At 64.5% G+C, this 115343-nt stretch carries 95 protein-coding genes and 3 pseudogenes (1 of these 98 running past the window's edge); 51 read left to right on the top strand and 47 right to left on the bottom strand.

Going from position 1 to position 115343, the window contains the following annotated elements; all coding sequences use genetic code 11:
• A protein-coding gene (locus tag AB4089_RS18850; RefSeq protein ID WP_441410800.1) for an NAD-dependent epimerase/dehydratase family protein crosses the window boundary here: on the bottom strand, window positions 1–99 show its start. The gene continues 789 nt to the left of window position 1, outside the view; 99 of the gene's 888 nt are visible here — the first part of the coding sequence; the start codon lies at window positions 97–99; its stop codon lies off the left edge, out of view.
• Window positions 100–261: 162 nt separating this feature from the next.
• A complete protein-coding gene (locus AB4089_RS18845) occupies window positions 262–1212 on the bottom strand; it encodes a LysR family transcriptional regulator (protein ID WP_441410799.1) in 951 nt (316 codons plus the stop codon).
• Window positions 1213–1400: 188 nt separating this feature from the next.
• On the opposite strand from AB4089_RS18845, the gene AB4089_RS18840 reads away from it, so the two are divergent.
• The 6 genes from AB4089_RS18840 (at window position 1401) to AB4089_RS18815 (ending at window position 7485) form a co-directional block, all read left to right on the top strand.
• The gene (locus AB4089_RS18840) at window positions 1401–2408 is read left to right on the top strand and encodes an amidohydrolase family protein (RefSeq protein ID WP_441410798.1); all 1008 of its coding nucleotides are present in this window, start codon (window positions 1401–1403) and stop codon (window positions 2406–2408) included.
• A complete protein-coding gene (locus AB4089_RS18835; protein ID WP_441410797.1) occupies window positions 2405–2788 on the top strand; it encodes a NifU family protein in 384 nt (127 codons plus the stop codon). The genes AB4089_RS18840 and AB4089_RS18835 overlap by 4 nt, the downstream gene beginning before the upstream one ends.
• 1 nt (window position 2789) lies before the next feature.
• Window positions 2790–3566, top strand: a complete 777-nt coding sequence (locus AB4089_RS18830) for an SDR family oxidoreductase (protein WP_441410796.1) — start codon at window positions 2790–2792, stop codon at window positions 3564–3566.
• Between the two features lie 314 nt (window positions 3567–3880).
• The gene (locus AB4089_RS18825; protein WP_441410795.1) at window positions 3881–4825 is read left to right on the top strand and encodes a substrate-binding domain-containing protein; all 945 of its coding nucleotides are present in this window, start codon (window positions 3881–3883) and stop codon (window positions 4823–4825) included.
• A gap of 59 nt (window positions 4826–4884) precedes the next feature.
• Complete coding sequence (locus AB4089_RS18820) at window positions 4885–6414, top strand: sugar ABC transporter ATP-binding protein (RefSeq protein ID WP_441410794.1); 1530 nt, start codon at window positions 4885–4887, stop codon at window positions 6412–6414.
• Window positions 6415–6450: 36 nt separating this feature from the next.
• Window positions 6451–7485 carry an ABC transporter permease gene (locus AB4089_RS18815; RefSeq protein WP_441410793.1) on the top strand — a complete coding sequence of 345 codons (1035 nt, stop codon included), beginning with the start codon at window positions 6451–6453 and terminating at the stop codon, window positions 7483–7485.
• Between the two features lie 112 nt (window positions 7486–7597).
• On the opposite strand, the gene AB4089_RS18810 is transcribed toward AB4089_RS18815, so the two are convergent.
• Window positions 7598–8383, bottom strand: coding sequence for an SDR family NAD(P)-dependent oxidoreductase (locus tag AB4089_RS18810; RefSeq protein ID WP_441410792.1), 786 nt, complete (start codon window positions 8381–8383; stop codon window positions 7598–7600).
• Between the two features lie 153 nt (window positions 8384–8536).
• Here AB4089_RS18810 and AB4089_RS18805 point away from each other — a divergent pair, with 153 nt between their 5' ends.
• Together AB4089_RS18805 and AB4089_RS18800 are read left to right on the top strand one after the other, a co-directional pair.
• Complete coding sequence (locus tag AB4089_RS18805) at window positions 8537–9331, top strand: SDR family NAD(P)-dependent oxidoreductase (protein WP_441410791.1); 795 nt, start codon at window positions 8537–8539, stop codon at window positions 9329–9331.
• A gap of 41 nt (window positions 9332–9372) precedes the next feature.
• The gene (locus AB4089_RS18800; protein ID WP_441410790.1) at window positions 9373–9822 is read left to right on the top strand and encodes a MarR family winged helix-turn-helix transcriptional regulator; all 450 of its coding nucleotides are present in this window, start codon (window positions 9373–9375) and stop codon (window positions 9820–9822) included.
• Between the two features lie 40 nt (window positions 9823–9862).
• Here the strand turns inward: AB4089_RS18800 and AB4089_RS18795 are convergent, their stop codons facing one another.
• Both AB4089_RS18795 and AB4089_RS18790 read right to left on the bottom strand, forming a co-directional pair.
• Window positions 9863–11716 carry a helix-turn-helix domain-containing protein gene (locus AB4089_RS18795; protein WP_441410789.1) on the bottom strand — a complete coding sequence of 618 codons (1854 nt, stop codon included), beginning with the start codon at window positions 11714–11716 and terminating at the stop codon, window positions 9863–9865.
• Between the two features lie 159 nt (window positions 11717–11875).
• Window positions 11876–12577 carry a type 1 glutamine amidotransferase domain-containing protein gene (locus AB4089_RS18790; protein ID WP_441410788.1) on the bottom strand — a complete coding sequence of 234 codons (702 nt, stop codon included), beginning with the start codon at window positions 12575–12577 and terminating at the stop codon, window positions 11876–11878.
• Between the two features lie 130 nt (window positions 12578–12707).
• Between AB4089_RS18790 and AB4089_RS18785 the strand changes: the two genes are divergently transcribed.
• Together AB4089_RS18785 and AB4089_RS18780 are read left to right on the top strand one after the other, a co-directional pair.
• Entirely contained in the window at window positions 12708–13604 is an 897-nt protein-coding gene (locus AB4089_RS18785; protein WP_441410787.1) for a LysR family transcriptional regulator, read from the top strand.
• Window positions 13605–13721: 117 nt separating this feature from the next.
• The gene (locus AB4089_RS18780) at window positions 13722–15047 is read left to right on the top strand and encodes a serine hydrolase domain-containing protein (RefSeq protein ID WP_441410786.1); all 1326 of its coding nucleotides are present in this window, start codon (window positions 13722–13724) and stop codon (window positions 15045–15047) included.
• 346 nt (window positions 15048–15393) lie between these two features.
• On the opposite strand, the gene AB4089_RS18775 is transcribed toward AB4089_RS18780, so the two are convergent.
• Both AB4089_RS18775 and AB4089_RS18770 read right to left on the bottom strand, forming a co-directional pair.
• Window positions 15394–16599 (bottom strand): MFS transporter, encoded by a 1206-nt coding sequence (locus AB4089_RS18775; protein ID WP_441410785.1) that lies wholly within the window; start codon window positions 16597–16599, stop codon window positions 15394–15396.
• Window positions 16600–16630: 31 nt separating this feature from the next.
• Window positions 16631–17302, bottom strand: coding sequence for an SDR family NAD(P)-dependent oxidoreductase (locus AB4089_RS18770; RefSeq protein ID WP_441410784.1), 672 nt, complete (start codon window positions 17300–17302; stop codon window positions 16631–16633).
• A 182-nt stretch (window positions 17303–17484) separates the two neighbouring features.
• Between AB4089_RS18770 and AB4089_RS18765 the strand changes: the two genes are divergently transcribed.
• Together AB4089_RS18765 and AB4089_RS18760 are read left to right on the top strand one after the other, a co-directional pair.
• Entirely contained in the window at window positions 17485–18393 is a 909-nt protein-coding gene (locus AB4089_RS18765; protein WP_441410783.1) for a helix-turn-helix transcriptional regulator, read from the top strand.
• Window positions 18394–18453: 60 nt separating this feature from the next.
• Entirely contained in the window at window positions 18454–18606 is a 153-nt protein-coding gene (locus AB4089_RS18760) for a DapH/DapD/GlmU-related protein (RefSeq protein ID WP_441410782.1), read from the top strand.
• A gap of 217 nt (window positions 18607–18823) precedes the next feature.
• On the opposite strand, the gene AB4089_RS18755 is transcribed toward AB4089_RS18760, so the two are convergent.
• A complete protein-coding gene (locus tag AB4089_RS18755) occupies window positions 18824–19426 on the bottom strand; it encodes a TetR/AcrR family transcriptional regulator (protein WP_441410781.1) in 603 nt (200 codons plus the stop codon).
• Between the two features lie 169 nt (window positions 19427–19595).
• On the opposite strand from AB4089_RS18755, the gene AB4089_RS18750 reads away from it, so the two are divergent.
• A complete protein-coding gene (locus AB4089_RS18750) occupies window positions 19596–20669 on the top strand; it encodes an alkene reductase (RefSeq protein WP_441410780.1) in 1074 nt (357 codons plus the stop codon).
• Between the two features lie 68 nt (window positions 20670–20737).
• Entirely contained in the window at window positions 20738–21433 is a 696-nt protein-coding gene (locus AB4089_RS18745) for an SDR family oxidoreductase (protein ID WP_441410779.1), read from the top strand.
• 326 nt (window positions 21434–21759) lie between these two features.
• On the opposite strand, the gene AB4089_RS18740 is transcribed toward AB4089_RS18745, so the two are convergent.
• Window positions 21760–22626: an alpha/beta fold hydrolase gene (locus tag AB4089_RS18740; protein ID WP_441410778.1), complete on the bottom strand. Its 867-nt coding sequence runs from the start codon at window positions 22624–22626 to the stop codon at window positions 21760–21762.
• Window positions 22627–22674: 48 nt separating this feature from the next.
• Window positions 22675–23673: an NADP-dependent oxidoreductase gene (locus tag AB4089_RS18735; protein ID WP_441410777.1), complete on the bottom strand. Its 999-nt coding sequence runs from the start codon at window positions 23671–23673 to the stop codon at window positions 22675–22677.
• 336 nt (window positions 23674–24009) lie between these two features.
• Between AB4089_RS18735 and AB4089_RS18730 the strand changes: the two genes are divergently transcribed.
• Window positions 24010–25317 carry an aminotransferase-like domain-containing protein gene (locus AB4089_RS18730; RefSeq protein ID WP_441410776.1) on the top strand — a complete coding sequence of 436 codons (1308 nt, stop codon included), beginning with the start codon at window positions 24010–24012 and terminating at the stop codon, window positions 25315–25317.
• Window positions 25318–25533: 216 nt separating this feature from the next.
• Here the strand turns inward: AB4089_RS18730 and AB4089_RS18725 are convergent, their stop codons facing one another.
• The 4 genes from AB4089_RS18725 to AB4089_RS18710 form a co-directional block, all read right to left on the bottom strand.
• On the bottom strand, window positions 25534–26907 hold the full coding sequence (locus tag AB4089_RS18725; protein ID WP_441410775.1) for an NAD-dependent succinate-semialdehyde dehydrogenase: 1374 nt from the start codon (window positions 26905–26907) through the stop codon (window positions 25534–25536).
• 29 nt (window positions 26908–26936) lie between these two features.
• Window positions 26937–28586 (bottom strand): thiamine pyrophosphate-dependent enzyme, encoded by a 1650-nt coding sequence (locus tag AB4089_RS18720; protein WP_441410774.1) that lies wholly within the window; start codon window positions 28584–28586, stop codon window positions 26937–26939.
• 202 nt (window positions 28587–28788) lie between these two features.
• Window positions 28789–30465: an amidohydrolase gene (locus tag AB4089_RS18715; RefSeq protein ID WP_441410773.1), complete on the bottom strand. Its 1677-nt coding sequence runs from the start codon at window positions 30463–30465 to the stop codon at window positions 28789–28791.
• 114 nt (window positions 30466–30579) lie between these two features.
• Window positions 30580–31497: a LysR family transcriptional regulator gene (locus tag AB4089_RS18710; protein WP_441410772.1), complete on the bottom strand. Its 918-nt coding sequence runs from the start codon at window positions 31495–31497 to the stop codon at window positions 30580–30582.
• Window positions 31498–31623: 126 nt separating this feature from the next.
• Between AB4089_RS18710 and AB4089_RS18705 the strand changes: the two genes are divergently transcribed.
• Window positions 31624–32952: an MFS transporter gene (locus AB4089_RS18705; RefSeq protein ID WP_441410771.1), complete on the top strand. Its 1329-nt coding sequence runs from the start codon at window positions 31624–31626 to the stop codon at window positions 32950–32952.
• Between the two features lie 128 nt (window positions 32953–33080).
• Here the strand turns inward: AB4089_RS18705 and AB4089_RS18700 are convergent, their stop codons facing one another.
• Window positions 33081–34664 carry an amidohydrolase gene (locus AB4089_RS18700; RefSeq protein WP_441410770.1) on the bottom strand — a complete coding sequence of 528 codons (1584 nt, stop codon included), beginning with the start codon at window positions 34662–34664 and terminating at the stop codon, window positions 33081–33083.
• Window positions 34665–34951: 287 nt separating this feature from the next.
• On the opposite strand from AB4089_RS18700, the gene AB4089_RS18695 reads away from it, so the two are divergent.
• The 7 genes from AB4089_RS18695 (at window position 34952) to AB4089_RS18665 (ending at window position 43493) form a co-directional block, all read left to right on the top strand.
• Entirely contained in the window at window positions 34952–36571 is a 1620-nt protein-coding gene (locus AB4089_RS18695; protein ID WP_441410769.1) for an ABC transporter substrate-binding protein, read from the top strand.
• A gap of 15 nt (window positions 36572–36586) precedes the next feature.
• The gene (locus tag AB4089_RS18690) at window positions 36587–37618 is read left to right on the top strand and encodes an ABC transporter permease (RefSeq protein WP_441410768.1); all 1032 of its coding nucleotides are present in this window, start codon (window positions 36587–36589) and stop codon (window positions 37616–37618) included.
• 31 nt (window positions 37619–37649) lie between these two features.
• Entirely contained in the window at window positions 37650–39302 is a 1653-nt protein-coding gene (locus AB4089_RS18685; RefSeq protein ID WP_441410767.1) for a dipeptide/oligopeptide/nickel ABC transporter permease/ATP-binding protein, read from the top strand.
• Entirely contained in the window at window positions 39299–40138 is an 840-nt protein-coding gene (locus AB4089_RS18680) for an ABC transporter ATP-binding protein (protein WP_441410766.1), read from the top strand. The genes AB4089_RS18685 and AB4089_RS18680 overlap by 4 nt, the downstream gene beginning before the upstream one ends.
• 142 nt (window positions 40139–40280) lie before the next feature.
• Entirely contained in the window at window positions 40281–41510 is a 1230-nt protein-coding gene (locus tag AB4089_RS18675) for a M20 metallopeptidase family protein (protein ID WP_441410765.1), read from the top strand.
• Window positions 41511–41554: 44 nt separating this feature from the next.
• Complete coding sequence (locus AB4089_RS18670) at window positions 41555–42886, top strand: MFS transporter (protein ID WP_441410764.1); 1332 nt, start codon at window positions 41555–41557, stop codon at window positions 42884–42886.
• A gap of 364 nt (window positions 42887–43250) precedes the next feature.
• Window positions 43251–43493 (top strand): hypothetical protein, encoded by a 243-nt coding sequence (locus tag AB4089_RS18665; protein WP_441410763.1) that lies wholly within the window; start codon window positions 43251–43253, stop codon window positions 43491–43493.
• 303 nt (window positions 43494–43796) lie between these two features.
• Here the strand turns inward: AB4089_RS18665 and AB4089_RS18660 are convergent, their stop codons facing one another.
• Complete coding sequence (locus AB4089_RS18660) at window positions 43797–46238, bottom strand: family 78 glycoside hydrolase catalytic domain (RefSeq protein ID WP_441410849.1); 2442 nt, start codon at window positions 46236–46238, stop codon at window positions 43797–43799.
• Window positions 46239–46310: 72 nt separating this feature from the next.
• A pseudogene (locus AB4089_RS18655) lies at window positions 46311–46604 on the bottom strand (hypothetical protein); the annotation flags it as partial.
• A 299-nt stretch (window positions 46605–46903) separates the two neighbouring features.
• Here AB4089_RS18655 and AB4089_RS18650 point away from each other — a divergent pair.
• The 14 genes and pseudogenes from AB4089_RS18650 (at window position 46904) to AB4089_RS18585 (ending at window position 65328) form a co-directional block, all read left to right on the top strand.
• On the top strand, window positions 46904–48178 hold the full coding sequence (locus AB4089_RS18650) for an ROK family protein (RefSeq protein ID WP_441410762.1): 1275 nt from the start codon (window positions 46904–46906) through the stop codon (window positions 48176–48178).
• 193 nt (window positions 48179–48371) lie between these two features.
• Entirely contained in the window at window positions 48372–49901 is a 1530-nt protein-coding gene (locus tag AB4089_RS18645; RefSeq protein WP_441410761.1) for an ABC transporter substrate-binding protein, read from the top strand.
• Between the two features lie 53 nt (window positions 49902–49954).
• Entirely contained in the window at window positions 49955–50896 is a 942-nt protein-coding gene (locus AB4089_RS18640; RefSeq protein WP_441410760.1) for an ABC transporter permease, read from the top strand.
• Window positions 50893–52746 carry a dipeptide/oligopeptide/nickel ABC transporter permease/ATP-binding protein gene (locus AB4089_RS18635; RefSeq protein ID WP_441410759.1) on the top strand — a complete coding sequence of 618 codons (1854 nt, stop codon included), beginning with the start codon at window positions 50893–50895 and terminating at the stop codon, window positions 52744–52746. The genes AB4089_RS18640 and AB4089_RS18635 overlap by 4 nt, the downstream gene beginning before the upstream one ends.
• Window positions 52743–53606: an ATP-binding cassette domain-containing protein gene (locus AB4089_RS18630; RefSeq protein ID WP_441410758.1), complete on the top strand. Its 864-nt coding sequence runs from the start codon at window positions 52743–52745 to the stop codon at window positions 53604–53606. The genes AB4089_RS18635 and AB4089_RS18630 overlap by 4 nt, the downstream gene beginning before the upstream one ends.
• A gap of 106 nt (window positions 53607–53712) precedes the next feature.
• Window positions 53713–54489, top strand: coding sequence for a TIM barrel protein (locus tag AB4089_RS18625; RefSeq protein WP_441410757.1), 777 nt, complete (start codon window positions 53713–53715; stop codon window positions 54487–54489).
• Window positions 54486–56054 carry a GMC oxidoreductase gene (locus tag AB4089_RS18620; protein ID WP_441410756.1) on the top strand — a complete coding sequence of 523 codons (1569 nt, stop codon included), beginning with the start codon at window positions 54486–54488 and terminating at the stop codon, window positions 56052–56054. Before AB4089_RS18625 ends, AB4089_RS18620 begins: the two co-directional genes overlap by 4 nt.
• A complete protein-coding gene (locus AB4089_RS18615) occupies window positions 56051–56446 on the top strand; it encodes a C-glycoside deglycosidase beta subunit domain-containing protein (RefSeq protein ID WP_441410755.1) in 396 nt (131 codons plus the stop codon). The genes AB4089_RS18620 and AB4089_RS18615 overlap by 4 nt, the downstream gene beginning before the upstream one ends.
• Window positions 56443–57546 (top strand): sugar phosphate isomerase/epimerase family protein, encoded by a 1104-nt coding sequence (locus tag AB4089_RS18610; protein WP_441410754.1) that lies wholly within the window; start codon window positions 56443–56445, stop codon window positions 57544–57546. Before AB4089_RS18615 ends, AB4089_RS18610 begins: the two co-directional genes overlap by 4 nt.
• Window positions 57547–57640: 94 nt before the next feature.
• Window positions 57641–58807, top strand: coding sequence for a Gfo/Idh/MocA family protein (locus AB4089_RS18605; RefSeq protein ID WP_441410848.1), 1167 nt, complete (start codon window positions 57641–57643; stop codon window positions 58805–58807).
• A gap of 13 nt (window positions 58808–58820) precedes the next feature.
• Window positions 58821–59683, top strand: a pseudogene (locus tag AB4089_RS18600) (sugar phosphate isomerase/epimerase family protein).
• 12 nt (window positions 59684–59695) lie between these two features.
• A complete protein-coding gene (locus tag AB4089_RS18595; RefSeq protein WP_441410753.1) occupies window positions 59696–63430 on the top strand; it encodes a family 43 glycosylhydrolase in 3735 nt (1244 codons plus the stop codon).
• Window positions 63431–63509: 79 nt separating this feature from the next.
• Window positions 63510–64472: a LysR family transcriptional regulator gene (locus tag AB4089_RS18590; protein ID WP_441410752.1), complete on the top strand. Its 963-nt coding sequence runs from the start codon at window positions 63510–63512 to the stop codon at window positions 64470–64472.
• A 73-nt stretch (window positions 64473–64545) separates the two neighbouring features.
• Window positions 64546–65328, top strand: a complete 783-nt coding sequence (locus AB4089_RS18585; RefSeq protein ID WP_441410751.1) for an SDR family NAD(P)-dependent oxidoreductase — start codon at window positions 64546–64548, stop codon at window positions 65326–65328.
• 40 nt (window positions 65329–65368) lie between these two features.
• Here AB4089_RS18585 and AB4089_RS18580 read toward each other — a convergent pair whose 3' ends face one another.
• The 8 genes from AB4089_RS18580 to AB4089_RS18545 all read right to left on the bottom strand — a co-directional run bounded on the left by AB4089_RS18580 (window position 65369) and on the right by AB4089_RS18545 (window position 73513).
• On the bottom strand, window positions 65369–66160 hold the full coding sequence (locus AB4089_RS18580) for a TIM barrel protein (protein WP_441410750.1): 792 nt from the start codon (window positions 66158–66160) through the stop codon (window positions 65369–65371).
• Window positions 66161–66215: 55 nt separating this feature from the next.
• On the bottom strand, window positions 66216–67226 hold the full coding sequence (locus AB4089_RS18575; protein ID WP_441410749.1) for a fumarylacetoacetate hydrolase family protein: 1011 nt from the start codon (window positions 67224–67226) through the stop codon (window positions 66216–66218).
• 12 nt (window positions 67227–67238) lie between these two features.
• Complete coding sequence (locus AB4089_RS18570; RefSeq protein WP_441410748.1) at window positions 67239–68312, bottom strand: amidohydrolase family protein; 1074 nt, start codon at window positions 68310–68312, stop codon at window positions 67239–67241.
• A complete protein-coding gene (locus AB4089_RS18565; RefSeq protein WP_441410747.1) occupies window positions 68309–69433 on the bottom strand; it encodes an FAD-dependent oxidoreductase in 1125 nt (374 codons plus the stop codon). Before AB4089_RS18565 ends, AB4089_RS18570 begins: the two co-directional genes overlap by 4 nt.
• A 75-nt stretch (window positions 69434–69508) precedes the next feature.
• Window positions 69509–70552: a cyclase family protein gene (locus AB4089_RS18560; RefSeq protein WP_441410746.1), complete on the bottom strand. Its 1044-nt coding sequence runs from the start codon at window positions 70550–70552 to the stop codon at window positions 69509–69511.
• The gene (locus AB4089_RS18555) at window positions 70549–71511 is read right to left on the bottom strand and encodes a fumarylacetoacetate hydrolase family protein (RefSeq protein WP_441410745.1); all 963 of its coding nucleotides are present in this window, start codon (window positions 71509–71511) and stop codon (window positions 70549–70551) included. The genes AB4089_RS18560 and AB4089_RS18555 overlap by 4 nt, the downstream gene beginning before the upstream one ends.
• Window positions 71512–71518: 7 nt before the next feature.
• Window positions 71519–72538: a VOC family protein gene (locus AB4089_RS18550; RefSeq protein ID WP_441410744.1), complete on the bottom strand. Its 1020-nt coding sequence runs from the start codon at window positions 72536–72538 to the stop codon at window positions 71519–71521.
• A gap of 300 nt (window positions 72539–72838) precedes the next feature.
• Window positions 72839–73513: a TetR/AcrR family transcriptional regulator gene (locus AB4089_RS18545; protein ID WP_441410743.1), complete on the bottom strand. Its 675-nt coding sequence runs from the start codon at window positions 73511–73513 to the stop codon at window positions 72839–72841.
• Window positions 73514–73965: 452 nt separating this feature from the next.
• Here AB4089_RS18545 and AB4089_RS18540 point away from each other — a divergent pair, with 452 nt between their 5' ends.
• From AB4089_RS18540 to AB4089_RS18520, 5 genes are all read left to right on the top strand, one after another.
• Entirely contained in the window at window positions 73966–75417 is a 1452-nt protein-coding gene (locus AB4089_RS18540; protein ID WP_441410742.1) for an MFS transporter, read from the top strand.
• Window positions 75418–75459: 42 nt separating this feature from the next.
• The gene (locus AB4089_RS18535) at window positions 75460–77280 is read left to right on the top strand and encodes a glycoside hydrolase family 3 protein (RefSeq protein WP_441410741.1); all 1821 of its coding nucleotides are present in this window, start codon (window positions 75460–75462) and stop codon (window positions 77278–77280) included.
• 37 nt (window positions 77281–77317) lie between these two features.
• Window positions 77318–79909, top strand: coding sequence for a family 78 glycoside hydrolase catalytic domain (locus tag AB4089_RS18530; protein ID WP_441410740.1), 2592 nt, complete (start codon window positions 77318–77320; stop codon window positions 79907–79909).
• Entirely contained in the window at window positions 79902–81068 is a 1167-nt protein-coding gene (locus AB4089_RS18525; protein ID WP_441410739.1) for a GDSL-type esterase/lipase family protein, read from the top strand. The genes AB4089_RS18530 and AB4089_RS18525 overlap by 8 nt, the downstream gene beginning before the upstream one ends.
• A 190-nt stretch (window positions 81069–81258) precedes the next feature.
• Window positions 81259–82515, top strand: coding sequence for an MFS transporter (locus AB4089_RS18520; protein ID WP_441410738.1), 1257 nt, complete (start codon window positions 81259–81261; stop codon window positions 82513–82515).
• 142 nt (window positions 82516–82657) lie between these two features.
• On the opposite strand, the pseudogene AB4089_RS18515 reads toward AB4089_RS18520, so the two are convergent.
• The 10 genes and pseudogenes from AB4089_RS18515 to AB4089_RS18470 all read right to left on the bottom strand — a co-directional run bounded on the left by AB4089_RS18515 (window position 82658) and on the right by AB4089_RS18470 (window position 90774).
• Window positions 82658–83427, bottom strand: a pseudogene (locus AB4089_RS18515) (SCO1664 family protein).
• Entirely contained in the window at window positions 83427–83981 is a 555-nt protein-coding gene (locus tag AB4089_RS18510) for a DUF3090 domain-containing protein (protein ID WP_441410737.1), read from the bottom strand. Before AB4089_RS18510 ends, AB4089_RS18515 begins: the two are co-directional and overlap by 1 nt.
• Window positions 83982–84005: 24 nt before the next feature.
• Window positions 84006–84698, bottom strand: a complete 693-nt coding sequence (locus AB4089_RS18505) for a histidine phosphatase family protein (protein ID WP_441410736.1) — start codon at window positions 84696–84698, stop codon at window positions 84006–84008.
• Between the two features lie 478 nt (window positions 84699–85176).
• Window positions 85177–85593, bottom strand: a complete 417-nt coding sequence (locus AB4089_RS18500; protein WP_441410735.1) for a hypothetical protein — start codon at window positions 85591–85593, stop codon at window positions 85177–85179.
• Entirely contained in the window at window positions 85535–85882 is a 348-nt protein-coding gene (locus tag AB4089_RS18495) for a hypothetical protein (RefSeq protein ID WP_441410734.1), read from the bottom strand. The genes AB4089_RS18500 and AB4089_RS18495 overlap by 59 nt, the downstream gene beginning before the upstream one ends.
• Before the next feature lie 2 nt (window positions 85883–85884).
• Entirely contained in the window at window positions 85885–86544 is a 660-nt protein-coding gene (locus AB4089_RS18490; protein WP_441410733.1) for a cation:proton antiporter domain-containing protein, read from the bottom strand.
• 79 nt (window positions 86545–86623) lie between these two features.
• Entirely contained in the window at window positions 86624–86971 is a 348-nt protein-coding gene (locus AB4089_RS18485; protein WP_441410732.1) for a nuclear transport factor 2 family protein, read from the bottom strand.
• 20 nt (window positions 86972–86991) lie between these two features.
• Window positions 86992–88008 carry an aldo/keto reductase gene (locus tag AB4089_RS18480; protein ID WP_441410731.1) on the bottom strand — a complete coding sequence of 339 codons (1017 nt, stop codon included), beginning with the start codon at window positions 88006–88008 and terminating at the stop codon, window positions 86992–86994.
• 20 nt (window positions 88009–88028) lie between these two features.
• Entirely contained in the window at window positions 88029–88910 is an 882-nt protein-coding gene (locus AB4089_RS18475) for an aldo/keto reductase (RefSeq protein WP_441410730.1), read from the bottom strand.
• A 217-nt stretch (window positions 88911–89127) separates the two neighbouring features.
• The gene (locus tag AB4089_RS18470) at window positions 89128–90774 is read right to left on the bottom strand and encodes an FAD-binding protein (RefSeq protein ID WP_441410729.1); all 1647 of its coding nucleotides are present in this window, start codon (window positions 90772–90774) and stop codon (window positions 89128–89130) included.
• A 114-nt stretch (window positions 90775–90888) separates the two neighbouring features.
• On the opposite strand from AB4089_RS18470, the gene AB4089_RS18465 reads away from it, so the two are divergent.
• The 3 genes from AB4089_RS18465 (at window position 90889) to AB4089_RS18455 (ending at window position 93437) form a co-directional block, all read left to right on the top strand.
• Window positions 90889–91470, top strand: coding sequence for a TetR/AcrR family transcriptional regulator (locus tag AB4089_RS18465; protein ID WP_441410728.1), 582 nt, complete (start codon window positions 90889–90891; stop codon window positions 91468–91470).
• 309 nt (window positions 91471–91779) lie between these two features.
• Window positions 91780–92076, top strand: coding sequence for a Dabb family protein (locus tag AB4089_RS18460; protein WP_441410727.1), 297 nt, complete (start codon window positions 91780–91782; stop codon window positions 92074–92076).
• Between the two features lie 212 nt (window positions 92077–92288).
• On the top strand, window positions 92289–93437 hold the full coding sequence (locus tag AB4089_RS18455; RefSeq protein ID WP_441410726.1) for a diacylglycerol/lipid kinase family protein: 1149 nt from the start codon (window positions 92289–92291) through the stop codon (window positions 93435–93437).
• On the opposite strand, the gene AB4089_RS18450 is transcribed toward AB4089_RS18455, so the two are convergent.
• From AB4089_RS18450 to AB4089_RS18440, 3 genes are all read right to left on the bottom strand, one after another.
• Window positions 93407–94066, bottom strand: coding sequence for a response regulator (locus tag AB4089_RS18450; RefSeq protein ID WP_441410725.1), 660 nt, complete (start codon window positions 94064–94066; stop codon window positions 93407–93409). The two genes, AB4089_RS18455 and AB4089_RS18450, sit on opposite strands and share 31 nt — an antisense overlap.
• The gene (locus tag AB4089_RS18445; protein WP_441410724.1) at window positions 94063–95238 is read right to left on the bottom strand and encodes a sensor histidine kinase; all 1176 of its coding nucleotides are present in this window, start codon (window positions 95236–95238) and stop codon (window positions 94063–94065) included. Before AB4089_RS18445 ends, AB4089_RS18450 begins: the two co-directional genes overlap by 4 nt.
• Before the next feature lie 99 nt (window positions 95239–95337).
• A complete protein-coding gene (locus AB4089_RS18440; RefSeq protein ID WP_441410723.1) occupies window positions 95338–97536 on the bottom strand; it encodes an MMPL family transporter in 2199 nt (732 codons plus the stop codon).
• Window positions 97537–98304: 768 nt separating this feature from the next.
• On the opposite strand from AB4089_RS18440, the gene AB4089_RS18435 reads away from it, so the two are divergent.
• Window positions 98305–98799 (top strand): SRPBCC family protein, encoded by a 495-nt coding sequence (locus tag AB4089_RS18435; RefSeq protein ID WP_441410722.1) that lies wholly within the window; start codon window positions 98305–98307, stop codon window positions 98797–98799.
• Between the two features lie 185 nt (window positions 98800–98984).
• Here the strand turns inward: AB4089_RS18435 and AB4089_RS18430 are convergent, their stop codons facing one another.
• From AB4089_RS18430 to AB4089_RS18420, 3 genes are all read right to left on the bottom strand, one after another.
• Window positions 98985–99680, bottom strand: a complete 696-nt coding sequence (locus AB4089_RS18430; RefSeq protein ID WP_441410721.1) for an alpha/beta hydrolase — start codon at window positions 99678–99680, stop codon at window positions 98985–98987.
• A 203-nt stretch (window positions 99681–99883) separates the two neighbouring features.
• A complete protein-coding gene (locus AB4089_RS18425) occupies window positions 99884–100102 on the bottom strand; it encodes a three-helix bundle dimerization domain-containing protein (RefSeq protein ID WP_441410720.1) in 219 nt (72 codons plus the stop codon).
• Between the two features lie 171 nt (window positions 100103–100273).
• Window positions 100274–100786 carry an SRPBCC family protein gene (locus AB4089_RS18420; protein WP_441410719.1) on the bottom strand — a complete coding sequence of 171 codons (513 nt, stop codon included), beginning with the start codon at window positions 100784–100786 and terminating at the stop codon, window positions 100274–100276.
• A gap of 373 nt (window positions 100787–101159) precedes the next feature.
• Here AB4089_RS18420 and AB4089_RS18415 point away from each other — a divergent pair, with 373 nt between their 5' ends.
• From AB4089_RS18415 to AB4089_RS18405, 3 genes are all read left to right on the top strand, one after another.
• Window positions 101160–103934 (top strand): MGH1-like glycoside hydrolase domain-containing protein, encoded by a 2775-nt coding sequence (locus AB4089_RS18415; protein ID WP_441410718.1) that lies wholly within the window; start codon window positions 101160–101162, stop codon window positions 103932–103934.
• 4 nt (window positions 103935–103938) lie between these two features.
• Window positions 103939–105531: a hypothetical protein gene (locus tag AB4089_RS18410; RefSeq protein WP_441410717.1), complete on the top strand. Its 1593-nt coding sequence runs from the start codon at window positions 103939–103941 to the stop codon at window positions 105529–105531.
• Window positions 105532–105654: 123 nt separating this feature from the next.
• Window positions 105655–107052 (top strand): MFS transporter, encoded by a 1398-nt coding sequence (locus tag AB4089_RS18405; RefSeq protein WP_441410716.1) that lies wholly within the window; start codon window positions 105655–105657, stop codon window positions 107050–107052.
• A gap of 121 nt (window positions 107053–107173) precedes the next feature.
• Here the strand turns inward: AB4089_RS18405 and AB4089_RS18400 are convergent, their stop codons facing one another.
• Window positions 107174–108163 carry a response regulator gene (locus tag AB4089_RS18400; RefSeq protein WP_441410715.1) on the bottom strand — a complete coding sequence of 330 codons (990 nt, stop codon included), beginning with the start codon at window positions 108161–108163 and terminating at the stop codon, window positions 107174–107176.
• A gap of 67 nt (window positions 108164–108230) precedes the next feature.
• Window positions 108231–108458, bottom strand: a complete 228-nt coding sequence (locus AB4089_RS18395) for a hypothetical protein (protein WP_441410714.1) — start codon at window positions 108456–108458, stop codon at window positions 108231–108233.
• 703 nt (window positions 108459–109161) lie between these two features.
• On the opposite strand from AB4089_RS18395, the gene AB4089_RS18390 reads away from it, so the two are divergent.
• On the top strand, window positions 109162–109305 hold the full coding sequence (locus AB4089_RS18390) for a hypothetical protein (RefSeq protein WP_441410713.1): 144 nt from the start codon (window positions 109162–109164) through the stop codon (window positions 109303–109305).
• Window positions 109306–109484: 179 nt separating this feature from the next.
• On the opposite strand, the gene AB4089_RS18385 is transcribed toward AB4089_RS18390, so the two are convergent.
• Complete coding sequence (locus AB4089_RS18385) at window positions 109485–110123, bottom strand: TetR/AcrR family transcriptional regulator (protein WP_441410712.1); 639 nt, start codon at window positions 110121–110123, stop codon at window positions 109485–109487.
• Window positions 110124–110244: 121 nt separating this feature from the next.
• Between AB4089_RS18385 and AB4089_RS18380 the strand changes: the two genes are divergently transcribed.
• Window positions 110245–112803, top strand: a complete 2559-nt coding sequence (locus AB4089_RS18380; protein WP_441410711.1) for a CocE/NonD family hydrolase — start codon at window positions 110245–110247, stop codon at window positions 112801–112803.
• A gap of 109 nt (window positions 112804–112912) precedes the next feature.
• Here the strand turns inward: AB4089_RS18380 and AB4089_RS18375 are convergent, their stop codons facing one another.
• From AB4089_RS18375 to AB4089_RS18365, 3 genes are read right to left on the bottom strand one after another with little or no spacing between them, the layout of a single operon-like run.
• Complete coding sequence (locus AB4089_RS18375) at window positions 112913–114283, bottom strand: dihydrolipoyl dehydrogenase family protein (RefSeq protein WP_441410710.1); 1371 nt, start codon at window positions 114281–114283, stop codon at window positions 112913–112915.
• Window positions 114280–114447, bottom strand: a complete 168-nt coding sequence (locus AB4089_RS18370) for a hypothetical protein (RefSeq protein WP_175558513.1) — start codon at window positions 114445–114447, stop codon at window positions 114280–114282. Before AB4089_RS18370 ends, AB4089_RS18375 begins: the two co-directional genes overlap by 4 nt.
• A gap of 27 nt (window positions 114448–114474) precedes the next feature.
• Window positions 114475–114975: a VOC family protein gene (locus tag AB4089_RS18365; RefSeq protein ID WP_441410709.1), complete on the bottom strand. Its 501-nt coding sequence runs from the start codon at window positions 114973–114975 to the stop codon at window positions 114475–114477.
• Between the last annotated feature and the right edge of the window lie 368 nt (window positions 114976–115343).

Raw genomic sequence — 115343 nt, 5'->3', positions numbered from 1 at the left:
GGTGTCCGTCAGCCCGAATGTCTCGTGGCCGGCCGATTGGAGCCGCAAAGCAACCGCGAGTCCGAGGTAGCCGGTGGAACCGGTTACGAGTACAGACATTCCTACTCCCTTCGCCTGAAGGTCCTCAAACACTGTAGAGACCGGGACTGATCAAGCAGCTCTGGCGCTCCGCTGTGGGAGCAGGCCCTCAATTGTGTACATCGTTTCATGCAAGGCGCAGGGCCTCTAATAGAACTCCGTTTCGGCATCCATGAGCAGCTGTTATGGCTGGGGCGGGATTTCCTTGAGTCCAGGCGTTTCCGGCGGCTCCAGAACGGCCGGAAGTTTCTGTAGCAGTTCGACGTATCTCTTGGCCGTGGGAGAAAGTTTCGTGCGGCTATATACAGCCAAATCCCGGGTCAGCGGAGGAAAGGGTTCTACCGCGACTCCAGGCCCGTCCATCGGGAGGGCATTGGCGGGGAGCAGGGCAACCCCGGCCCCTGCACCAGCAAGTTTGACGGCGCTGTCGATCTGTCCCGTATGGAAAACAAAATCGGGAGTGACGTTGGTGGACTGCATGTATTCACGAATGAATTCCCCCAATCCATGGTTGCCCTCGAAAGTTATCCAGGAATGCGAATGCAGGGCAGCCACGGGAAGGACGCCCCGTGACTGTGGCGCGCCTTTTGGCGGTTTACCCTCATACGGCTGGACGTCTTGAAGAATGGGGTCGTTTGGAGCCAGGTACAAAACAAAGATTTCGTGGCCGAGATCAATTACAGGTCCGCTCCACTGTTTTGGCGTCGGTCCGACGGCGAGATCGCCGGCGCCGGAAGCCACCGACTCTTCCAAAGTCCTCCTGTGGGCGAATTCCAGCAGAGTCACCGGGATTTTCGGGTTGTCGTGATGCCACCGGAGGAGCGAAGGGGGGAGAATTCCGGCGGCAATGGATAGAACAGTGGCGATCACCAGTTCGCCCGCTTCACCATTCAGAACCTCACGCGCGGCCTTTCTTGCGTCATCAGCCGCTTTCAATGCAATCCGGGCATGTTCGGCGTAAGCCCTACCGGCGGGGGTCAGGCGCACCGTCCCGGAGGTCCGCTCGATGAGTTCTCCGCCTGCCGAGCGCTCGAGGGCACGGATCTGCTGGCTGAGTCCGGGCTGGGAGACCCGGAGGAGTTCGGCGGCCCGTGTGAAGGACCCTTCCTCGGCCACGACCAGTAGATACTCCATCTGTCTTAAAGTCACTCTATAAGCATAGGTTATGCGGCGGACTGGAAATAGCTCTTGGACTTTCCTGTGTCCGGCGCCACAAGCTGGATGGGTCAAGTCATGCGAGCGGTTGGCGTCCGCAGCACAAACGCCCCGGAACGAGGCTTCGCAGCCGCTGAAGTCCCGCACCAATTCTTGGAGGAAACACTATGAAAAACGGTATGTTCGTCTTTGACTGCGTGGTTCATACGCAGGACTTTACGGACCGGCAGGTGCGGCCCGGCGGGGATGGCCGCCAGGTGCGGGCGCACCGCACCAACCAGGGGCAGTTCAACAAGCTCATGGCAACCAAAGGCCCGGCTGACAAGCCTGACTTCTACGATCCCGTGGACGTGGAATGGGCGAACAAAACGCTGTTCGAACATTCCGACACCGACATTGCGATGGTCTGCACGGTGCCCCTGTTCGGCCAGTGGCAGAACTCTCTGGGACCGGCAGAGCTCAACTATGAACTGGCCGCGTCCAACCCGTCCCGGTTCTACTTCACCGGGGGAGTTGACCCCGTGTGGCAGGGCTTGGACTTCGCACTGGAAGAGATGGAACGGCAGGTCAAAGAATGGGGAGCGGTCAGCTTCAAGTTTTACCAATACCATGACGAGAACCACCACTGGCGTGCTGATGACAAGGAAATTGCCTACCCCCTGTGGGAGAAGGCCATAGAGCTGGGCATCAAGATGGTCCAGTTCCACAAGGGGTACCCCCTGGGGATGCAGCCCGTGGAAGCCTTCCGGCCGAACGATATTCAAATGGCCGCCTATGATTTCCCCGAATTGAACTTCGGCATCCATCACCTCGGCGATCCGTACGTTGATGAGCTGATCAGCATCGCATCGCGGTTCCCGAACATCTACTTGATGCTTCCGCTCTGGCACAACCAGTACTACCTCCAGCCCTATCCGATGCTGCACCGCCTCGGGCAGACCTTGCTCTTCGTTGGAGCAGACAAGCTCTGCTATGGCTCGGAAGGCTTCTTGTGGCCTCACATGCAGACGTACATCGACACCTGGGCCGAACTTGAGATGCCTGAAGAACTCCAGGACAAGTACGGATACCCCGAGCTGACTCCCGAAATCAAGGAGCAGGTCTTCGGCCTCAACTTCGCCCGGGGACTTGGCATTGACCTTGAGGTCAAGAAGAAGGAACTGGGGTTGCTGTGACCACGGCATCCGCTTCCGGGCCCACAGAAGAGGACCTCCAAGAGGCTCTGGCCTACATCCGTCCCTTGCTCAAAGGCCACTCCGGCGACCTGACCATAGCGTCGGTTGAGGACGGTGTTGTCACGGTCGATTTCCACAATGCCTGCCATTCCTGCCCCGCTATTTCAGTGACTTTCGCGGGTCTGGTCAGGTCCCGTCTGCTGCAGGTGGACGGCGTCAAGGATGTTAGATCAGGGCAGGTTCATGCCTCGCGGCGGGCTTTGGATCGAATTGCAGCAACCTTGGGCAGCTCCAGCCGATACCGTCCATCTCTTCCGCTCCGGGCCGAGCAGACGCCGGACTGCCAGCCTTTGGCGACTTCAGACACCGGAAGGCGTTGAAATGCATCACAGCAGACTCTCATTCAGGCTGGACGAGGGCGTCGCTATGGTTACCGGTGGCGCCTCCGGCATCGGGAGCGCCATAGCCGTGGCCCTGGCCCAGATGGGCAGCAATGTGGCCTTGGTAGACCTGCCTTCAAGCGATCCAACAGCCACCCTAGAGGCGATCGAAGCCGAGGGAAAACGTGGCGAATTTGTCCCCGCTGACGTGACCCGGTCCGAGCAGCTCGAGGCCGCGGTGGATCAGGTGGAGCGCTCACTGGGGCCGTTGACTGCGGCCGTGAACTCAGCTGGAGTCGCCGAGGCCGTTCCCGCTGACGAGATGACAACAGAGCAGTTCGAGCGTCTCTTCCGGGTCAATGTCACGGGCGTATTTCTCAGCTGCCAGGCACAAGCCAGGGCCATGAGACGGAACGGAGCGGGAGCGATCGTCAACTTGGCTTCCATCTCCGGAATCGTGTCCCACCGGGAAATGCTCCAAGCGCATTACAACAGTTCAAAGGCAGCGGTTGCGCATCTCACAAAGTCCTTGGCCACCGAATGGGCGCCGTACGGCATCCGCGTCAATTCCATCTCTCCCGGCTTCACGAGGACGCCGATGAATGAGCGGTCTGAAGTGGCAAGCATCCTGGATGTGGCCGTCACTCAGAACACGCCGCTGGGGCGTCCCGCCGATCCTTCTGAGATGGCCGGGCCAGCGTTGTTCCTACTGTCACCGGCAGCCAGCTTCTGCACCGGGGCGGACCTTGTGGTGGACGGCGGCTTTACGGCCTGGTGAGTCCGTGGCCGCTCCGGGTCGATAACCCTTGGTTATCGACCCGGAAGAATCTTTGACTTGGACTTATCGTGACGGTCCTCACAGACTGGAAACAGCTTCGCAGGTGACCGGCATAGGGCCGGCAAGACGGTGAATAGCCCAGGGCCCACCCGTTACGCGAAGACCTTCATCCCCAACCATCATCACCGTCGAGATTTTCTTACAGAGAGGTAAGGCCCATCGTGATGAACGTATCGAGCCGCAAAACGCACCAGGAAGAAGTCCAAACCGGACGCCGCGGGAACCTGCGTTCGCAGCGTTCCCTTGGAATTGCTTTGGCCTTGGTCGCTTCCGCGGCATTGGCGCTGTCAGGTTGCAGCGCGGACGGCGCAGCGAACGCCGGTGGACCCGGCAAGAAAACCATCGGGGTATCCATGCCCGAATTTCAGTCGTTGTTTTACGTTGCAGCCGTTGACGGCATGAAGAAAGCGGCGGCGGACGAGGGCTATGAGCTTGTAGTCCTAAACGCCAACGGCAACTCCTCCCAGCAAGTCAACCAGGTGCAGAACCTCGTGACGCAACAGGTGGGGGCCGTCATCTTCGCCATGCAGGACGCCACCGCCGGTGCCGCCGGCGTGGCAGAGGCGAAAGGCGCGAACATTCCAGTGATCGCCATAGACCAGCGCCCACAGGGAGATGTCGCCACCTTCATTGGCAGTGACAGCATCAAGGCTTCCACGGAGCTTTGCGATTTCCTGGCCAAGCAGATGGCTGGCAAGGGCAACCTTGCCATCATCAAGGGTGTGCTGGGTTCCTCGACTGAAATCGAGCGTTCCAAGGGCTGCGGCAGTGTTCTGGAAAAGAATCCCGGCATCAAGGTGGTCTCAACAACCAACGCCGACTGGGATGAGAACAAGGCGTATAACGTCGCCCAGGATGTCCTGACGGCAAATCCTGACCTGCAGGCAATCTTTGCGCAGAACGATGGCATGGCGCTCGGAGCGGCGAAGGCAGCGGCACAGGCAGGCCGGACCAACCTCAAAATCGTCAGCGTGGACGGCTTCCCGCAGGTTTACGACGCTATCCAGTCAGGTCAGGTCCTGGCCACCATGTCGCAGGAGCCCTACCAAATGGGTGAGTTGGCCGTCCGCAATGCCATCAAGGCCATAAATGGCGAGGGTGGGTCCGTTGAGAAGGAACAGCTGCAGCCGACCGTCCTGGTAACCAAGGAAAACCTCGATGAGGCACGCTCCGCCGGATACTACGGCCCCGCGAAATAAGACTGTGCCGGCCTGCCCGAAAGGGCAGGCCGGCATGTCCCAGACTAAGAAGGAAATCCATGTCAATCCTGAGCACGGGGCCGGACTCTCTCAACAGGGGGCCACTGACCGAGGACATCAAGGCGCTCAAGGGAATCGGCCTTACCAAACAATACGGCGGCAATACGGTACTCCACGGAGTGGACATCACCCTGAAGGCGGGGACCGTCCTCGGCTTCATCGGGGAAAACGGGGCAGGCAAATCCACCCTCAGCTCGATCCTGGCCGGAATCAAGACGCCGGATGCCGGCGAAATGTGGCTGGACGGAGCGCCCTATGCCCCCAGCGGCCCGGCTTCCGCTCTGAACAGTGGCGTGGCCATCATCCACCAGGAAATCAAAATGGTTCCGCGGCTGAGCGTCGCCGAGAACATGTTCCTTGGCCGGTGGCCGAAACGGCGCGGCCGGGTGGATACGGCGTCCATGGCTGAACAGGCCGAGGCCGCCCTGGCGGTGCTCGGGGCGAAGATCGACCCCCGCCGGGCTGTTGCCGGGCTTTCCATGGCGGCCCAGCAGGAAATCGAGATCGCAAAGGCCATCTTGCGGGATCCGTCCTACGTGATCTTCGACGAGCCGTCAGCGTCCCTGGGGCAGGAGGAGACGGAGAAGGTTCTGGACCAGATCCGGATCCTCCGGGACAGGGGTGCAGGGGTCATTTACATCAGCCACCGCCTGGATGAGATCTCGGCAATTGCCGACGAGATACTTTGCCTGCGTGACGGCCGCCGGGCGATGGCCTGGGACACGGGCAGTGTCGGCAAGGACGAGATGATCCGGGCCATGGTGGGACGTGAGTTCGTCTACGCACACCAGGCGCCCCAGCCTGCCGAGGAAGATGTGGTCCTGGAAGTCGAGAACCTGACGCGCCACGGCGTTTTCAGGGATATCTCCTTCTCCGTCCGGAGGGGCGAGATTCTCGGGATGTCCGGTCTGGTTGGTGCGGGACGAACGGAAGTCGTCAGAACCCTTGCCGGCGCTGACCGGGCCGACGCCGGAACGGTCACCGTTGAGGGAAACGCCGTCGAAATCCGCAACGTCTCAAGCGCCATCCGGGAAGGCATCTTCATGGTCCCCGAGGACCGCAAGGGCCAAGGCCTGAACCTGGGCAGGAGCGGCGGGGAAAACATGGTGCTGCCTTGGGAAAAGACGCTGACGGCCAGTGGCTTTGTCAGCAACAGGACCGTGAAACGCGTCGAACGCGAGCAGGCCGTCGAACTGGACATTCGAGGGAATCTGAATATCCCCGTCCTGTTTCTCTCTGGCGGAAACCAGCAGAAGGTCCTCCTGGCAAAGTGGCTGGTCCGCAAACCAAAGGTGCTCATCCTTGATGAACCAACCCGTGGAGTTGATGTCGGCGCCAAGGCCGCCATCTACGAAATCGTCCGGAAGCTGGCCGCGGCCGGGGTAGCGATCATCGTCGTCTCTTCGGAGCTTGAAGAGGTGCTCGGTCTCTCGCATCGCGTCCTGGTCATGGCCGGGGGACGGCAACGCGGCATCCTGACCCGGGACGAAGCCGTTCCGGACCGGGTCATGGAGCTTTCAGTGCCATAGCGCACTCCCAACCACTCAAGAAAGAAAGTAGAGACTGTGCCTACTACAAACACCATCGGCCCCAAGGCTGAGCCGGGCGCCCGGGAGAATCCCTTCTCCGGCAGCGGGCAGGAGCCCTTGCAAACCAGGATCAAGCAGCTAGCCAAAAGCATTCCAGGCCCGGTGATAGGGCTCATCGTCATCTGCATCGCAATGTCGCTGCTGTCGCCGTACTTCCTGACGCCGAACAACCTCATCAACGTGCTGAGCCAGGTGTCCTACATTGGCATGATGGCTGTCGGGGCAGCCCTGGTCATCATCCTCGGAGGCATCGACCTGTCCGTCGGCTCCACCATGGCCCTGTCCTTCATGGCAACGGCTTTCCTCTACAAAGAGGTTGGCCTGCCGTTCCTGCTGGCCATGATTTGCGGGCTGCTCCTGGGAGCCTTTATTGGACTGGTCAACGGATTGCTTGTGACTTTCGGGCACGTCCAGCCATTTATCGCCACGCTTGCAACCATGTTCGCCGGCGCCGGACTCGCCCTGTATATCACGAACGGCAACCCGGTTATCGGTTTCCCTGGGTGGTTCCTCGGACTGTCCAGGTTCCGGCTGATGGGAATACCCCTGCAGGTCTACCTCATGTTGCTGGTCTTCATCCTGGCGGCCCTCTGGCTGCGGTACCGGCCCTCCGGACGCCAGCTTTATGCCATTGGCGGCAACGAAGAGGTTGCACGCCTCTCAGGGATCGGCGTCCGGCTGGCCCAGACACGCGTGTATGTCATAGCAGGGTTCCTGGCTGCCTTGGCCGGACTCGCAGCCGGCGCACGGCTTGATTCTGCACAGCCGACCGCAGGAAGTGCTTCCGACCTTTTGAGTGTGATCGCGGCGGTAGTCATCGGTGGGGCCAGCCTCTCGGGTGGTGTGGGGTCGATGTTCAGTACGTTCATAGGCCTGCTCATCATTGGTGTCCTCAACAATGGGTTGACCTTGTTGAATGTCTCGCCGAATCTCCAGCCGGTGGTCATTGGCGTAGTCATCGTACTGGCCGTCATCAGCGACCGCGGAAGCCTTCCGCTTAAACGAACCTGATTGGGTTTCGCTAGGCGGAGAAGCTCCCTGCACGATTCGTGCAGGGAGCTTCTCCGTGTCCAGTTGGGGTGTGTGCCTGTGGCGCCCGCTCGATGCGGGCGCCGGCGGCGCCTTATAGGTCGCTGGGGTTGGGTTGCCCGTTCCAGGCAGTGACACCACCATCAGCGGTCAGGATCAGGCCGTTGACATAGGAAGCGTCGGACGAGGCGAGGAAAGTGAACGCCGGGGCGATCTCGTCGGGGCTGGCGATCCGGCCCAGGGGAATGGACCGGCCGAAGGCTTCCTTCAGTCCCGCGGTGGTGTCGATGTTCTTTTGCAGCAAGGGGGTGAGGACCGGTCCGGGGGCGACGGYGTTGCACCGCACGCCACGCTGGGCGTAGTCGACCGCGACGCTGCGGGTGAAGTTGATGACTGCTCCCTTCGAGGCATCGTAGGCCGCGTAGTGGTAGTCCGCTCTGACGCCTGAGACGCTGGCCGTGTTGACGATGTTGCCCTGGGACCGGATCAGGTGGGGAAGGGCGGCGCGCGTAGCGTAGAAGAGACCATCAACGTTCACGTTCATGACGCTGCGCCAGAGCTCGTTCGACGTAGTTGCCGCGGGCCCAGTGGGAGCGATTCCTGCGTTGTTGACCAGGACATCCAGTGTGCCGAGCTCGTCCACGCTTTGGTTGATCACGGCTTCGATAGCTTCCGGGTCGCTGACATCGGCCACCTTCAACGTCATCTGGGTCGATAGGACGGAGTTCTTCTCCCGGAAGCGTTCCATCGAGTCGGCACTGAGGTCCACGCCGACGACATTCGCTCCCTCAAGGAGAAACCTCTTGAAGACTGCAGCTCCCAGTCCCGAACCCGCCCCAGTAACCATGACCGTTTTTCCCAGGAATCGATTCTGATCCATTTCTGCTCCACTTCTATCGGGCTGAGCGCAGGAACACCTAGGCAGGGGAAACCAACCGCTCAACCATTTATATCTCGCCAAACAGACATTTTGTCCGTAGCATAGAAATCAGAGTACTTCACTGGTCGTTCGATTCGAAGGGTTCCCTACAGCATGAAGATTGATCTCACTGGAAAGACAGCATTGGTTACTGGATCGTCCCAAGGGATCGGACTGTCCATCGCTACAGAACTGTCCAAGGCGGGGGCAACAGTCGTGCTGAGCGGACGGAGTCAGGAGTCCCTCGACGCCGCGGCCATTGAAATCGCTGACGCTGCTGGTGCCGATCTGCCCAAGACCGTGGCGGCAGATCTCGGAACAAAGGGCGGGATCGCCGAGCTGGTAGTTGCGACGGCCGACGTCGACATTCTGGTGAACAACCTGGGGATCTACGAGTCCAAGGATGCCCTGGACATCACCGACGACGACTGGCAGGAGTACCTTGACGTCAACCTGTTGTCCGCCGTCCGCCTGACACGGGCCCTCCTTCCTGCGATGATGCGTCGGAAGTGGGGGAGGATCCTCTATTTAGCGAGCGACGCCGCCATTGCCGTACCTGAAGACATGCTGCACTATGGCGTCTCAAAGACTGCTTTGGTTGCTGCGGCCCGGGGATATGCCAAGGTGGCTGCTGGTTCCGGTGTGACGGTGAACTCCGTTATTGCTGGGCCCACCAAGACGGACGGAGCGGTGCGCTTCCTAAGTGAGAAGTTCGGCACGGATACTCCGTGGGAAGAAGCGCAGGCCAGATTCATGGCGACCGAACGTTCCGCTTCGCTGATCAAGCGGCTCATCGATCCCACCGAAATCGCAAACATGATTGTCTATCTCAGCTCACCTCAGGCGTCTGCTACGACCGGTGGCGCCCTGCGCGTCGACGGTGGATATGTCGATTCGATCTTTCCCTGACCGCTGTGATGGACGAAGCGATTTCAGCGAAAGGACTCTCCATGGGCATCAAAGGCTACTCCACAGAAATGCACGCCCAAGGGTGGCGCACCTTGGCGGCCCTCTATGGACTCATTGAGGGAGAGCTCGAAAAGGCGCTTCAAGCTACAGCGGGTTTGTCGGTGGTCGAGTACACCGTCCTGGATGCTGTGGGCCGTCAGGACGGCGGGCAGATGAGGATGCAACCGTTGGCGAGGGCCACCACGCTCTCGGCTAGTGCAGCCACCCGTCTCGTGAGCCGGCTGGAGCGGAGGGAACTGCTTCAGCGAGTACTGTGCGCAGACGACAGGCGAGGCATTTACACGGAGCTCACCCTTCAAGGGGGCGAGCTGCTCGCGTCGGCTCGCCCCGCGCACGACCGGGCGCTCCAGAAGGCGTGGGCAGGGGCTGAGGCCATAGCTGAGCTTGCCCCGTTGGTGCGCGCCCTCCCTCGGCTTTCGGCGCTGGTCTGACTGCAGCGATGCGGAAATACGTTGGGGGAGTTGCGTTCTTCTAAGCGCGCGTGGCCGTAAAAACTTCGTCCAGCTGGAGGGCGGTCGAGATATGCGTCATCGCGGCCACGTTCGTCAGTTCGCAGCCGAGTATTTCCTCGATGAGCCGTCGCTGTTCGAGGACGGTGCCCGTGTCCGCGGATAACTGGTCCGCAGTCATCTGGGCATCGAGGTTGTTCAACACCAGCACAGACAGGGTTCGAACAAGTTCGGTGCCCCGCGAAGAGTCGTGTCGACGCAGTGGACCCAAGATTTCCTCGCAATAAGAGTGGAGCCTGACCGTGTCCGGAACCTGCAGGAAGAGTCCCGCCATTCCGAGGTCGTTCACGAGCAGAGTCTGACCGGACAGTCCTCTGAGCCTGGCCAGTTCGACTGCTCCGCGGGCAATGGAGAATGCTTCCGGATATATGGCTGGATCACCCACGGGTCCTGTTAATACAGAGAGCGGGCTGTCCACACTTGGCTCGCCGTCGGTCAGAGTTCGGCGGATCTCTTCGGCAATGTGACGAGCCGATTCCAACGCTTCGCGACCCAGTGGCCACAACGCCACCACGTGGTCTTGGTACATACCGACGAGCGGTTGCGGACGGGACTCGCCGAGCAGGCGCGCCACGGTGTCCGCGAGCCGGTTCTGGAATTCGTTGGTGCGTTTCCAATTGTGCTGGGCGACGATCATGGCGTGGGGTTGCGACAAGTCATGCCCAAGACTTTCTGCTTGAGCCAAGAGCGAGGATGACAAAGGGCCCTGGTTGTTCAAGAGCTCTGCGAGGATTTCTCCGGCTCGATGCCAGGCAGTGTCGGCGGCGCTGCGGGCGCTCAGTAGTTCCAGTGCCATGACGGTTGCCGCATGTTCAATGGCTCGCTGGTCCAAAGGGGTTAGGTCAGCCACACTACCTGTCGTCCAAATCCAGGCCACGACCTCCTCCCTAACCACAACGGGAGCCCGTACGGCAGGGGTCGACGACCCATCGCGCTGAGGTAGCTGGACGTCTGAGAGGGGCGTATCAGCGTATCCATGACCGGAAAAGCGCTGGTTCTGGTACGTTGTTTTCTCCGCTAGCGCTTCCAGTAAGTCACTTGTGTCAACGGTCGAGCCGCAAACGGCTGTGCCGTGCCCACTTTGAACCACCACGGACCGGTCGAGCAGTTCAGCGAGCGCAGCCCCGACGTCCGCAGTGTCGCCTCCCCGAAGGGCCAAGGAGGTGAGCCGATGATGGACCTCGCCAACTTTACGCTGCAGATCGTATTGATCCTCCAGGTTTTCGTTCAGAGACTTCAATTCGGCGATGATGCGTGCTTGTTCCGCCCGAACGCGAGCTGTGTTCATGGCGAGTGCAACCTGATCCGCCAGGACTGTAAGTAATGAAATTTCATCACTTTCGAAATGATGAGTAAGACGTGTGAAGCAATTGAGTGTCCCAAGCGTTCCACTGGGCGCGTTTAGCGGGATGGCTATCATCGAGGTGAAGCCTTGATCGTGTGCTGCCGTTGCCCACGGACCAAACGACGGATTCGATCCGGTGTTTTCGATTTGGATGGGGATGCCCAGCGTGAATGCTTGACTGGACGGAGAGGGCAGTGACGTACCTTGCAAGCGGATGGGGTGCGTTGCGTTGACATTGCGGATGTAGTCATCAGAGAGCCCGTGCGAACCCTCGATCAGTAATACCGCGGATGCCGCGTCCGGGACAGTCACCGAGCAGAAGTCGTAGCCCATCAATTCGCAGGCAGTCTTGGCAACCATGTTCAGGAGGTCATTCTTGGAAATGCCTCGATTTACAGCCGAGCCGACACTGGCCAGTGCTTTCAACCAACCGCGCAGGAGCTCAGCCGTGCGATCCGACCGCTCTTTCACACTTTCAGTATTCCTACTCGAGACTGCTGAGCATAGAGCAGAGAATTGCTGGCAGACTCAGAGCCTGTCTGGGGCGTTCCTTTAACGAGAACGACGGCGACGCTCCCCGCGTGGGAAGCGTCGCCGTCGTCGTGGTTCCTTGAGCGGAAAGCCGGCCGCTTACTCGGCCAACGCGGCGATCACTGCAGCAGCTACGGCTTCACTGGACTGCGGGTTCTGGCCGCTGATGAGGTTGCTGTCAATGACGACGTAGCTGCTCCAGGCCGGCCCGGCTTTCACAATGGCGCCACGCTCGGCGAGCGTCGAAGCAACGAGCCATGGCGTGTTCTCGCCGGTTCCGCCCGTCAGCTCTTCCTCGTCCGTGAACACGGTGAGCTGGCGGCCGGCGAAGGCGAAGCTGCCGTCCTTCGCGGTGGCGCTTAGGAGCGCTGCCGGTCCGTGGCAGAAGGGGGCGATGATTGTGCCGGCGTCGTTTGCCTCGATAAGCAGGGCGCCCAGATCAGAGTCCGTAGCGAGGTCGGCCATGGGGCCGTGGCCGCCAGGCAGGACAACGGCGTCGAAGCCGGCCACGTCGACTGCGGAAAGGGCTTCCGGCGTTTCGAGCTCTGCGGCGATCTCTGCCAGGTACCGTTCAAATTCCCGGACCTTTTCTTCATCACCCACGACCTCCGGATTCAGAGAGCCAGGATCCACGGTGGGCTTCTTTCCGCCCGGGGTGGCAATAGTGATAAGTCCGCCTGACGCCTTGAGAGCTTGGTGGGCGACCACAAGCTCTTCGGCCCAGAAGCCCGTGGCGTGCTGGGTACCGTCTGCGAGTTCAAGGGAATCGGCTGCTGAAACGACCATGAGGATGTGGGACATCGGGTTCCTTTAGGGAGTTGGTTGCTGCGGTGTGATTCGATGATGCTCCTCCGACGGGACCTCTTGGCATTGAAAAAGCATTAGCCCCTATTCGATTTCCTTGGGCCGTGCCCGTGCGAGGATTGCACCGATGGCCACTCATAACCTGGAACATTTGCGGACCTTCCTCACTGTCTACCGTGCGGGGTCACTGACCGAGGCCGCAAGGCTGCTCGGCATCTCGCAGCCCACTGCTTCCACCCATATACATTCCCTGGAACAGAATCTCGGCTTGCGTCTTTTTGAACGCACCACGTCCGGAGTGAAGCCGACCACCAAGGCCGATGGATTGGCCAGGGACGTTGGAACGCACATCGACGCCCTCGACGATCTCGCCTACATCCCGACATTGCCGGGAGCCAACAAGTCCATCGATCTGGGTGGACCGGCTGAGTTCCTGACCGCTAAGTTGCTGCCGCACACGCCGGAACTCACTGCGGCCGTCGGGGCCCGGTTGCGGATCAGTTTCGGCCTGGTTGATGGCTTGCTCGAAGACCTCCGAGCCGGCGACCTGGACCTTGTCATCAGCTCGGTCCAGCCACGCGTTCAGGGCGTCACTGGCATGCCCCTGTACGACGAGGAATTCGTGCTGGTAGCGGCGCCGTCCTGGCAGTCGAGGCTGCCGGGAGATGCCGCCGACGAAGCGGAACTGGCGGTCATCCCTGTGGTTGCCTACGCCGAAAACATGCCTATCGTAAGAAGGTACTGGCGCAGCGTGTTTGAACGGCGCCCGGACAATCTCCGGACCAGCGTCATCATCCCCGACCTTCGCGGCGTACGCGCAGCCATTGTGGCAGGTGCAGGCATGTCTGTCTTGCCGCACTATCTCGTGGAGGAGGATCTCGCCTCCGGAGCACTTACTGCTCTGCACGCCCCGGAAGTGGCTCCGCTGAACACCGTGTACTTGGCAACACGCACCGGGGAACTGGAGCGCAACCATCAGTTACGCTCCCTGACTTCCGCCATCCAACGATTGACCCGCGCCTGAAGGGCCAGTCCGTGATCCGTCTGTTGCCTCATGTCATAAGGTCCGGGAAAGGGGTAGATCTCGCGACGCCGCTGGGGTAGGTTGAGCGCAACTATCAGCGTCGCCGGGGAGTCAACCGTGACCAGCAGCAGGCACAATCACAATTGGCATGTCCCCTCCCGCCTCCTCATCGCGCTCGGCATCGCAACCGCGACTGCGTTGGCGATCTCCGGGTGTACCTCCGCGCCCACGCAGGCCCCCGCGTCGTCCACAGCGCCGCCGTCGGCGGCCGCTTCAACTACCGGCACGACGGAGGGAGGAACGACAGGATCCGCGACTCTGGGAGTGCTGGACAAAGCCAAGGTCCAGGACACTTTCCGGACTCTCGCCAAGGAGCTGCTCGTACCGGGAGCGGCCATGATGCTCCGCACCACTCAAGGCGACGTCAGCCTCACCTACGGCGTGACGAGCGCCGGCGGGTCAACATCTGTCTCGCTCGACGACCACATCCGCATCGGCTCCGTCACAAAGACGTGGACTGGGACCGTCATCCTGCAGCTCGTGCAGGAAGGCAAACTCAAGCTTGAGGATCCCGTTTCGAAGTACCGCTCTGACGTACCGAACGGCGAGAACATCACCATTGAGCAACTCCTGACCATGCGGAGCGGAATCTACAACTACTCGGAGTCGTACGAGCTCAGCAAGGCTCTTGATACCACGCCGCAACGGGTTTGGACGCCTGAACAACTGGTGGCCATCGCCTTGCCGCTGCCCGCTTATTTCGGCCCCGGCGAAGGCTTTCACTATTCGAACACCAACACGGTTCTGCTGGGGCTCATAGCCGAGAAGCTGGATGGTAAGGACTTCGGGCAGATCGTGCGCGATCGGATCCTGGGACCACTCGGCCTGCAACAAACATCGTTTCCGGCGTCGGACTCTTCGGTCCTTCCCGAGCCTTTCTCCCGCGGTTACATGTACATGGACAACCTCCTCACCCTGTCCACGGCCAGACTTCCGGCTGACTTGATAGCCAAGGCACAGGACGGCTCATTGAAGCCGAATGACTATACAAACGCCAACCCTTCTTGGACGTGGGCTGCCGGGCAGGGCGTCTCCACGGCGGGCGACCTCATGACCTTGGCGGAGGGCCTCACCGACGGCAAGCTGCTCAACCCGGACCTTCAAAAGAAGCGCATGGACAGCCTTGCGCCGATCGATCCGGACAACCCAGGCGCGGCGCGGTATGGCATGGCATTGGCCCAGTTCGGCCCGCTCTACGGACACACCGGCGAACTCCCCGGCTACAACACCTTCATGGGCAGAGATCCGCAGAACAATGTGACCTTGGTGGTGTGGACCAACCTTGCCCCGTCACCGGATGGACGGGACCCGGCGTCGACTATCGCCAAGGCCATCATCGGGGACCTCTACGGCGCACCGCCTTCAGGTCCAGCCACGCGGTGAACCTGACAAAGCCATCGCCCCCTACCAAGCGAGAGGCCCTGGACCGCCGCGTGGCAATGGGCGGACTCACCGCCCGGCACGTGTCCCCTACCTGGGATCGATGCTGAACCTGACCCTTGTGGTCAGTCAGCTCGACGAACCATTGACGCCCGCGCAGCTGGCTGCTGCAAGCCCAACCCCATTCGATCCGCGCTCCGTTCGCGCCCTTGATGTCGCCCGCGAGGGGTGGACGATCCGCGACATCCTCGCCCATGGCGTCATCGACTACCACCCCACCCCGGTCGGCCCCGCCTCGGTCACCGCGGACCACCTGCAGAAAAGTCTGCCGCGGGTTTTGCCGGTGTTGCTAGAGGCGGGAGGGGAATGCGGTGCGGCGTCCGTAGATGGTCAGCATGAGTGCGGCCAGGCCGGCGACGATCATCACGACCGTAAGGACCAGGCCGCTGAAATTCGTCAGCAGCGCCGCGCCGAGGATGCCGGCGGTGAAGATAGCGAGGTTGAACGCCACCGGCAGGAACGAGTTCGCCACGTCGGAGTCCGCGCCGCCGGTGGTGGTGAGGGCGGCTTGGAGCTGGGCGGCCGCCCCGCCGAACGTGATCCCCCACAGGACGGTCGCGGCGATGATCGCCGGGGCCGATGTGTGGCCGACCAGCAGCACCACCGCGGCCGCGATGAACAAGGTGACGCTTCCGTGCAGCAACGGGCGGGGGTGGCGGTCCAGGAGCGCGCCGGTGATGATGATGCTGGCGATCGAGGCGACACCGAAGATGAAGAGTTCGACGTCGGCGGTGAGGCTGCTGCCGGTAGTCCTCAGGTACGGGGCGATGTAGGTGTAGATGGTGTTGTGGGCCAGCATCCACGTGAAGATGACGGCCAGGATCACGGCGATGCCGGGGATGCGGAAGACCCGGACCAGGGGAAGCCGGGAGGTTCCGGGCTGCCCCTCGGCGTCGGGCGCGATACCAGCGATGAAGACACCGGCGATCACGGCGACCGCGGTGAGTCCGGCGAAGGCCCAGCGCCAGTCGAAGGTCGTTCCGAGCCAGGCCCCCAGTGGTGTGCCGAGAGCGAATCCGACGGGTGCCCCGACGGAGACGATCGCCAGCGACAGGCCTGCACGGGAGGGCGGGCTGATCTTCCGGCCGTAGGCGGCCAGCATCCCCCAGATGATTCCCGAGAACGCGCCGGCGACGAAACGCGATACCAGCGACAGGGTTACGGCGCTGGAGAGGGCGGTGGTGGTGTTGGCCAGGATGAGTCCGAGGATCGCGCCGAGGAGCAATGGCTTGCGGCGCATGCCCCGGGTAAAGGTGATAGCGGGGATCGTGATGAGCACCGTACCCAGGGCGTAGGCGCTGACGAACAGTCCGACGGTGCCTTCGCTGGTCCCCATGCCGGTGGCGATAACGGGCAGCAGGCCGGCCGGCATGGTCTCCATCGCGACGAGGACGAAGCCGATGACGGCAAGCGCCGACAGAGTGGCGAGCGGCAGCCGTTTCGGCTTCTCAGTCGATTCCGGGGCCGGCGCCGGAGCGGTGGTAATGGTGGTCATTTTTCTCCTTGCCCGCGACGGGGTTGCGCGGTTACTGGCTGGTCGGGAACGGTTCGGCGTAATCGCGGAACGTGTCGCGGCGGGTGTGGTGCTCCCACAGCCGCTGCGCGAGGGCGCCGGGATCGTTCGGCGGGTGTCCGGGGTCGATGGCGCCGGGGATGATCAACTGTCCGACGTGAATGTTCTCGGCGCCGAGGGTGTCGTGGAGCATCGTCGCCAGCGCGGTTTCACCGGCGAAGGCGATGGACGTCCCGGCAACCGACGGGTTCGGCCGGACGGCTGAACCGCCGTTGACGAACAGGACGGTTCCGCGTCCCAACGTGCGCATGCCGCTGAGGACCTGGTGCACGGCCGTGACGGGTCCGTAAATGGAGAACTCCACCGCTGCGGCCAGATCCTTCACCGTGGTTTCCAAAACGGGGCGCAGGAATTCCTTCTGCGGCAGCGGACTGTATTCCAGGACCTCGATCGTGCCGAGCTCTTGTGCGGCCTGCTCCAGCGCCGCGGTGAGGGCTTCCGGGTCCCGGACACTGGCAGCGTAGCCGCGGGCGGTGAAGCCTTCCGCGGCCAGTTCTTCTGCGAGCAGGTCGAGCTTGTTCTGGTTGCGGGAGATCAGGGCGATGGCGAAGCCTTCGGTTCCGAAGCGGCGTGCGATGGCTGCGCCGAGCCCTGTGCCGGCGCCGACGATGGCAATAGTGGTCATTGCGTCCTTAGGGAGTGAGACGGTGATCAGCGGGGGAGGATGAGGTTGAAAACCTTGCCCGGGTGGTACCGCTGGTAAGTCCTTATCCAGTCAATACGCGAACCGTCCAGCGCGGGAGTCTCTGTCAAGGGGTGTACCAGCAGGGGACCCCAACGAAGTTCGCAGGGACGTATTCTCGTGGCATGGATAATAGAGCCGAGGTACGCGAGTTCCTGATGTCGCGCCGCGCAAAGATCACCCCCGAACAGGCCGGACTTCCCGCCGGGCCGAACAGACGAGTTGCCGGGCTTCGCCGAACAGAAGTTGCGACACTCGCCGACGTCAGCGTCGAGTACTACGCCAAGCTCGAACGTGGTGCTATCGGCGGAGCCTCCTCGTCCGTGCTTGACGCCATCGCCCGCGCCCTTCTCCTCGATGACACGGAACGAACCCACCTCTTCGACCTTGCCCGCGCAGCCGACGGTATTCCGCTATCCGGGCGTCCCCGCCGACGATCCACAAAAAACGCCGTCAGTCGGCCCAGTCTGCACTGGGTACTCAACACAATTACCGACGGCGTTGCGTTCGTTCGCGACCAGCACCAGGACCTCCTTGCTACTAATGAGCTCGGCAGGGACTTCTACGCGCCCCTCATCGGCGACGGCGGTCGCACCCCGAACCTGGCCCGGTTCCAGTTCCTCGACCCTGCATCCCGGGACTTTTATCCTGACTGGGAGCTCTTCGCTGAGATGTGCGTGGCGATTATGCGGGCCGAAGCCGGCCGTGACCCCAATGACAAAGGGCTCCAGGACCTCGTTGGTGAGCTCTCCACGCGCAGCGACGTATTCCGGCGCCTGTGGGGCGCGCATGACGTTAGGACCCACGGGTCCGGCACAAAACGATTCAACCACCCCGTCGCCGGCGAACTGACCCTCGCCTACGAAGAACTCATTATCACTGCCGACCCGGGCTGCGTCCTTATGATCTACACCGCCGAGCCCGGCTCGCCCAGCGCTGAGCGACTGCGGCTACTCGCCAGCTGGGCAGCTACGGGATCAGGAACCGGGGCGGGTGCGGGAGCTGTTGGCCCAGCTGACCGGCAAGCCAGTTGACGAATCCGTGACGGTTTTCCCGCCTTTCTACACCCGGCCCCTATCGTCGTTGGCCGCCATGTGTGGATCGGATCCAACGCCACAATTCTGCCGAGCGTGACGATTGGTGATAATGCCGTCGTGGCGGCTGCGTCCGTAGTGACAGAGGACGTACCGGAAAACTCCGTTGTTGTGGGCTCGCCTGCCCAGGTGGTGCGCTCACTTCCCAACTGAACCACCCTAGTTTCAACTTAGGTGTCCTCGTGCTCCTTCGCACCCCGCATGCCAAGAGCCGCGGTTCGTGTCAGGGCCGCACTGGCATCAGTCTGAGTCCACAACGAGGATGTCCAGTTCAGTATGTTCGCGCCGTCCGCCCGGGCCGGCGTCGGAACGCCGCTCCGCCCAGGGCGCTTACGCCAGCAAGCGCCCGAAAAAGTTCTTGCCGACGGCGTCAGCGAGACAGAAGCACGCCCACCTGAGTCCGGATGTCCTGCACAATCTCGTCGATGCTCAAGGCGGCGTTCACGCTCGCCGCCATGCTGAGGAACATGACGGCGGTGACGACGTGTGCCGTCGTTGCGGCATCACCAGCGCTGACCAGCGCGTGCCTGCCCAGGACGGTAGCGATGGCCTCCTCGGTCTGCGCGACGATGGAGAGGGCTTCAGCGTGTCGGGGCTCCGTGGGGTCGCCGAAGACCATCTCCCGCAGGTAGGTGCGACCATTGTCAACCTGGACGCGGTTGCATTCCACGATCGGCCGTACGATTGCCAGCACCGCATCGAGGACATCCGGGGTGGTTTCTGCATCAGCCCGACCTAGCTGAAGTGCTTCGGCGTAGTGGGCGTTCTGCACGAGGAGGAGGAGTTCGCCTTTGGTCTTCGCGTAAAGGAACAGGGTCCCGGTGCCGATGTCCGCCTTGTCGGCGATCTGCTGGGTCGTGACGTCCTCGATGCCGTGATCGGCCAGTAGTTCGCTGGCCGCGGCCTTGATGCGGTCCAGCTTCTGCTGCTTGTTCCGCTCGCGCCGTCCGACCGGCTGGGAGGCGAGAGACATGATGATGGATCCTCCGGAATAGATTCTGACTGCAGTCAGTTATGAGTGTAGTCACTACTTTGTGGGTTCAAATGTTCCTTCGTTCATTCTCCCACGCAAGGGCAGAACCCCCAGTGTTCCGCCCTGCACAGTGGTGGCGCTAATACCCACGACGCAAAGGACCGCACGCATGACTTCCTCCCTCTGGCAGACATTCACCCTCGGCAATGTGGAGCTGCCGCACCGGCTCGCGCTGGCACCGCTGACTCGGAGCCGTGCAAACCAGGACGGTACCCCAGGGGAACTGGCCGCGAAGTACTACGGCCAACGCGCCTCGCTCGGGCTGATCATCACCGAGGGCACACAGCCGTCCGACGACGGACAGGGCTACCTGAACACCCCAGGCATCTACACTCCTGAACACATCGAGGGATGGCGAAAGATCGCCGACGCGGTGCACGCAGGCGGCGGAGCCCTGTTCATCCAACTGATGCACGTCGGCCGGATGTCGCACCCGGATAACACCCCGCACCACCGTCAGCCCGTTGGCCCGTCGGCGATCTCGGCCGAGCAGGACATGTTCACTCCAACGGGCCCGCAGAAGACCCCGGTGCCGCGTGAGCTGACTGCCGAAGACATCCAGGCCACCATCGCCGGGTTCCGCCACGCCGCAGCCTCCGCTGTCGCAGCGGGAGCGGACGGCGTGGAGATCCACAGCGCGAACGGGTACCTGCTCCACCAGTTCCTCTCGCCGAACTCGAACCACCGCAAGGACGAATACGGCGGATCGGTGGAGAACCGGTCCCGGTTCGTCGTCGCGGTCGCCCGCGCGGTGGCCGAGGAGATCGGGGCGCACCGGACCGGCATCCGCATTTCACCGGCGTTCCCGCTGGGCGGAATCAACGAAGGGGACCCCGCGGACGTCCGGACACAGTACCGCCACCTGGTCGGCGAACTCGCCACCCTGAACCTTGCGTACCTGCACGTGCACCACCTCGGTGACGACGAACTGCTTCGGTCCTTCCGCGACACGTGGCCTGCTGCCCTCCTCGTCGTCCGGTATGGGCGCGAACGCGAGCAGATCGCCGATGACATCGACGCCGGGCTCGCGGACATCGCGCCGCTGGGCCGTTTCGCCCTGGCGAACCCCGACATTGTTCAGCGCCTGCGCACCGGCGCACCGCTGAACGAGCTGGACCCGGGCACCCTGTACGGCGGCGGCGCGGCCGGGTACACCGACTACCCCGCCCTGGCAGACGCCTAATCGTCTGCCGCGGGCCGTCCGCCACCGACCTCACCCAACCCACACCCCTCAGAAAGAAGAAAACAGCCATGCCATCACTCAACGGAGCAGTAGTCCTCATCACCGGAGCCAACGGCGGAATCGGAACCCAGTTCGTGCACGAAGCCCTCGCCCGGGGAGCTGCAAAGGTTTATGCCTCCGCCCGCACCCCCCGCACTTGGAACGACGAACGCATCGTTCCGCTCGCCCTGGACGTCACCGACTCGGCCTCCATCCAGGCAGCGGTCGAGGCGGCACCGGACGTGACCGTGTTGATCAACAACGCCGGCGCGTCTGTTCCCAGTGCCGGGATCCTCACCCACACGGACGAGGAGATCCGCCGGAACGTCGAGACGAACTTCCTCGGCCCTCTCTTCGTCGCCCGCGCGTTCGCTCCGGTCCTGTCGGCGAAGGACGAAGCGACGATCATCGACATCCACTCGGCCCTGAGCTGGTACGCCGTCGCAGGCATCTACAGCGCCACCAAAGCCGCCCTTTGGTCCGCGACCAACTCCCTCCGCCTCGAACTCGCCCCCGCCGGCGTGCACGTCGTCGGCGTCCACGTCGCATACGTCGACACCGCGATGGCCGCGCACGCCACCGACCCGAAGCTTGACCCGGCCGTGCTGGTGCGCACCGTGTTCGACGCCACCGAGGCAGGGGAGTACGAAGTCCTCGCCGACGACACGTCAGTCCAGCTCAAGGCCGGACTCAGCGCCCCCCTCGAAGCGGTGTACCCGCAGTAGGTGGACGCGAACGCATAGGCGAACAACCGGCGCCACCGCGTTCACCAAAAGTGAGCGCGGTGGCACCAAACCTGCCAAAGGACGCCGCGGCCCACGATGCCCCAATAAGGGCCGAAGGAACTGGCGGGTCAAGCAGATCGAGCACGGCTCCAACACGCTCCGCCGGGCAACACTTCGCTCTCACCCGAATCGATCGCCTGGTGCCTGGCCTTCACGCCACATGCCGGGATAGTCATGCCAAAGGCTCTGCCCGCCCGTAATCACGGGCGGGCAGCGCCACAGTGCCTTTCTGCTCTGTTGGCGGGATCGTGTCAGGTAGGTGCTGGTCAGTGGGCGAGGAATTCTACGGCGACGGGGGAGAATCGGTCGTGGAACTGGAAGATACTGCCGTGGCCCGAGCCGGGGTAGATGATCAGCTCGGATCCCTTGATGCGCCGGTGCAGGTCCTCGGACAGGATCGACGGCACCATGCGGTCGTGGTCGCCGTTGGCGATGAGGGTGGGGTGAGTGAGCTTCGACAGGTCCGACGGCGCGGAGCGGCCGAACTTCTGGATTGCCTTCAGCTGCGCCTGGAAGGCTTTGGTGCTGATCGGCTTGTCGCGGTCGACCGTGCGCTCCTGCAGGCGCTTGATAAACGCCTTCGCGGCCGGCTTGCCAGTGGCGTTGCGGTTAAAGAACAGGAACTCCTTCGGGTCCGTGCGCGTCAGGGTCGCGCGGAGGATGTCCCAGTAAGTGGTGCCGACGACCTTGTCCATGTCCTTGCCGCCGCGCGGCCCGGTGCCGGTCAGAACGAGCTTCCGGACGAGGTCGGGATGTTTGAGGAGCAGGTCCTGGGCGATCATGCCGCCCATTGAGAAGGAGAAGACGTCGATCGTGTCGAACCCGAGGGCCTTGATGAAGGCATAGGCGTCATCGGCCATTGCCTCGATGCTGTCAGGAACCTGCCCGGTGGAGGCGCCGACACCGCGCTGGTCGAAGGTGATGACGTGGCGGTTCTTCGCGATGGGCTCGATGATGCGGGGGTCCCAGTTGTCCAGGGTCGCGGCGAGGTGCACGAAGAATACGACGGGGATGCCGCCCTTGGGCCCCAGCTCGCGGTAAGCGTAAGTAACGCCACCGGCGTTGAGGGTGCGTGTGGCCGCCTTCGCGTACGAGGTGACGACAGAGCCGTTCGCGGTGTCAAAGCTGCTCATGCTGGTTGTCCTCCTGAGTGGTCTGTGAGGTGAGTGGCTGCCGGCGGCTCAGGAGGGAAGGGTGACGACGGCTTTGCCGCGGAGGCCGCCCTTGGCCAGCGACTCGAGCGCCTGTGGGGTCTGGGCGAAGTCGAAGACCTGCCCCACGACCGGGCGCAGCACGCCGTCGTCAATCAGGGCGGTGATCTGGCGCAACTGGTCGCCGCTGGCACGCATGAAGAGGAACTTGTAGCTGACGCCGAGCTTCTTCGCCTGCCGCCGGATCCCGCTGCTGAGCCCCGCGATGGCCAGGCGCAGAACAGGGTTCAGGCCGGCTTTGCGCGCGAACGCCGAGTCCGGCGGGCCGGCGATTCCGATCGCTTTCCCACCGGGCTTCAGGATGCGCAGAGACTTCACGAGGTTCTCCCCGCCGAGGCTGTCGAGCACCAGATCGTACCCGGCGAGGAGCTGCTCGAAGTCCTGCGTACGGTAGTCGATCACCGTGTCCGCGCCGAGGTCGCGCACGAAGTCGGCGTTAGAGGCACTTGCGGTGGTCGCGACCGTGGCGCCGAGGTGCTTGGCGAGTTGGATCGCGATCGACCCGACCCCGCCGGCCTCGGCGTGAATGAGAACTTTCTGCCCCGGCAGTACGTTGCCTTGCTCAACGAGGGCCCGCCACGCCGTAAGTGCAACCAGCGGTAGCGAGCCGGCCTCCTCCATGCTGATCGATGCGGGTTTCAGTGCCAGATCGGCCTCGGTGATGGCGATGCGCTCGGCGAACGTGCCGATGCGGTCTTTGTCGGGGCGGGCGTAGACCTCGTCACCGGGCTTGAATCCGCGCACCTTCGCCCCGACACGGATGACTGTGCCGGCGACATCGTTGCCGAGGACCAGCTGGAGCTTGTACGGGAGGATCTGCTTGAACTCACCCAGGCGGATCTTTTCGTCCAATTGGTTGAGGCCAGCTGCTTGGACCTGGACCAGCACATCGCGGTCGCCGACGGTCGGCTCAGGGACGTCTGCTGCGCGCAGCGGGTCCTTGTACTTGGTGACGACGAATGCCCTCATGGCGTGCTCCTCTAAGACGTGCGTAGGCTAAAAATGAGTTCAATCAATTTTGAGTGTACTCATAAATCTTGTCAAGTAGGACAGTTAGGTTTTAAAGACACGGCCGAGCCAATTGATGCATCCCGGTTAGTTCCGCAATTCCGTGATCCCACGGGACGGTTCGTTATGGCGGAACAAGGCGGCGGCGAGTTGAACTGCCGCCCGCCTGGCACGATCTGGTCCTCCGTCGCCTACCGGTTCATGCCGTCTGGGTATGCCGTTCTTCGGAGTTTGGTCTTAGACGGCATCCGCCGTGGATCCGAGAATGGATGAATACTCATGGCTGAAAGGAATCCCATGTCCGTATCAGTGGAATCTTCCGCAGGCGCTGCCCACACTCCCGCAGCCACCGGCACTAATGTCCAGTTCTCCCCACAGGCCCTCGCGCAGCGCACCCTTGCCGCCCGCCCCTCAGAGGTCCGCAAAGTGTTCAGGGCAGCCCAGCGGCCTGGCATGATCTCCTTTGCCAACGGTGCGCCTTACCTCGGCGCGCTCCCGTTCGAGCGGATTGCGCTGGATGCCCAGCGGATTTTGCTTGAGAACGGTGAGCGCTCGTTCCAGTACGGGTCCAGCGACGGCATTCCCGAGCTGCGCGCGCACATCGTCGAACTCATGAGATTCGAGGGCATCACGGCCGGACGGGACCAGGTCATTGTGACCTCGGGAAGCCAGCAGGCGCTAGATGTCGCCGCGCGCGTGCTGGTCAACCCCGGTGACGTCATCTTTGCCGAGGCACCCTCGTACGCCGGCGGCATGGCCGTCTTCACCAGCTACGAGGCCGAAATCGTGCACGTGCCGATGGATGCCGACGGTTTGATCCCGGAGGAGCTTGAGCGGCTCATTAGTGAGGTCCGGGCCGCGGGCAAGACGGCCAAGGGACTGTACACAATCCCCAACTTCCAGAATCCCGGGGGCGTGAACCTCTCGGCGGAACGCCGCCACCGGGTTGGCGAACTTTGCCGCAGTAACGATCTCCTGATCTTCGAGGACAACCCATACGGACTGCTTGGTTTCGACGGCGAAACCATGCGCGCCATACAGCCTGAATTCGAAGACATCACCTTGTATTTCGGCTCTTTCTCCAAGATGATCGCTCCGGGCCTGCGCGTGGGCTGGGTCCTGCCGCCCGCAACGCTATATGGACACCTGGTCAACGCCAGCGAGACCTCCCAGCTCAATCCCTCGGTGTTCTCCCAGCAGCTCATCAGCGCCTACCTCGACGATCCGACCTGGCAGGACAAGCTCGCCGAATACCGCGGGATCTACCGTGAGAAGTTCACGGCTCTGGTGGAAACGCTGGAACAGGTCATGCCGGCTGGCACCACCTGGAACCGGCCTACCGGCGGCTTCTACTTGTGGGTGAGCCTCCCCGCGGGTATCGACACCGAAGCACTGGTCTACGAATGCATCGAACGCGGCGTCGTGTACGTTCCGGGCACCGCGTTCTACACGGATGGAAGAGGCCACAGCGAACTCCGGATGTCCTTCTGTCTGCCGACGCTGGACGATATCCGCAAGGGCGCCGCCATCCTCGGCGACGTGTTCCGCGACGCAGCCGCCAAGGTGTCCGCTAAGCCTGACACCGCCGGTTCCCGAACGGACTAGGGCCAATCGCCTAAAGTCCTGCCGAAGCCGCCACGTCGCCCGTATGGCGGCAGGCGGGCAACGTGCGGGGCGGCACCACTAGCCTGGTAACGGACTTCATCGCCCCTGAGATGGCGAAGCAGTTCGTTGCCGGGCTTGTGGCCCGGAAATCGTTCCRGGGTGTTGCAACGGCCGCTGTATGCGAAACGGGCCGAGCCGGTAGGCCGGGAGCCTTGCCTACTTTCCGGTGCGGATCAGTTTGCGGTTGACGAACTCGTCCATGCCGTACTTGCCCAGCTCGCGTCCGACGCCGGAGCGCTTGATGCCGCCGAAGGGCAGTTCGGCGGCAGTGCCGGGGGCCTCGTTGATGTAGACCATACCGGTGTCCAGGCGGTCTGCGATCTCCTGGGCCTTGGCAGGATCAGTGGACTGGATGACGGCGCCGAGGCCGTAAATGGAGTTGTTGGCCAGTTCCACAGCTTCGTCCTCGGACGAAACGCGGTACAGGACAGCAACCGGTCCGAAGAGTTCCTCGGAGAAGGCGCGCATGTCCTTGGTCACTCCGGCGAGGACCGTCGGCTCGAACCAGGCACCGGGCTGGTCCATCCGGCTGCCGCCGGTGAGCACGGTGGCGCCCTTGGCGACGGCGTCGTCCACCTGCGCGGCCAGACCGTCGAGGGCGGCGGCGGAGGACAGCGGCCCCATGAACGTGTCTGCCTCCGTGGGGTCGCCCACCTTCGCAGCGGAGACGGCGCGGACGAACTTCTCGACGAACTCGTCGTAGACGGCGTCGGCGACGATGATGCGTTTGGCGGCGTTGCAGGCCTGGCCGGTGTTGCCCAAGCGGCCGAACAGCGCGTGGGTAGCCGCCTGTTCCAGGTTGGCGGAGTCGAGCACCAGGAATGGGTCCGAGCCGCCGAGTTCCAGCACCACCTTCTTGAGGTTGCGGCCGGCGATTTCGGCGACGGCGGATCCCGCGCGTTCGGATCCCGTGAGGGAGACACCCTGGACGCGGGGATCCGCGATGATGCCGGCGACTTGCTCGTTGGTGGCGAAGATGTTGACGTAGGCACCTTCGGGTGCGCCGGCATCGAGGAAGATCTGTTCCATGGCCAGGGCGGACTCCGGGCACTGCGGGGCGTGCTTGAGCAGGATGGTGTTGCCGTTCATCAGGTTGGGGGCGGCGAACCTGGCCACCTGGTAGTACGGGAAGTTCCACGGCATGATGCCCAAGAGCACGCCCAGGCCGTCCTTGCGGACGATCGCCTTTCCACCGGCGGCAACCTCGAGCTCTTCATCTTCGAGGAACGACGGGCCGTTCTGGGCGTAGTAGCGGTAGATTGACGCGACGATGTCCACTTCGATCCGCGCCTGGAAAACGGGTTTTCCCATTTCCCGCGTGACGATCGCGGCGAGTTCGTCTCGGCGCTCGGTGTAGAGCTCGGCCACGCGGCCTAGGAGTTTCACCCGGTCCGCCAGCGCTGTCTTGTTCCATGCCCTGAAGGCGGCGTCGGCGGTGGCTACTGCGGTGTGGATCTGCGCGTCGGTGGCGGTGGGGTAGGCCTTGACGGGTTCCCCGGTGGCCGGGTTGGTGACGGCATAGAGGCTCATGCTGTGCTCCTTCAATTGGTTCGGATCGCTCAGGGGAGGGCGATCTGCGGGTCGGTCATGACGTGGATGATGGCYGGGATCCGTTGGTCCTGCACGGCCTTGAGGGAACGTTCGACGGCGATCGCGGCGTGGTCGTCGCTGGTCACCGTTTCGCCGTGGCCTCCGAAGGCGCGGGCAAATGCGGCAAAATCAGGGTTCGTCAGCTGTGTGCCGCTGACGCGGCCCGGGAAGTGGTGCTCCTGGTGGTCGCGGATGGTGCCGTACTGGCCGTTGTCCATCACGATGATGAGCATGGCGGCGCCGTGCTGCACTGCCGTTGCGAACTCCTGGCCGTTCATCAGGAATTCCCCGTCGCCGGCGATCGCTACCGCCAGGCGATCCGGGCTCTGCAGGGATGCTGCCACCGCTGCCGGCACGCTGTATCCCATGGAACCGTTGCGCATGCTCAGCTGCGACGGGAACACATTCGTGGGCAGGTACCGCTGGGCCCAGGCGCAGTGGTTGCCTGCGCCGAAGCTGTAGACGGCGTCCTGCGGCAGGCGTGTCACCAGTTCGGAAATCACGGCACTCATGTGGCCGGTTCCTTCCCGGGTGGCAGGGAGGGCGGTCAGGTCTGGGAGTGCGCTGAACGCGCGTTGCGCGGCGCGGCCGGCGGCGCGCCAGGCGTCCCACTGTGCGGCCTTTCCCAGCCGGATGCCCTTGACTGCGTTGGCGAACGCGACCGGGCTGGCGAGGATGTGGGCGGTGACGGCGCCGGAACGTCCGCGGAGGGAGCTGTCGATGTTGACGAGGATATTCGTGGCCTGAGGCGACTGCCGCAGGGTGTAGCCGTCCGTTGGAACGTCAGTGGGTACGGCGCCGATGGCCAAGAGTACGTCGGCTTCGGCGAAGATCCGTGCCGTGTCTCCGGTGCGGCCGTAGCCCAGGGCGCCGACGAAGACCTCGGAGTGGAAGGGGATGCGGTCCGAGGCGCGCCAGTCCTGGACCACCGGGATGCCGTTGGCCTCGGCAAAGTCCGTCACGGCGGCCGCCGCTTCGGGCGTCCAGCGCTGGCCGCCGACAAAGATGACGGGCTTTTCGGCACCGGAAAGGGCCGTGGTGATGAGCTCCAGCTCCGCGGAGGATACGGCCCCTTCGGCAACCGTGATCACCGGGTGCAGGTCGCCGACGAATTCGTGGGTGATGACGTCTTCCGGCAGGCCGACGACAACAGGGCCGGGACGGCCGGACTTAGCGGCGAAAAACGCCTCGGCCACCACCTCCGACGCCCGGGAGGCCTCGTCGAGCACAAAAACGCGCTTGGCCTGAGTGCCGAACCAGGCATTGGGATCGAACTCCTGGAAGGACTCGCGCATGCGGTCCGCGACCGGGATCAAGCCCACGAACAGGACCATCGGTGTAGCGTCCTGCCACGCGGCGTGGATGGCAACGTAGGCATTCGCGGCTCCCGGGCCGCGGGTCACCATGGCCACGCCCGGCTCGCCGGTGAACTTGCCGTGCGCTTCCGCCATGTACGTGGCACCGCCTTCCTGGCGGCACACGATGGTCTCGATATCGGCTCCGTGGAGCCCGTCGAGCACGGCAAGGTAGCTTTCGCCCGGGACCGCGAATACACGGTTGACGCCGTGCAGGGCCAGGGAATCGACGATCGCCTGGCCGGCGTGGGTGTTCTTCTCCAACGTAGTGCTCCTCAACAGGGGTTTGAGCCAGGGAACTGGCAGACAACTGGGGTACTGGCCAGGGTGGCCGGCATGTGGGTTTCCCTCAAGTATTGGCAACCAAGTTCATGCTGTCTAATACATAAAAAGTTCAAAATATATAACTAAAAAGCATGTAGATGGCACTGGGTGGCCCATGGGCTTAGTGGTGGGCAGTGCTTGCTTAAAGGCTGCCGCAGGCCAACTTGCCGTCGACGACCGTAGCCGTGACCCGAACGTCGCAGATGGCGTCGGCCGGAACCTCATAGATGTCCTCGGACAGGGCAACGAAGTCCGCGAGCATGCCGTGGGAGAGCGTGCCCTTGTAGTGGTCCTCATGTGCGGCGTGTGCGCTGCCCACGGTGTAGGCGCGCACGGCCTGGGCGACGGTGATGCGCTCCTCGGGCACAAATTCCGCGCCGGAGGAGGTCCGGCGGTTCACGAGGTCATGGACGTTCAGGATGGGATCCCCGGAGACCACGGGCGCGTCGGTGCTGGCGGGGATCTCGATCCCGGCGTCGAGCAGGGCCTTCACGCGGTAGGACAGTCGCGTCCGTTCGGGCCCCAGCGCCCGAGCTGCGCCGTCGCCGAGTTCATTGATGAAGCGGCCCTGCGGCACGGGGATGAGGCCCAATGAAGCCAGCCGCCGGATCTGCGCATCGCCGGCAACGTTCACGTGCTCGATCCGGTGCCGTGCGTCCGGCCGCGGGTAGAGGCTCTGGGCCTCCTCGAAAATGTCCAGCACAACGTCCAGTGCGGCGTCGCCGATGGCGTGGGTGGCCACCTGCCAGCCGGCACGGTGCGCGCCGATGATCCGCCGCCGCAGTTCCACGGCGGGGAACTGGAGCAGACCGCGGTTGCCCTTCTCCGCCCCGGCGTCGTGCTGGTAGTCGCAGCACATGAAGGCGCTGCGGCCGATCAGCGAGCCGTCGGACAGGATCTTGGCCGGGCCCAGCCGGAGCCATTCGTCGCCGAACCCCGTCCGCATGCCCAGATCCAGGCCCATGCGGGCAACAGGGCCGGCGCCAGCCTGGCCGCCCGGACCGGACTCGTCGCCCAGCCCGTGCAGGGTGGTGAGGTAGGGCATCACCGTGGCGCGCACGCCCAGCATCCCGGCATCGCGCGCAGCCTGGTAGCCGGCCAGGTCGGACAGGCTGTGGCCGATGTGCTGCGGGGCGCCCAGCCCCGGCTCGGTGATGCTGGTGACCCCCAGTTTCAGCAGCGCGGCGCTGCCCGCGCCAACCATCGCGGCGACGTCGTCCACACTTGGCGCGGGAATGGCATCCATGACCAGAGCCCGGGCCGTCTCCTGAAGCAGCCCGATGGCCCTGCCGTCGGCATCGGCGGGTGCGGCGCCGCCGTCGGGCGCGGTGACGTTACGGCGGTCGGGGTAGCCGGCCCGCTCGAAGGCGGCCGTATTGGCCACGCCCATGTGTCGGGAGTTGTGCATCAGCCACACGGGGTGGCCGTGGCTTACCGCGTCCAACTGATCCGCAGTCGGGTGCTGGTTGCCGAGGTAGTTCTGGTCGTACCCTGCGCCCTGGACCCACGCTCCTGGCGGTGCTGCTGCGCAAGCGCGCCCCACCGTGGCCAGCAACTCGTCCATATTTACGCACACGGAGGAGCGGACATCGGCCTGGACCAGCGCCTGCCCCACATAGCTGAGATGGCAGTGCGCGTCATTGAACCCCGGCACGACGGCGGCGCCCCCCAGATCGTGGACGTCGCGGAAGAGGGAACTGGGCAGTTCGTCATCGAGGCTGATGATGCGTCCATCATGGACGCCCACGCTGTGGGCCCGCGGACGCCGGGCGTCCTGGGTGTAAAACGATCCGTTGGTGTAGAGCACGTCCAAGAGCATGCATTTCTCCCGATTCTATGGATGCATCATTGCGTTCCATCCAGTATCGGAGTCCGTTTTCATGCTGTCTAATGTCTATTTGGTTGATAGTCAATGCCAAACGGGCATCATCCTCTAGGCTTTCGACTCGTCCTCAATGATCGCGCCCTGCCTGTTCAGGAACCTCCGCAGGCGGACGGCCACCGCCCGGATGGATTCCTCGGCGAAGTGCCCGGGGATCCAGGCCGTGTGCAGTGGCAGCCGGAGGGCATGTCCCGGCTGACCGTTACTGCCCGCCAGGATTCGAATCGGGTGGGTGCCATAGGCGGGCAGGTCGGTGGTCACCCCGATGCCGTGCCCGGCCGCCGCCAGTGCCATGATGGTCTGCCCGTCGTCACACTCGGAGACCCGGCGGAAGCTTAGGTGGGCCTGGTTGAGGGCGTCGTCGAGAATGTAGCGGCTGACGCTCTGGTGTGAGGGCAGGATGGCATGCTGGCCGCACAGGGCCGATAGCGGGAGCTCGGACACCCCGTCCCGCGCCCATGCGTGGTCCGCCGCGACGTAGGCGGTCAGCGGGATGCTGCCCAGCGGCATGGTGGCCAGGCCCGGCTCCGGCGGCGCCGGGGAGACAGCGAAGTCGCTGCCGTGCAGGAGGGCCTCGGCAATGGCGAAGTGGCTGGTTTCGCGCGTGATAATCAGCGGATCCTCCGGGCCGGTGGTGGCGATGTAGGGTGCCAGGAAGCCCCGGACGGAGGCTGCGGTGGCGGCAGCCACGAGCGTGGCGACCCGTCCTGTCCGCAGCGCATCCGCGGCATCTTCCAGGCTCTGCGTCTCCAGCATGAGGCGGCGGGCGGCCGGAATGAAGGCCCGGCCGGCGGGCGTGAGCGCGAGCTTGTTGCCCTGCGCCTCAAACAGGCGCAGTTTGAGCTCATTTTCCAGGGTCTTGATCTGCCGGCTGAGGGCCGGCTGGGCAATGTGGATCCGTTCCGCCGCAGCAGTGACGGTGCCGGCGTCCACAACTGCCAGAAAGTACTGCAAGCGGCGTAGGTTCATGGGGAAAGCATGCCCTTTCGGCATATACAAATGCAAGAAGAAGTATTGGCGGGTATGCACAGGCCCGCAGTACGGTCATGGTCAGAACCCATTGAACATTGAACTATCCAGCCGAGGGATCCACCCATGACAACTCCAACATCACAATCCACTGCCGCCCCGGCAGGTGCCGTAAAGGCAGCTATCGGGCCGGGACCGTCCAGCCCCGGAAAGGTTGTGGCCGCAGCCTTCATCGGCACCGCCCTTGAGTGGTATGACTTCTTCCTGTTCGGAACTACGGCCGCAATCGTCTTCGCACCGCTGTTCTTCCCCAGTGCCGACCCCGTGGCCTCCACCGTCTCGGCCTTCCTGAGTTTCAGCGCGGCCTTTGTTGCCCGGCCCGTCGGTGCGATCATCTTTGGCCACGTCGGTGACAAGTACGGCCGGCGCGGCGCGCTGGTCGCGACCGTGATGCTCATGGGCGCCGCGTCCACCCTCATGGGCCTCTTGCCCACCTATGCGACCGCGGGGGTCGTCGCCCCGATCCTGCTGACGCTGCTGCGGGCGGTCCAGGGTGTTGCCACCGGCGGCGAATGGGGCGGCGCCACCCTCATGGCCATTGAATATGCACCCGCGAAGCGCCGCGGGCTGTACGCGGCCCTGGTGCAGCTTGGCTCACCGGTTGGCACGTTGCTCTCCACCGGTGCCATCACCCTGGTTGCCCTGCTGCCCAAGGAAGACTTCATGGCGTGGGGCTGGCGGCTGCCGTTCATTGCCTCCATCATCCTGGTAGCCGTGGCGCTCTGGCTCCGCTGGAACGTGGAGGAAACTCCGGAGTTCCAGGAACTCAAGGCAAGTGACGGGACCAAGAAGGCTCCCGTCATTGAGCTGTTCCGCAAGTTCAAGGGGAGGCTGGCGATCGGTGTCTGCACCTATCTGGTGGGCAACGCCGGCTTCTTCATCTTGACCACCTTCATGATCAGCTACGTGACCCGGGTGCTGGGCCTGCCGTCCGCGGTGATCCTCACCGCCATGACAATCGGTGCCGTCGCCCAGATGGTCATGACAGTCGTTGCCGGACGCCTTGCCGACCGCTTCGGGGCCGCCCGCGTGGGCATCATCGGCTACTCCATTTTCATRGCCCTGGCGTTTCCTATCTTCTGGCTCGTTGACACCAGGGATCCCGGGATGATCATCGTGGCCATGGTGCTGGCATTCGGTCCCTGTGCCATCACCTATGCCATCATCGGTGCCCTGATCGACCGGCTCTTCCCGGCGCAGGTCAAGTACACGGGTATGGGGCTGTCGGCTAACCTGTCTGCGGTTGTCGCAGGATTCATGCCGGCGCTGGCCACGGTCTTCCTGTCCTTGTCCGGGAACGCGTCCTGGGGACCGGCCACACTCCTGGTGGTCATCGGCCTGATCTCACTCGGCGGCGCCATCGCGACGTCCAAGGTGCCCGCCAGCGGCAACTAGCCGCCCGCCGTCGGTCCACCCGTAACGACAACACCCCCGCAGCCTGTTTGCGGGGGTGTTGTGTTGTCCTGAGGTTGTTGCTTCGGAGAGTACTGGCTTCCCGCGCGGTCCTTTTCAGCGGGCTCTGGTCAGTCCTCGTTCCTGTACCGGACGAGCCCGTCGGTGACGGTCATCCGGACCTTCGTCGCCCGGATCTCGGCGGCGCCTGCCGCGAAGATATCGGTGTCCAGCACGGCAAAGTCGGCCAGCATCCCGGGGCTTAGCGTTCCCTTGACGGCTTCCTCGCCCGAGGCGTAGGACGGGGCGACGCAGTACGCGTGGAGGGCCTCCTCCAGTGAGATCCGCTCCCGGGGTTCCCATCCGCCGTCGGGCTCCCCTTCAGCCGTTGTCCGCGTGATGGCGGCATGAAGCCCGTGGAACGGGTTGGGAAGTTCCACGGGGGAGTCCGAGCCGAAGGCGACGGTGGCCCCGGCATCCAGAAGGCTCCGCCAGGCGTAGGACGCCAGGCCCCGGCCCTCCACCATGCCGAGGATGGGCAGGTCGCTGGGGCAGTGCTGGGGCTGCATGGACGCCACGACGCCGAGGGCGGCCAGCCGCGGAACATCCGCGGGCTGCAGAAACTGGACGTGCTCGATCCGGTGACGCAGGCCGTGCCGGGCGGTGGTGTCCCGAATTTCGGCCAGGGCGTTCAGCACCAGGTGGTTGGCGCGGTCACCGATGGCGTGGACGGCGACGGCGATTCCCGCGGCGGCTGCCCGGTTGGCCAGTCCCAGCAGGTCGGGGTATGCGGTCACCTCCATGCCGTGGCTGCTGCCACCCGGAAACGGCTCGCTCATATGGCAGGTGTGGGAGCCGGCCGCGCCGTCGGCGAAAATCTTCACGGCGCCGTGCCGGATCCAGCGGTCGCCCTGTCCGGTCCGAATTCCGGCACCGATGGAGGCCTCCAGATCGTCCTGGGCCAGCAGTTTGTGGACGCGCAGGGCCAGTGCGCCCTCGGCGCGGAGGGCCCTGTAGGCGTCCAGGGCGTCAGCGCCGTCGATGTCGTGGACGCCGGTCAGGCCCAGGGACAACAGGTACCGCTGGGCCTCCCGCAGTTGATCCGGGAGATTTCCCGAGACCCCCGATGCGGCGAGTTTCCGGACCGGGTATACGGCGCTCTCGCGCAGGATCCCGGTGGCTTCGCCGTGTTCGTCGCGGACGATTTCACCGCCCGCGGGATCCGGCGTCGTCCGGGTAATGCCCAATAGCTGCAGCGCCTGCGAGTTGGCCCACACCGTGTGGCCGTCCGCGCTGGTCAGGGCCACGGGGTTTCGCGGGCAGACGGCATCCAGACCGGTGCGGTCCGGCTGGACCGGGACCTGCCACTTGTTGAAGTCCCACCAGCCGCCGAAAATCCACTCGCCATCCCTGTAGCGCGGCCGCACGGCACCGACGCCGGCCAGCGCTTCCGCCAGGCTCCCGGCCTGCCGCAGGTCGACCTCGTGCATGGACCGGGCCAGGCTCGCCGTGTGGATGTGAGCATCCGTCAGCCCTGGAATGACTACGGCGTTGTCCAAATCGAGGGTCTTCGTACCCGCGGGTACATGGGCTTGGAGTTCTGCTGCGGAGCCGGCTGCCACGATGACGCCGTCCTCCACCAGGAGGGCCCCGGCGCGTGGCTGCTTCGGATTGAGGGTATGGAACGTGGCGTTGGCGAAGAGGGTGGGGGTCACGCAATCAGGGTACGGGCGCGTTTTCGGAATACCGCCCCGGCCCCCGCAACAATCGAGTCATATGAGGTGCCGGAGGAGCAGCTATTTCCGGTCCGCGCGGGCGCCCCGGCGTGGCCGCCCCGCGCCTGCCCGCAGAACGCCGCGGTCTATGCCTTAGAGGCATCGAATATCTACAAAATGAGTCTTAGACGTTCTGAGAGATGGATCACATACTCGATCAGCAGGTGTTCGCCTCAGCTATTGCAGGCAGCACCCGTACCCGCATCGGACCAATCGAAGGACCACTCGTGACCCAGAACCACCAGTCAGCGGCAGGCATCTCCGCCCGCCGCGGACGCAGGCTCGCTCCCTTGGCCGCCGCAGCTGCGGTTATCGCCGTCGCTGCCACCGGCTGTACCACTGGCGGCGGAACCGGCCCGGGCGCCGCCGCGGTCGGCCAGATCTCCACCGACACAATCCGTACGGTGCTGAGCGCCGACCCCACCAGCTTTGCGCCGGTCGAGGTCCGCAACGCTGACGATTACGCCGTCAACCGTCTCCTGTTCTCCACGCTGGTGCGCCGCGACGAGAACAACAAGATCGTCTCCGACCTGGCCAGCAAGTGGGACATCACCCCCACCCAGGGAACGTTCACCATTCGCGGCGGCGCCACCTGCTCCGACGGCACCCCCATTACCGCCGGCGTCGTGGCCGAATCCCTCAAGGTGTTCGCTGCCCCGGACAGCAAGTCCAGCTTCCGCCCCCTCGTCCTCGGTGATGGCCCCGCCACAATCACGGCCGACGACGCCGCCGGCACCGTCACTGTCAAGCTCGCCCAGCCGTGGACCGACCTCCTGCAGGGCATGAGCCTGCACGCCACCGGCATCGTCTGCCCTGCCGGACTCAAAGACCCCAAGGCTCTGACCACTGGGGACGTTGCCGGCGCGTTCTCGGGGCCGTACACCCTGAGCAAGAAGCAGCATGGCGTGGCATACACGTTCGCGCTCCGGGACGACTACAAGACCTGGCCGGCATACGAAACCAAGATCGAGGGCACTCCCGCCAAGACCATCGAGGCCAGCGTCAACGCCAACGCCAGCGCCATCTCCAATGAGCTCCTGACGGGCACGAAGGATATCGCCAACATCCGCGGCAAAGACACCACCCGCTTCGACGGCAACAAGGACTTCAGCACCCAGGTCATCCCGCAGGGCAGCCTGTACATGATGTTCAATGAGCGGCCCGGCCATCCGTTCACCGATCCGGCCCTGCGCAAAGCCCTGGCCGAGGCGCTGAACGTCACGGCCTTCAACCAGGCAGCTTCGGGCGGTCTCGGCGAAATCTATTCCTCCTTCGCCCACCCGGGCGTGCCGTGCTCCAACAAGGACACCGGCCTGCTCATCAAGACGGACCCTGCAGCCGCGCAGAAGTCCCTCGCCGGCGTCAAGATCCGCATGGTCGGCGCGCAGATCTTCGGCCCCAATGGTGCAGCCAACACCTATGTCGCCGAAGCCCTCCGGGCAGCCGGTGCTGACATTGAACTGCGCAACGTGGACCTCGCCACGTGGAGCACCGACCTGACCCAGAAGCTCGACACCTGGGACGTCACCGTTATGGGCGGTATCAACGCCGGGGGCACCATGTACGGCGCACTTTCCACTGTCATCGGCACACCGGTGGAAAAGGGCGGCCTCAACTGGGGCGGCCTGGAGAACCAGCCCGTCCTGGACCTCGTGGCCAAAGCCATGACCCAGACCGACGACGCCGAACGTTGCGGGACCTACCAGGAAGCCCAGAAGATCATGATCGGCGAAGCACACGTGATCCCGCTGGCCAGCCTTCCCTCGCAGGTGACCATCCGGTCCGGTTTCGCCATGCACACCATGAATGGCCAGCCGGACGAGAGCACCATGCGGATCACGAAGTAGCGCGGAAAACAGCTCATGACTTCTTCAAGCATTGCTGAAGCTTCCCGCACTCCCGGTGTTAATGCCGGGAGTGCGGGACGCCGCCTCATCCGCCATCCGTGGGCCCGGTTCTCGCTGCGCCGGCTCAGCGGGCTGCTGCTCTCGTTCGCGGTACTCACCGTCGTGACGTTCCTGATCGTGCCGCTCATCCCGGGCGATCCGGCCGTGATCGCCGCCGGTGACGGCGCCAGCCCGGCGCAGATCGCGAATGTCCGGGCCGAACTCGGCCTGGACCTGCCGCTCCTTACCCAGTTCTTCAACTATGTCTCAGGCGTCCTCCGCCTGGACCTGGGAACCTCTTTCGTCAGTGGCGAGAGCGTCTCCACCCTGATCTTCACTCGATTCCCGTTCACCGCCGAGATCGCCCTGCTGGCCATTGCCCTGGTCCTGCTCGTTTCCGTGCCGCTGGGCATGGCGGTGGCCATCCTCACCCGCGGCGGGCGGAACCGGTGGCTGGATGCCGGGTTCAACTTCCTGACCAGCCTCATCTACTCGATTCCGCAGTACGTGGTGGCAACACTGCTCGTGGTGGTGTTTGCCGTGACCCTTCGATGGCTACCGGCCGCGGGGGCGGCGACCCTGAACTCGCTGGTGCTTCCTACCGCGGCCCTCATGTTGGGCCCGATCTGCGTCATCTCCCGGATTGTGCGGCGCGAAACCGCCGTGGTCCTGGACAAGGACTACATCCGGACCGCCCGAGGCTGGCGGCTGGGCGCCCTGCGCACGCATGCCCGCTACGTCCTGCCCAACCTGCTCACCACCACGCTGACGCTCTCGGGACTCATCCTCGCCGCACAGCTCGGCGGCGCCGTGGTCATCGAAACCGTCTTTGCGTGGCCCGGGCTGGGGCAGGGGATCGTTAACGCGATCCTGCAGCGCGACTATCCCGTGATCCGGGGAATCATCCTTGTTCTCGGGCTTCTGGCCACCCTCATCATCATTCTGGTGGACCTGATCCTGGCCATCATCGACCCCCGCAACCTCGGAGGAACCTCCAATGACGTCTAGGTTTAGGAGCCGGGAGTTCTGGACTCCCGCCATGGCAACGGGCACCGCGCTGATGCTCGCACTGATTCTCATCGCCGTCATTGCACCATTGACCTTGAAGCAGGCGGCCGAACAGCTGACCCCCGACGCCGCCCAGGGACCCAGCACCGCACACTGGCTGGGCACAGATGACTTCGGCCGGGACCTGCTGGCACGCGCCCTCGTGGCGACCCGGCTGACCCTGCTCATGACCGCCAGTGCCGCGGCTATTACGGCGGTCTCCGGCATCCTGATCGGCCTGGCCATCTGGCTCTCGGGCCGGCGTGTCCGCGAGGCCGCCCTGCGCGTCCTCGAGACCGCCGTGGCGTACCCCAGCCTGATCTTCGCGCTGGTGATCGCCGCCGTGCTGGAACCCGGTGTCTCTTCCGCCGTCGTCGCGATCGGCATCGCAGGCATTCCCGGTTTCGCCCGGATCACGGCCAATCTGGCCTCCTCGGTGTCCAGCAGCGACTATGTGGTCACAGCGCGCCTCCTCGGCGTCAGCCCGGTCCGCATCGCGGTACGGCACATGCTGCCGAACATGGCCGAGCCCCTGCTGATCCTGTCCGCCACGGTGTTCGCGCTCTCCCTGGTGGAAATCTCCGCGTTGTCCTTCATCGGGCTCGGTGTGCAGTCCCCGGACTACGACTTCGGCCGGCTCCTGAACGACAGCCTCGGGGCCCTGTACACCCAGCCGGTCGAGGCCGTCGGCCCCTCTGTCATGATCGCCCTGACCGGGCTCTCGGTCATGCTGATCGGCGACGCGCTGGCGGCCGACGCCGATCCCCGCGCCAAGCGGAGCTTCTTCCGCCGGGTGGTCCACCAGAACCGCTCGGTGGCGGTCCCGGCGTCGGACCGTGCACTCGTGCGGGTCGAGAACCTGAAGATTGGTTTCCCCGGCGGGCCCGACCTCGTGAAGGGCATCTCGTTGAGTATCGATCCCGGTGAAGTGCTGGCTTTGGTAGGCGAATCAGGTTCCGGGAAGTCCCTCACGGCCATGGCCATCGCAGGGCTGCCCACCGAAGGCTTGACGGTGGAGGTAGACCTGCTGCGCGTGGACAACATGAACATGCTGGCTGAGCCCGACCCGTCACGCTTGGCCAGAGACATCAGCATCGTTTATCAAGATCCGGGAACCACGTTCAACCCAGCCCTGCGGATGGGTTCCCAGCTCACCGAGGTGCTCCGTACCCACCTGGGCATGGGAGGCGCCCAGGCATGCCACGTCATCACTCAGGCGCTGGCCAGCGTGAACATCACTGAGCCCGCCCGCCGGCTTCGGCAGCACCCGCATGAGCTCTCCGGCGGCATGCGCCAGCGGGCCATGATCGCTGCCTCGATTGTCACTTCGCCCAAGTTGATCGTCGCCGATGAGCCCACGACGGCGCTCGACGTCACCGTCCAGGCAGAAGTCCTGCGGCAATTTCGCCGCATCCGCCGGGAGCAGGGAACCGCCATGCTGTTCATCTCCCATGACCTCGGTGTTGTGGAAGCACTCTGCGACACCATCCTGGTGATGAAGTCCGGCGAAATCGTCGAGCGGCTGACGTCCACCCAACTGGCCGCCCGAGATGTCCACCACCCCTACACCAAGGCACTGCTGGCCGCCATCCCGGTTCTGGATCGCGGCCCGGTTCCGGAAAATCCTGGAGTTCTCACGTCATGAACGCACACGCAGATGTTCTCAATGTCCCGGGAGGGCCCGGGGCCGGCTTTCAACCAAGCGGAACCGACGTTCCGCTGGCCGCGTCCGTCCGCAACCTCGACGTCRGCTTCGGCGCCGCCCACGTGCTCAAGGACGTGACGCTCGCCGTCCCCGCCCGCTCCGTGGTGGGGCTGGTCGGTGAATCAGGCTCAGGGAAATCAACCCTCGGCAAGACCCTCGTGGGCATCAACAAACCGAACAGCGGCGAAATCTTCATCGGCAACGAGGACTTCACCCGTATGCAGGGCAAGCGCCGGCAGCAGATGCGCCGCGAAGTCCAGTACATCCCTCAGGACCCTTACTCCTCGCTCAGCCCGCGCCGAACCACAGGGCAGACCCTGGCCGAAGCGCTCGATCCGCACGGCGCGGACCCCCGAGAGCATCGGGACGCCATCGCGGCCGCACTGGAACGCGTCAAACTCGACCCGTCCGCCGCCACCCGGTATCCGCACGAGTTTTCCGGCGGGCAACGCCAGCGGATCGCGATCGCCCGGGCCCTCATGCTCGAGCCCAAACTCGTCATCGCGGACGAAATCACCTCTGCCCTGGACGTTTCAGTCCAGGCCGACGTCATCCGGCTGCTCCAGGACATGCGCGGCACCGTGGATAGCGCCATGCTGTTCATCTCGCACAACCTCGCCGTCGTCCAGCAGGTCTGCGACGAAGTGGTGGTCATGTTCCAAGGCCGCATCGTGGAACAGGGCCCCATCGACACCGTCTACCGGGACCCGCAACACGACTACACCAGGAAGCTCCTCGCCTCCGTCCCCGGCTCACCCGGCTTCGCCCTCGACTGAGGGCGCCAGCGACTGATCTATGCCGCGACGGCATGCTATTCCTGCAATATTGGTCATGGACGGCAGGTAGTGCAGCTCACATACTCGAAAGAAGCCAAACCACGTTTTTGTGGATCACCCGTTCATTCGAAGGGAACACTCCGTGTCCGTCGCCAAAATTCTTGAAGATGCCCGCGCGCTCCACGGCGACATCGTTCAGTTGCGCCACGACCTGCACCGCCACCCAGAGCTGGGTCTGGAACTGCCCCGCACCCAGGAGAAGGTACTCGAAGCGCTGGCAGACCTGCCGCTAGAGATCACCCTGGGCAAGGGCCTCACCTCCGTGGGCGCCGTTCTGCGCGGCACCGCCGGAGACACGTCCGACGGCGCCGCACGGCCGGCCGTTCTTCTACGCGCAGACATGGACGCCTTGCCGCTCCAGGAGGAAACCGGCATCAATTTCACGTCGGAGGTGGCCAACCGCATGCACGCCTGCGGCCACGACCTGCACACGGCGATGCTCGTCGGTGCGGCACGTCTGCTCGCCGAGCGCCGCCACCAACTGGCCGGCGACGTCGTCTTCATGTTCCAGCCCGCCGAAGAATTGCTGGCGGGCGCTCCGATGATGATTGAGGAAGGCATCCTGGAGCTGTCCGGCCGGCGGGCCGACGCCGCTTACGGCCTGCACGTCTTCAGCGCGGGCGGCAATACAGGCCGCTTCGAAACCAAACCGGGGGTCATGATGTCCGCCGCGGACGCGCTCTTCGTCAAGGTCATAGGCCGCGGCGGTCACGGGTCGGCGCCGCACCAGGCGCAGGACCCCGTCCCGGTTATGGCGGAGATGATTCTCGGCCTCCAGCACATGGTCACGCGCCAGTTCAACGCCCACGACCCCGTGGTGGTCTCGGTCGGAATGGTCAAGGCCGGCGAGGCCATTAACGTCATTCCGGACACGGCCGAATTCGGCGCGAGCCTGCGGATGTATTCCGACGAGGCCAGAACCAAAATGCAGTCGGCCATTCCGCGCCTGCTGGAAGGCATCGCATCTGCCCACGGGCTGGAAGTCGACATCAACTATCAGGTGGGGGGACGCGTCACGGTGACGGACGAGGCCCAGACCGCTTTTGCCGCCGACCAGATCACCGAACTTTTTGGCGCCAAACGCCACCACCGGCTCGCCGCACCGCTGGGCGGGTCCGAAGACTTTGCGGACGTCCTCGCCCGCGTGCCGGGCAGCTTCATCTGCCTGGACGCCACCCCGCTTGCCGGCGGCCCGGACGCGGCGTTCAACCACTCCCCGCGCGCGGCGTTCGATGACAGCGTACTGGTTGACGGTACGGCCCTGTACACCCAGTTGGCCGTGGGCCAACTCGCCCAGCTCGCCGGCGTCTGACCTTCCCGCCACCCCAATCCTTCCCCCAATACCAAGGACTTTTGATGATGGACCCAACAACAAACGGCGCGGCGCACCTTGCCGTGCAGGAAAAGATCCCGGCCGGCCGGGCATCGCTCAAGGCGACCAAGTCCCAGCGGCAGACTCTCGTCGCCACCGGCATGGGCAACGCTCTCGAATGGTATGACTGGGGCATCTACTCCGCCTTCGCCATCTACTTCGCCACAGAGGTCTTCAACCCCAAAGACCCCCTGGCGGCGCTTTTGGGGGCAATGGCTGTCTTCGCCGTAGGCTTCGTTGCCCGCCCAGTTGGCGGCCTCCTCTTTGGCTGGATGGCGGATCATCTTGGCCGCCGCGCGTCGATGATCTCCACCGTGGGCCTCGCATCGTTCGGATCCCTGATGATCGCTCTGGTTCCTACCTACAACTCCGCAGGCGCCTGGGCCGCCGTAGTGCTTCTCACTGCCCGGCTCCTACAGGGGCTGGCCCACGGTGGTGAAATGCCCTCCGCCCAGACCTACATTGCAGAGTCCGCCCCGGCATCCCGCCGCGGTCTCTGGTCCTCGCTGATCTACGTCTCCGGCACCTCCGGCATTGTGATCGGGCTGCTGTTCGGGGTGCTTCTGAACACAGTCCTCAGTAAGCCCGACATGCAGTCGTGGGGCTGGCGTATCCCTTTCGTTGTCGGCGCGCTCCTGGGCCTGTACACCCTGATTGCCCGTTCACGGATGAAGGAAACCGAGGCGTTCACCGCCGCCAAGGCCACCGTTCGCCAGCCGATGTGGCCGGAGATCCGTAGTAACTGGCGCTCCGCCCTCCGAGTGATCGGCCTCGGCGTCGGGGGTACCGTCTGCTACTACGTCTGGTCTGTCAGCGCGGTGCAGCAGGCTGTCATCATTCACAAGATGGACCAGGGAACCGCACTTCTGGCCAGCGTTCTAAGTAACGTCGTACTGATCATTTCCCTGCCGTTCTGGGGCAAGTTCTCTGACCGTTTCGGCCGCCGACCCAGCCTTTTGATAGGCACCGGCGTGCCCATCATCCTCTTCCCGCTGCTGGTAAACACTGTGGGTCAGAGCTTCGGGTCACTCTTCCTCCCCGCAACTCTCATCCTTGTCCTGATGGGAGCCACGCTTTCCATCTCACCTGCGGTGTTCGCAGAGCTCTTCCCCACGCGGATCCGCACAGTGGGCGTCGCTGTGCCCTACGCAGTCGCCGTGGCCGTTTTCGGCGGGACGGCACCGTATCTCCAGAACTGGGCGAATGCCGCCTTCGGTCCGGGAGCATTCACCATCTATGTGGTGGTTCTGCTGGCAATCTCCACGCTGGTCGCGTGGAGTCTTCCGGAAACCCGGGCGAAGGACCTCACCGGATAGACCTGCGGCAAGGGCGTCCTTCAGCAAGGGGCTGATCAGTACACGACGTCTCGTAACGACTGTCGAACTTCAACCAGAGGGTGGACATCGTGTACACCCCCGGCTATGGACCGGGCCGTCGGTGATGATTTCGGCGCCGCCGATTCGTCCTGCGATCGAGGGACACGTCCGGCAGCGACTCCTAGGCGGCCAGGTCGGGCCACAACGTCAGTGTCCCGATCAGCCGCGCCGTCGACCGCATCAGATCGTAGCGTTTACCGGCGTCGCCCCGGATTGCGGGAGAGGCACGGAAGCCATGTCATTGGTCCCACCGTAATAGTTGTTCCATGCCCAAAAAGATCAGAACAGATGTTGAGGAGAACTTGTGCAATCAGACATCTCCAGTCGAGCAACGCTTCGCTTTGTCGAAGAATGGCAGCAACTCGAGGGGCTACTCGTCGAACTTCGGTTCGGGGGAGTCACCCAACGCCGTGGCCGTGTTGACACGGTCATGCCCGATGCCTCCGGCCTCTGGCTGGCAGCCCACGCAGCCGATCAGCGCACGTTCGTTGACCAGGCCAGCGGCTATGAGATCTGGTTGAGCGACCCCGTGGGAGATGGGCCGTGATTCTCCTGATCAGACACGTGGTCCAGCATGACAAAATATCGTCCAACAGCGGGATCTTCTTGCGATCGAAGGAGCTAGCGTGGGGCTTCGTCCTGATCCCGGAGCTGGCCTCTAGGTTCCGGCGACGCCTTTCGTCCGCTGGCAATGTGACGGCCTAGGCCGTTTTGCCAGAACCGGCTTTCGCCATATGGCGACCGTCAGCGTCTTGCCGGCTCACTCGAGTCCAGCTCCACGGGCTCTGTTTCGCACCATGCTCCTCGGTATGGTGCGAAGGTCCTCCCGCATCCAGGGCTTTGCGGTCGGCTACAGCCCGCGCGCAGAGTTCATCTCGGAGAAGGCTTCATCAATGGCCTTTGTGACCGACGCTGGAGCGAACATCAGCGCCTCGGAGATATATTCGTTCCGTTTCCACTGAGTGTGCTGCGTCAGGCGGCGGTGGTAGCCCTCATCAGCCCTTCCTACGGCCTCCACTAGGGTGCGGTGCGCGGCCTCGTCGTCCATGATGGCCGCCAGGTCAGTCCGGATCCTGTCCAGGGCAAGCGGCCGAACCTTTTCTTCAGCATCGATCACAAACTGGTGGCTGCCCGCTGATAACTCGACCTTTGCGCTGCCATCCGGAAGAGTGAGGTATCCGCTTGTGTTCGGGGGGACCGTAACGTTTACGCGGATCTTGCCATCTTCGCGGCTCCAACCGGACTTTGCGTGTCCGTAGGGCGTTTCGACCGTCGCATCGACATAGTCCAGACCTTCCAGCGGCTGAGGGTGGAAGCTGATCCGGGCCCAACCCGGTTTGGCTGGCGCCAGGCCAGCTACGCCGGCATATAGGGTGTGTGCGACGGAACCAAAGGCGTAGTGGTTGAAGCTGACCATCTCACCCGGGTTGATGGAGCCGTCCGGCAGCAGCGAATCCCAGCGCTCCCAAACACTCGTAGCTCCCATCGTGACGGGATAGAGCCACGACGGGTTCTCGGTTTGATTGAGGAGCCGGGAGGCCTGATAGTGATGCCCGTCCTTCAGGAGGGAACCTAGGAGGAACGGGGTGCCCAGGAACCCTGTCCCCACATGGTAACCATTCTCACGAACCAGCTCGGCGAGGCGGCGACCGAAGGTCTTGCGGGTAGCTGTATTGGGTGCCAATTCGAACGCGATGGCCATGGCGTACGCCGTCTGGCTATCGGACATGATCCGCCCGGCAGGGCTTACGTAGTGGCGCGCGAAGCTCGTAGCACTTCTGTCGGCAAGATCCCCATACTCATCCGCCAAGGCACGCTTGCCCAATACGGCGGCCGTCCGGGCGACCAGACGCAGGGAGCGGGCCAAATACGCGGAGGCGACCACTTCCTTGGCGGCCTTGGCTTCGGTCGGTCGGTCCGGTGGTGCAGTCGGGTCAAGATGGTCTCCGATCTGTCCTCCTGTGGACCACGCAAGGTCTTCGTCCGCGTACTTGAGTACGGTATCGACCCACAAACGCATGCTTTCAAACTGCCGCTCAAGCACCGATGTGTCCGCGAAATTCTCAAACAGAGCCCAGGGAACGATAGTCGTGGCATCTCCCCATCCAGCAATCGGCGACGGGAACGGGGGCAGGACGGCCGGGACAATGAGCGGCGTATTTCCGCATTCAGCAGCCTGCCCAATGGCGAGGTCCTCAAGCCAGGAAGACAAGTGCCCTGCGACGTCGAAGAGGTAACTCGCTGCATCGACAAAAGCCGCGATGTCGCCGGTCCAGCCCAAGCGTTCGTCGCGCTGGGTGCAGTCGGTAGGTATTGAGAAGAAATTGGCGCGCGCACTCCACACAACATTTTCGTGGAACTTGTCCAGAAGTGCACTTGAACTCTTCCACGAGCCGGTCCGCTTGAGATCGCTGCCGCATGCGACCGCTCGGATGCCCTGTTCGGGGTGCACATCTGGCCAGCCTTTGACCTCAACGAAACGGAAGCCGTGGTAGGTGAAGGAAGGTTCCCAGATTTCTTCCCCGGTGCCCGCGAGGATATAGCGATCCGTCTGTGCTGCGTTCCTGAGCGGCCTGGTCGCCAATTCACCGTTCTCAAGGACCTCGGCGTGCCGCAACGTAACTTCGGTACCTCGTTCACCTTGGACGCGAAGTTCGACACGTCCGGCGATATTCTGTCCGAAGTCCAGGATGAAGGAGCCCTTCTCCGGGCCTGGTGTGCTGGCAACAGCATCAAGGTATTGGGTCCGACGAACGGGCGGCGCTGTTTCGGGCCTGACGTAATCCTGCGGCCTTTGTGTGACAGTCGCCGGAGCCAGCTCCGGAAGCTGCGTATCGTGATTGGACCAGCCAGGGATCTCCAGACGCGCATCAAACGCTTCTCCGTTGTAAATGCCCGAAGACAATATGGGGGTCCGGGACGTTGCGAACCATGATCCATCGGTTGGAACGTCGATTTCCCGGCCATCCGTCAGACTGAGATGCAGGTTGGCGACGACGCCAAGGGGGCCCTGGTAGGCGCGGCTTCCGCGCCCAAAGTAGCCGTAGGTCTCGCCGAACCAGCCGGCTGCGACCGTCATGCCGAGACGGTGGCCGGAGCCCGCGCCGAGGTGCCGGGTCACGTCAAAGCTCTGGCTCAGCAGCCGGCTGTGGTAGGTGGTCCATCCCGGTGCGATCGCATGGTCGCCGACAGGCTGGCCGTCGATTTGCGCTTCATAGGCCCCGTGGGCCGTGAGCGTCAAGACTGCCCGCGCGATTTTCCCGTCTACGGTGAAGTCTTTGATGAACCGCACAGGTGTGTTCTCATCGGCTACGGGGCAAGTGATCAATGAAGCGTCAGCAAGACCAGGGGCCAGTTCGATGTCAATGGGGTCGGAGAACCCTGATCGTTTCCCATCGAGGCCTACGGTTGCGATGCTGAGAGTAGCGGGCGCATATGGCCGGAGGTCTTCGAAGGGCCACGGGACCCAAACCGATTCGCGGCCACGAACAACTGCTTCGTGCTCTCTTCCGCTGACGTTGAGCCTGAGAACGGCCTCCTTCTGGTTCCACCCGGGAGTATCAGTCTCGGTCCGCCAGCTCAGACGGGGTGTTGCAGTGGCTGCGAAGGTGTGCGGGCCCCGGAGGTACTCTGCGTGGACATCGGTTACGCGGTGCATTCTGAGTTGATTCCTGTTCTGTCCGTCGCTTTTGGTCAGGCCGGAGTGGCTGCCACATGGTTGGACGTTATGGGTTCCGCCGATTTCGCGTGGGTGTGTTCGCCAAGATCAAATCTCCTTGACTCGAACGACGACGCCGGCTTCAGGGACACATACGGCCGTCGGGTTCACGCCATGGGGGTACGGCATTGCCCAACTTCCTTCAGGTGGCGATGCAGCAAACGCTTTCGCCCGTCCAGCGTGATGTGTAACATAAGTTCTACAGGAACAAAAGTGCTTATGACAAGCAGCCTCGTATCGTGGAGACCGCTGTGAACACCCACCCCTCGCCCCAGGACGCTTTCGTCTATGCGCAGTTGGTTAACCTCGTCAGAACGGGCGAGGCTCTAACGCGGCCCGCGCTTGAGCAGGCCACGGGCCTTGGCAGAAAACTGGTGGCCCAGCGGGTTCAGCAGGCCATGACGGTAGGCCTGATGGAGGACGGGGATTTTGCGCCGTCCGGCGGTGGACGTGCACCACGGCTGCTCCGGTTCAGGGCTGATGCGGGGCACGTCTTCGCCGGCTTGATAGGCGCGGGCGAAATAAGGGCGGCGATTTCAACGCTGGATGGCACCGCCGTTGCCTCGCTGCATCGCAGCTGGGACGTTGCGGACGGCCCAGAAGCCACCATGTCCCAGCTGCAGGACATGTTCGAGCGGTTGGCGAAAAAGACCAAGGCGGAGCCGTGGTCCATTGGCATCGGTGTTCCGGGGCCCGTCGACTTCAGTACCGGCCAGCTGGTGGCCCCGCCCATCATGCCCGGATGGGACGGATTCAGCGTACGGTCATGGCTCCGGGAGAGGTATGACGCCCCGGTCTGGGTGGACAACGACGTCAATCTCATGGCCCTGGGTGAATGGCACCGGGGGCATCCGGTGGATCGGCGCGACCTGCTGTACATCAAGGTTTCAACCGGCATCGGCTCCGGGCTGGTTTCCGGCGGGGACGTTTACCGGGGCGACACCGGGGCTGCCGGGGACATCGGGCACGTGCAAGTGAGTGATGATCCGACCCTGATCTGCAGGTGCGGCCAAAGCGGCTGCCTCGAGGCCGTCAGCGGTGGTTGGGGCCTGGTGCGCCAGCTGACCCCGCTCGCGGGAGAGAGTCCTTATCTGGCCAAACGCCTTGCCGACCAGGGGCGTCTCACCCCCGTTGACATCGGCACCGCAGCCGCGAAAGGCGACGCGCTCGCGTCCCGTGCCGTCCTTCAGGGCGCCCGGACGATCGGGGCCACCGTGGCCAGCCTGGTCAACTTCATCAACCCTGGAGTCGTGGTGATTGGTGGTGGCATGCTCCGCAGTGGCGGCGAAGCTTTCGAAGTGCTGGCGGAAACGGTCATGCGCCGCGCGACCAAGCTGGCAACGGAAAAGATCACGCTGCGGCCTGCGTCCCTGGACTTCCAGGAGGGTGTTGTCGGAGCCAGCCTGCTGGCCATAGAGCAGTTGTTTGCCCCCGCCTCATTGGGGTTGTGGATTGAACAGGGAACCCCAGTGGGCCAGGCGGCGAGCCTCCATCGGGTGGCGGGGCAGCACTAATAAGCCCTCGAAATAATCTCTTGACACATATGTTCCTGCGGAACTAAAGTCTCATTCAAGAGTCCACCAGCTTACCCGCCGGAACGCTCCCCATTCCTTTCCTTTCCTTTCCTTTCCACCCGCACCAGGCCGCGCCCAAAGGGCCCCGCCCTGAAGAACTACGCGGAGATTCCTCAGTCCCAATGGAGCAGACATGAAGAGAAGAAATTTCCTTGCCACCGCAGCGGCGGCAACGATCCTGATCGCAGCCACCGGCTGCGGCGGCCCGTCCTCGGCTGCCGGTACCGCCAAGACGTCGCTGTCCCTGGCCACGTACCAGACCCCCAATTCCTACGTTCCTGGCGAAATGCCCAACTATGGGCCCGCGGACCAATACTTCCAGGCCGTCTATGACTCCCTGCTGAACATCAACGAGAAGGGAGAGCCGGTTCCCAACCTGGCTTCGGAATGGTCCTACGACTCCTCCCAGAAGGTCCTCAGCCTCACCCTCCGTGAAGGGATTAAGTTCACCGACGGTGCCGTGCTCGACGCGAACGCTGTCAAGGCCAACCTGGAGAAGGCCAAGACCGGCAAAGGTGAGGCCGGATCCGCCCTGAAGTCCGTTTCCGCCGTCGACGTCAAAGACGCAACTCATGTCACGCTCTCACTCGCGGAGCCAGACCCCTCCCTGCTCGGTAGCCTCTCCCGTGCCAGCGGTTACATGGCCAGCCCTCAGGCCCTCGGCAAATCAGACCTGAAAACGAACCCGGTAGGTTCGGGGCCCTACAAGTTGGACCAGAGCAAATCAACCGCCGGCGACAGCTACGTTTTCACCCGAAACCCGGACTACTGGAACAAAGCCGCCTACCCCTACGACGAACTCAAGATCAGGCTGCTGGAGAACGCCACCGCGGCCTTGAACGGGATGCGCACGGGACAGCTGCAAGGCGCCCTGGCCAGCTCCAACGACTTTGTCAAGGGTGCCAAGGACGCCGGCATGAACGTCACGACCTATACGAACGGAGCCTTGACGGGCATCTACCTGTGGGACCGTGAAGGAAAACTCGCCCCTGCTCTGGCCGACGTCAGGGTCCGCCAGGCCATCAACTACGCGATCGACCGTGACAGCCTCATCAAGACGTTGGGGGACAACCGCGGGAAGAAGACGGTCCAGATCTTCGCGCCCGCCACGGCGGCCTACGACGCCTCCCTTGAGAACGCCTACCCGTATGACGTCGAGAAGGCGAAGAAACTGATGGCCGAGGCAGGTTACAGTTCAGGTTTCGCCCTGAAGCTTCCGGACTTTTCTCCGGTTTTCCCCGCAGCCCAGGCAGCCATGACCGAGTCAATGGCAGCAATCGGAATCACTATCACTTACGAGCCGATTACCGCCGATCAGGTAGTGGGAAGCATCTTCGCGGCGAAATGGCCTATGAATTTCTTCACCGTCACTTCCAGCGGTGCATGGAACGCGTCCCAGCAGACGCTGTTGCCGGACGCCCTCTTCAACCCGTTCAAAGTCAGCGATCCCAAGGTCGTTGAGTTGCTGAACAAGGCGGAGAAGTCCGATGACGCCGGCCGTGATGCGGCGCTGCGCGAGCTGAACAAGCACGTCGTGGACCAAGCCTGGTTTGCCCCCTGGTACTTCGAGGAGGGCGCTTACGTGACCACCAAGGACGTTGCCGTCACACCCCAGGCCAACGTCAGCGTCCCGGCGCTGTACAACTTCAAACCCGCCAAGTAGTTCCCGCGCCGAGCCGGCCTGGCCACATCCCCCTATCAGACTGAGAGCAAGCAATGATTGCATTCCTGCTTCGCCGGCTCGGCGCCGGCATCATCCTGGTCTTCGCAGTATCCACGCTCACCTTCTTCCTGACGGCGCTGGCGGGCTCGGACCCCGCCCGGCGAATCCTGGGCAATAACGCCAGTGCCGATCAGGTGGCTGCCAAGAACGCGGAGCTGGGGCTGGATCAACCCACCATGGTCCGATACGTCGACTGGCTCACCTCGGCCCTCCACGGAGACCTGGGCACGTCGTGGGCCAACAACCAACCCGTGACCACCCTGCTGACCCAGGCACTTCCGGTTTCTCTGTCCATCGTGACCGCCGCCGTCGTGCTCACCGCTTTGGTGAGCATCGCCTTGGGTGTGGTGGCTGCTATCCGCGGCGGCTGGCTGGACAAGGTCCTTCAGGCCATCTCCGTTATCGCCTTTGCCGTCCCCAACTTTCTGGTGGGGATCGTCCTCGCCGTCGTGTTCGCTGTGCAGCTGCAGATGTTCCCGGCGCTTGGCTACGTAAATTTTGCCGATGATCCAGGCGGTTGGCTGGCATCCATCACGCTGCCCTCAGTGGCGCTGGCCATCGGGGCAATCGGCACCGTTGCCACCCAGACGCGCGGCTCAATGATCGATGTCCTGCAGAAGGACTTCATCCGAACGCTCCGAAGCAGGGGAATCCCCGCCAGGAGTGTCCTGCTCAAGCATGCGCTGCGAAATGCGGCTCCGGCGTCCCTCACCGTCTTGTCCCTACAGTTCATCGCATTGCTCGGAGGCGCAGTGATCATCGAAAAGGTCTTCGCGCTCACCGGCATCGGCGGCCGCGCCGCCGGAGCCGCCGGGCAGGGCGATGTGCCGGTGGTCTTGGGGGTCGTCGTCGTCATGGTGGTCCTGGTAGTGATCGTGAACCTGATGGTTGACATCGCCCTGGGCTTCCTCAACCCGAAAGTGCGTGCATCATGACCGTGACCAATCCGCAGGCCGGCGGCGCGGCCGGAATATCCTCGGCGGTGCTCGAACCGCCAAGGCCCGGTGTTATTCGCCGGCTGCTCCGCGACAAGACCGCTCTCCTTTGCCTCGCCTACCTTGGGCTGGCCATCGCCGCCAGCATTGCCGCTCCGCTGTTCACGTCCGCCAGCCCCACTGCCTCGCAGATCGCCAACGCCCTGGCACCGGCCGGCGGCGAGCACCCGCTGGGCACCGACGGGGTGGGCCGGGACGTCCTCGCCCAGTTGCTCTATGGGGGGCGCACAAGCCTTACGGGATCCCTGATCGTGGCGGGAATGGCCGTCCTGCTCGGGCTTCCGGCCGGTGTAATCGCCGGCTACTACAAAGGCGCGTTCGACGCCGTGGCCAGCTGGATCAGCAGCCTGCTCATGGCAGCGCCCGCGATTGTGGTCCTCCTTGTTGTCCTTGCCCAGTTTGGACGGAGCACCGAACTTGCCATGACGGTTTTCGGGGTCATCATAGCCCCGGCGGTCTTCCGGCTGGTCCGCTCCTCCGTCGTCGCGGTCCGCGAAGAGCTATATGTTGACGCGGCGCGAGTCTCGGGCCTGGGGGACGGGCGCATCATGGTCCGGCACGTTCTGCCGGTAGTGGTGGCGCCCACCATCATCCAGACGGCGCAGTTGGCCGGGATCGCCGTCGCCATCCAGGCAGGCCTGGACTTCCTGGGGCTCGGATCAGCGAACCAGGCGAGCTGGGGTGGTATGCTCAGCGACGCATTCCAGAACGTGTACACCAGTCCGCAGCTGCTCCTTTGGCCGGGTCTGGCCATCATTTTGACGGTGACGGCCTTCAGCCTCCTCGGGACTTCCCTGCGTGACGTCCTGGAGGGTGGGACCTCCCGGCCTCCGCGCAGCCGGCCGAACCCGGCACCGCAAACCTTCGGCGGCGCCACCGTGATTGAGGCTGCCGAGGGCGGCGCGACCGGCCGCCCTGCTACGGATGCGCTGCTGGAGGTGGTGGGTCTCAAGGTTGGCTATCCCAAAGCCGACGGCTCCGAGGGGACTGTGGTCCACGGGATTGATATTTCACTCCGTCGCGGCGAGATCCTGGCACTGGTGGGGGAATCAGGTTCCGGAAAATCTCAGACGGCTTTTTCCGTACTGGGCCTGCTTCCGGCAAATGCCCGCACTTCGGCGTCCCGGATGATCTTCGACGGCGTTGACCTGCGGGAGTGCAGCGCCGCGGCGATGAACCAGTTGCGCGGCAAGAGGATCGGCTATATACCCCAGGAACCGATGTCCAACCTGGACCCTGCCTTCCGGATCGGCAGCCAACTCACCGAACCCATGCGGCACCACCTGGGAATGTCGCGTGCAGAGGCAAAATCCGAAGCGATCCGGCTCCTTGAACGTGTAGGGATAACTCAGCCAGGCCGCGTTTTTGATGCCTATCCGCACCAAATTTCCGGTGGTATGGCCCAGCGCGTACTGATCGCCGGAGCCGTTTCCTGCAACCCTGACCTGCTGATCGCCGATGAGCCCACCACTGCCCTCGACGTCACCGTCCAGGCGGAGGTGCTCGACCTGATCCGTGAACTCCAGTCGGAGCGGAACATGGGCGTGATCCTGGTGACCCACAATTTCGGCGTGGTGGCCGATCTCGCCGACCGCGTCGCCGTCATGCAACGCGGACGGATCGTCGAAACGGCCACGGCCGAGGCATTGTTCGCCAGCCCCCGCCACGAATACACCCGCGAGTTGCTGGCGGCTTCCCTGGAAGACACCACTCCCGCTTCGGCGGGGCCAGTGGGCTACAGCATGCTCGACGCCGGGCGTCCGGCCCCCCGGAAGGAAGCGCAGCTATGAGTACCGACACGGCAATCAGCGCCCCCGATATCCTGCTCGACGTCCAGGACCTGGTGGTCGAATATCCCTCGCGGAGTTGGCGGGCAAAGCCCTTTAGGGCCTTGAACGGTGTTTCGCTGTCCGTGCAGCGCGGCGAAACAGTGGGCCTGGTCGGAGAATCAGGGTCGGGGAAATCCACCCTGGGCCGCGCCGTCCTGGGCCTGGCTCCCATCAGCAGCGGCAAGATCACCTTCGATGGAAGCGTCATATCCGGCCTCGACAGAAACAGACGGCGCCGCCTGAGCAAGGACATCCAGGTGGTTTTCCAGGACCCCTACACGTCCCTGAACCCTGCCATGGCGGTGGGTGACATCCTGACCGAACCACTGCTGGTCGCAGGCACGTCCCGTGCCGAGGCTGAACGCAAGGTCCGTGAACTGCTGGACCGCGTGCACATGCCGGCGGATTCAGGACGCCGGCTGGCCCGTGAATTCTCAGGCGGGCAGCGGCAACGCATTGCCATTGCCCGGGCCCTTTCCCGTGAACCAAAGCTGATCGTCTGCGACGAGCCGGTCAGCGCGCTGGATTTGTCCACCCAGTCCCGGGTGCTGCAGCTCTTTACGGAAATACAGGAGCAGACGGGTGTGGCATACCTCTTCATCACCCACGACCTGTCCGTGGTCCGCCACATCAGCCAGCGCGTTGCCGTCATGAAATGCGGCGGCATCGTCGAGCACGGACCGTCCGCGGAAGTCACCTCGACCCCTGTGCATCCCTACACCCAGCAACTGCTTCTCGCGGCCCCCGTCGCCAATCCCGCCCGGCAGGCCGAACGCAGGGCCGCGCGGAAACTCCTCGCCCAAACAATGCAGGCCACTTAGCCGGACACGGCGTTTAATACCTCCCGCTGCCGGCCACGGACCATCCGTTGCGGCCGCGGGCAGCTCCGTCGCGCCCTCATCTGCCTCGATCTTCTAGGAGAACACAATGTTCCAACTCGCCCCGAACATAGACCTCATGTTTACCGAAGCAGGCAACAGTGCCGCCGCCCGGGTCCGGGCCGCGGCGGCGGCCGGCTTCGGTGCCGTGGAAATGTGGGGTCCCGCCGGCAAGGACCTCCCCGCCCTCAAGGACGCCCTCAAGGAAACAGGCGTCCAGCTCACAGCCCAGCTGGCGGAGCCGCGCATGCAGTTCATGCTCCCGCCCAGGGACCACTCACCCTTCTTCCACGGCCTCGATGAGGGTGTCAGTACTGCCCTTCTGCTGGGGTGCCCGCGGATGGTTGTCCAGGCAGGAACAGGGTTCGGTGGCCGTAAGCGGCAGGACCAGCTGGACGAGCTGATCGAGATATTTGCCAAGGGTTCCGCCCAGATTGAAGGCTCCGGCATCACGCTGGTCCTCGAGCCACTGAACATTCGTGTAGACCACCCCGGGGCACTGCTGGACCGGACCGCGGAAGCCGTCTACGTGGCCAGGGGAGTAGGTTTGCCCAACTTCGGCGTTGTCTACGACCTGTACCACTCAACGGTCGAGGGGGAGGACGTGGCTGCCGAACTGGCCAACGCCGGGGACACGATCAAGTACGTTCAGATCGCTGATGCCCCGGGCCGCGGCGAACCAGGCTCCGGAGCCATCGACTGGGCGGCACGGCTCACAGATCTGCAGAACAGCAGATACGACGGCCCCATCGGCCTGGAGTACTACCCAACAATCGAATCGGCAAAGTCCGTCCGGATGATCCAGAATCTGGTGGCGGCGTCATGAGCAGCAACCGGTACCCCACAGCCGTCGATGTCGCCATCGTTGGCAGCGGCCCCACCGCAGCGGCGTACGCCCGGATCCTCAGCGAGGAAGCCCCCGGTGCCACCATCGCCATGTTCGAAGTTGGCCCCACGGTCAGCAACCCGCCGGGCGCGCACGTCAAAAACATTGAGGATCCGGAACGCCGCAGCCTCGCGCAGCGGGCTTCGGAAGGACCGGGAGCGGGCGCCGAAACCGTGGTCTCGCCCGGCGCCGTCAAGAGCGGTGCACGCCGGGCCCGGCCCGGAACCTACCTGCTGGAGGACGGCTTCGCGTTCCCCGGGGAGGACGGGCTGCCCGTGGCTGCCATGTCCAGCAATGTGGGCGGCATGGCTGCCCACTGGACCGCCGCCTGCCCGCGGCCGGGCGGGGAGGAGCGCATTGCTTTCCTCCCGGACCTGGAACAGCTTCTCGACGACGCCGGCCGCCTCCTGGGAGTCACCAGCCGCGCCTTCGACGATGCCCCCTTCGCAGATGTTGTCCGCGAACGCCTTGCGGCCGCCGTGGACTCGGGCCGTGACCCTGCCTACCGTGTCCAGGCGATGCCTCTTGCTGTACACCGGCGCCAGGACGGGGGCCTGGTCTGGTCCGGGTCCGACGTCGTGATGGGTGACGTGACCCGGGACAATTCGCAGTTTGAGCTCTTTGACGAGTCGCTGGTGACCCGCGTGCTGGTGGAGGACGGTACTGCCACCGGCCTCGAGGTGCAGGACCGGCGCACCGGCACCACTCATCAGGTGACCGCACGTTATGTTGTGGTGGGTGCTGATGCCCTGCGCACGCCGCAGCTCCTGTGGGCCTCCGGCATCCGGCCCGACGCACTGGGCCGGTACCTGAACGACCAGCCACAGGTGGTGTTCGCCAGCAGGCTGCGCGATGTCACGGCTGCCAATATTCCGCCAGCCGCTGACGGTGCACTCAGGGAGCAGAGCGGGGTGTCGTGGGTTCCTTTCACTGACGAAACGCCTTTCCACGGCCAGATCATGCAGCTTGACGCGTCCCCGATCCCGCTCGCCGAGGATGACCGGATCGTCCCGGGATCCATCGTGGGCCTTGGGTTGTTCTGTGCCAAGGACCTCCAGCGGGAAGACAGGGTGGCGTTCGACGACGACGCCCGCGACTACTACGGGATGCCCGCCATGCGCATCCACTACCGACTGACTGAGCGGGACCACGAAGTGCTGGAACGCGCGAAGGATGAAATCGTCCGCCTCGGCAATGCGGTTGGCGAACCCCTGGACGCGCGGCCGTTTGTCCTCCCACCGGGAGCGTCGCTGCACTACCAGGGCACCACGCGGATGGGCCTGACGGACGACGGCGAGAGCGTGTGTTCGCCGGACAGCGAGGTTTGGCAGGTCTCCGGCCTCTTCGTGGCCGGTAATGGCGTCATTCCCACCGCTACGGCGTGCAACCCCACGCTGACGTCCGTGGCGCTTGCCGTGCGCGGCGCCCGCAAGATTTCCGAGGAGCTGGGGACGGCATTGGCCGTCCCTGGGTCCGTGACAACACAGATAAGGAGCCCTCGATGATCGCTGACCGCTTGATCGAGCAAGGAACACTCACTACACAGGACGGCCGTACCGCCGTCGAAGTCCGTATCCCCTGGTACCGGGCGCTGCCCGGATCCTGCATTGCCGGTGCGGCGCTGACCGTGGACGGGGTAGAGGCCCCGGCGGATTCACTGCGCTGGACCATGAACAACCGCACGTTTCGTTTCGACGAACTTGTGGACGAGACCGGGGAATGGTGGTTCCCGCTGGATTCAGCCGTTCTCTCCGGCGAGGTCCCGGTCCAGGACAACGAGTCCGGGCACGAGGTCCGGGTGGACCTGAAGCTTTACATCCCCTACATCATTACCGACCACGGCGTGCTGCATATCGACGAGCACGACACCAAGACCATGAAGGTGGCACAGCGATGATCAGCCTCGGCACGCCGATCCAGGGCGTTACCCTTTACAGCTTCACCCGGGCCTTCCACTCCCGGCAGTACGACCTCGATGGCCTGATCCGCAAGGTGGCGGCGGAAGGCTTCGGCCCGGGCCTTGAAGTCATCGGATTCTCCAGCCTCCGCGGCTTCCCGGAGCGGGTCGAGGACAGCTTCGTTGGGCATTTCCGCGATCTGGTGGCCGAGGTAGACCTGATCCCCACCTCGCTCGCCGTCAACGTTGATACCGGCCTTCGCCGCGACCGGCTTATGAACCACGACGAGCTCGTCGAATACATGAGAGGGCAAATCGAAGTGGCGGCCAGGCTCGGCTTCCCGATTGCCCGGGTACAGATCTCCCTGACCCCCGACGCCATGGAAAGCCTGCTACCCGTGGCGGAGAAGTACGGTGTCACCCTGGCACTGGAAGTCCATGCTGACCAGCATGGTGCGCACGAGCGAATTCTTGCCCTTCGCGACCGCTACGAGAAACTCAATTCGCCGCTGCTGGGTTTCACCGCAGACTGGGGTGCCACCGTGACCGGTTTTGCGCCCTCTCTTCTGGAGGCGTATCGCCGTCGCGGCGCTTCGGAGGACCTGCTCCGGCAGGTGGTCGACCTGTGGAACGGCTTCTACGCCGAAGGACCACCCATCACCCAGAAGGTCCACGGTGAGCGCTTTGGTGCCTTCATCGGCCTGGCGGCCCGCAACGGACGCCCGGACCTGGGCATTGACTTCGGAATCAACGGAACCGGGCTTTTCGGTCCGGCATCGCTGGACACCTGGCTCGAGATCATGCCCTGGGTACGCCACGTGCACGGCAAGTTCTTCGGGATTGACGAGAACGGCGAAGAGCCCTCGGTGCCGGTCCGTGGCCTGGTCCGCCAGCTCGTGGAGAACGGCTACTCCGGTGCGATTTCCAGCGAATACGAAGGCTGGCACTGGAACAACTGGCAGGACCCGTTCGAGATCATCCGCGGTGAACAGGCCGTCCAGCGCTCGGCTGCCGCAGACGCCGGTTCGGCCATGATCACAGACCCTGCAGAAGCCCGACGCATCCTCAACAGCCACCTCGCACAGCCCGTCCGCGGCTAAGAAAGAGCAGGATCACGACATGTCAGCAAGCATCGCAGGGGCAGCCCTCGAGCGCCCCGCCGGTACTGCCGGGGCGCCACCCCTGCGGGTGGCCATGATCGGCTATGGCTTCATGGGCGCAGCCCACTCCCAGGGCTGGCGCACCGCGCCTCGGGTCTTCGACCTGCCTGCCGAGCCGGAGATGGCGGTGATCGTGGGCCGCCACGCCGAAGCCGTGGCTGCCGCTGCCCATAAGTGGGGCTGGGCCGAATCCGCCACAGACTGGCGGGACGTGATCGTCCGGGACGATATCGACGTCGTCGACATCGTCACCCCCGGCGGCTCCCACGCCGAAATCGCAATCGCGGCGCTAGAAGCCGGGAAACACGTATTGTGCGAAAAACCGCTGGCCAACACGGTGGCGGAAGCCGAAGCGATGGCCGAGGCTGCGGAGCGGGCCGCGGCCCGGGGCATCCGGGCGATGGTGGGCTTCACGTACCGCCGCGTTCCAGCCATCACCTTCCTTCGCAACCTCATCGCCGAAGGGGCCGTGGGGACGATCAACCACGTGCGCGCCTCCTACCGGCAGGACTGGCTCGTGGATCCGCAGATGCCGCTGGCCTGGCGGCTGCAGAAGGAGCACGCCGGTTCCGGGGCGCTGGGGGACATCGGTGCCCATGCCATTGACCTGGCCCAGTTCGTGACCGGGCTGAACCTGAGGGAGGTGTCCGGGGTCATCGACACCATCGTGAAGGAGCGGCCTGTCCTGGATTCCGGTTCCGGGCTTTCCGGCACTTCCGGTGCAGGCTACGGCGAGGTGACCGTGGACGATATCGCCATCTTCACCGGCCGCTTCGAAACCGGGGCACTCGCGTCCTTCGAGGCATCACGCTTTGCCACGGGCCGCAAGAACGCGCTGGAAATCGAGGTCTCGGGAGACGAAGGGGCCCTGGCCTTCGACCTTGAGGACCTTAACAGCGTCCAGTTCTACGACCGGACGGCACCCGCAGACCGCCAGGGCTTCAGGAAGATCCTGGTCACCGAGGCGGAGCATCCCTATGTCTCGGCGTGGTGGCCGGCAGGGCACATGCTCGGCTACGAACACGGTTTCTCCCACCAGGTCAAGGACCTTGTGGAGGGCATCATGGGCGGCGTCGACCCGCACCCGTCGTTCGCTGACGGGCTGAGGGTGCAGCGGGTGCTCGAGGCCGTCGAGCGCAGCTCCGAAAATGATTCCGCCTGGACGCAGGTCGCTGCCGGCGTTCCCGTGCTGGCGGGTTGAGGAGAAGAAGCAGATGGCACGACCAATCACACTGTTTACCGGCCAGTGGGCCGACCTGCCGTTCGAGGAGGTGGCAAGGCTAGCCGGCGAGTGGGGCCATGACGGCCTGGAGATCGCCTGCTGGGGAGACCACCTGGACCCCTGGCGCTGCGGTGACGACGCCTATGTGCAGGGACAGCTGGACATCCTTGAACGCCACGGGCTCAAGGTGTGGACCATCTCCAACCACCTCAAGGGCCAGGCTGTCTGCGACGACCCGATCGACGAACGGCACCGCGGCATCCTGTCGGACGTCGTATGGGGCGACGGCCCGCCCCCGAAAAGATGATCGACGCCGGCTACCAGGACTTTGCCGACCGGTGGAACCCCATCCTCGATGTCTTCGAGGAGTGCGGCGTCCGGTTCGCCCACGAGGTCCACCCGTCCGAGATCGCGTATGACTACTGGACAACGCACCGCACCCTGGAGGGGATCGGTCACCGCGAGGCCTTTGGGCTGAACTGGGACCCGAGCCACATGGTGTGGCAGGACATCGACCCGGTGGGGTTCCTGTGGGACTTCAAGGAGCGCATCTACCACGTGCACTGCAAGGACACGAAGAAGCGGCTCGGCAACGGCCGCCTTTCATCGCATCTGCCCTGGGCTGATCCTCGCCGCGGCTGGGACTTCATCTCCACAGGCCACGGCGACGTGCCGTGGGTGGATCCGTTCCGGATGCTTAATGCCAATGATTACCGCGGTCCGCTGTCCGTGGAGTGGGAGGACGCCGGCATGGACCGGATGGCTGGCGCCCCCGAGGCGCTCGCGTTCGTGCGCCGGCTCTCCGGCTATGAACCCTCCGCAGCAGCTTTCGACGCCGCTTTCAGCACCAAGTAGGAAGACCGAGTCATGAACCCGACCCGAACACCGGAGCAGATCCTTGCCCGGATGAGTTATGCCGATAAGCTTGCCCAGCTCCAAATCGTCTGGAAACCGGATTCGTCCGATGCCCGGAAGCTTGCCAGCGGGGGTGCGGGCGCCCTCTTCTGGCCAGCAAGTGCAGCGGACACCAACGCGCTGCAGCGCGCAGCAGTGGAACAAAGCCGGCACGGGATACCACTTCTTATCGGGCTGGACGTCGTGCATGGTCAATTCACCATCTTCCCGACGCCGCTTGCGCAGGCGGCAAGCTTTGACCCGGAGGTGGCAGCGACTGACGCGCGCATTTCAGCGATGGAATCACGCTCGGCGGGTGTCAACTGGACGTTCTCGCCCATGATCGATGTCAGCCGGGACCCCAGATGGGGCCGGGTGGTGGAGGGCTTCGGCGAAGATCCTTATCTGAATGCCGTGTTCGGCGTGGCGAAGATCAACGGGTACCAAGGTTCGAGCCTTGCTTCGGGGACCTCCATTGCTGCCTGCGTCAAGCACTTCGTCGGATACAGTGCCGCCGAAGGAGGACGGGACTACAACACCGCTGACATCTCGGTCCAGCGGCTCCGGGACATCTACCTGGAGCCGTTCCGCGCCGCTGTCAGATCCAAAGTCGGAAGCGTGATGGCGAGTTTCAACACCGTCTCGGGAGTGCCCATGCACGCGAATCGGGAGCTGCTCACTGATGTGCTGAAGTCCGAGTGGCAGCACGCCGGAGTGGTCGTCGCCGATGCCGGTGGAGTCGGGGAGCTCGTCCAGCACGGCATCGCCAGTGATGCGGCCGACGCCGGACGACTTGCCCTGGGCGCGGGTTTGGACGTGGAAATGGGCGGATCCTTGCTGATCGATGGCGTGCCGATCATTCCGGAGGGCCGGGTGGATCCGGCCCGGATCGATGACGCGGTCCTCCGGGTCCTTCGGCTGAAGGAGGCCCTCGGTTTGTTCGATAACCCCTACGTGGACGAGAGCTCAGCCGCGACGGGACCGACCGAAAAGACGCTGGCGGCGGCCCGCTCAACGGCCTCCAGATGCGCGGTGCTGCTGAAGAATGACGACAATATTTTGCCGCTGGCCGCGAACGGCAAACGTGTTCTGGTGGTAGGTCCCTACGCCCAAAGTACCGATCACCTTGGTGCCTGGGTCCAGTATTTTGCGGCCCCCACGAAACGTTCCATCGCAGATTCCCTTGAGGCTGCGCTGCCCGGGTGCAGCATCACCTCCCTCCCCGGCGGAATGTTTACCTCCGCAGATGCCGCGCTTCAGGAGGAGGCGCGGCGGGCCGCCGCGGAGTCCGACGTCGTCATTGTCGCCGTAGGGGAGCCGAGCGCACTGTCAGGGGAAGCAAGCTCCCGGAGTTCCCTCGACCTTCCCGGCGACCAGGAAGAACTGATTCACGCAATAGCGGAAACGGGAAAACCCTTTGCCGTCGTGTTGATGACGGGCCGTCCCCTCATCGTCAGGGAGTGGATCGACGCCTGCCCCGCCCTCCTGCTGGCATGGCATTTGGGCTCCGAGGCCGGGGACGCGATCGCAGACGTCCTCACGGGAGCTGTGAACCCGGGCGGAAAGCTCCCGATGTCCTTCCCTCGTGCGGTGGGGCAAATCCCCATCTATTACAACCACGAATCCACCGGACGGCCCGCCCGGTCAGGCGGCAGCCTCAACGATGATCAGCCCGACATTGGGCTCACAGGTCCCAACAACACCGACGACTTTTACAAATCAAAGTACATGGACCTCGAGCTGGGGCCTCAATTCCCCTTCGGCTTTGGGCTCAGTTACACCGGGTTTGAGCTCGAGAGTGTGCCACCGCAATGCTTGAGCATTTCACTCGCGGAACTGCAGTCCGGCCGCTCAATGACGTTTGAGACGACAGTGAGGAACATCGGGGAAAGGGACGGGGACGAGGTGGTGCAGCTTTACGTTACCGACTGTGTCTCATCGATGGCCCAGCCCGTTAAGCGTCTGCGCGGCTTCAACCGTGTCTTCGTACCTGCGGGCGAGGCTCGCACTGTTTCGCTGGCGGTCGACATCGAAGATCTCGGCTTCTGGACCAACAACCCGGAAGGGGAGTTCGTCGTCGAACCGGGGGACTTTGTGATCTCGGTCGGCAACGGAACTACCCACCAGACCTACCAACTGGTGGTTACCGACGATTCGCCTGAGCCCCGGGAGGTGCCCGGCCTGGCCACGGGTCCGGAAGGGCAACGCCGGGCTGACCTGAAGGATGGCTCCTACATCAACCCGGTCTTTTCGGGTGACCACCCGGACCCTGCCATTCTGCGTGACGGCGATGACTATTACCTGACCTTTTCCTCCTTTGAATCCACACCGGGGCTTATTATCTGGCACTCACGTGACCTGTTGAATTGGGAACCCCTGGGACCCGCCCTTGCGGCGCCTATCGGGAATGTCTTCGCAGTGGACATGTGCAAGGTCGACGGAACCTACTTCATCTACGTCCCTGTCATTCCGACGGCGTTGTCGCCGGATCCGACTGGGCCGCCGCAGATCTATGTCATTCACGCTGAAAGCATGGCCGGTCCGTGGAGTGAGCCCAAGAGCATGGCCATCACCGGCCACATCGATCCGGGACACGTGGTGGGAGAAGATGGGCGCCGCTACCTGTTCCTCAGCGGTGTCAGCCGGGTGCCGTTGACACCTGACGGATTGGCCACGGATGGAGCCATCGAGCATGTGTACGACGGCTGGCGCTACCCGGATGACTGGATCACCGAGGCCTACGCCCTCGAAGGCCCCAAACTTACGCAGCGTGATGGCTGGTTCTATCTCACGACGGCGGTCGGCGGTACGGCCGGTCCGCCCACCGGGCACATGGTCACCGTTGCCCGCTCGCGTTCGGTTCACGGGCCCTGGGAGGACTGTCCGGCCAACCCGATCATCAAGACCTGGGATTCAGCGGAACCGTGGTGGAGCAAAGGGCATGCAACCCTCTTCGAGGGGCCGGGCGGCCAATGGTGGAGCGTGTTCCACGGCTACGAGAACGGGTTTGCCACCCTGGGACGCCAGACGCTGCTCGAGCCCATCGAGTGGGGCGGGGATGGTTGGCCCAAGGCCATGGGCGGAGACCTCTCGGTGCCAATGCCCGCACCCCTTCCGCCGGCATCCTTGGCCGGGGAAGGTACGCGCGGACTTGTACTCAGCGACGACTTCTCGGAACCCCGTTTCGGCATCCAGTGGTCCTTCCACGCACCGTCGAAGGATGAGTATCTCCGTTCGTCCTTCGATGACGGGCTGGTCCTCCGTGCCCGGGGCACAAGCCCAGCGGACAGCTCGCCCCTGACCTGCATCGTGGGGGACCGCCGCTACGAGATCCGTGTGGACATGGAGCTGCGGGACGGGGCGCAGGGAGGCTTGTTGCTGTACTACAGTGACCGCCTCTTCTGCGGCATGGGCCACGACGGGGACAAGATGAGCACATACCGCGCCGGGAAGTCCATCTTTTACTGGTCGGAGCCGGCGCCGTCCGCCAGCGTCATCCACCTGCGGATTGTCAATGACGGCCACATCGTCACCCAGTACTACAGCCTTGACGGAGTCGACTGGACCAGGCATGGCTTGCGCTTCGACGTCACCGGGTACAACACCAATACAGCCGATGAGCTGTTCAGCCTTCGGCCCGCACTGTTCTCTGCTGGCACTGGAAGTGTACGTTTCCGCAATTTCCAATACCGCGTCCTGGCGGACTGACGGAGAGGGGGAAACCGTTCCCAACGCCGCGAACGAGGGCTTGGGGCACGGATAACCGGGGCACGGATAACCTATGGGTATGAAGAACCTGGACCTGAACCTGTTGCCCCAACTGCAGGTCCTGTTGGAACTGCGGAACGTCTCCAGGGCAGCTGAAAGGCTCCAGCTCAGCCAGCCAGCCACCAGCGCCGCAATGGCCAGGCTCCGGCGCCATTTCGACGACGAGCTCCTGGTGCGGAACGGCCGCACGTATGACCTCACGCCCTTCGCGCAGTCCCTGGTCCCGCTGGTCGATGAAGCGATGCTTCACGTCCAGCGGGCCACGCGTATACGGTCCGGCTTTGACGCCGCGACGAGCGAGCGGGAATTCATCATCGCGGCCTCGGACTACGCGGCGGCGCTGATCGTGGGACCGCTGCGGGGGATCCTGCGCGAGGCGGCCCCCGGCGTGTCAGTGGATTTCGTTCCCACGGCCAAGTCCGGGATCCAGGGCCAGATGGCTGACTACTCGAAAATCGACCTGCTGATCGGGCCCACGGGGTACCACATGCAGGGAGCGAGCAAGCAGCTCTTCCGGGACAGCTTCGTGGCGGTGGCTGACGCCGGGAATCACCTGCTCCAGCAGCCCCGGCTCAGCCTCGAGGACCTGGCCACCGTTCCGCACGCTGTTGGCTATTTCGGGGAGGGAATCAGCACCCCGGCGGACAAGCTGTTCGAGTCGCGGGGCATTCAGCGCCGCGTGGTGGCTGTGGTGGCCGGGTTCCTGTCCCTGCCGCTGCTGGTGGAAGGGACGGACCTGGTGGCCCTGGTCCCGGGGATGCTGGCAGCACGGGCCCAGCGCGGCGCCGAAATCGCTGTGCTGGGGTTCTCCGAAGACGCTGAAGCGTCCCTCGTGGAAGCGATGTACTGGCACCCGTCCCAGGCGGAGGACCCTGCCAGCGTCTGGCTGCGTTCCGTGGTCCAGCGGGCCTGTTCGCGGCTGCACGAGCTCTTTCCCGTCACCGCTCATCCGGTGACTATCCGTGCGACGGATACCACCTAGACTCAAAGCGCCGTTCCCCATCCGGACCATCCCTGCGAAAGTCGAAGAAGCAATCTTTCGGAAGGATCCCCTTATGCCTGTCTCCAGCCAGCGCCTGGCCGGCAAAACCGCCGTCATCACCGGAACGGCCAGCGGCCAAGGCAGGGCGGCGGCGCTCGTCTTCGCGGAGGCAGGGGCCTTAGTGGTCGGCTGCGACATGGACGACGACGGCGCCGCGGCCACCGTCCGCCAGGTCACCGCAGCCGGGGGCCGGATGAACAGCAGCCGGGTTGACCTCACGGACGAGGCCGCCGTGGCGGCATGGGCGCAGGAAGTGGCCGCAAACCACGGCCAGGTCCACATCCTGTATGCCAACGCCGCGGTCACCCGCTTCGCACCGGTGGAGCAGCTCACGTTTGCCGACTGGAAGTGGAATGTTGAACACGAGATGGATGTCGTGTTCCTGCCGGTCAAATACTTTTGGCCGCAACTGATCCGGGTGCAGAATGCCGCCATCGTGCTGGTGGGATCCACAGCAGGAGTGACCGGTTCCATGACCAACGGCCGGCTAGCCCACACCGCCACCAAAGGAGCCGTGGTGGCCATGACCAGGCAGCTCGCGGCCGAAGGGGCTCCGCATGGACTGCGCGTCAATGCTGTCAGCCCCGGAATGATCCGCACCGCAGCCACCGAGGGCAACCTCCTGGCCACCGACCACCCCATGCGGTCCATCGCCGGCAGCATCCCGCTGGGCCGGATCGGCGCCCCGGAAGAAGTGGCCAAGTGCGCGCTGTTCCTGGCCTCCGACGAAGCCTCATACGTGACGGGCGCCAACCTGATGGTCGACGGCGGCTGGTCGGCCGTGCTGCCGGGCTAGCTGGAAGGTAGATTCGCGTGCCCTGACCGGTGGCGGTTCCTCAGGCTTGAAGGGCGAGGTTCCTGGCCTCGACCAGGGAGCGGAAGTAAGCGACAGAGGATGAGAAGTCGGTTGTGGGGGTGAACTCCAGGCCGATCGATCCCGAGTAGCCGTTCTTCTCGATCACGTCGAGCCAAACGGACCAATCCACCACTCCGGTCCCCGGTTCTTTTCGCCCCGGTGCATCTGCCAGGTGCACATACTCGACGAGGTCAGCGCCCGCGGCGAACTCTTTCGCGTAGTCCTCGCCTTCGGAGAAGGAGTGGTATGCGTCGAACAGCCAGCGGAGGGACGGGTCATTGACGGTACGGATAATTTCCATGCAGTCGGCGTTGCGGTCCAGGAGCAGCCCGGGGTGGTCAACGCGGGTATTCACGGACTCGAGCAGAATGGTGATGCCGGAGCCGCGCACGCGGTCCACGGCGATGGCGTAGATTTCCGCGAGCCGGTCGAGCTGAGTGCGTCGGATCTGGCCAGGGAAACCGAGCCCTGAGTCCACAATAACGAAGGGGCACTCCAGGAAGCGCGCGTCCTCGATGGAGCGTTCCAGGCCCGAGAGGAACTTCTCGAGGTCTGCGTTCGGCCACACGATGTCCATTCGGGGTTCGGCGAGGATGGATACCAGCCGTGTTCCGGTCGCGTCCAAGGCTGATTTGATTGCTGGCAGATCTTTATCGGAGGTAGTCCAGATGTCCACCTCGTCCAGGCCGGCCGTTTTGGCCGCCTCGATGCGCGAGGGCACGTCTGCAATGTCGGGGAAGTTCAGTTCGAGGTTGGCGGTAAGCGTGAGCATGGTGTGTTCCTAACGGGCAGGCGTCAGCAATGGGCAGGGGCGGCGGGGCCTGAGGCTACGGGTGGGTGCCGCCGACGGTATGAAGGGGAAAATGGCCGCGGTTGCGCGGGCGGACGCGGGCAGCAACCCGGGTCACGGCCTCGCGCCGTTCACCCACGGTGTTCTCGATGGTGCCGATGCCTTCGACGACCATACGGACCACGTCGCCGGTCTTCAGCGGCGGGGGAGTCTGGGAGCCGTTCCGTCCCCACAGCTCGGCGAGGCAGCCGCTGCCGCACGTGCCGGAACCCAGCACGTCACCGGGCCGCACCACGGAGTCCTGCGATGCGTAGGCCACGAGTTCGGCGAAGGGCCATCCCATGTTGGAGAGCAGATCCTGGCCGATGAGCTGCCCGTTGACTTCCACGGTCATGGAGATCGGCAGGAACCCCTCGGCGTCGTGCAGGTCCTCGAACTCGTCGGCGGTGACAATCCAGGGTCCCAGGGTGTTGGAAAAATCCTTGCCTTTGCACGGCCCCAGACTGACCTTCATCTCCCGGCGCTGCAGGTCCCGTGCGGACCAGTCGTTGAGCACCGTGTAGCCGAAGATGTGCGCATGCGCCTGCGCAGCGGTGAGGTTGCGGCCGTCGCTGCCCGGGACGCGTCCGACGACGGCGGCCACTTCGGTCTCAAAGTCCAGGTCCTCGCAGCCCGCCGGAATACCAATCACCTCGCCGGTGCCGGTCACCGTATGCGGGTTGGTGAAGTAGAAGGTGGGTGCCTCGTACCATTCGGGCACCACGCCGGCTATGCCGTCGATGCTTTTCCGCACGCCTTCGACGTGTTCCTCGAACGCCACGAAGTCCCTGATGGTGGCGGGCACAAGCGGGGCGAGCAACTCCACGTCGGCCAGCTGAACGGCCCGGCCCGAACCGATGGTCTGCCGGGCAAGACTCAGGGTTTCGTCCAGCCCAGCGTCCAGAAGGGTCTGGACGCCCTGGCCTGCGGGCAGGGCGTAGCAGTTTCCGTTATCCAGGAAGCCGGACTGCGTCCCGCCGTCGTGGTTCCAGCGTGCAATCTTGACCATGACGAGTGTTCCTTAGGCTGTGTGGCGGGCGGCGAGGACTGAGGCGGGCGTGATGCCCAGGGCAGCGGCGTTGCCGGCCAGCACCCTGGCCTCTTCCTCGGGAGGAAGCAGTGCATCGATTACCTCCGCCACGGGTCGGTCGGAGCCCATGTCGAACGGGTAGTCCGAGCCGAGGAGCACCTGTTCGGGGCCCGCGGCAGCCACGAGGGCCCGCAGTTCGGCCTGGTTGTGGACCAGTGAGTCGAAGTACAGCTTCTTCAGGTAGGACGACGGCGGCTGGGCGCAGCCGTGCGCCTCCGGCCGGACCTTCCAGGCGTGGTCGGAGCGGCCCAGGCTGGTGGGAAGGTAGCCGCCGCCGTGCGCCGCTAGAATCCTGAGGTCCGGGTGCCGGTCCAGGACCCCGCTGAAAATCAGGTGCGACAGGGCCACCGCGTTCTCGGCGGGCTGGGAGACGGTGTTGGCGAGGTAGAAGCGGTCCAGCCGCTCGTCCAGCGAGCAGCCGAACGGGTGCAGGAACACCAGGGCGCCCAGTTCCTCGGCCCGGCTCCAGAACGGTTCCAGCCTGGGGTCGGAAAGCTCAACTGTGCTGCGGTCTGGGTCCCCAGGGGTGCCGGCGAACGAGCCGATTTCCACGCCGAGCAGCCCGCACTCCAGGACGGCATGGTCCAGGGCTTCCACCATCCGGGAAGGGTGCTGCAGCGGCACCAGGCCCAGGCCAGTAAGGCGCTCCGGCGCGCGGTCCACGAACTCCCGCACCGCCTGGTTGGCGGCCTTGGCCACCTGCAGGGCCAGCTCTTGGCCAGCGAAGTAGTAGAAGTGCGAAGGCGACGGCGAGACCAGCTGCACGTCCACGCCTTGGGCATCCATGTCAGCCAGCCGGCGGTCCAGATCCGTCAGCTGCGGCCAGCGCTCCTTGATCATCTTGCCCGAGGCGGCCATGGATTCCGGTCCGTTGCGCCGGACTTCCAGGGCCTGCTGGGCGCCGAAGCCCTGCGGATCAGCCTCGGCCACGAGCTGCTGCAGGGCCGGAAGCAGGATGTGGGCGTGGACGTCCACGATCGGGGGTTGTCCTTCAGCGGTGCTCATGCGGGCTCGCTAACCAAGCTGGAGACTGCATGCATGAGGCCCGGCACGTTGGCGTCGCGGACGCCGTCGAGCATCCACTGGCCCAGCTGGACAGAGGCATCCACCACTGCCTTGGCCCGGTTCAGGCGCCGGTCGGTGAATTCCTTCCACAGAGTCTCGGTAACGTCGTCGGCGCCGATCAACAGTTCGGCCAGCACGGCTGCATCCTCCAGTGCCATGGCGGCACCTTGGGCAATGGTTGGCGGGCAGCTGTGGGCGGCGTCGCCGATAATCACGGTGCGGCCGCGGTTCCACGGACCGTCCACCAGGTGGGTGGTGAACCATGTGTAGTTGATGCGGGCACTGTGGTCCAGGTTCGCGCGGATCTCGTTCCAGGGACCGCCGTAGGCGGCGGCGAGTTCGGCCATGATGCGGGGGCCGTCCTCATGCTTGCGCTCCTGCGCCTTTTCCACGAGATAGGCGTAGATGGTGTCCGGGCCGGTGGGGCAGTAGCCGGCGATGAAGCAGGGACCGCCGTACGTGAGGTCGGTGCGGACCACGTCCTGCGGCCGTTCCACAAACGCGCGCCAGATGCCCATACCGGTGGATGCGGGCTCCAGCTCGATGCCGATGGCCTTGCGGACAGCGGAGTGCAGGCCGTCGGCGCCGATCAGGAGGTCGTAGCTGGCGGTGGCGCCCTCGGCGGTGCTCACGGTGACTGAGCCGCCGTCGTCCGTGATACCCGTGACCGTCTTGCCGTAACTGATCCGTGCGCCTGCCTGTTCTGCGCGTTCGCGCAGGATGGCGGTGAGGTCGGGGCGGTACATGCCGAAGGTGGCAGGCAGATCATCGCCGCCGGTCCGGATGTCCTCGAGGACAGCGATGACGGTGCCGTCGGGGTTCGGGGCGCGCAGGCCCAGGGTGCTGAAGGCGTAGCCCTTCGCCTCGATCTGCTCCCACAGGCCGAGCTGACGGAGGATCCGCAGGGCGTTTCCCTGCAGGGTGATTCCCGATCCGAGGGTCTGCGGAGCCTCGGACTTCTCCAGGATCTCGACCTGGATTCCGGCGTCGGCCAGGAGGATGGCTGTGGTCAGACCTGCGGCTCCCGCCCCGACGATTCCGACGTTCTGTACTGCTGCCATCGCTGACTCCTTTGTATTGACGGCGTAACTGCTGGTGGTGGTGTTGCTGTTGTGCTGGACGCTAGCGGATGACGATTACCGGACTGCGATCGGGTTGACGGGCGACCCCACGGCGCCGGTGATCGGAAGAGGCGCCGCGGTGAGCAGGAAGTCGTACTTGCCATCCGCTGCGCACGCTTCCGCGAGGCCGTCCGGGTCCCACATTTCGCCCAGGAACAGCCCGAGGTTGGGGATGGCGATCTGGTGGAGCGGCTGGAAGGCACCGTTAAACTCGTTGGGACGGACTTCGAAGCCCCAGGTGTCGGTGGCGATCCCGGCGATTTCGCTGCGGTGCAGCCAGGGTGCGGTGGTGAAGGACAATCCCGGTGCTGATCCGCCGGCGTAGTCACCCCAGCCGTCGCGGCGGACCCTGGTGTGCTGGCCGGTGCGGATCACCACGATGTCGCCCCGGCCCACCCGTGAGCTGGGACCCTGGAGTTCAATGGTCCGCTGAAGGTGTTCGGGGGTGATGGCGAAGCCGTCCGGCAGCTCGCCGTCGGTCCTGCCCAGTTCCGGGCCGAGCGCGCGGCCGACGTCGAGCAGCACCCCCCGGGTGACGATCTTCGCCGCCGCGGTTTCGATGCCGGTCACCAGGTCGCCTTCGGAGGTCACGACGTCGCCTGCGGCGCGGCCGTTCCAGGCTTTGCCCTGATCGAAGATGTGGCCCAGGCCGTCCCACTGTGTGGAGCACTGCAGCGGCATGGCAATGACGTCGTCCGCGCCGCCGAAGCCGTGCGGGAACCCCTGGTTACCGCGCTCGGCGTCCACGCCGGTGTCGGTCATGGTGTGGACGGGGTTGGTGCGGCGGCGCCAGCCCTTCTGCGGCCCGTTGGTGTCGAACGGCTGGGACAACGAGAACGCCTCGCCCGTCTTCACAAGGGCTGCTGCTTCGATGCGTTTGGCCGCGTCGATGAAGTTCAGGGTTCCCAGAACGTCATCGTCACCCCAGCGGCCCCAGTTGTTGTGGGCCTCGGCCATGGCCCGGATGCTCCCAAGCGGGTCCTCACGCCGGATCGCCGGGGAAGCAGTGGTGGCTGATTCCCCGGTGCCGGTGGCGGGAGCGGTGTCCTGGGTGGTCACTTCTGGCTGCTTTCAGTCTGAACTTCGTCCCTACAGCGGATCAGCTGTGTACCCAGGCCGGTGATGGTGCCTTCCATGACGTCGCCGTCCTGGAGCAGCCGGCCCCAATGCTGGCCGTTGCCGGCGGGGCTTCCGGTGAGGACCAGGTCGCCGGGGCGAAGAGGCATGATTTGGGACGCCTCGCTGACCAGCTTGGCGACGCCGAAGATCATGTCCTGGGTGGATTCGTCCTGCATGGCGTGGCCGTTGAGCTTCAGGGTCACCCGGACGTCCTGAGGGTCGCCGAAGAACTTGGCCGGCACCAGCAGCGGCCCGGTGGGCAGGAAGCCGGGGGCGTTCTTGGCGCGGTACCAGTCCGAGCCGATGGCGGGCATGTCCTTGCGGAAAACGAACTCACGGGTGGTGATGTCGTTGACCATGGTGTAACCGAACACGTACTCCAGGGCTTCCTCGGGGGTGACCCGGAAGGCCGTCCTGCCGATCACTGCCGCCAGTTCCAGCTCCCAGTCATGGGACCTGCTGTAGGCGGGCAGGGTGAGGTCGTCAGTGGCGGAGGCGATCGCCGTCGGGAGCCCGATGAAGAAGTACGGCGTGCCCTGGCCCGCCCGCTTGTCCATCATGGCCGCGGTCCTGGCGCGTACTTCCGCTTCGTCCTGGCCCGGTTCACGGTGTGCTGCGGCGAGATCGATTACGTGCTTGCGGTAGTTCGCGCCGGTCTGCAGAACCTGAACCGGCTCCACCGGTGCAAGAACCTCGACGTCGGCAAACGCCAGGCCGTCGTCCTCGCCGGCAGAGGAAGCGAAGGTGTCCAGCTGGCTTTCGGTGGTGTCCCAGTGCTCGATCAGGGAATTGATGTCCCCGTCCAGCGGCAGGACCCGGCCGTTGACCAGCACTCCCACCCGGGCCTTGCTGTCACCGGGCTCCTGGAACCTGATGAGGGAGTACATAGCTTCTGACATGGCGGTCTTAGCCCCGTCCGTGCTGGGCGTATGGGTTCAGCAGGGCTTCCTTCATTTCCGGGGAGGCGCCTTCTTCGGTGGCGGTGAAGCCGTCGGCGGGAGGGAAGGATTCGGTCATGGACAGCGGCATGGCGCCGTTCTTGTAAAAGTTGTTCGAGCCCTCGGACGGCTTCCAGGTGCTGGCTTCCCAGTCGGGGACGTAGTTGCGGTAGCCGCCGGAGTTCAGCTCCACGCGCAGGCCAGACGGATCGCGGAAGTAGAGGAAGTTCTGCTCGCCCACGCCATGGATGGAGGGGCCGTATTCCATGGGAGTGCCGTTTTCCATCATGACGTCCGCAGTGCGGAGCAGGTCTTCCGTGGCGTCAACCCAGAAGGCGATGTGGTTGAAGCGGCCGGCGCGGCTGGACGTGTCCTTGACGACGCCGAGGTCGTGGGACTTTTCGTTGGTGGTCAGCACGGAGAAGACAGTGATGGGGGCCTCATCCAGGTCCACGAATGCCATGACGCGGAAACCTAACGCTTCGTTGTGCCACTTGGCAAAGCCGCGGACATCGGGGGCCGCCACCGTGACGTGGTCCAGGAAACGGGGCGCGGCGGCGTGGCTGCTGCGGCGCTCCGGGCGGTCCGGATAGGTGGATTCAAAACCGGGCTCAGCCACGAACTTCTCAACTTCAAAGAAGAGGCGCATGTGGTGGCCGTAGGGGCCGGTGAATTCATAGGCCTTGCCGTAGCCGTGGCCGCCGGCGGTCCAGGTGCCCTGAACCCCGGTTGCCTCGACGCGCTGGGCCGCTGCTTCTAGGGCTTCCTGGGAGTTGGTACGCCAGGCCATCCGGCCCAGGGCGGCTTCCGGCCCTTCGATGATGACCAGGCTGTAGCGGTAGTAATCGCCCCAGCAGCGCAGGTAGACGTTGCCGTCCACCCGGTCGATGATGCGCATGCCGAACTTTTCCTCGTAGAACCGTGCCGAGGCTTCGACGTCCGGGGCGGTGATCTCGAGGTGGGCAAGATGTGAGAGGGGAGTTTCCACGCTGAATTCCTTAGTTGGTCGAACTGTGCAGAGGGTTTGGTTGGGCTTCCCTCCAACTGTGACTCCGATCATGTATTCGAGGAAGGCGTCAAATTGGATAGTAACTATCAGTCCCACAAATATGTTGGCCAGGGGTGGGGATAGGTCTTGGAGTGCCGCGAGAGCAGGTCTGAATCTGAGAATGGCCGTTCAGGCTGCACGGACCGCCAAACGACGAGGGATCCACGCCTCGGGTCTTGCCCTATAACGTGGATCCTCTGGGAAGCGCCGGCTAGAACCAGGCGGGTGGGTTTTGCCGGCTCAGGACGCGGGGAGTCCCCGGTGGTCCATGGTGATCTGACGCGCCAACCGGTCGAGATAAGTGCGGATTGATTTTGCCATGTCGAAGGATCTTGATGACAGGCCCCATTGCAGTGTCAGTCCGTCGCTTGTAGCGAGTACTTCCCTGGCTATTTCCTGAACATCAAGGTCAGGCTTAAGAATGCCTTCCTGGATGCCGTCAGTCATGGACGCCGCGAGGAAACCGATAATTCTGTCGTAGCGGTCGCGGAAGTATTGATGGGCCGGATGGTCCGGATTCACAGCCTCGGCGGCTAACACCACATACATGTGCGAGAGGCCGGGTTGGGTGGTGTTGTATTCGGCGAGGTCCGCAATTCTTGACAACAGGATCAGGGCATCGCCCCGGCCAGCCTCCAGGTCCTTGAAAAACATCTCGCCCGCGAGCTTCTCCCGGAGTTCCAAAACTGCTGTCAGAAGCTCACGTTTGGACCCAAAATGATGCAACAGCCCGGCATTGGTAAGTCCCACGTCGGCTGCAATCTTAGGGACAGATGAGCTCTCATACCCCCATTGGGCGAAGTGCAGGATGGCCGTTTGGAGTATCTGCTCCCTCCGCTCATCAGCGGCCGCATAGGATCCGGATTTCCGCCGATGCCGCTTTGCAGGCGTTGGTGTTATCTCGTCCGTACTCACAGCTCCACGGTATTGCATCGCATCCGCTCAAAGCCATAAAAACCGCTCGGTCTTTCAGTTTTTGCATTGGGGACTTCTGCTTATCGCTCCTGTGCCCGACGGGCACACGCGTTTGGAGTCGGGGAGTGCGACGGGGGTGCCGCCTCCAGCGCGCAGTGCCCGCGATGTCGCGGGCACTTTGCCTGGTGGCTGCGCCCCCGACAGGGCGGGGAGATGGCTGAGATAAAAACCTGCTTGCATGTAGGGTTTTATGTGTCTATGCTCGGTGGAGCCAGCACAGTGGCTGGTATCACATAATCCCGGCCCCGACTTCTCACAGGCTCAGGCCGGCCGGGTCTATCCGAGAGGACAGAGCGATGGCTCGCTCCCGCACAACGTCGTACGGTCCCGCAGTTCAAACTTCGGCATCGGGTTCTGACAACCAGATAATCAATCAAGCACCGCGTGGCCGGATGGGCGCCCGGCTCACCCTCCTGGTGGTCTGCCTGCTTTGGCCGGCCCAGATGCTGACGGTGGCAGGCATCTTTACGTCCATTTCCCAGGCAGCCATTGCGCAGCACTTCCAGACGACACAGATCGCGTGGTTTGCGCTGATCTACACCCTGGTGGGATGCCTGCTCACGCCCTTCGTGGCGAAGTTCGGCGACATGTTCGGCAAGCGACGGGTCATGCTGATCATCACGGCGATTGGCGTCGTGGGTGATGTGATTACGGCAATCGCACCCAGCTATGAGTGGATGCTCGTTGGGCGCGTCCTCGCCGCGGGCTACGCCCCGATCATGGCTTTGGTGTTCGCGACCATCAGAGACGTCTTCCCGCCCAAGTATGTCGGAACTGCCAGCGGTGCCGTGGGCGCCGGCACCGGCATCTTCGTCACGCTTTGCCCCCTGCTCGCCGGCGCGCTGCTCGACCTCGGCGGCTACCAGGCGGTGCTCTGGACTCTGTCCGGCATGACTTTCATAGCGTTCCTGCTGATCCTCGCTTTCGTTCCCGAGACCCCGCGCCACTCCAGCGGTGCCCACTTCGACTGGATCGGCGGCCTCCTCCTCGGCGCAGCAGTGACCACCCTGGTCTACGTCGTCGGACAGATCGGCATCTGGGGGTGGTCCGACGCCAAGACGCTCGGCCTCATTGCCCTTGCTCTGATCCTCGGGTCGGCATTCGTGGTAGTTGAGCTCAAGACCCAGTTTCCCCTCCTGAACGTGCGCATGTTCAAGCGCCGTGCCTTCTCCACGGTCATTCTCTCCAGCTCGTTGGGGCAGGGTGCCACGTTCGCCGGCGCCACGATGATTGTGTTCCTGGCGTTGTTTCCCCATATCCCCGGCATTTCTGATTCGCTGGGCTGGTCCGGCACGCAGACAGCATTCGTCGGCATGCCGGCAGGTATAGTCGGCCTCGTCGCCGGTGTTCTGGCCGGAGTTGTGACAAGCCGCCTCGACCCCAGACGGCCCTTCGTCGCTGGCCTGGCCGTCGCCGTCGTCGGGAGCGTTCTGCAGTCGATGTTCCACTCAACGGAGCTCGAGGTCATCCTCACGAGCGTCGTCCTTGCCGCCGGCACCGGCATGATCCTCGCCTGCGGACCGGCCATGATCGTGCGCACTGTTTCCCCCGATGAGCAGGGGATTGCGAGCGGCATGTCCGTACTGCTGAGCAACCTCTTCACCGCGGTTGTCGCACAAATCATGTACGTCAGCCTCGCTTCTGGAGGGGCCGTCGCCAACGGCACGCGGTTCTACCTCGACGCGGGATTCCGCAACGCATACTTGGCGTTCGCCGGAGTCTTCGCGGTGGCCCTCGTCATCGCCCTCGTCATTCCCCGACTGCCGCTGCAGCAGGAGATCCTCGAAGGCCACGGCGACATCGCCCCTGTCGAAGTGACCGCGGCCTCAAACATCACCCGCTGACCGGCCCGTCCCCGTACCTCCCTCCGCTCTGAAGGAAATCCCATGATCCATGCCCTCAGCTCCGCCGCCTACCTCGACCGGGGCCTCACCCTGGAGCGCCGCGTCAGCGACCTCATTGAACGGATGACCCTTGAGGAGAAGGCGGGCCTGCTCTTCCAGGCGATGATCACCATGAATCCCGACGGGACCCTGGCGGAGGACGCCGGACGGGCCCCGACCGGTGCTTCCACCTCGGAGCTGGTGGGCATGCGGATGATGACGGCGTTCAACCTGCTCGGGGCGAGCGACCCGGGATCGATGGCGCGCTGGCACAACGCCCTGCAGGAACTCGCGATGGACACCCGTCTGGGAATCCCGGTGTCCATCGCGAGTGATCCTCGCAATGCGTTCTCGAACAATCCAGGCACAGCTGCGGCGTCGGGCCCATTCTCTAAGTGGCCCGAGACGCTCGGCCTTGCGGCGATCGGCGACGCCGACCTTGTCCGCCGGTATGCGGACACGGTCCGCCGGGAGTACCTGGCCGTGGGGCTCCGTGTGGCCCTGCATCCGCAGATCGACCTCGCCACTGAGCCCCGCTGGTCGCGCGCTGAAGGTACTTTCGGCCAAGACGCCGAGGTCACCTCCCGGCTCGTTGCCGCCTACCTGGAGGGATTGCGCGGCGGCCGGGAGCTCGGCGCCGACAGCGTGGCGGGCATGGTGAAGCACTTTCCGGGCGGGGGACCCCAAAAGGATGGCGAAGATCCGCATTTCCCTTATGGGAAGGACCAGGTGTACCCGGGCGGGTATTTCGAACATCACCTCAAGCCGTTCCGGGCCGCCATCGCGGCCGGCGCAACGCAGATCATGCCTTACTATGGCCGACCCATGGGCACCGAATACGAGCCGGTGGGCTTTGGTTTCAACCGCGGCATCATCACCGGCCTGCTGCGCGAACAGCTCGGTTTCGACGGAATCGTCTGCACGGACTGGGGCATCATCACCGACAACATCATCATGGGCGAACTTCACGAGGCCCGCGCCTGGGGTGTGGAGCAGCTCAGTCCTGAAGACAGGATTCTGCGGGTCCTCGACGCCGGAGCCGACCAGTTCGGCGGGGAACAGAACCCGCACCTGGTGGTGGAACTTGTCCGGAGCGGGAGGCTCGACGAAGCGCGTCTCGACGTTTCGGTGGCGCGCCTGCTGCGCGAAAAGTTCCGTCTCGGCCTCTTTGACGATGCCCGTTTTGTTGACCCGGACCAGGCCGAAGAGATTGTCGGCAACGCCGCCTTTGCAGCCGAGGGGCGCCGCACCCAAAGCAAGTCAATGACTCTTCTCACCAACCGGCCGCAGTCCGGGCCTCCGACGACGGCTGGCACACCCGTGCTGCCGATCCGTGAACAGGCAACGATTTACCTTCAGGGCATCGAGGCCCCCGGCGACGGATCGGTCGTCGCGGTGCGCTCGGCAACCGAGGCCCAAGCCGCGGTGATCCGCCTCGAGACACCATTCGACCCGCGCCCCGGGGTGTTCGAGTCCTTCTTCCGCGCCGGCCGGCTGGACTTCAGCGAGCAGGAGCTTGCCCCGATCCTGGACCTGCTGGACCGCGTACCGACCATCGTCGTGATTCATATGGACCGCCCGGCCGTCATCCCGGAGATCGTCGACCGCGCGGCCGCCGTCATCGTGGACTACGGGGCAGGAGACGAAGCTGTGTGGGACGTTTTGCTGGGAAGGATTGAGCCGGCCGGGACCCTGCCGTTCGAACTTCCACGATCCATGGCTGCCGTCAAAGCGTCCCGCCCGGACGTTCCCTCGGACACAATGAACCCCGTCTTTCCGTTCGGTCACGGTCTGCGCCCCGCGACGGCCGCCGTCGCGGACTGACCATCCCGCCAGCCGCACCATTTTACTTAGGACCCACATGCGCATCAGCACTCCCCGTTTTGAACATCACCGCGAGGCACTTGGCATAGGCGAAGCCCGGCCGCGGATCTCCTGGCTCCAGACGGGACCGGGTACCTCGCCCCAGACTGCCTACGAAGTAGAAGTCACTGATCCGGAGACCGGCGCCGTGACCGTACATCGCGTCGCGTCGCCCGAAAGCATCCTTGTGCCATGGCCTGCGGAGGCCTTGCCCTCCCGGGCATGCCGCAGCGTGCGGGTCCGGGTAACAGGAATCGACGGCGCCACATCGGACTGGAGCGATGCCGGTGCTGTCGAGACGGGAAACCTGAACGCAGCCGACTGGCGGGCCTCGTTCGTTGCACCTGTCGAGTCCGACGAGGACTCGGCCAAAGAGCCCCGGACGGCCTATCTGCTCCGGTCAACATTTGAAACCCGGGGCACGGTTGCCCAGGCCCGCCTTTATTCGTCTGCCCTCGGCGTCTATGAATTCGAAATCAACGGTGCCCGCGTCGGGCAGGACATCCTGGCGCCGGGTTGGAACTCTTACCAGGACCGTCTCCGCTACCAGACTTACGATGTGACCGGGCTGGTCGCCACCGGACTCAACGGCTGGGGCGCCCGCCTGGCCGATGGCTGGTACCGGGGCAGGCTCGGATTCAACGGCGGCATCAATAACATCTACGGTGACCGCACTGCGCTGCTGGCTCAACTGCATCTGCGCTACGAGGACGGCTCCGAATCCGTCCATGTTACCGGTCCGGACTGGTCCAGCCGGCAAAGCGAAATCACCAGCTCGGGGCTCCTCGAGGGCGAAACCGTTGATGCACGAAAACTGGTCGACGGGTGGTCAGAATCGGGCCTCGAGGCCATCGGCTGGAACCCGGTGGTGGTGCAGCGGGACTTCGCAACCCTGGTGGCGCCCGACGGGCCGCCCGTCCGCGAAACCGAACGTCTCCGGCCCGTTTCCATCAAGCAGGTAGGGGATAGGGTTCACCTGCTGGACTTCGGCCAAAACCTCGTCGGCAGGCTTCGCCTCACCGTCTCCGGCGAACGGGGCCGGACCATCACATTGCGCCATGCCGAGATCCTCCAAGACGGGCGGCTCTGCCGCGGGCCGCTGCGGCATGCGGCTGCCACAGACAGCTACACCCTGCGTGGCGGTGGGCCCGAATCGTTCGAACCCCGCTTTACGACCCACGGATTTCGATATGTGGAGATCGAAAACTGGCCGGGGGAGCCTACGGCCGATGGCGTTGCCGCCGTCGTCGTGCACACCGACATGGAGCGGACCGCGTGGATCGAGACATCGCATCCGGGGCTGAATCGTCTTGAGGAAAACATCCGGTGGGGAATGCGCGGAAACTTTGTCGACGTTCCCACTGACTGCCCGCAGCGGGACGAACGTCTGGGCTACAGCGGCGACCTGCACGTCTTTGCTCCCACGGCCGCAACGCTCTACGACAGCTCAGGGTTTGTCCGTGACTGGCTGAAAGATCTCCTCGCGGACCAGGCAAGGGAGGCTTCCGGTGTCCCACCGGTCTTCAGCCCCGACATCCCCGTCATCATGCCCTTTCCGGTGCCTCCAGGAAACCTGCCGGCCGCGGGGTGGAGCGACGCGATAATCGGCGTCCCTTGGGCGATGTACCGCCACTTCGGCGACGCCGCCCTGCTGGAACTCGCCTACCCCGGGATGACGGCCTGGGCTTCCGCAGTTGAAGCCCTGGCCGGGCCCGGACGCGTTTGGGACAAGGGATTCCAGTTCGGCGACTGGCTCGACCCCGCCGCTCCTCCGGACAATCCGAGTGCCTCCTCAACGGAGAACGCGCTCGTGGCCACCGCCTACTTCGCCCATTCCATGAGAACACTCGCTGCTACTGCCGGCGTCCTGGGCCGGGCCATTGATCAAACTCGCTATGCGGCCCTCTCGGAGGAAATCTCCGAAGCTTTCAGGAAACGGTTCGTCCTTGGCCCCGGAAAGATGACCTCGGATACCCAGGCCGCCTACACGCTGGCCCTTCGCTTCGACCTCCTCGAGGGCACTGACGACAGAAGGGCCGCCGGACACCGCCTCGCAGACCTCGTCGCGGAATCAGGATTCACGGTGGGTACCGGATTCCTGGCAACCCCCCACGTCTGCGATGCCCTCGTTGACACCGGGCACATTGACGAGGCCTATGCGCTGCTGCTTGGCGACACCTGCCCCTCGTGGCTCTATCAGGTGTCCATGGGCGCGACGACTGTCTGGGAACGTTGGGACAGCCTGCTTCCCGACGGTACCGTCAATCCCGGCGAGATGACCTCCTTCAACCACTACGCCTTTGGAGCGGTCAGCGACTTCATCCACCGTCGTGTGGGAGGCATCGCCATCGAGGAGCCAGGGCACCGGACGGTCCGGATCGCGCCCCGGCCCGGCGGCGGCATCGACCATGCCCACACCCGCCATCTCACTCCCTACGGCGCCGTCGACGTCAGTTGGCGGCTGAAGGCGGGGAAACTGCGGTGCACCGCAACCATTCCGGTCGGAGTCGAGGCCGTTATCGACCTTCCCGGAACCTCGGAGCGCCGGACAGGGAACGGTACGTTCACCTACGAGGTGAGCCATGGATAAGACCACGCAGTCGCTGATCGTTGAGTCTCTCCGCGGCGTACTGGACCTTCACCGCACAGCGGCTGGTCTCACTCCTTCCCGGCTGCCGTCGTGGACCCGGCAGCACCACGACTCAGAGCTGATGGAACTGGTTGCCGGCCAGACCTCCGGAGTGCGGCTGGTCCTGCAGACCACGGGCAGCTGGATCGAGCTGACCAGCCGTTCCACCCGCGTCCTCTATCCAAACCAGGACCCCGCGGACATTCCCGTGCCCTATGCAGCAACCATCGACGGTGAATCACGCGAAGCCGTCCTTGACTGGGTAGGGTCATACCGTGTTGTCCCTTTCGACGGCCCAGGCTCACTGAAGGAGGGCAGGCCGCGGCGGATCCGCTTCGAACTCGGCCCCTCCCGCGGCACCGGGCGGCTTGTCGAGATCTGGCTGCCCAACAACGCGTCCGTCGAGCTTCTCGACCTCAACGGCGATGGTGACATCCGGCCCGCACCGCCGTCTGGGCGTCCGAAGTGGGTGCACCATGGCAGCTCAATCAGCCACTGCTCGGAGGCCTCCAGCCCTTTGGCGGTATGGCCGGTTGCGGCGGCGCAGCAGGCGGAGCTGGACGTCACCGCCCTCGGATTCGGCGGCAACGCCCAGCTCGATCCCTTCGTGGCCCGCACCATCGGCGCCCAGCACGCGGACATGATCAGCCTCAAACTAGGCATCAACATCGTCAACGGCGACACGATGAAGCGGCGCACCTTCATCCCCGCCGTCCACGGTTTCCTGGACAGCATCCGTGACAAGAAGCCGGACGTCCCCATCCTGCTCATCTCGCCCATTTCGTGCCCCATGCACGAAACTGAGCCAGGCCCTCTCTACTTCGATCCCCAGGCCGGCAGGCTCATGCCGGTTCCGCCATCCCGTCCGGGCGAGACCTTTGGCGCGCTGAACCTGGGAGACGTCCGTGACATCCTGCAGGACATTGTGCACACCCGCCGGGCAGATGATCCGGCGCTGCGTTATCTCGACGGACGCCATTTGTTCGGCCCGCAGGACGTCCATGACTTGTCCGACGGACTGCATCCAAACACCGACGGCTATCGTCGGATGGCGAAGCGCTTCGTGAACTCACCGGAAGTGGCAGCCTGGCGGTCCGACGCCAGCCAGCCAGCCAGCTGAGGCAACTCTTCGCTAAGTCTGCCCCGGGCGTTGAACGGTCGGCCGGGCGCGGCAACCATCCGTCCCACAGATACCACTTATCCGAAAGTGGCTATTCTGCAATGCCGCAGGCCTTGCCACAGTGACGTAGAGACACTGCCGGGAACCCGCGGCGGTCCAGGTCTACACCCCGCAAGGCGAAGGAAATTCAATGGAGAATATTCACCTCGAGTCAGCCGATGCGCCGCCAGCCGCGGCACACCATTCCGATGCCCCCGGCAAGGACGCATACCTTCCTCCAACGGTTCCCCGCAGCGCCACCCGAATCCACGCAGGGTTGCTGGTCGCCGGAAGTTGCCTGCCAGTGCTCGGCGCGGTCTTGTTGGCACCCATCCTGCCCACCCTGAACCAGGCATTCGCCGATACCCCGGGCGTCGCCATCCTTGTCCCGCTCGCCCTCACGCTGCCCGCACTTTTCGTAGCGCTGTTCTCGCCCCTGGCGGGATACATCGCCGACAGGGTCGGACGCAAGAAGCTGCTGATTTTCGCGATGCTTGCCTACTCAATCTTCGGAACGGCCCCACTGTGGCTTGCAACCCTGGAGTCAATCGCGTTGTCCCGTATCGGCGTCGGAATTGCCGAAGCGGCCATCATGACGTGCTGCACCACGCTGATCACCGACTATTACGCCGGAGAGCAACGCAACAAATACCTCGGGCTTCAGACCATGGTCAGTGCTCTCGCAGCCACGGCGTTCTTTGCCCTCGGCGGCGCACTCGGCAGCATCAGCTGGCGGACGCCCTTCTGGCTCTACGCGGTAAGCGCGGTCCTCGTCATTCCAATGATTTTCGTGTTGTGGGAACCGGCGAAGACCCGGCGTGCGGCGGCCACCAAGACACCGATCCCTTGGCGGCAGATCGGTGCGCCCTCAGCAGTGACGCTATTTGGTGGCATAGTCTTCTACGCCCTGATCGTCCATCTGCCCTACGTCATCACCGGGCTGGGGGTCGGCGACGCCGCCCTCATCGGACTTGCGGCCGCGGTCGCTTCCCTGGCTACGGCAGCCGGCGCCATCTCCTTCCGTTATCTGGCAATGCTCGGTACCCGGAAACTGCTGTTGATCRCCTTCGGCCTGGCGGCTGCCGGCCTCGCGATCGTGGCTTTGGCGAGCAGCGTGCCGCTTGCCATCGTTGGCGCGGTGATCGCCAGCGCAGGGACGGGCGTGTTGCTGCCCACGCTCCTGACTTGGGCCATCAACGGGCTCTCTTTCGACCAACGCGGCCGTGGAACGGGCATCTGGACCGGAACACTGTTCATCGGCCAGTTCCTGACACCCATCGTCTTGGGTGCGACAGCGGCAGCCTTGGGGAATCTGAACCTCGCGCTTGGCAGCCTGGCCATCGCCTGCGCCGTCGCCGTGCTGGCCGTCTTGGTCCGCGGACCCCGCCTGGCGTCCGGACAACGATAGCGGATGCCGCATTCCCGGTATTGTCATCATTCCACTGGTCTCGGAGTGGATACCGTATGGGTATGAAGGCTGGACTGCACTTTTTGATGTCACGGCTGTTCATGGCGGGACACAGCCTGCGAAGCCTGTAGCCGAAATTTCCTTAGAACAGCGGCCAGGGCACCGCCGGCATCTCACCGCTCGGAGCCGGAAACCGCCCTGCCAAGCGCAACCGGGCGCAGCGCGCGGCGAGCGATGCGATTTCTTCGGCGCTGAGCAAGTCCGCCAGGTTTCGGCCTAGCCCACCGTGCAGTCCTTCGCTGACACGATCGATGCCGTCGAGTTCCTCGGCGGTCAGGGCGTCTCCCAGCCATCCCCACAGCACCGTGCGCAGCTTGTGGTCACGGTGAAACGTGAGCCCATGGTCCACGCCGTGCCGGTGTCCGTCCGTCATGGCAAGAATGTGGTCGCCTTTGCGGTCGGCGTTGTTTACGACGACGTCGAACACCGCCATGCGTCTGAGCGTTGGCGAGTCTTCGTGAACGAGGGCGACCATCCGTCCGTTCTCATCTCGTCCCTCGAGAACGTGTTTCCAGCCCGTCTCCGGCACGTGGTCCGTCGCGACCAGGTCCACGGCGCTTTGGCGGCGGCGTCTTGCTCCTGCCAGAGCTGTACCATTCCATCGCCCATCGGACCATCGCGCAGCCAGGTGTGCGGCACGACGTCCCAGCCGAAGGCCTGCGAGACCAGGTAGGCGGCCACCTCCCGGTGAGCCAGGGCGCCGTCGGGAAAATCCCACAGCGGACTTTCGCCCGCTATCGGCTTATAGACCACCACCACGTCGCCGATGCTGCCCAAAAATGTGGCGTTTGACGCCGTCGTGATGCGGCCGGTGAGCGTCAGCTCGGCGGTCATGAGGTCCGGCGCCGGCATCAGACCTCGGGAAGGGTGCAGGTGTGCCCGTCGGCGTCCATGGGGTAACCGCAAAGCGGGCACGCCGGACGCCCGGCGCCCACGATCTCCCGGGTGCGCTTGGCGAATGCGCGGGCGGTGCCGACCGGCATTCGCACCAGCAGCATTTCGGCCGCATCGGCGCCGTCATCATCCAGCGATTCGTCGTTGTCATCGTCATCGACATCGGTGATCGGGTAGGCCTCAATTACAACCTGGGCCGTGGTTGGGTCCCAACCTAAGCTCATGGCGCCGGTGCGGAACTGCTCCTGAACGGCCTCGAGCTGGTCATTGTCGACAAGTTCAACGGGAGTGCCTGTGGGAACGCTGAAGGGGTTGCCCTCGACGGTGATGAGCTGGTCGAGAATTTCGTCGATCTTCTCCGCGAGCAGGGCCGACTGCTGCTTCTCCAGGGCAATACTCACGATCTGCGTCCCTGCGCGCACCTGCAGGTAGAACGTGCGCGCCCCGGGAAGGCCAATGGTGCCGACGACAACCCGATCAGGCCAGGCAAACTCGTGAACTCGTGTAGGCATGTCAGTATTTTAGGCACATGAGGTTCATGGCGCCTTCTGCCCGGCACCGCCGCCCACCGGGGCGTCGCCCGCGTCGATGCCGTTCGACAGCCACGACAGATCGCCGGCGTCGGTGTTGGTTGCGTAGACGCTCGGCCGGCTGGCGCCGTAGCGCACGATCGATACGGAGGCGGGGCCTACGCTAATACGCTGGAACAGGTCAAGGTGCATGCCGAGCGCGTCGGCGAGGATTGACTTGATGATGTCACCATGACTCACCGCAACCCACACGGCCCCCGGCCCGTGCTCGGCTTCGAAGGCCGCATCGTGGCGTCGAATCGCGGCCACCGACCGGGCCTGCATCGCGGCCATCGATTCACCGCCGGGAAAGACGACGGCGGACGGTTGGGACTGCACAACGGGCCACAAATCCTCGGTTGCGAGATCACTGAGCGTGCGGCCCTGCCACTGGCCGTAGTCGCACTCTGTGAGAGCCGGATCGACCGGCGCGTATGGCGTGCCGGCCTGGCGGTCGAGGATGAGCTGGGCGGTCTGCCGGCAACGCTCAAGAGGGCTCGACACCACCCCGACTAAGGGCACGGCCGCGAGCCGGTCGCCGGTCTGGGCCGCCTGGTCGCAGCCGACCGGGTCCAGGCTGACGCCGGCGGCCCGGCCGGCCAGCACTCCGGTCGCATTGGCTGTGGTGCGGCCGTGCCGCACGAGAATAACTGTCGCCATCCACCCAGCCTAACCACCCGCTCGATGGCGGTGTGAACCGTACCGGGTCGCGCGTCGGATCCAGTAGTTCCCGCCCTCTCAGGGCGGGTCGTGTGCTATTGCTTTTGATGGCGCACACCGACCCCGCGCAGCGCGCCCAGAACCAGGGCGCGGCACTGAGAAGACGGCGGGCGGCGACGCGGCCCGAACTGCGCGCCTCAAAGGCCTGCTGCGATGGCGGCTTGCGCCGGCGCAGCGCCCATCTTGGTTCGGAACTGCTCGAACTGCTCGCATGCCCGGGCGAAGGGAAGTCCCAATGGACTTCATGTCCGGGACACAGAAGCGGGTTGGAAAGCTTGAAGCGTCGAATTTGCGGGTGTGTACAAAGATCGCGCTTTGGGCTTCGGACTCCGTCGTATGTGGGTCGGATCCCTTATATTTCCGGGACGTCCCAGTGTTCGCGCGGGCTGGAATGCATGGTCGGTTGTTCGGCAGACTGTCAGTCGATGTTTTCGACGCCTGTGAGGCGTTCTTCTTCGACATCAAGCCTGGCTTGCAGTCGCCGGGCGACGGTGTCATCGACTGTGCCAGCGAGGCGGAGTTGCAGGAGTACTTCCCGCTTCCTCTCGAGTACGGCCTGACGGAGCGATATTTCTTCCTGCAGCGGTTGCGTGGTGGTCTCCGGATCGGACCCGGCTTTCAGCGCCTGTGCGACCGACAGGTGGGATCGATACTCGTCCGCGAGCCGGCTCTGCACAGTTGCGCTCGTCCCGAGCCCTTGAGCGAGCTCGTCAAGGGCGGAGACGGCTACGGACGCGATTGCCAGTTCGGCCAGGCGGAGTTCTTCCTCCTCGGGCTCAACGGGAAGTTTCGCCCAGCGGACTACTGCGGGCAGTAGCGGGCCTTGGACGAGCATGGTCAAACACGATCACGCCGGCGGTGATGAAGATGATGTCGTCGCGTCCGGGGAGCGGGCTGCCGTCATTGAGCGCCGATGGCACGGACAATGCGATCGCAAGGGATACGGCTCCGCGGAACCCGGCAATGGAGCTGACGACCCGTGCCCGGTAGGTCATCCGGCGGTGGCGTTGGGAGGGGCGCCTGTCCAGAATTCGGATGACAGCGATGCTCACGGTTTGGAACACGAACCGGATGATGATGAGCACCAGCCAAACGGCAACTGTGGACAGCAGAAGGCGGCCCACGTCTAGAGGGTTGATCTCGTGAACCGTAGCCTGCACCTGACGAGCAGGGCAATGTTGATGATGAGCGGGTCGCGTACGCGGACCAGAAGCAGGTAGGCCGCTCCTGCAACCAGGATTCCGGCGACCGCCCCTCCAACATAGGAGAGGGCGAACAGGGCGGCGATATTGACCGGCGTGTAGCTGCCGCCAAGTGCCGCGCCCACGGCTATGGCGTACAGCACCAGGGCCGTACCGTCATTGGTCAGGCTCTCGGCCTTGAGCAACATGAAGTTCCGCCGCGGCAGCATCCGCCCGAGGGCTGCTACCGCCGTCGCGTCCGGAGGAGCCAGAGCCGCACCGAGGATAAGGGCAGCGTTCCACGCCAGGCCGAGGACGTATGCCACGCCTGCCACGGCGAGAGCGGAGGCGACGACCAGCAGCGTGCTGAGCAAGACGATGCCGCGCAGGTCCCGCCGGATCGAGCGAAGCGAGGTGGTCAGGCTTTCCCAGAACAGCATGACCGGCAGGAAGATCAGCAACACTGTCTCCGGGGGCAGCTCGATCTGCCGCAGCTGTGGGACGAAGCCAAGGACAAGGCCGAAGACCAGCAGCAGCAAGGGCGCGGCGACCCGGAGCCTGGGAGCCAGGATCGCGCCCGCGAGCACGGTCACTCCCAGGAGCACGGCGGTTTCCAGGCCCTCCGCGACGTCTCCTTTCGATTGTGTTCTATTGCTCTGGTCAAATGSACGCGCTCCGTGAGACTTACCAGGTGGATGCGACCGTGCGTGTAATGACCCAGCCGTTTCCATGGGGTTCGAACCAGGAACGCAACATCAGCCGCCAAGTTGCCCTCGATCCCCAGATCGTGGCGTCGGTGAGTGTGCGGGCGGTCAAAAGGGGAGTGGTCCCTTCAGCGCTGATGGTGGCCTCGACTGTTTCCATCCGGTGGTACTGCATCTGGCCGGTTTCCATGGCATCAAGCCATTCCGACTGTGACTGCACGTATCCGGTCATGTGCGTAAGGGTGAATTCGTCGGTCAGGATGCTGGCCAGCTCTGCCATGTCCCCGCCGACCATCGCCTCGCAGAGGGCTTCATGGAGCGCTCTCACCGCCGCTGCTGTCGCGTCTGTCACCGTCGCCGTGCCACGGGCGTCAGGTCGTGGGTACCGTAGCTGTTGTCGTCCGGGTTGACCGTCACTCCGGGCGCGACGAGTTGGTCGATGCGGTCCAGCACGTAGGTGCTCAGTTTGATGTCCGCGGCGGGCAGGTAGGAGTCGAGCTGTTCCATGGTGCGCGGTCCGACGATGGCGGCCGTGACGCCGGGGTGGTTGATCACGAACGCGATGGCCAGCTCGATGAGCGTGAGCCCGGTTTGTTCGGCGAGCTGGGCGAGGTCTTCTACGATGTCGAGTTTTCGCTGGTTGGCCGGGCTTGTCATGTCGAACCGAGCGCTGGGGCGGGCTGACGAGGTGGGTGCGGACGCCGAGTCTTTCCGCCAGCGCCCCGAGAGCCACCCGCCGCTGAGCGGGCTGTACGTGAGGGTGCCCATGCCGTGACGTTGCACCGTCGGGAGGACGTCTTCCTCGATGCCGCGGACCAGGATCGAGTAGGGCGGCTGCTCCGTGACGAACCGCTCCAGATTGCGTTGCCGGGATGCCCACTGGGCTTCCACGATCTGGGATCCTGAGTACGACGAGGAGCCGATGTAACGGACCTTCCCTTGACGGACGAGGTCGGTGAGGGCGCCGAGGGTCTCCTCGACGTCGGTATCGGGGCTGGGCCGGTGGACCTGGTAGAGATCGATGTAATCGGTGTTCAGGCGGCGGAGGGAGTTTTCGACCTCACGGACGATCCAGCGGCGGGATCCGCCCCGCTGGTTGGGGTCTTCGCTCATGGGCATGAAGAACTTCGTGGCGAGGAACACCTCGTCGCGGCGCCTTTCCAGTGCCTCGCCGACGATTTCCTCGGATGCCCCACCGGAGTAGACGTCGGCGGTGTCGATGAAGTTGATGCCCGCGTCGAGGGCGTGGTGGATGATGCGGACGGAATCGGCGGTGTCCTTGTTGCCCCAGGGGCCGAACATCATCGCACCCAGACACAAGGGACTGACCTGCACACCGGTGCGGCCGAGGAGACGGTATTCCATGATGGTTCCTTCTCTCTGTCTTAGGCTTCGGGGATGACCATGGCGAAGCGTTCCTCGCGGGCCTCGTCGGGGTCCGGTCCGTTGCGCATTCCAGTGTCGAGCGCGTCGATGGAGGCGAGTTCGTCGGCACTGAGTTCGAAGTTGAAGACGTCGAAGTTTTCGGCGATGCGTGCCGGGTTGGTCGATTTCGGGATGGCTGAGCGGCCCTGCTGCAGGTGCCACCGGAGCATGACCTGTGCCGGGCTCTTGCCGTGGGCCCGTGCGATGGTGGCGATTGTCGGGTCTTCCATGACGTTCCGGCGGTCCTCGCCCCATCCTGGGTAGAAGGTGATGCCTCCGATCGGTGACCAGGCCTGGGTGAGTGTCCCGTGTTGGGCGTCGGCTGCCTGCACGTCCGGCTGGGTGAAGTAGGGGTGCAGTTCGATCTGGTTCACGGCCGGGACGATGTCGGTCGAGTCGAGAAGTTGCTTCAGATGGTGGGGCATGAAGTTGCTGACGCCGATCGCCCGCACGCGCCCGTCAGCAAGCAGGGTCTCCAGGGCTTTGTACGCGGCGACGGTTTTCTCGAACCGGTCGGGGGCGGGCTGGTGCAGTATGAGCAGGTCCAGATAGTCGACGCCGAGTTTGCCCGTCGCTTTGTCCCAGGCGTGCAGGGTCTGGTCGTAGCCGTAGTCACTGACCCAGACCTTGGTCTCGATGAACACCTCCGAACGATCCAGGCCGGAGCCGCGGATGCCCTCGCCGACCTCCCGCTCGTTGCCGTACGCGGCGGCCGTGTCGATATGCCGGTAGCCGGCAGCAAGCGCGGCCTCGACTGCGGCCGTGGTCTGCTCGGGGGCACTTTGGAAGACGCCCAGACCAAGAGCTGGCATGGTGATGCCGTTGTTGAGAGTAAGTTTCATTTCCATGCCTTTCACGGTATTCAGAGGTGCGCAGTTGTGGGAGGGCACATCATTACCTCTATCGAGCGGGGGGCGGCGCCGCCAGGGGTGCGCCGCCCGTTGGTCGTTGCCGCGGGATCGCCAGGCCGGCCGGGTTAGCGGTCGATCGCTGCGTGAACTAAGCCGAGGGACAAAGCCGAGGGACGGGATGCGCACTGCGCCTCCCGTCCCTGTGCCGTCAGCCGCCTTGGCCTGCCATGTGGCGGGCACCGCGGAGGCCGAACACGACGGCGGGTCCGATGGTCGAGCCGGGGCCGGGGTACGTCCGCCCCATGACCGAGGCGGAGTTGTTGCCCGCCGAGTAGAGGCCTTCGATGACAGTGCCGTCCTCGCGCAGCGCACGGGCCTCGGCGTCGGTGACGACGCCGCCCTTGGTGCCGAGGTCTCCGATCACCACTTGGAACGCGGTGAATGGGCCCTTTTCGAGCGGGCCGAGGCAGGGGTTGGGGTGGACCGTCGGGTCGCCGTAGTAGCGGTCGTAGGCTGAGTTGCCGCGGCCGAAGTCGCCGTCGACGCCGGCCCGAGCGAAGCCGCTGAACCGTTGGATGGTCGCCTTCAGACGGGCAGGATCCATGTCGAGCTTCGCGGCGAGCTCCGCGAGGGTGTCCGCCTTGACCATGATCCCCGCCTCCTTCATTGCCTTGTTGTTCTTCGGGTCGATCGCGAAGGTGCGCAGATAGCGCCGGGCATGGCGCACGTCGCCGACCAACCAGTATGGGCCGTCCTTGTCGTGCTCGAGCATGTGGTGACCGAGGTCGACGTAGGATTCGGACTCGTTCGCGAACCGATCACCCTCGGCGTCGAGGATGATCGAGTAGGGCAGGGAACGCTCTCCGACGATGAAAGCGGGGCCGTGGCCCGGCGCTGCGGCAATCGATCCTCCCCACCACGCGTCGTCCATGAGCTCGAGCGCGGCGCCGTTGTCCTGCGCGATCTCGATAGGGCGCCCGAGGTTGCCCGGGGCGCCCGACGGGGCGCCGTCGATCCCGTGGTGCTTCTGGCGGAGGTCCTTGTTGTGGTCAAAGCCGCCGCCGGCGAGCATCACGCCGCGCGTCGCGCCGATGGTCATGGGCCTGCCGTCACGCGTGATCCGCGCCCCGACGACACGGCCGTCCTCGACGATGAGTTCCTGCAGCGGCGCATTCAGCCACAGCTCAGCACCCTGCTTCTGCACGACGACATCGAGGAACGCGGCGGCGAACCCGGCGCCGATGCCGCCGAGCTTCTTGCCGGTGACCACGCCGCCGAGGGCGCGGAAGACGAGCTGCGCCCCGCGGACGAAGCCGGCCGGCGTCGACCAGGCGCGCCCCAGGAGCCACACGTCGTCGGTCTTGACCGGCAGCGCAGCGGGCGCCTGGCACGTCTTCCACCAGTCACCGATCTTCTTGATATCGAACGGCTTCACCTCGAGGCCACGGCCGATCTTGCCGCCCGGGAGCTCGGGGTAGTAATCGGGGTAGTCCGCCGCACGCATGAACGTCACGCCGTACTTCTCAGCGGTGGTGATGAAGTCGGCGACGCCGTCGACGAATGCCTCCTTGCGGGCCCGCGTCGTGGCGCGACCCTCATCGCCGACCGTGGCCTGCAGATAGGTCAGCGCCTCCTCGCGGGAGTCGCCGGCACCGTCGCGCTGCATGAGCGGGTTGTCAGGCAGCCACATGCCGCCTCCGGACATGGACGTGTTGCCGCCCCATTTGCCCGTGCTTTCGAGCAGGAGGACCCGCAGGCCCTCGTCTCCGGCGCCCATGGCTGTGGCGAGTCCCGCGGCACCAGTGCCGACGACGACGACGTCATAGCTGTGGTCAAAGAACTTTGACTCTGACATGCCTTGCTCCTTCGCTTCCCGGACCCCTGTGTCCGGGTGGGATGCAGTCCGACCGACGCCGGGCCTATTTTCGTCACTCTATGACATAAATATCCCGGGGACTAGAGTGGTGCCATGACCGACGCCGCGACACCGAAGGCACCTCGCGGACGCCCGGTCGTCGTCACGGCTGAACAGATCGAGGCCGTCGCCCTGCGCCTCTGGTCCGAACACGGATTCCACGAGGTCTCCGTCGCCGATGTCGCCGCCGAAGCGGGCGTCACCGCGCGCACGATTTTCCGCCGGTACCCGACGAAGGCGGACATCGTTTGGGGCCCGCTCGCGGCGTCGTTCCGGATCCTCACGGATGCCCTGGAGCGGACCTCACCGCAGGCCCCTCTGTTCGAGCGCGCGCGCACGGCCCTTGTGGACATGATTCGCGACGGCGACGTTGACCCGAGCGCCCAACACCGGATCCGCATCGTCGGACGGACCCCCGAGCTGCAGAGCAGCACCTCGGCCCCGTTCCAGCTGTGGCGGCAGAGCCTCTACGACTTCGCCGTCGCGCAATCGGGCGTCGACGCCCTCCGCGCCCAAGTGTTCGCGTGGTCCGTGCAGAGCACGGCACTGGCCGGGCTCATCTGGTGGGTGGAGCAGGAGCCAGGAACGGCTCCTTGGCAGGCCGTGGACGAGGCGTTCGCACAACTCATCGGCTGAGCCGGCCAGGGCATGTCTCCTCATGACGACGGTGTGGAGGACGACGCCACCAGCGGCGCCCAATCGCCGATGGCACGAACCTGCAGACCGGCTGCGCGATTTTCGGCGCCGACGACGTGACTGGCGACCAGCAGGCAGTACGGAAAGGCCAATTACAAATCAGATATTCTCATGACAGCGCCGTCCAGACGGTGGGCCTGCCCTCCTCCGGGACTCAGGTTCCCCACGAATGGTGAGCGACCCAGGTAACTCCGGCCCGGAGCGGCACTGTGCACTCGTCGGAATTCTCAAATGGAAAGGCTTGAAGCCATGATCCGTCACACAGTCGTCTTCTCACTCGTCCACCCCGAGGGTTCCGCAATGGAAGCCGACTTCCTCGCCACAGCGCAGTCGACCCTCACCGCCATCCCCGATGTCATGGGCTTCGCGATCTCCCGTCAGGTAAGTCCCAAGAGCCCACTCCGTTTTCAGTTCGCGATGACGTTCCCCGATCGTGCCGCCTACGCCGCATACGACTCCCACCCCGCCCACGTCGCCTTTGTCCAGACCCGATGGGTGCCGGAAGTGTCGGACTTCCAGGAGTACGACTTCATCGCCAGAGCCTGACTGTTTGGCAGGGCTACGCCGGTGGCGACACTCCTTCGGCGGCAGAAAACCCCGCCAGCTCCTGATGCCCCGGAAAAGAGGAACGCGGCTCTGGTCGCCGAAAGCATGCGGCCGCGGTGCCAAGCCGCCGTGGATCATGTACTGCGGTTGAAGTACTTGGGTCGGTCCGCGAAGACGATGAGGGGTAATGCCCTTCCCGGGAACCTTGATGTATGCACTTGGACGAATGCGATGTAGCCGCAACCACGCCCCTGCTTCGGGAGGCCACTTCAGCGGCCCCGCTCAGGGCGGCACGCGCGGCCGTCGTGGTGAACCCCATGAAGTTCGCTCATCCGGTTGGGTTAATTCGTTTCAGGGCCCGCGTGGATCAGGAATTTCGACGCCACGGGTGGATTCCGCCGCGTTGGTTTCCGACGACTGCCGCGGCACGGGGACATCAGGAGGCCCAAAGGGCCGCGGCTGCCGGCGTGGACATCGTGCTGGCTGCCGGGGGTGACGGGACGATCCGCGCGGTCGCCCAGGAGCTCATGGGAACAGGTATGCCGTTGGGACTGTTGCCGGCAGGTACCGGAAACCTGCTGGCCCGTAACCTCGGAGTCCCACACAACGATGCCCCAGCGGCCGTTCGCATTATTTGCGAGGGGCAGGATCGTGCTGTGGACGCCGGCTGGCTGGAACTCGACCGAACAGGTGACGGCCTGTACGCCGAGCGTCACCTGTTCCTGGTGATGGCCGGGACCGGGTTCGATGCCGCGATGATGGCTGGTGCTGGTCAGAAAATGAAGCAGCGACTGGGGCACGCGGCGTACCTGGTCTCCGGGGCGCGCGCTCTTGGGCGCGTCATGGAAACCACGACAGTGCGCGTCGACGGACGGCTGGTCCTGTCCCGGCCGTCCCACGGCGTCATAGTCGGCAACTGTGGAACGCTGACCATGGGCCTGTCGCTGATGCCCGAGGCAGACCCCGGCGATGGAATGCTTGATGGCGTGGTCTTGCTGCCCCGCAGCATCTCCGCCTGGGTCAGAGTCGCGTGGGCGGTGGGCACCGGCAACCCTCACTCGCATGCTGCCATGCCGCGTGTCCGGGGCCGCAGCATAGAGGTCCGCAGCGAAACACCGCAACCGGTGCAGGTGGATGGGGAATTGTTGGGGCTCGCTTATGGTCTCCGCATTAACGTTCAGCGCGCCGGGCTGATCGTGCGCTGCAATTCCGTCCAGCCGCATGGCATGGCCGATCCTATGGTTTCTATGCATCAACAGACTTCGGAGCCGCACGACAGGTCGGCGAACGAAGCCCTGGAAGGTATGCCCGCGTGGAGAGGCAGTGGGGGTCAGGAAGCGAGACCTGCACGGTACGCATAGGCAACCAGCTGGGCGCGGTCTCTGGCCCCCACCTTCGTCATGGCCCGGTTGGCGTGGGTCTTGACCGTATAGGGCGAGACAAACATGGTTTCGGCGATCTGTTGGTTGCTCTGGCCCGTGGCGATAGCGATGACGACGTCGCGCTCTTTGGGCGTGAGGGCGGAGAACAAGTCCGCCAGGGCGGGGTCGACGTCGGCCTGCCGCTCTTCGGCGACCCGGTCGATCAGCGCGGCGGCGGCAGTGGCGGAGAGGGCACCACCTCCGGCGGCGACCTCCTCGATTCCGGCCGCGAGTTCTGCGGGTCCCACGCCCTTGCTGAGGAAGCCGTTGGCTCCGGCCCGCAGGGCGGCAAAGACGGTTTCGTCGTGATCGAATGTTGTCAGGATGATGATGCGGACGCGTTCGGCCGGGATGCTTTGCCGGATCCGGCGGGTCGCTTCCACACCGTCGACGCCGGGCATGCGGATGTCCATCAGGACCACGTCAACGTCCAGTTCGCCGAGCAGCCGGACCGCCTCCAGTCCGTCGCCGGCCTCGGCCGTCACGGTGATGTTGGGCTGGGCCTGCAGAATCGCGCGCAGGCCGACCCGGATCATTTCCTGGTCATCGACAATCAGGACGCGGATCATTGGATTATCCCTCCGTCCGTCCTCAGGGTCGCCGTGACGCGGAACCTGCCGCCGTCGTCATCGATAGTCAAACGGCCTCCGGCCGAGCGCGCGCGTTCACGCATCCCCACCAATCCATAGCCTCTGCCCTCACCGCTGGTCTTCCGTGTACTTGCGCAATCGTTCTCCGCCACAATGCTCAGGTGTCCGTCAGCAGAGCGGATGGCCAGTTTCACCGGTCCCCGGCCGTGCCGCTGCGCGTTCGTCAGTGCCTCCTGCACGATCCGGAAGGCAGCCAGGCCCGCCGTCGGATCCAGCTCCCCGATGTCTGCGTCGATGTCGAAATCCACAGCTACACCCGCGGCGCGGAACGTTTCGATCAGTGCCGGGATCTGCGCGAGATCAGGTGTCGGGCGGTGCGGATCGTCGTCATCGCCGCCGCGGCGGAGCACAGTGAGGATCAGTTGCGTTTCGTGCAGCACGCGGCGGACGCTGGCGCGGGCAGATTCCAGTGCCGTCCGGGCGGCCGTGTCGCCGGCGGGGAGGCTCACCTCGGCCACGCCAAGATGCATCCCGAGCACAGCGACCTCATGGCCCACGACGTCGTGGAGGTCGCGGGCTATGCGCACCCGCTCGTCAGCGATTCCGCGTGCAACAGCCAGATCAGCTGTGGCTTCGGCGTCGAGCGCGCGTTGTTTCATGGACTCAAGATAACCCTGCTGGGCGCGCACAGCGCTTCCGACGGCGGCACCTACCGCACAGCATGCCGAGGCCACAAGGGCCCCGGACGCCTGAAAGTCCCAGTGCTCCCGGATCACCAGGGAGATGTACACAGGAATGCCGGCGATCAGCAGCGCGACTATGGCGCGGGTACCTCGGACGGTCACGGAGAACAAGGTAAAGACGACGACAGTCCACATCGCCACGAACTCGGTCGCGAGGAGAGCTGCCGCGACCGCGCCGAGCACGACGACGATCAATCCGGGCATGCGGTGGAATCGGCCCAGGATGAGGCCCGCCGCCACCAGAACGACCCCCGTGTAGCCGAGAAGCGGTTCACCGGACAGCCCCAGCACGAAGATCTCGGTGACAACAGCGGCCCAGCTCAGTATCAGAACCACACGGTCGAGGAGTTGGCCGCGCAGAAACCATGCCAGCCTCGCCGATGCCAACGCGGCGGTGCTTGATGTCATCCCATGATTATCGTTCACTCGCTGCTTCTTCCTGTTCTGCAATGGGACGGACGAGAGGGCCCCGCAGTGCTGCGGGGCCCTTCCGTCATGGTGTGGTCATCAGGCGTTCACGAGAGCGCGTTCCTCCGGGGCGTCCTCGTTCGCGTCGCCGAGGCCGTGGCCCTCGGTATCCAGATTGGGCAGGATCTTGTCGAGCCATCCGGGGAGCCACCAGGCACCGTGTCCGGCCAGCGAGAGCAGGGCCGGCATGATGATCATTCGCACCAGGAAGGCGTCGGCCAGGACTCCGACCAGGAGTCCGAAAGCGGTCTCGGCTGCGAACGTCATCGTGCTGGAGGCGAAGCCGCCGAACACGAAGCCCATGATCAGCGCGGCAGCAATGAGCACGGGTCCGGACTTTCGGAAACCGGTCATGATCGCGTCCTTCGGGGACCGGCCGCCGACGTATTCCTCGCGGATACGTGAGACGAGGAACACCTGGTAGTCCATGGCCAGGCCAAACAGCACGCCGACAAGGATGATCGGCAGCAGGCTCATCATCGGATCTCCCTGAGGTGCCTGAATGATGCCCTTGAGCCAGCCCCACTGGAACACGGCGGTGAGAGCTCCGAATGCGGCTCCGAGCGAGAGCAGGTACCCCGCGGTGGCGAACAGGGGCACGAGCAGCGACCGGAACATCACCATCATCAGCAGGAAGGAGAGGACGACGATCACGGCGACGTATTTGATCAGGGCCTGGGTCATAAGGTCCGTGGTGTCGAGACCGATCGCGGTCTCACCGGTAACTTCCAGGTGCACTCCGCTGATGCTGGAGGCGTCGTCGCGGATGTTTTGGACGAGACCTTTCGTGCCCTCGTCGATGGGGCCTCCGGCGGGAATAACCGTGATGAGGGCCGCGTCACCAGCCCGGTCCACGGCGCCGGGAATGACGGCGGCGACGTGGTCGAGTCCTGCGAGTTCGGTCTCGATCGTCTTGATCCGGCCGGAAATGTTGTCGCCTTCTGCCAGGACCATCAGGGGCGACTGCACGCCGCCGAACTTGTCCACGATGAGGTTGTAGGCGTGCCGCTGGGTGGAGTCGGGGCTGCTTCCGCCGGGGATGTTCGCGGCCGTCTTCATGCTCAAGAACGGAACGGCCAGGATGGCGAGGACCGCCGCTGCTCCGAGCAGCATCGGCAGAGGACGGCGAGTGACCGCCTTGCTCCAGCCGCCAACAAAGGAGCGGCGCGTCAGCTCTGTTTCCTTGATCTGGCCGTCCAGCAGCTTCCTGCGGTCCTTGCGCGAGAGCGCCTTCAACCCCAGGGACTTCATGAGAACCGGCAGCAGCGTCAGTGACATCAAGACGGCCACGATGACCGCGAAGGCCCCGGCCAGGCCCATGTCGCGGATGGCGGGGATGTTGGTGATCCAGAGTCCGACGAGCGCGATGATCACGGTCAGGCCCGCGAAGACGACGGCGGTTCCGGCAGTCCCGGTGGCGCGGGACACGGCGTCGTCGGCTGTCCGCCCGGCGCGTAGTTCTGCGCGGAACCGGGTGAGGATGAAGAGGGAGTAGTCGATGCCGACGGCCAGCCCCAGCATGCTCGGCAGGGTGATCGTGGTGGAGTCGATGGGATGGACCGCGGACCAGGCGACGACGCCGATCGTGCCGATGGCGACGCCGGAGATGGCGACGAGCATATTTGCGCCGGCCGCGACCAGCGACCCGAATGTGATGAGCAGCACCAGGAAAGCGATGAGGATACCAGCGGCCTCACCAGGGCCGAACGCTGCGTAGCTGTCTTTCGCGATGGCACCGCCGACCTGGGTGGTGAACTGGGAGCCCTGGTCCTGGGCGAAGCCGACGACCTTTTCGTAGGTCTCCGCGGCATTGTCATCGGTGATACCGGTGAACTCCAGGGTGGACACGACTGTGGTGCCGTCCTTGGAAATGAAGGGGCGTTGAACGTTGTACGGGTCGCTGACCGATTTCACGTGGGGAAGCGCTTCGGCCCGGGTCAGGGTCGAGTCGATGGCGGCCTTCGTGTCAGCGTCGGTGACCTTCGCACTGCCGTGTATCTCGATAACGAGCTGCAGCGTCTTCTTGTCCGGGCTGCTGTTCATGTCGGGGAACTTCTGCTGCACTGTCGCGAGGGCATTCGCTGCGCTCGTCGCCGGCATGCCGCCCGTCGAGCCGCTCATGTCGGACGATGTGGCGCTGATGCCGGTGAACACCGCGAAGATCAACACCCACGCGGCGATGATGATGAACCGGTGCCGGGCGCTGAAGCGCCCGATCGCGGCAAGGACATTAGGCATGATGCACTCCAAGGTATTAGGGGGTGCCGCTGCACCGTTGGGGCGGCTGGCTACTCTCTAATGCTCCCCAAATGCCGTCTCGCAGGCATCGTTCTATCCGATCGATCGATGTACTGCGTTTGGAGTAGTCCCGGCGCCCGGCGCCCGGTCGTACTGCGATCGGCGTGCCACGGCCTCCGCGGCAGAGGGCGCCTGATGCTGCGGCTGACCGGCCGTACCCCGGCTTACTCGGGCACAGCATCCTCCCTCGTCAGAGGGGGTTTTGCTTTTAACGTGTGTACATTGCCCCGGCTGGGGCCTCTCTGACGCTTGTTGCGGCTGGTGCCTGGCCGCCGCGGTGGCCGATGAAGTTGTGTGGGTGGCGGGCGTCGTTGGCCTTGTACCTATACATCCAGCGGGGTTGTCCTTGTCCTCGATTGGCTCTTCCTTTGAGTCAGGGGACCGTCTGGTTCCCGGCCGTCGAGGGCGCGCTCGCAGGGGACTCGGACCTGGCGGCGGCTGCGAGGCATGAACTGGTCAAATGGACTCTGGTTGCGCTCAGGAAGCCGGGCTAATATCCGGCTATCACTCCGTTTTGAAAAGGAGAATCCACTTGTCAGATGAACCAGTAGGGAACGTCGTGCCGGTGCTGCACGGCCTGCCGTCCGCGGAGGGCCGCGCTGGCAGGGGCGTCCGGAACACGGTGCTGCCCCTTGCCGGTGCTGTCGGCCGCCTGGATGGCCGCGACGGCGGTCCTGTACCGCGGCGAATGCCTTGGGTTGCGGGCTGATGTCTACAGACCAGGTGCCCACAACCCGGCGTCCTCCCGGCCAAGGACAAGGTAAGTCCAGGCACTCCGTCGAGGCCGGGACACTGATCAACGCTTGGAGCTCCACAGTCTGGGACATCATCACCGATGCGCGGAACTACACCGTCTGGGAATCCGGCATCACCCATATCAGGGGCGAGTTGCGCAACGGTGGAACCATCAGAATCCGCACCCACACCGGAGGGAACCGCACCATCCGGCTGCACGTCCAGCAGATGCCCGGCGAAGTGATGACCTGGACCCAGGGCATGCCCCTGGGCCTGCTCACCGGCGTGCGCACCTTCACACTTGAACCCGTGGGCGGCGGCATGACACACCTGAGCGTAAAAGAAGAGTTCACGGGCCCGCTTTGCGGTCTCCTGCTCTGGGAGTTCGTGTCCGACACGCAGCAGGCTTTCATCGATTACGTTACCGCCGTCAGGAAACGCGCCGAAATTCTCAGCCRACACCTTTGACCCACGGGCTCATAAGCTGAATCGAAACTGCGCGCAGCGTCCATGAGAGCCCTGCGCCGTCTGGTCGTCCTCTCGGCCATGCTCTGCGACGGCTCCACTGGCGGCGGCCTGACGTTACGCCACAGGACCCCCGGACCATGCTGGTTCGGGGCTCCTGCAAGTGGTCGGAAGTGGACTTCGGAGTGCTACCGGCGCTGGGCGGCGGCTTCCTTGATGATTGAGGCCACGGCTTGGGGTTGGGAGACGTACACGGAGTGGCTTGCTGCCACCTCGGTGACCGCTGAACCGGCCCGCCCCGACATTGCCTGCTGCGCGGCAGGCGGGATCATCCGGTCTTCCGTGGTGAGCAGGTACCAGCTGGGCCGGTCCCGCCAGGCGGGCTTGGTGACTGTTCCCTGGAGGGCGTCGACGCCCCAGGGGACCTGCGAGTCTGCCATGAAGGCCGCCTGCCCTGGCGGTACATCTCCGGCGAATGAGGCGGCGAACTTTTCGCGGTCCAGGAAGAGGAACCCGTCCTGGGGCGGAAGGATCGGGGGCACCGGCGCGCCGGGCGGCGGATCGGCGATCAGGGTGTTCACCGATTCGTCCGTGTCGGGGACGAACCCGGCGATGTAGACGAGGGCTGCGACGTTCTCCTCGGTCCCGGCCTCGGTGACGACGACGCCTCCGTAGGAGTGGCCGACGAGCACGACGGGGCCCTCGAAAGCATTAATCGCCATCTTCGTGGCGGCGACGTCGCCGGCAAGGGAGACGGTCGGGTTTTGGACGATCTTGACGCTGTAACCGTCGGCGGTCAGCAGGTCGTAGACGCCCTGCCAGCCTGATCCGTCGACGAAGCCGCCGTGGACGAGCACGACGTTCTTTACTGATTCTTCGGGCATGGAATTCTCCTGTTTCGAAAGGCAGTAACAGCCGGATGCTAGCCCGGCAGCACTTGCGCCGCTAGGGTCCATCGACCGGGAAATGCCCAGACGCCGCGCCAGACCGCCTTTGGTCGCCTCTTCCGCGGTTCAGGACGAAGCCCACAGCCATGGGGCGTCAGCCTCTTCGTCCCTGGCTGCCTCGGATCGGGGCTCCGTTGATGTCAGTTTGCCGCGGTCTGGGCGGCAAACTCGCCGTTGAGTCTGTTCTTGGCTCCGTGTTCCACGAGGGTCGGGATGTAGGTCCGGATCCTGCTGCCATCCAGAGATTCGTATTCTTCCCCGACAACCTGGGCAACCATGGGGCGGGGTGCGTCGGGGAAGCGTGCGGCGAGCCGGTCCGTGACTTTGGCGATGGTGTCGTTCTTTTCCGTGTCGTCCATTCACACAGTCTGAGGGCGGGCACCCGCGGCGTCCATCAGTTTACTTATGGGTTGCCCTGGCAGGGCTGGCCCAAGGTCGCGGGTCCGCGCACGCGGCTGATCCCCCAGAGCCTCCTCGACGGCGGGACTCCATATTCGGGCTGCCGCTTGAATATTGACGGCGTAGGGTGGTTAACTTCGAGCCGCGGCGGCTGCCGGTGCCGTATCGCCCGGGGCCGACCGCGTCATCTGGGACGGACGGGGAAAGACCCCGCGTTCGAGGTGGAAACTGATCAGTTCGGCCCGGAATTTGACGGCGTCGACGTACCCGGTCAGGGCCGGGTAGGTGCCCGGCGCCGTTTTCCGGACCAGCCCCCGCAGCGGACCTGCGGCCGAGTCCTTGACCCTTAGATGGGTCATGCCTGTGTAATCCGTCAGCGAGAAAGTCCGCTCGACCTGAAGCAGCCCAAGCGGCAGCCCGCCGGTCCATGTCATGCGCTGTCCAGGGATCTGATCGACCCGGAGCCGGAAGGTCCGCTTGCCGCCGTCGCGGGTCCGGACCCGGATCCGCTCGCCGTGACCCACCTCGCCGCTGACTTCTGTGATCCCGGAATCCCAGACCGGGAAATTGCCCCCGTCGGTGATGACGTCCCACACCGTGCCAGTCCCGGCAAGGATAAGGGCCTCCGCCTCGAACGATTCCATGCCTGCAAGTTTATCCGTCGGCCTGACCCGCATCCTCAAGGATTCGCGCCCATGTGATGTGAGCTGCGCGACTGTCCGCGAAGCGTGGCCCATCCAAGCCTTCGCCGCCGCGCGTGAGTAGCTTAGTTCCGCTGGGGGCGTCTAGGGTTGCCGAGAACTCCAAGGCGACTTTTGGTGCTTGGACGATGTGAACGTCAGGTGAATAGTTGCTCCGGGGCGACCGGGGCGATGTTCCGGTTGATAGCATCAGGCTAAATGGGCACACCAGGCGCGGCGTATCGCGTCGTTGAAGTTCGATGGTGACCAAGATCGTGGGTCACCATCGGGGCTTGTCTTGAGAAGTTCGGCTGTCAGCGCTTCCTGAGAGGACGTCATGACCGACGACACGATTCCGCCCGCTGCACCTCGAGATGTGACCGCTGAACATGCCCGGCTGGCCGAGGCCACGGGCGCGGCGGAGGACGTCCTGTTCGAGGCGAATCCTTGGTACGAGTGGGGGCCGTACCTATCGGAGCGGGCTTGGGGCACCGTTCGGGAGGACTACAGCGACAACGGCGACGCGTGGGAGTATTTTCCGCATGATCAAGCCCGGTCCCGTGCGTTCCGGTGGAACGAAGACGGCATGGCGGGGCTGTCCGATATTCACCACGACCTGTGCCTGGGGTTGGCGCTGTGGAACGGGGCCGATCCGATCCTGAAGGAGCGGATGTTCGGTCTGACTGGTCCGCAGGGCAACCACGGGGAAGACGTCAAGGAATACTGGTGGTACCCGGATGCGCTGCCCAGCCATGCATGGCTGCGGTGGCGGTATCACTACCCGCAGGCAGCATTTCCCTATCAGCGGCTGATCGACGAGAACGCCCGTCGGACCCGGGACGAACCCGAATTCGAGTTGATGGATACCGGTGTCTTCGACGGCGGCCGATACTGGTCCGTGGATGTCGCGTACGCGAAGGCCTCACCGACCGAGGTACTTGCCCGGATCACCATCGAGAACCATTCCTCCGAGGAAGCGGTACTTTCGGTGCTGCCCACCTTGTGGTTCCGCAACACGTGGCGGGTCAACGGCGGTGAGGCGCCGTCGTTGTTCCTGGACGGTGACGGGGTCGCCGTCGAGCACCCACGGCTGTCCGGCTACCGGCTCGACGCCGTTCCCACCAAGGAGGGAGTGCGGCCGCAGGCGTTGTTCTGCGACAACGAGACGAACACGGCCCGGCTGTTCGGGGCGGCACCGGTCACCGCTTATCCCAAGGACGGCATCAACGACCACGTTGTCTCCGGCGCGGATACTGTGAATCCGGAACATCAGGGGACCAAGGCAGCCTGGTGGTATCAGGTGACCGTGGCGGGCGGGGGCCGGACCGAGCTGCGGCTGCGGCTGCACCGGCCGATCCCGGACCAAACCGCACCCCGGGCCCAGTGGTCCGACTCATATTTCGATGACGTCATGGCAGACCGGGAACGGGAAGCGGACGAGTTCTACGCGGCGATTGCCCCCGCTGAGATCGGCCCCGAGCCGATGCGGGTGATGCGGCAGTCCTGCGCGGGGCTTATCTGGAGCAAGCAGATGTACCCGTATCGGGTGAACCGGTGGTTGGATGGTGACCCCGGCCAACCGGTGCCGCCGGCCGGGCATCGAAACGGCCGGAACACGGGATGGCGGCATCTGGACTCCTTCGACGTGCTGGCCATGCCCGACCCGTGGGAGTACCCGTGGTTCGCGGCCTGGGATCTGGCGTTTCACGCCGTCACCTGGGCGCACCTGGATCCCGCGTTCGCCAAATACCAGCTGTTGGTGCTCCTTCGGGAGTGGTTCCAGCATCCGAACGGTGCGCTCCCGTCGTATGAGTGGAGCTTCGATGATGTCAATCCGCCCGTCCATGCGCTGGCCGCCATCCGGGTGTTCGTGATCGACGGCGGCACCGACCTGCACTTCCTGAAACGGGTGTTTAACAAGCTGTTGCTGAATTTCACCTGGTGGCTCAACCGGCAGGACCCCGACGGGAACAACCTCTTCGGCGGCGGCTTTTTGGGTTTGGACAACATCAGCCCGATCGACCGCTCGCACCTGCCGCCCGGCTTTAAGCTGGACCAGGCCGACGGCACCGCGTGGATGGCGTACTACTCGGTCGCCATGCTCACCCTGGCCACCAAACTCGCCGAATATGACGATGTCTATGAGGACATGGTCGTGAAATTCCTGGAACAGACGGTGCTGATCATGGACGCGCTGGAGGATTCAGGCTGCTATGACACCGAGGACGGCTTCTTCTACGACCGACTCACCGACCCCTATGGAATCAGCGTCCCGATCAAGGTGCAGACCCTCGTCGGGTTGATCCCTGCGCTGCCCGCGGTGGTGCTCCCTACCCAGGACACGGACCGGAACCGCCGGCTGCGGAAGCGGTTCGCCAGCCGGTTGGAACAGACGGACCGGCACCAGATCCTCGAATGGCAGGTCCGCGGCACTGGGGACTCCCGGCGGACGCTGCTGTCGGTCCTCCCGATGGACAAGCTCGTCCGGCTGTTCGGTACCCTGTTCGACGAGGAGGCATTCCTGTCTCCCCACGGGCTGCGATCGATCTCCAAGCGGCACAACACGCCCTACACGGTTCCGGGGCTCCCCACCGCGACCATCCAGTACGAACCTGCCGAATCGCGAACCGCGATGTACGGCGGCAATTCCAACTGGCGGGGACCGGTGTGGCTGCCGGTCAACTACCTCACCATCCGGGCACTCCTGCAGTACGACCAGTTCTTCGGCCCCGACTTCACTGTCGAATACCCCACCCGCTCCGGCCACCACCTGACCCTGCGAGAGATAGCCGGTGACCTCACCGATCGGCTGGTGAGCATCTGGCTCCCGGGCCCGGACGGACGCAGACCGGTCTATGGGGGCGTCGACCTGTTGCAGAACGATCCCGCGTGGAAGGACCACCTGCTGTTCTACGAGTACTTCCACGGCGACAACGGGGCCGGACTCGGCGCCATGCACCAGACCGGATGGACCGCTCTGGTCGCGGACCTCCTCCTCGACCCACCCCGCCAGAGCTACCGGATGGCATTCACGGACGATTCGGACAGCCCGGACAATCAGGACAACTCGGGACCGACCGCCACGACAGGACCACCGGAAACGGAGCCGTGAACCGATGTCAAACAACACTCAGGGACAAGGCCGTTTCCAGAGAGCCATGAGGGGCGACGGCACGGTGACGGACGAGATGGTAGCGGCGGTCCGACCACCGGGGCTGTCGCCACCAGTGGCCCACCCGTTTATCTACGAGATCAACACATGGGCCTGGCTCGAATCAATCAGCGTCGAAGAAAACGCGCAAATCGATCTGGGCTCCGTCCCGAAACGGCACTGGGACGAGATTGCAGCTCTGGGGTTCGATTCGGTGTGGTTGATGGGGGTCTGGCGTCGCAGCCCCGCCGGAATCAGGATCGCACTGGAAAACCCGGCCCTGCGGTCCGATTTCCAGGCCGCTCTTCCCGACTGGCGTGCCGAGGATGTCGTCGGGTCGCCGTACTGCGTCAGGGACTATGTGGTCGATGACCGCCTGGGTGGCCCAGCCGGGCTTTCCGCCGCCCGGGAAGAGCTGGCGGTGCGGGGTGTCCGGTTGATCCTGGACTTCGTGCCCAACCATGTCGCACCGGATCATCCGTGGACCACAGGCACACCCGAGCTCTTCGTGCAGGGGACCGCCGCGGACCGCGACCTCGATCCGGCGTCCTTCGTCGAGGTGGGCGGCCGGGTGCTCGCCAACGGGCGGGACCCCTACTTCCCGGCGTGGCCCGACGTCGTGCAGCTCAACGCCTTCGACCCCGCCCTGCGAGCGGCGGCGGTGGAGACGGTGAGATCGATCGCCGATCAGTGCGACGGGGTGCGTTGCGACATGGCGATGTTGGTCATGAACGACATTTTCGCCCGCACTTGGGGATCCCGGGTCGGTCCTGCACCGGGCTCGGAGTACTGGCCTGTTGTGATCAGCGCCGTTCGTGAAAGCCACCCCGGTTTCGCCTTCATCGCCGAAGCCTATTGGGATCTTGAGTGGTCTCTCATGCAGCAGGGCTTCGACTACTGCTACGACAAGCGTTTGTATGACCGCCTTCTCGGCGGCAGTGCGGACGAGGTGAGGCTGCACCTGCTGGCAGAGCCCGCTTATCAGAACGCCCTTGTCCGGTTCGTGGAGAATCACGACGAGCCCCGTGCCGCGTCGGCGTTCACAGCCGGCCGCCAAGAGGCTGCGGCGGTGACGGCCCTGACCCAGACCGGGGCACGGCTCATTCACCACGGCCAGCTGCTCGGGTGGCGGGTACGCCTTCCGGTGTTCCTCGGTCGCTTCCCCGCCGAGCCGGCCGATGACCAGCTGGCCGCCTTTTACCGCCGGCTCTTGGCGGCTGTCGCTGACCCGACGTTTCGGGACGGGCGCTGGCAATTGTGTGAACGGTCGGGGTGGCCGGGGGACAACAGCTTCGAAAATCTCGTCGCCTGGAGCTGGGACGGTGCCACTCGGTGGCTGATCGTGGTGAATCTGAGCGATGCGCCCGCAACAGGTCATGTGAGGGCACCGTGGCCGGATCTGCGCGGTCACCGGTGGCAGCTGACGGACCCGACCCGGGAAATAAGTTTCGACCGCGCCGGTAACGATCTCAGCGACGGGCTGTTCGTCCGACTCGAGGCCTGGCAATGGCATCTGCTCCGCCTCGACCGATCGCCAGAACGCGGCAACAACGACTGACGGGCCCCTAGGCGCCTGCCCTTGTGCCGTCCGGTGAGACGGTCGACGGTCGCCACCCTCCCACTCCAGCGCTCCGACGGTCGGCCGTGGGAGGCATCGCGGACACCTCGAAAGGAGTTTGGAATGGCCGGAAACATCGTCACGGGACGGACGAAGCAGGAACTGCGCAGGGTCCTCGTGCCGCTCGCCTTGGCGCAGTTCATCTGCAGCTTCGCGGGCTCGAACATGAACGTCATGATCAACGACATGAGCAAGGATCTGAACACAACCGTCGAAGGAATCCAGGCAGCCATCACGATCTTCTTGCTGGTCATGGCCGCACTGATGATTCCGGGCGGCAAGCTGACCGACATCTGTGGCCGCAAGAGACTATTCATCATCGGCCTCTCGCTGTACGGGGTCGGTGCGGTGATGAGTGCGGTGGCGCCGAACCTGTTCGTGTTGATAGTCGGCAACTCGATCCTTGAAGGTATCGGTACGGCCCTTCTGATCCCACCGGTCTATATTCTGACGACCATGCTGTTCACGGACGTGACCTCCCGTGCTTGGGCCTTCGGAGTGATCAGCGGCATGGGAGGAATCGGGGCGGCCGCGGGGCCGCTGATTGGCGGGCTCATCACCACCGCGATCAGCTGGCGGGCGGCCTTCATCTTCCAGGCACTGATCATCGTGATCATCATCTTGCTGAGCCGCCGCGCAGTGCAGGACCCGTTGCCTGCGGATCCGAGTCAGCCGTTCGACTCCATGGGGGCTGTCCTCTCTGCCGCTGGTCTGGTGGTCTTCGTCACAGGCATCATGCTGGCGGACAACGACCTGCTGCTGATGGTGGTCTTCATGGTGGCCGGCGCGCTGCTTCTGCTCTGGTTCTTCGCCCACGTGCGCGCCAAGGAGCGTAGAGGCGAGCAGCCGCTGCTGTCCACCGGGCTTTTCCGGAATCGGACATCGAATCTCGGCCTCATCACGCAGAACGTGCAATGGCTGATCCTGCTGGGGACCTCTTTCACCGTGTCGGCTTACCTTCAAGTCGTGCGCGGATACAACGCGATCGAGACAGGTGTGATCTTTACGGCGGCCACCGCCGGGATCCTCGTCTCATCGATCGCGGCAGAGCGGCTCGCGAAGAGGCACACGCAACGTACCCTGGTCATCGTCGGCTTCAGCGTCACGCTGTGCGGGATCGCACTACTCATCGCCATGGTGCAAGGGAATCCGACCGCATGGGCCTTCGCCCCCGGGCTGTTGCTGATCGGGCTGGGAGTGGGGGCGATGCTGACCCCGTCCGTCAACCTGGTCCAGTCGAGCTTCCCAGATGAGCTGCAGGGTGAGATCTCCGGCCTGTCGCGCAGCGTGTCGAACCTGGGCTCGTCGATCGGCACCGCCGTGGCGGGGACGATCCTCCTGACCTGGTCCTACGGTGCCGCGATGATCACCCTCGCCGTGTTGGGACTCGTCGGTCTCGTGGCAGCGTTCATGCTCCCCGTCAACCTGGTCCCCGCGAAGTCCGGCGCCCCGCCCGACTGACCCGGCTGGCGCAGGCGACGGAGCAGCAACGCCGGGGAGGCCGCCCGCGCCTAACGCTGGATATCTACCACGACGGCGCCGGCTTCGACCCGGCCTCGCCGGCAACGCCGTCAGACGCGAATCAGGGGGCAGCTATTTCATGGCGGGGCCGCCGGGGATCCCGGGCATTGCCATCACGGATCCCGGGCCACCGGCCTAAGGCGTTTGACGGACGGCCTGCCGGGAAGGCCGCCGGGGTAGTAGCCATCTCAGCGGATCTCGGCCCGGAGTTGCGGACGGTCCTGAAATCGGTAAGTGCCGCTGCCAGGGCGCCAAGGGCTTTGGCTCGGGAGGCATCATCGATCCGTACCGCGCCATCGTGGGTGCAGTTCTCCAGCGCGGCAGCGGCTCGAGCGGTCATCTCAGAGGATCGGAGGTAGCCGTAGCCTGGCCCACGTGTCCGGTCCGCCGAGGTAGCGATAAAGACGGCGGCCTGGGTTCTGCCGACCATCCCGAGCTTGGCCAGGGCGCTGGCGACAAGGTTCTTGACGGACTTCTCGGTGATTTTCAGGTCCTGAGCGATCTGTCGGTTGCTCATCCCTTTACCGAGGCCTATGACAGCATTTGTTTCCTGCCTGGTCAGGCTATGGAGCTTGCTCTCCGGCGGCAGATTCTGAGGGGAGGTTCCGCTCTGTTGGAGAAGGTGCCGGAACCTGTTGCTAAAGGCCAAGCCCCCGGCCAGTGCGCGGCGGATCAACCTCAGCTGTTCGCGATTATCATCCTGCTTGGACAGGCATCCCCAGGCATCGGAGAGCACCGCCGCCATCAATGCGTCCTCGTCCGCCGTGTCGACCAGGATGAGGCAGCGGATCGACGGGTCGGCGGCCCGGAGAGCCCTGCACACGCCAGCGCCGGTGCCATCCGGGAGATGATCATCGAGGATGGCGAGTTGCGGGCGCAGGGCCGGAATCCGCCGCACCGCCTGCCGCGCGGATGCGCTTTCGCCCAGCACGGGAATTCCGGCCTGTGCAAGAAGGCGGCGCAGACCCAAGCGGACGACTTCGTGGTCGTCCAGAAGGAAGACGCCGTGCCCGGAGGTCGAATGGTTGAAAAGTTTGCCTGAGTCGGCCATGACATGCCCTTCCAGTCCTGGGCTCACTTGATCCGGAGGCGCTTGGTTCGCCCCGATGCACGCGGCCTTAGTGGATGGGGAGGATTTTCACCTGGTCAGTGCACATGAACAGGCGGCGCGGGGAGGCCCCGGGCAGCCCGACCCAGAGGATGAGTGCATCCGGGGTGATGTCATCGATGGTTCCGGCGCTCGCAGGGTGTCCTTGTTCGGCGGCGGTCACCGCCTGGCCGGTCTGCAGGTGGGTCCAGCCTGATGCCCGATCCATGACGGGATGCCGGTCCGTGAACTCTTTCACGCGGCCAGCCTACGCCCGGGGCGTGAACGCTGCGTGAACAGGAGAGGGCGGCCGGTTGGTGGGCCGTCGGTGACAGCCTGCCTGTTTCTCCCGCTGAGCAGTGTCGAGCTGGTCGGGGGAAGGGGCCGCGAGATGACCGGGGACGAATGCGCTGTCCCGTAGTCATCCAGGGCGACGCCGATTCCGGCGTCGATCAGGTGCCTCAGCTGCCTGCTGCTGACTGAAGATCGGCGACGGCGGCGGTCTCGGTAATCTCGGGAACCTTGCGGCGTCCATCGGTTTGACGGCGGCCGGGGGCCTGTTTCGCTGGCGCTGGCCGCCGTAGGCTAGGGGGATCCATCACATCGAGGAGGCCCTCATGCGCACGGCAAAACCCACGGACCAGGCGGATCAGGTCCGCCATGTTTCAGAGATTCTCGTGTCTCAGCTCACACAAGGAAGGGAGTGGGCCACTCCCGAGGTCGAGGCGGCATTGAAAAGAGTGGTGGCGGGGCTCGATGCCGGAATTGAGTCTGCTTCCCCGATGATCCAGACCGGTCTTCGGCGGCTCGCTGAGGAGCTCGCCGGCGGAGTGGAAACTTTGGCTCCCCGTGTTCAGGAGGGCTTGAAACGCGTTGCGCCGAGAGTTGTTCCGCCAGCTAAGTCACCCGCCAGGGTTGCGTCGTGGCAGACGGCATCCGGGAAAGCATGGATGATCGCCGGGGTGGCAGCTGTCGCAGTGACTGCGGGAGTCGCGGCGTGGCTCTATTTTCGCCGGCCGGACGACGAGCCAGTGCCGTCCGACGTGCAGCGCGCCGGCGGCGCGGACCCCGGCGCGCACGCCGCCTCCACAGAGGCCCAGCCCTGAGGAAATCAGAGGGCACGGGGACGCCAGACCTGAGTGGCGGCCAGGCTGCCGAGTCTCCGCGACGTTAGCGAACGACGCCCGGCGATCACTTCACGCGAGGGGCTTGGCGCAGAGTTCGCGTCCGGCCCCGCTTCGATAGGCGGGAGTTTCGCGTCAGTACACGTGGGCGTCGATCTGGCTCATGGGCGGTTGGCCGGTTCGGCTCGAGGCGGGTGCGGTACCAGGATTTGTTGGATGGCCGGTGCCAGGACAGCGACGAGTTCTTCGGTTCCTGCCGAGAGGAGTGTGGGTACGCCGATGATCTGCCGGCCCGTGACGACACCGACGAGCATGGATGAGGCAAGGCCCGCGCGCAGCGCGGCGTCGGTGTCCATGCGTTGGCGGGTTCCCTCGAGGAGTCGGGACTGGATGAAGCTGCGCAGCTGCTCGGCAGCGCTTTCGTTGACGATCGCACCGCGCAGCATCGCCATGAGGGGCTCCGACACTTCCTGCGCCCCCTCCCAAGCGGCCAGGTAGGCGCGGACGACCCGTTCGCCCAGGTCGTCGTCGGGCCCTTCGAACGCCGTATTGAACCGCTCAAGCGCCTCGGGCGGAATGGCCATGACGGCGGCAAAGAGCTCGTCCTTGGAGCGGTAGAACTGCATCACCTGGGATGCATCCACCGAGGCGTCCGCGGCAACGAGCCGAATCGTAGTGGCGGCAAACCCGTCGTTCGCAAAACGTGCACGAGCGGCCTCGAGTATGTCCTGGCGCGTGTTCGACGTTCCTGGCCGCCGCCCCCGGCGCACCTTGGGTGCCGTGTTGTCGTTGATCGTCATACCCCAAATCTAGTTCGATTCGACAGTTTTCTCAACAGCTGTTGATTTAACTGACTGACACGGCGTACGCTCGCATCGAATCGAGAGTTGTCCCAGGGGCACGAGCCAAAAGGAGCCCGTTATGAGCGCAGAGCAGAAGATCTTCGTCCCATCCCATCCGCTGCCGGCAGCCCGCACGGGTCTGCTGACCGGTTTCGATCCGAGCACCCGAACGCTGGAGGCGGGCTTCCAGGTAGCGCCTCAGTTCCGGCCTCTGCCGGTCGATGTTGTTTTCGAGAAGGATGTTGCCGTCGAGTTGCGCGACGGTGTGACGATCCACGTCGACGTATTTCGTCCCGTCGGTGCTGAAATCGTGCCGGTCATCGTGGCGTGGAGTCCGTACGGCAAAGGCCAAGGGACCTCCGCCAGCGTGATGGGGGTCTTCGGCCTGGTAGGCCTGGACAACAGCATCGTCTCAGGTCTGGAAAAGTTCGAGGCCCCGGATCCGGCGTACTGGTGCGCGCGGGGGTACGCGGTTTGCAACCCAGATATCCGCGGCGTGGTCGACTCCGAGGGCGACAGCGTGCTCTGGGATCGCCAGGAAGGGCGCGACTGCTACGACCTGATCGAGTGGCTCGCGGAACAGTCCTGGTGCTCCGGCAAGGTGGGCATGAGCGGAACGTCCTACCTGGCCGCCTCTCAGTGGTTCACAGCGGCCGAGCAGCCACCACACTTGGCGGCGATCAACCCGTGGGAGGGCGTGAGTGATGTCTACCGGGATCTTGTGATGCGCGGCGGCATGCCCGATACCGGCTTTGCTCAGCAGCTGCAGGAAGGCAGCTTCTTCGGTAAGAACCAGAAAGAAGACATCCTCTCCGAAGCGGCGCGTTATCCGTTGATGAACGAGCTGTGGGAGAACAAGATTCCCGCCTTTGATCGCATCACCATACCGGCGTACATCGTGGCCAGCTACTCGAACACACTCCACACGGCGGGAACGTTCCGCGCCTGGCGCCGAATCGCTTCAGAGGAAAAATGGCTGCGGATCCACAACGGACAGGAATGGCCGGACTACTACGACGAAGCCAACGTAGAGGACCTGCGCCGATTCTTCGACCGCTACTTGAAAGATGAGAACAACGGCTGGGAAACCACGCCGCGTGTGCGTTATTCAGTCCTCGACCTCGAAGGCGGCGACCAGACCGGGGTACCCGCGGACGCATTCCCGCCAAAGGACGTCGTGTCCACGAAGTTCTACCTCGACGCCCGCTCGCGCACCTTGACCACCGACGTGCCGGCCCGGGAGTCCACGGCCGGCTACGACGTTGCAGCTAACCCGAACGCGGTCTCATTCCTGACCCGGTTCGATCAGGAGACAGTGATGGTCGGCTACCCCAAAGCGCACCTCTGGGTCGAAGCCGACTTTCTCGCACGGAGGGAACTCCTTCGCAGCAATGCAGCTGCCCGAGTCGTGGAGATCGTCGGTAGCCGTCTGTCCGCAGCTTCACTGGAACTCCGGACATTCGCGGCGCGATTGCGACTCACCCATCTCTATTTTGAAGCTGATTCCATTGCCGGGCAGGCACTCATGCGGGCCGTGCAGGCGGAGACAGGGGACCTCCCGGTCGTTATCACTCCCGGCAACGTGATGCGCCGCGCGACTGCAAAGATCTTGGCCCGCGAACTCGGACTCTCATACCGTCGAGCGGCCGACCAAAAGGTGGATCTGGCAGTGATTGGCGCAGGCCCGGCGGGACTTGCCGCTGCGGTCTATGGTGCATCTGAGGGGCTCGCAACTGTTTTGTTCGACGCGATCGGTCCTGGTGGACAAGCTGCGGCAAGTTCGCGAATCGAGAACTATCTCGGGTTCCCCACGGGCATAAGCGGGACTGACCTGACAGGGAAGGCGATCGTGCAGGCACTCAAGTTCGGCGCTCAGCTATCGGCACCGTGCGGGGTCACAGCACTCGACGTTGACACCGGCGTAATCCGTCTCGCGCTGACCGACGGCACCAGCCTCGAAAGCCGCGCCGTGATCATCTCCACCGGCGCCAGGTACAGGTCTCTGCCCCTGACGGACTGGGAGAAGTTCCAAGGCGCCGGAATCTACTACGCTGCAACCGAACTCGAAGCCAAATGGTGTGCCGGTAAGCCGGTCACAGTTGTCGGCGGCGCGAATTCAGCCGGTCAGGCTTCGCTGTATCTCGCGTCGCGCGGAAGTGCCGTCCATCTCGTCGTTCGCGGTGCTGATCTCGCAGCTGACATGTCCCGCTATCTTGTGGACCGGCTGGCCGCCGAACCGCTGGTCTCTATCCACACCGCGACAGAGGTATCGGGCCTCCAGGGTCAATCCCACCTCGCTGCTGTTGAGATAACGGCAAGGGAGTCGGGAATCCGGGCGATTGTCGAGTGCGCGGGACTCTTCTGCTTCATCGGCGCAGTTCCCGCAACCGCCTGGCTGAACGGAGTCGCGCTCGACAACGAAGGATTTATCCTGACCGACTCGGACCTGGACCTGTCGGAACTCGGTGGAAGCTGGTCGTCTCTCGGGCGACGGCCGCTGCCCTTTGAAACCAGCATCCCTGGGGTGTTCGCCGCGGGCGACGTCCGCAAGGGCTCAATGAAGCGCGTGGCCGCAGCGGTCGGAGAGGGAGCGAGCGCCGTCCAATCAGTCCATGCCTCGATCGGATTCCACGTTTAGCTTACGGCCCAAACCGAGAATCGGCAGAGGGACCCTGGAAAGTCAACCCGTCCAGGCTTCGGCCTTAGCCGGCGACAGCCAGCTGCGGTGCTCATCGGATCGCCTCCTCTCATTCCGCCGGGGATGGTCCAGCGCCAACCGGCCAGCGGGCGGCCGCGATTTCCTCGCGGAGTGCCTTCAGCGCGGAGACGTAGATTTCCGAAAACGTCGGGAACGGCTGGATCGTGTCCCTCAGCACATCGAGCGGAACGTGGGCCCGGATCGCCAGTGTCGCCTGCTGCAGCCACTCGCCGGCCTCCGGGCCGAGAGCGTACGCACCGGTCAGCTGTTCGCCGTCGCTGAGGAGGGTCAGGAAGCCATTGCTCTCGGCGTAAGCACGTGTGTAGGTCGCAGTCTTGGACACCTCGGAGACGGGGACGGTGGCGCTGAAGCGGCCGTCGACGGCGCCGACCGCCGCGGCTTGCGGGTCCGTGTAGGTGACCCGGGGAACGGCCTCGTAGTTTGCCTCCCGCGGCTCACCCAGGATGTTCGCGGCGACGACATCGCCCTGGTACTTCCCTACGTGGGTCAGCGGCCAGATCCCGGTGACGTCGCCGATCGCCCAGAGCCCGTCCGCCACGCGAAGGTGGGCATCGACCGGGACTCCGTGCGGATCTGGCTCAACGCCGACGGTCTCCAGGCCGATCGCCTGGATACGCGGGCGCCTGCCCGTGGCGACGAGCAGCCGGTCGCCGCGCAACTCGCGTTGGCCGTCGATCTCGACAACGTAGTCCCCGCGATCTCGCCGTGCCGCGGTGGAACTGGCCGGCAGCACGAGTTCGATGCCATCACCAATCAATACCTCGCCGAGGGCCTCGCCGAGCGGCGCCGGCTCCCGGCCGAGGACATGGGCGGACCTGTCGATGATTGCCACCTCGCCACCGAATCGGCGCACGGCTTGGGCCATTTCGACGCCGACAGGGCCGCCGCCGAGGATAAGCAGGCGGCGCGGGGCGGCCTTCATGGACGTCGCCTCGCGGCTGGTCCAGACGCCGTCGAGCCCGCGCAGGCCCGGGACGGGCGGCACGACGGGATCGGCGCCGTTGGCGAGGACAATGTGGCTGGCGGTGTGCCGCACGCCGTCGACCTCGACGACGCCGGGACCGGCGAGGCGGCCCGTGCCGCGCAGCAGGTCGATGCCGTTATCGGCCAGCCAGCGTTCCTGTCCGGCGTCGGAATAATCCGAGACCATGAAGTCCCGCCAGGCCAAGGCCGCCTCGATGTCCGCCGCGGCGGTGGCGGCCGCCTGGCGTGCGGCATGGACCGCTTCACCGGGCCGCAGCAGCGTCTTGGACGGGATGCACGCCCAGTACGAGCATTCGCCGCCGACCAGTTCGCGCTCCACGACGGCCACACGCAGGCCGCCCTCGGCGAGGGCGCCCGCGCAGTGTTCGCCGGGGGATCCGGCGCCGATCACGATCACGTCGTAGTCGCTGTTCATGTCGGCAACTCCTCCCCGGCGTGCTCGCGCACCATGTAGAGCGCGTACCAGTCGGGCCAGTCCGGGTCTTCCTGGCCCGTGAGTTCCTCGTGTTTGCCGTGTGCTTTCGCGGCCCGCCTCAGGGCTTCCGCAAGGTCGCCCACGGATTCGTAAGTCGTGGCCATCAGACTCTCCTTTCAGCGTTGGATGCTTCAGCGGCCCGGAAGTCGGGTCTTGATCTCCTGGAGGACCCAGCCGTTGCCGTCCGGGTCGCTGAAGGATGCGAAAGAGCCGTAATCCCTGTGTTCGGGAGCTGGCCCGTCCACCCGCCCTTCGGTTCCGGCATGATGGAAGACGCCCGTGGCGTCGTGGAAGATCCCGCTGACTTCGACCCCGCGCGCGATGAGGTCAGTGCGGGCCTGGTCGATGTCGTACACCGCGAGGTGCAGGCCCTGGGCTGAGCCCGGCGCCGCCGTGGTGACCCCTTCGCCAAATATGATCGAGCAGCCGGAACCTGGCGGCGTGAACTGCATCAGCCGGTAACCATCCGCGACGGCAGCTTCGGCATCGAACCGCCAGCCCAGACCCTCATAAAACCGCTTGGCCCGGTCGACGTCCGAAACCGGCACCACTACAACCTCGAGCCGGAACTCCCCGGCCTTTACCGGCGGGCTGCCGGCTGCACCTTGTTTGCTTTCCTCGACGGTACTCATCCCGGCCTCCCCTTAGGCGGGCGCGCCATGAAAGGGCGGCAGCGGACTCACTGGCGACCCGGGAAAGGCGTGCCGGCGGCGGGCGCCAGGCCAATGCTGCGGGGCTTGCGCTACGGGGGTCGCCATGCGCTTTCCTTGTCGCCCCCCGGCCGATCTTCAACCGGGGACGCTGCCCTCGGGACCCCACAGTGGCCTCATCCAGGACGAAAGTCAAGGGAGCGAGTTGACTCATCAAAGATGCCCGCGTAGCGGTTTTCGAGGAATCATCTGAGAATGCCCGCGTGGCGGCGTGTCCGTCGGGGGTGGTGTCCGCCGCTTCGGCAGTGTGAGCCATGGAGCTTTCGATGAGTGAACGCAAGGCTGTCACC

This window comes from Arthrobacter sp. 2MCAF15 (assembly GCF_052115605.1).
In the GTDB taxonomy this organism is placed as follows: Bacteria; Actinomycetota; Actinomycetes; order Actinomycetales; family Micrococcaceae; genus Arthrobacter.
This window is presented reverse-complemented; position numbering and strand designations above follow the sequence as displayed.

What these genes read in the sequence shown, in the direction of transcription:
- AB4089_RS18845 (WP_441410799.1), bottom strand. Translation starts at nt 1,212, where the DNA reads ATGGAGTATCTACTGGTCGTGGCCGAGGAAGGGTCCTTCACACGGGCC.
- AB4089_RS18840 (WP_441410798.1), top strand. Translation starts at nt 1,401, where the DNA reads ATGAAAAACGGTATGTTCGTCTTTGACTGCGTGGTTCATACGCAGGAC.
- AB4089_RS18830 (WP_441410796.1), top strand. Translation starts at nt 2,790, where the DNA reads ATGCATCACAGCAGACTCTCATTCAGGCTGGACGAGGGCGTCGCTATG.
- AB4089_RS18820 (WP_441410794.1), top strand. Translation starts at nt 4,885, where the DNA reads ATGTCAATCCTGAGCACGGGGCCGGACTCTCTCAACAGGGGGCCACTG.
- AB4089_RS18805 (WP_441410791.1), top strand. Translation starts at nt 8,537, where the DNA reads ATGAAGATTGATCTCACTGGAAAGACAGCATTGGTTACTGGATCGTCC.
- AB4089_RS18800 (WP_441410790.1), top strand. Translation starts at nt 9,373, where the DNA reads ATGGGCATCAAAGGCTACTCCACAGAAATGCACGCCCAAGGGTGGCGC.
- AB4089_RS18790 (WP_441410788.1), bottom strand. Translation starts at nt 12,577, where the DNA reads ATGTCCCACATCCTCATGGTCGTTTCAGCAGCCGATTCCCTTGAACTC.
- AB4089_RS18785 (WP_441410787.1), top strand. Translation starts at nt 12,708, where the DNA reads ATGGCCACTCATAACCTGGAACATTTGCGGACCTTCCTCACTGTCTAC.
- AB4089_RS18775 (WP_441410785.1), bottom strand. Translation starts at nt 16,599, where the DNA reads ATGACCACCATTACCACCGCTCCGGCGCCGGCCCCGGAATCGACTGAG.
- AB4089_RS18770 (WP_441410784.1), bottom strand. Translation starts at nt 17,302, where the DNA reads ATGACCACTATTGCCATCGTCGGCGCCGGCACAGGGCTCGGCGCAGCC.
- AB4089_RS18765 (WP_441410783.1), top strand. Translation starts at nt 17,485, where the DNA reads ATGGATAATAGAGCCGAGGTACGCGAGTTCCTGATGTCGCGCCGCGCA.
- AB4089_RS18755 (WP_441410781.1), bottom strand. Translation starts at nt 19,426, where the DNA reads ATGTCTCTCGCCTCCCAGCCGGTCGGACGGCGCGAGCGGAACAAGCAG.
- AB4089_RS18750 (WP_441410780.1), top strand. Translation starts at nt 19,596, where the DNA reads ATGACTTCCTCCCTCTGGCAGACATTCACCCTCGGCAATGTGGAGCTG.
- AB4089_RS18745 (WP_441410779.1), top strand. Translation starts at nt 20,738, where the DNA reads ATGCCATCACTCAACGGAGCAGTAGTCCTCATCACCGGAGCCAACGGC.
- AB4089_RS18740 (WP_441410778.1), bottom strand. Translation starts at nt 22,626, where the DNA reads ATGAGCAGCTTTGACACCGCGAACGGCTCTGTCGTCACCTCGTACGCG.
- AB4089_RS18735 (WP_441410777.1), bottom strand. Translation starts at nt 23,673, where the DNA reads ATGAGGGCATTCGTCGTCACCAAGTACAAGGACCCGCTGCGCGCAGCA.
- AB4089_RS18730 (WP_441410776.1), top strand. Translation starts at nt 24,010, where the DNA reads ATGTCCGTATCAGTGGAATCTTCCGCAGGCGCTGCCCACACTCCCGCA.
- AB4089_RS18725 (WP_441410775.1), bottom strand. Translation starts at nt 26,907, where the DNA reads ATGAGCCTCTATGCCGTCACCAACCCGGCCACCGGGGAACCCGTCAAG.
- AB4089_RS18715 (WP_441410773.1), bottom strand. Translation starts at nt 30,465, where the DNA reads ATGCTCTTGGACGTGCTCTACACCAACGGATCGTTTTACACCCAGGAC.
- AB4089_RS18710 (WP_441410772.1), bottom strand. Translation starts at nt 31,497, where the DNA reads ATGAACCTACGCCGCTTGCAGTACTTTCTGGCAGTTGTGGACGCCGGC.
- AB4089_RS18690 (WP_441410768.1), top strand. Translation starts at nt 36,587, where the DNA reads ATGACTTCTTCAAGCATTGCTGAAGCTTCCCGCACTCCCGGTGTTAAT.
- AB4089_RS18685 (WP_441410767.1), top strand. Translation starts at nt 37,650, where the DNA reads ATGGCAACGGGCACCGCGCTGATGCTCGCACTGATTCTCATCGCCGTC.
- AB4089_RS18670 (WP_441410764.1), top strand. Translation starts at nt 41,555, where the DNA reads ATGATGGACCCAACAACAAACGGCGCGGCGCACCTTGCCGTGCAGGAA.
- AB4089_RS18645 (WP_441410761.1), top strand. Translation starts at nt 48,372, where the DNA reads ATGAAGAGAAGAAATTTCCTTGCCACCGCAGCGGCGGCAACGATCCTG.
- AB4089_RS18640 (WP_441410760.1), top strand. Translation starts at nt 49,955, where the DNA reads ATGATTGCATTCCTGCTTCGCCGGCTCGGCGCCGGCATCATCCTGGTC.
- AB4089_RS18635 (WP_441410759.1), top strand. Translation starts at nt 50,893, where the DNA reads ATGACCGTGACCAATCCGCAGGCCGGCGGCGCGGCCGGAATATCCTCG.
- AB4089_RS18630 (WP_441410758.1), top strand. Translation starts at nt 52,743, where the DNA reads ATGAGTACCGACACGGCAATCAGCGCCCCCGATATCCTGCTCGACGTC.
- AB4089_RS18625 (WP_441410757.1), top strand. Translation starts at nt 53,713, where the DNA reads ATGTTCCAACTCGCCCCGAACATAGACCTCATGTTTACCGAAGCAGGC.
- AB4089_RS18620 (WP_441410756.1), top strand. Translation starts at nt 54,486, where the DNA reads ATGAGCAGCAACCGGTACCCCACAGCCGTCGATGTCGCCATCGTTGGC.
- AB4089_RS18615 (WP_441410755.1), top strand. Translation starts at nt 56,051, where the DNA reads ATGATCGCTGACCGCTTGATCGAGCAAGGAACACTCACTACACAGGAC.
- AB4089_RS18610 (WP_441410754.1), top strand. Translation starts at nt 56,443, where the DNA reads ATGATCAGCCTCGGCACGCCGATCCAGGGCGTTACCCTTTACAGCTTC.
- AB4089_RS18605 (WP_441410848.1), top strand. Translation starts at nt 57,641, where the DNA reads ATGATCGGCTATGGCTTCATGGGCGCAGCCCACTCCCAGGGCTGGCGC.
- AB4089_RS18595 (WP_441410753.1), top strand. Translation starts at nt 59,696, where the DNA reads ATGAACCCGACCCGAACACCGGAGCAGATCCTTGCCCGGATGAGTTAT.
- AB4089_RS18590 (WP_441410752.1), top strand. Translation starts at nt 63,510, where the DNA reads ATGAAGAACCTGGACCTGAACCTGTTGCCCCAACTGCAGGTCCTGTTG.
- AB4089_RS18585 (WP_441410751.1), top strand. Translation starts at nt 64,546, where the DNA reads ATGCCTGTCTCCAGCCAGCGCCTGGCCGGCAAAACCGCCGTCATCACC.
- AB4089_RS18580 (WP_441410750.1), bottom strand. Translation starts at nt 66,160, where the DNA reads ATGCTCACGCTTACCGCCAACCTCGAACTGAACTTCCCCGACATTGCA.
- AB4089_RS18575 (WP_441410749.1), bottom strand. Translation starts at nt 67,226, where the DNA reads ATGGTCAAGATTGCACGCTGGAACCACGACGGCGGGACGCAGTCCGGC.
- AB4089_RS18570 (WP_441410748.1), bottom strand. Translation starts at nt 68,312, where the DNA reads ATGAGCACCGCTGAAGGACAACCCCCGATCGTGGACGTCCACGCCCAC.
- AB4089_RS18565 (WP_441410747.1), bottom strand. Translation starts at nt 69,433, where the DNA reads ATGGCAGCAGTACAGAACGTCGGAATCGTCGGGGCGGGAGCCGCAGGT.
- AB4089_RS18555 (WP_441410745.1), bottom strand. Translation starts at nt 71,511, where the DNA reads ATGTCAGAAGCTATGTACTCCCTCATCAGGTTCCAGGAGCCCGGTGAC.
- AB4089_RS18540 (WP_441410742.1), top strand. Translation starts at nt 73,966, where the DNA reads ATGGGCGCCCGGCTCACCCTCCTGGTGGTCTGCCTGCTTTGGCCGGCC.
- AB4089_RS18535 (WP_441410741.1), top strand. Translation starts at nt 75,460, where the DNA reads ATGATCCATGCCCTCAGCTCCGCCGCCTACCTCGACCGGGGCCTCACC.
- AB4089_RS18530 (WP_441410740.1), top strand. Translation starts at nt 77,318, where the DNA reads ATGCGCATCAGCACTCCCCGTTTTGAACATCACCGCGAGGCACTTGGC.
- AB4089_RS18525 (WP_441410739.1), top strand. Translation starts at nt 79,902, where the DNA reads ATGGATAAGACCACGCAGTCGCTGATCGTTGAGTCTCTCCGCGGCGTA.
- AB4089_RS18510 (WP_441410737.1), bottom strand. Translation starts at nt 83,981, where the DNA reads ATGCCTACACGAGTTCACGAGTTTGCCTGGCCTGATCGGGTTGTCGTC.
- AB4089_RS18505 (WP_441410736.1), bottom strand. Translation starts at nt 84,698, where the DNA reads ATGGCGACAGTTATTCTCGTGCGGCACGGCCGCACCACAGCCAATGCG.
- AB4089_RS18500 (WP_441410735.1), bottom strand. Translation starts at nt 85,593, where the DNA reads ATGCTCGTCCAAGGCCCGCTACTGCCCGCAGTAGTCCGCTGGGCGAAA.
- AB4089_RS18480 (WP_441410731.1), bottom strand. Translation starts at nt 88,008, where the DNA reads ATGGAATACCGTCTCCTCGGCCGCACCGGTGTGCAGGTCAGTCCCTTG.
- AB4089_RS18475 (WP_441410730.1), bottom strand. Translation starts at nt 88,910, where the DNA reads ATGAAACTTACTCTCAACAACGGCATCACCATGCCAGCTCTTGGTCTG.
- AB4089_RS18470 (WP_441410729.1), bottom strand. Translation starts at nt 90,774, where the DNA reads ATGTCAGAGTCAAAGTTCTTTGACCACAGCTATGACGTCGTCGTCGTC.
- AB4089_RS18465 (WP_441410728.1), top strand. Translation starts at nt 90,889, where the DNA reads ATGACCGACGCCGCGACACCGAAGGCACCTCGCGGACGCCCGGTCGTC.
- AB4089_RS18460 (WP_441410727.1), top strand. Translation starts at nt 91,780, where the DNA reads ATGATCCGTCACACAGTCGTCTTCTCACTCGTCCACCCCGAGGGTTCC.
- AB4089_RS18455 (WP_441410726.1), top strand. Translation starts at nt 92,289, where the DNA reads ATGCACTTGGACGAATGCGATGTAGCCGCAACCACGCCCCTGCTTCGG.
- AB4089_RS18450 (WP_441410725.1), bottom strand. Translation starts at nt 94,066, where the DNA reads ATGATCCGCGTCCTGATTGTCGATGACCAGGAAATGATCCGGGTCGGC.
- AB4089_RS18445 (WP_441410724.1), bottom strand. Translation starts at nt 95,238, where the DNA reads ATGACATCAAGCACCGCCGCGTTGGCATCGGCGAGGCTGGCATGGTTT.
- AB4089_RS18440 (WP_441410723.1), bottom strand. Translation starts at nt 97,536, where the DNA reads ATGCCTAATGTCCTTGCCGCGATCGGGCGCTTCAGCGCCCGGCACCGG.
- AB4089_RS18430 (WP_441410721.1), bottom strand. Translation starts at nt 99,680, where the DNA reads ATGCCCGAAGAATCAGTAAAGAACGTCGTGCTCGTCCACGGCGGCTTC.
- AB4089_RS18425 (WP_441410720.1), bottom strand. Translation starts at nt 100,102, where the DNA reads ATGGACGACACGGAAAAGAACGACACCATCGCCAAAGTCACGGACCGG.
- AB4089_RS18420 (WP_441410719.1), bottom strand. Translation starts at nt 100,786, where the DNA reads ATGGAATCGTTCGAGGCGGAGGCCCTTATCCTTGCCGGGACTGGCACG.
- AB4089_RS18415 (WP_441410718.1), top strand. Translation starts at nt 101,160, where the DNA reads ATGACCGACGACACGATTCCGCCCGCTGCACCTCGAGATGTGACCGCT.
- AB4089_RS18410 (WP_441410717.1), top strand. Translation starts at nt 103,939, where the DNA reads ATGTCAAACAACACTCAGGGACAAGGCCGTTTCCAGAGAGCCATGAGG.
- AB4089_RS18405 (WP_441410716.1), top strand. Translation starts at nt 105,655, where the DNA reads ATGGCCGGAAACATCGTCACGGGACGGACGAAGCAGGAACTGCGCAGG.
- AB4089_RS18400 (WP_441410715.1), bottom strand. Translation starts at nt 108,163, where the DNA reads ATGGCCGACTCAGGCAAACTTTTCAACCATTCGACCTCCGGGCACGGC.
- AB4089_RS18385 (WP_441410712.1), bottom strand. Translation starts at nt 110,123, where the DNA reads ATGACGATCAACGACAACACGGCACCCAAGGTGCGCCGGGGGCGGCGG.
- AB4089_RS18380 (WP_441410711.1), top strand. Translation starts at nt 110,245, where the DNA reads ATGAGCGCAGAGCAGAAGATCTTCGTCCCATCCCATCCGCTGCCGGCA.
- AB4089_RS18375 (WP_441410710.1), bottom strand. Translation starts at nt 114,283, where the DNA reads ATGAACAGCGACTACGACGTGATCGTGATCGGCGCCGGATCCCCCGGC.
- AB4089_RS18370 (WP_175558513.1), bottom strand. Translation starts at nt 114,447, where the DNA reads ATGGCCACGACTTACGAATCCGTGGGCGACCTTGCGGAAGCCCTGAGG.
- AB4089_RS18365 (WP_441410709.1), bottom strand. Translation starts at nt 114,975, where the DNA reads ATGAGTACCGTCGAGGAAAGCAAACAAGGTGCAGCCGGCAGCCCGCCG.